The following is a 105,927-nucleotide window of genomic DNA, read 5'->3' on the forward strand; positions in this document are numbered from 1 at the left end:
CCGTGCTGCCAGTTGTCGGATTGAAACGTGGCCACGCCATCGGCGGCTTCCAACTGCGCGCACAGGCGTTGTTGGAAGTCGCGCAGCCAGTCGGCCACGGTTTCGCGGAAGGTGGCAGCAGGTGGTAGGGAAGATGAGGCAGTCAGCATAGAATAAAGCGGCCAAATCGGAACCAGGCAGCTACGCCGCTGACTCGTTCGGAAACAGCAAACCGCCCGGCGGCGGAGTAGGGTGTAAGCCGCAAAGGTAGGCGTTTCGGCGTTTTGGTGCCGGCAAAGGTTGGCCCATTGGCAGGCGGACCGCACCAGGCTGCTTACCGGCAGTTGGTTGAGTGAAAACCCAACAAAGCCCGCCTCCAGCCGGAAGCGGGCTTTGGAGCCTTGCAGGGCGGAAAAACGTTAGTGGTTTTGCTGCACCAGCGAGGTGTTGGCGTTGCCGTACTGCAGCACGTCGCTCTGGTTGCTGGCCGCGCCCTGGTTGGTTTGGGCCACGTTTTCGTTGCCGGTCTGCCGCTGCCGGGCGTAGTGGTCGTTGCCCTGCTGGTCGATGAAGGCCTGATTGCCTTTATACAGCGGTCCGGTGGCTAGTACGTCGCCCAGGCGCTGGGCCTGAATAGCGGTACTGCCGTTGCCAAACTGCGAAATCTGGCCAATCTGGTAGTTGTCGGCCTGGGTTTGGGTGACCTGGTTGCCGTTGCCGGTCTGGGTGGCCATCACTGTATGGAAGCTGCCCTGCTGGGTCTGGGTGGCCTGGTTGTCGTTGCCGGTTTGCGTGATATAGGCATACTGGTAGCCGCCCTGGGTCTGGGTTTGGCTGGCCGTGTTGGTAGCGCCCACTTGAACCGTGCTGACGCTGCTGCGGCCGTTCTGTACCTGGCTCTGGGTGCTCCGGTTGCCGTTGCCGGTCTGGATCAGCGTGGCGTCCAACTCCCCAATACCCGGAATCTGCTCCTGGGTGCCCCGGTTGCTATTGCCTGTCTGGGTGATGGTAGCGGTGCTGCCGTCGTTGCCGCCGGTCTGGTCCTGGCGGGCGGTATTCAGGTTGCCTTGCTGGGTGATGCTGGCCGACCAGAACTCCGCGCCCGTGTTCTGGGTCTGGGTGGCATTGTTCACGTTTCCCTGTTGCAAAACCGTCACGTTGTGGTTCCGGCCCGAAGCAGTGCCGCCCGACTGCTGCTGGGTCGACATGTTGGCCGTGCCCAGCTGCGTGGCCGTGGCATTGGCATTCACCGAGTTCTGGGCCTGGGTAGCCCGGTTGCTGGGGCCCACGCTCTGTAGAATAGCCGCGGTATTGTTGCGCCCCGACTGGTTCTGGGTGGCGTAGTTGTAGCCGCTGAGCTGCTCGATGCTGACTTCTTGACTAAAGCCGCCCTGGTTCTGGCTGGCGTAGTTGCCGTGGCTGCCCGCCTGGGCCGAGCCCTGCTTGATACTGGCCCCGTTGCCGCCCCGGCTTATGTCGGAGTTTTGGTTCTGGATGGCCGTCTGGTCGTTGCCCATCTGGTTCACCGTGGCCCGGTGGTTGCTGCCCTGCTGGGTTTGGGTGCTCTGGTTGTTGTTGCCGCTGGCCGAGCCGCCATTCACGGCCGCATCGTTCTGGCGTGTGGTAGCCGTGTTGCTCCGGCCGCCCTGCGTCACCGTCACCTGGTTGCTGTTGCCATAGCTGGTGGAGGTTTGGGTGTTGTTCTGGGCGGCAGCTGCGCCGCTCACCAGCATTATCACAAAAAGTAATCCGGTTGATTTCATAATCTGGAATAGAAAAAAAGTGGATGAATACGGGCCCTGCAAGTGACCTTGTAAGTAGGTAGAATTAAGGTCGTGTATAAAAAATCATAATAAAAATATATTTAATGATATTAAAATGAAATTAATTCTCTACTGCTGAGTGCGGTAATTGGTTGACTATCAATATTTATAAAATTGAATATTGATTTAGTCGGTTGGCTGTCCTGTTCAGCGTTGCCGAGCGGTACGGCAGGAATTATTCCGGGGGAAAAGCAGGAGTGAGGCTGGCCCGAAACCTCATGCTAAACCGTTAACAGCGGCGCCTGATAACGCCCGGACCCGGAATCAGGAGCGGCCGGCGGCACTCCCGGCCCACCGACGCTGCTGCTGTCGTTGCGAAACCGTAATTTCGCCGCTCCAACTGCTGCTCTTTCATGTCCTCGCAAACCACCCCCGTCATCGAAACTGAATTTAGCACCGAGCTTTCCGCCACCCAGCCCAGCCACGCCACGCTGCTGCGGGTATATTCGCTGATGCGCACGGGCGACGAGCTGGCCCGCCTCTACGAAGAAAACAAGGCCGTAACGGCCAAATACGTGCACGCCACGGCCCGCGGCCACGAGGCCATTCAGCTGGCCGCCGCCTGCTTTCTGGGCCCCCAGGACTACGTGACGCCCTACTACCGCGACGATGCCATGCTACTGGGCCTGGGCCTGGAGCCCTACGAGCTGATGTTGCAGCTTATGGCCAAGCGCGACGACCCGTTTTCGGGCGGGCGCACCTACTACTCGCACCCCTCGCTGTGCCGGCCCGGTTTCCCCACCATTCCGCACAACAGCTCGGCCACCGGCATGCAGGCCATTCCGGCCACGGGCATGGCCCACGGCATCAAATACCTGGAAAGCCAGGGCCTGAACCCGGTAACCGCCGACCCGCGCGACTGGTACGAAAGCGGGGCTGCCATACCGGGCCTCTACAGCCTGCTGCCGCCCGCCCACCAGGGCAACGCGCCGGTAGTGGTGTGCTCCATCGGCGACGGGGCCATGACGGAAGGCGAAGTATCGGAGGCGCTGCAAATGGCCGTGCTGCACCAGCTGCCCGTTATTTTTCTGGTGCAGGACAACGACTGGGGCATTTCGGCCACCGGCCGGGAGATGCGCGCCATGGATGCCTACGAGTTTGCGGCCGGCTTTAAAGGCCTGCAGCGCCTGCGCGTAAACGGCGCCGACTTCCCCGATTCCTACGCCGGTATGGCCACCGCCTTCGACTACGTGCGGCGCAGTCGCGGCCCGATACTAGTGCACGCTAAATGTCCGCTGCTGGGCCACCACACCAGCGGTGTGCGGCGCGAGTGGTACCGCGGCGACAACCTGGCTGAGCACACCACCAACGACCCGCTGCCCCGCCTGCACGAGCAACTGCTGGCCCTGGGTGTAACGGAAGCCGAGCTGGAAACCCTGGGCGAGCAGGCTCTGGCCCGCGTGCAGCAGGATTACCAGCGCGCCCTGGCCGCCCCCAACCCCGACCCCGCCACCTTTGCCGACCACGAGTTTGCCCCGCCGGCCGTGACCCACGAAACCGGGGAGCGGAACCCCGCCGGCGCCGACAAAGCCCTGATGGTGGATGCCGCCCTGCACGCCGTGGACGATATTCTGCGCGAGTTTCCCGAAGCCCTGTTCTACGGGCAGGACGTGGGCGGCGAATTGGGAGGCGTATTCCGGGAAGCGGCGCTGCTGGCCAAAAAGTACGGCGACACCCGCGTCTTCAACACGCCCATTCAGGAAGCCTACATCGTGGGCTCCACGGCCGGTATGAGTGCCGTGGGCGCCAAGGCCATTGTCGAAATTCAGTTTGCCGACTATATCTGGCCCAGCCTCAACCAGCTAGTGGAGGAGCTCAGCAAATCGTGCTACCTGAGCATGGGTAAGTTTCCGGTGCAAAGCCTGATTCGGGTGCCGGTGGGCGCTTACGGCGGGGGCGGACCCTACCACTCAGGCTCCATCGAAAGCACGCTGCTCACCATTCGCGGCATCAAGGTGGTGTATCCCAGCAACGCGGCCGATATGAAAGGCCTGCTGCGCGCCGCCTTCCTGGACCCCAACCCGGTAGTGCTGTTGGAGCATAAAGGCCTGTACTGGAGCAAAGTACCCGGCACTGAAGATGCCAAAACCGTGGAGCCGGCCACTGGCTACGTCATTCCGCTGGGCAAAGCGGCCATTGCCCAAGAAGCCGACCCCGAAAAGCTGCGCCAGGGCGCTACCTGCGTGGTCGTTACCTACGGCATGGGCGTGCATTGGGCCCGCACGGCCAGTCGGCAGTTTGCCGGCCAGGTTGAAATTCTGGATTTGCGCACCCTGAACCCGCTCGACTTTGAAGCCGTGGAAGCCGCAATACGCCGCCATGGCAAGGCCCTGGTGCTCACCGAAGAGCCGCTGATGAACTCCTTTGCCGAGTCGTTGGCCGGCCGTATCCAGCGCAGCTGCTTCCAGCAGCTCGACGCGCCCGTGTTTACCCTGGGTGCCGCCAACCTGCCCGCCATTGCCCTGAACGTGGAGCTGGAAAAGCAGATGCTGCCCAGCGCCGACAAGGTAGCCGCCGCGTTAGGAGAGTTGCTGGAGTATTAAGGGTAATGTGCTCAGGTGCTAATGTGTTTTGAATGTGCTAACGCTTAATGTGGGGAATGTGAGTAAATCTGTCATTGCGAGGCGTAGCCGAAGCAATCCGTCCTCTGTAATGTACTGAGTAGCCTTAAGTGAAAAGCCCTTTCCAGAACATTCTGGAAAGGGCTTTCTGATAAAAGGTCGGGTCGTACTGCGCAGAGGACGGATTGCTTCGCGCTGCTCGCAAGGACATAATAGTGATGATTAGCACATCAGCACATTAATCATTAGCACATTAAAAAGGATAGCCGATACCCAGGTTGAAGGCGGTTTGGTTGGGGGATTTGGCCAGGCGGAAGTTGGGCAGCACAAACTTGTTGCCGGGAGCCGTGGGGTCGTAGACTTTGGTGGCCACGTCGAGGCGCAGGATGAGGAAGGTAAAGTCGAAGCGGATGCCGATGCCGGAGCCCACGGCAAACTGGCGGTAGAAGCGGTTCAGGCGGAAGATGGCCTCATTGCGCTTGTCTTCGGGCTCCTGCAGCGTCCAGACGTTGCCAAAATCGGTGAACAAGGCCCCGTTGATGAAGTCGTAGAGCGGAAAGCGGTATTCCACGTTGCCTTCAATCAGCACCTCGCCGGGCTGCTCCAGGTCGTAGTCGCGGATGGGCTGGCCGGTGGCTTCGTCGATGCGGTTGGTGCCGTCGGAGTTGAGCTTGTAGGTGGTGTAGCCGCCCGTACCCAGCCGGCGCGGCCGCCAGGCCCGCACGCTGGAACTGCCGCCGGCAAAGAAATATTTGTCATAGGGAATCGTGTACACCCCGTCGGTTTTGGTCAGGGCGTGGGCCAGGCCGGTATTAAGGCGGTACACCAGGTACGACTTGGGCCCCAGCTTGTGGTAGCGCCGGTAGTCGGCACTGACTTTGGCGAAATCGTACACGTCCAAGCTGATATTGTCCTGGTAGAGCGAGCGGGTGAGGCCGCCCACTTCCACGAACAGGCGCAGGTAACGTGCGTCGCGGGTCTGGGTGAAGTCGTTGGAATTATAGAGCGAGGTGAAGTTCATGCTGGGCACGAACAGCTTGCCGAAGCTGCGAAACAGTGGGGAGCCCAACGAGTCGCGCAGCACTTCCAGGGTTCTGTTAAATATCGAGTCGCGTTTGGGCGTATAAATCACGCTCAGATCGAGCGGCGTGAGGACGTACTGGTGAAAAACCGAGCGTTGCCAGATATAGTCGTAGGTGGCTTCCAGATTGGTACGCGTGTACTCGGGCCGGTCTACGTAGGTGAAGCTGGTGCTGAAGCGGGTTTTGGGGTTGTAGCGCGTCAGGAAGCGGTTGGCGCGCCAGGGCACCAGAAACTGCGGTATCACCAGGTTGGCATTGGCCCCGAGCTGGGTGGTCAGCACGCTTTTGTTTTGCAGGCCCAGGCTGCTGAACTGGCCTTCAAAGCCCGAGCGCAGGCCCAGTTCCAGCACTTCGGCTCCACCAAAGATGTTGCGCACCTTCAGCCGGAAGTTGATAAACGGCCCCGGCAGTCCGGCCACGTACGTGCCCCCGAATTCGGTGGTTTCCTGGTACTTCTTAGTGGGCGAGGCATTTACGGTGGCAATCAATTGGCCCCGATTGCTGATACTGTCGCCGCCCACGGGCCGGATCTTGTTGTACGTCACGGTATTGAACCGGAACATATCCAGGTCGCTGAGCTGGCGCTGGGTGAGCAGCGTGCTTTGCAGGCTGTACCGTTCGCCGGGCCGCACCGTGAGCTTGCGGTCCAGAATCTTGGTGCTGAAGCGCTGCTTAAACGAGAGGTAATACACCGAGTCGCGCACCAGCGTATCGCGCTTCACGCCGAAGCGCACGGTGCCGGCATCGGTAATGAAGCGCACCCGCCGCACGGTATACACCTGGTGCTGCTCGCCGGGCGCGGGGTCGGCAATGATGGTGCGCAGCCGCACGGTGGCCGGCGCAAAGCTCGTATCGGCTTCCAGCGTAATGTATTGCTGGCGAAAGTCGAAGTAGCCCGCGTTTTTGAGCAGCGTTTCCAGCCGGCTGCGCTCCTGCCCGATAACGGACTCATTATACCGGTCATTCACGTGCAGCAGCGAGGCCGACTGCCCGGCCAGTACCACCCGCGCCACGGCCGAGTCGGCAATGTCGTAATCGAGCTGGGAGTAGTGAAACGGCTGGTTCTCGCTGATGCGGTAGGTTACCGTTACCCGCCGGTTGTGCACCGTATCGGGGCCGGCAAACATGTGCCCGATGGAAAAGCGCCGGTCTACCACGGTATCGGTAGCCGCCACCTTGCTGCGGAAAAAGCCTTCCGATTTGAGGAAAGTCCCGATCTGCTCCACGGTTCTGGCCGTGAGTGTGGAGTCGTACACCACCGGCGGCTCGCCCAGGCGCATAATGGCGTTGCCTTTGTCGAGGGCCAGCTGCAGGCGGCGGGTACGCTTCTCGCGGCGCACCAACAGCTTGCCCACCTTCACCGAGTCGGGGCGGGCGGCCTGGGTGCGCTCATCAAACTCGGTACGGATGCGCTGGAGCTTAGCCACGAGGCGCTCCTTGTTGTAAAAGCGGTTTCCGAGCTGGTAGATTGTTAGCTTTGGCAGCGGAAAGCGGCTGTTGGGCTTTTGCTGGTAGAGGGCCGCGATGCGGTCGGCATCGGCTTCCTGCACGCCTTCGAGCCGGATGCGGCTGAGCAGCTTCTGCTTAGGCTCCAGCAGCCGCAGCGGCGAGCAGCCGGCCACCAGCAACAGGGCCGCGGCCAGCGCCGTGCGGGTTATCAATCTTTCAGTAGGCCGCCCTGGGCGGATAGTAAACAGCGAATATGGTTTCAAAAGCAGTAGCGAAATACGTGCACGCGCTGCACCTGAAGAAATACCGGCTCCGGCACCAGGCCTTTCTGGTGGAAGGCGGCAAGAGTGTGCAGGAGCTGCTAAGTTCCGGGCTTCTAACGGAACGGGTGTTCCTGACGGCTGAGTTTGCCGCAAAAATCCCGCCGCTGCCCGCGAAGGTACCGGTTGAAATCGTGACGGAGGAAGAATTAACCAAACTTGGTACGCTGGCCAACAACACCACGGCCCTGGCCATTGCCCGCCTGCCCGCCGAAACCGAGCTGCAACCCGCCTCCAACCGCCTGCTGCTGGCCCTCGACGAAGTGCGCGACCCGGGCAACCTGGGCACCCTCATCCGCCTGGCCGACTGGTACGGGCTGCACGGCGTGGTGTGCTCCGAAACCTGCGCCGACCCGTGGGCGCCCAAAACCATTGCCGCCACCATGGGCTCCTTCACCCGCGTGGCCGTGTGGCAGCGCGAGTTGCCCGAGTGGCTCGACTCGCTGCCCGCCGCGCTGCCCCGCTACGGCGCCCACCTCGAAGGCGACAATGTGCACCGCCTAGCGTTGCGCCCCGGCGGCGTGCTCATTATGGGCAGTGAGTCGCATGGGCCGCGCCCCGAGGTACTGGCCCGCCTCACCCAGCGCCTCTACATTCCCGGTGCCGGCGGTGCCGAAAGTCTGAACGTAGCCGTATCGGCCGCTATTCTGCTCGATAATTTCCATCGGGAGCTGTAAGGGCAATGTGCTTAAGTGCTAATGTGTTTTGAATGTGGAGAATGTGAGAAATGTGTCATTGCGAGGCGCTAGCTGAAGCAATCCGTCCTCTGAAATGTGCGGAGTTTTCAGAAGTAAAAAGCCCTTTCCTGCTCGTGCGGGAAAGGGCTTTCTGGTAAAAGGCTGTGACTACCTGCGCCGAGGACGGATTGACGCCGCTTGAGGCGCGGAATGTTATTCTTCCTCGCAAGGACACGTGGGGCATTAGCACATCAGCACATTCCCCACATTAGCACATTAAAATCTAGTCCAGAATGGAGATGCCGAAGCTGATAACCTGGGCCTGAGGGCCGCGGTTGTTTTTGAACAGCTCGTTCATGTTGTACTTCACGAACAAGTCGATGCCACGCACGCCCACGATACCCTGCACGCCGTATTGAAAGTCTTCCAGGTTGAAGCTGCCGCGGTCCTTGTCTTTGCGGGTGTGGCCCTCGTCTTCGTACTTGATTTTGGTATGGCTGGCCAGGCGGTAGCCCGCGAAGCCGCCTGCCCCAATCCGGAACGCGTCGTGCCCGGAGCGGTCCTGAAACTTGAGCTTGGCCATTATCGGCAGATTGATGGTGGTAGTGGCTAGCTTGCTTTTCTCCAGGCCCAGCAGCGGCTCCCGCACGATATCGGTGCGGGTATCGGTAGCCAGCAGGCGGCGGTTGTTGTCAAACATGTAGTTGTTGAAAGCCAGCTCCGGGCCCAGCGTGAGGTGGAAAGGGCTGCGGCGGCCACCCACCCGGATGTCGTAGTGCCAGTTCAGGCTGATGTAGCGGGAGCCAGTGGGCTTCAGGTCAAATTGCTCCTCAGCCAGGCCCGAGCGGTTGGTCAGCGCGTTCAGGCCCAGGTCGATGGAAAAGTCGCTGTGCACGGCGCGGCTGGCGCGCTCCTCCTGCTTGCGGCGCCGGCTGGCCTCCCGCAGTGAGTCGCCGTGGTTGGTCTTATCCCGGCCAATGTTGATGGACACCTCATCGTCGTCCTTTTGGTCGCCGTGCTTGGCACCTTCCTTCACCGAGATGCTGAACACCTGCCCGAACTTGTAGCCTTTCACAGCCACGTTCCGGGTCGGCTCCTCGTTGCGCACCGTAACCCGGATCTGCTCGGGGGCCTGGGTGCCGGGGCGCTCCTTGGCCGGGTAGAATTCCATGGTTACGGCGCTGTTGCCCGCATTTTTACTGGCGGCCTCGGCCTGCTGAATGTAGCGGTCGAGCAGGGCCATGAGCGTATCGAGACGGTAGGTACGCAGCTCCCGCAGCTGTTCCTTGTTCTTGGTATAAAGCGTCATGGTGGCCTGGTTGGGCAGTTTCACCACAATGGTATCGTCGTTGGCGGGTTTAGCGGCTGCCTGGGTGCGGGTGGGTCCCGCCAGAACCGTCAGCAGCAGCAGGGCCAACAGGGAGGAGAAGCGTTTCATGACAGAGGAAGTTGAAGAATCTTAGAGTTGAATGACTTTGGTGGCCGAGTGGTTGAACACATTGACCTGCACGGTTACCGTTTCCGGTATCCCTACTTTGGGCAGCTTTACCCGGCCATCTTTCACGGCCGTTTTGGCTTTGTGAAATAAGTTTTTGAGGTGAGAGTCCGACTCGTATGGCTGCGGCGCGTCCGCGGCAGCTACTACTACCGGAGCGTCGGTGCCGCGGTGCACTTCCACTTCGATAGCGCCCGTGGGGGCTGATGAGACGGGGGTAGGAGCAGCTGTAGCCACTGCGGCTACCGTTGTGGGGGCTGCGGAACGCTCCGGTTGCGCGGCAGCGGGTACTGTAGGAGTAGCAGAAGAAGCGGCCAGAAGGGGCTGCCGGCTTGGCGCCGGAGCCGTCCGTGGGCGGGTCACCGATTCGGCCTTGCTGGCCTTTGGCGCTACGGCTGGCCGGGCGGTGGCCACCGCCTCGGAAGCCGCCGCTTTGGTGGGTGCCGTCGTAGCGGCCGGGTTGGTGGCACCTACAGTGGCCGCAGCTGGCTGGTCTTCTAAGCGGCTAGATGCAAGGCCGTTGGTGGCAGTTGCCTGGGTAGCGGCAGAAATTTCGGTAGCAGTGGCAGCATCCGTAGTTGCCGCTCCACCCAACTTATCAGCCGTAGTAGCTGCCTGAGGAGCCGACGGGTGGGGCGTGGTAGTAGCCAGCTGGCCGGTAGCCGCATTGTTGCCCGCCGGCGACGAGCTACGCAGCAGCCAGCCCCCACCGGCCACGATGAGCAGCGCAAGCATGGCCGCAGCGGCGTAGAGCCACATGGCCGGGCGCTTTTTGGCGGGCTTAATTTCGGCTTCCAGCTGTTCCCACAGGTAGGCGGGCGGTGTGGGGGCGTGGTGCTGCAGCTGGTCGCGGAACAGCTTATCAATATCTTCCGGTTGCATAATATTCTTTCGGTGAGGAGGTGGAGGCGCTCATACTGGCGGCAGCCAGTCGGCGCTGCAGCATGGCGCGGGCCTTGCTGAGCTGCGATTTGGAAGTGCCTTCCGAAATACCCAGCAGCTCGGCAATTTCGGGGTGGGAGTAGCCTTCCAAGGCATACAGGTTGAACACGGTGCGGTAGCCGGCCGGCAAATCGGCCAGCAGGGCCAGCAAGTCGGCCGCGTTCAGCTGACTCTCGGCCTCGGCCGGCGTCACGGCCAGCTCGGTGTGCGAGTCGTCGATGGCCAGGTGCAGGGGCTCCTTGCGGCGCAGCTGGCCCAGGGCTTCGTTCACCATGATGCGGCGAATCCAGCCCTCGAAGCTACCCTCGTGCCGGTACTGATCCAGGGCCCGGAACACTTTGGCAAATCCGCCCAGCATGGCTTCCTCCGCGTCTTCGCGGCGCCGCAGATACCGGATGCACACGCCCAGCATCATGCCCGCAAACCGCTCGTAGAGCAGCTTCTGGGCGCGGCCACTGCCTTGGCGGCAGGCGGCTATGAGGTCGGCGTCAGTCACGGGAAGGAAAGGTAGAATCGAACGATAGTAGCGTGTTTGGCGGGTTAGATGCAACCTAATAGGGCGGGGTTGCCTCCGGATAAGTTTTTTTGCCTGAGAATTTATGTGTTTCTCTTATTTGTATATGTAATGTTCTTTATGTCAATAAGTTAATAGAGTAATGGATACTCGATTGAGAAGTGAATTCTCTCCGCAAACAACGGCAAATTACTTAGCCAAAAATGAAATGCCACTTCCCGCACTCCGGGGCTTGCGCGCTGGAGTGCGGGAAGTGGCAGCTACCGGTGGGCCGGCAACCTAGCGCCAGTACAGTAAATAATCGGTGGCCTGGCCGTAGTGCTGATAGGCGCCCCAGGTAGAGCCGCCGCTGCTGTAGATGCAGTTGCGGGCCGAGGCAATGGCTTTGCCCAGCGTGGCCGGCGGGTCGTTGTTCGGGACCTGGTTGGGGTAGTCGGGTTTCAGTAGCGTTGAGGCTTTGCGGCCCACGAGCACCTGCGCGTAGAATTCACGGGCAAAGGTGAGGGCCAGCTCGTCGTTTACGGGCCAGCCAGTGCCGAGGTAGTTGCGGACGCCCCGCTCGAAGAAGGCTTCGGCAATACCGGCCAGGCTGCCGTTCAGATTGTCGGCGGTAAAGGATTCTCCGTCGCGGATAACAGCCGAAAAGCAGGCGTTGGCAAATACCAGCCGGGGCACGTGGCGGGCCCGGAATATCTCCCGAGCCGTCAGAATCCGGTCTTTGCCGAACACCCAGCCTTGGCGGGTAGGCTCGTTGGGTGTAAAAATGCCGTGCCCCGCGAAGTGAATGACGTCGAAATTGCCGTTCAGAATCAGGGCCATGATTTCCAAAAAGTCGCACTCGGCCTCGCCGATGCGCTCCACCACATCAAGCTTAACCGGGGGGCGCGCCGAGGTTTCGTGCATATGGGCCTTAATGCTGCTCAGGATTTCGACCACGGCCCGGCCTTCGCGCCGGGCGCCGGGCAGTTGCAACTCTGGCTCGGGGGCGGGGTCGGCAATGACGAGGATGCGCAGGCTGTGGTTGCGGGGCGGCGGAATGCCGGGCTTGGGCGAGAGCATCGTGCGAAACTGCCGGGCCAGTTGCAGCTGCCGGCTCAGTGAGTGCCGGGCGCTGGCCGAGCGGCCCTCACTGGCCATGCGGTTCTGGAGCTGCGCGAAGCAGGCCATTTCCCAGGGCAGGCTGGCCGTGCTACGGTCGAGCACGAAGGTAAGCGGCTCGGAAAAGTAGTCCTGAAAATCCAGCGGAAACAATAGCGTCGACATCAACTCGCCGTAGGTTTCCTGTTCGCGCAGCATCACCGCATCCATCAGGCGGCCGGGCAGGGTGCTGGGAAAATACGGTTGCACGTCCAACTCCCGCACCGGAATTACGGCTCCGTCAATCAGGGCCGTGAACCGGTAGCGCGTGCCGTCCCGCTCGATGGTGATGCGCGGACCCCATTCGGGCTTGGGCAAGTCGCCGGGCGCCTGCGCCTCGGCCTCGCCGGACGGGTTGGCAGCCGGGGCCGGGCGGGCTTCGGCGCGGCACTCGGCTTTGCGAAAATCCAGCTCCAGGCCTTGCATCAGGGTTTGCCGGTTGGTTTGGAGCTGATCCAAAAACTCAACCTGGCACTTGAACTGGGTTTCGTCGCGGGCCAGCAGCGTGATATCCAGCGCCGGCTGCTCGGCCTGGCCGTTGGGGCCGCAGCGGTCCAGGCCCTCGGCCACGCCCTGCAGAAAGCTCATTAATGCGCCTTTCTCGCTGAGGCTGCCGCGCCCTTCCCGGCCCCGGGTACCGAGCACCACCGCCGCAAAGCGGTAAATGCCCAGCGAGGCCGCCGTGAAGCTGGCATTGCTCATCAGAAAGCGCAGGTCGTGGTGGGAGTAGTGGCCTTCCTCGCCCATGCCCAGCAGCAGCAGCGCCCGGGCCTTCAGCCGGTCCTGAATACCGGGCAGGCTGGGCCGGGGTAGGTAAAATACCTTGCCCAACTCGCCGCTGAGCAGGCCCTGGTCGATGGCGCGCCCAATCCAGGAGTTGAGGGCCACGTCGAGGTCCCGAAACCGGTTGGTGAGCGGCGCGCCGACGTAGCGACCCACCATCAGCAGGTCCGTATCGACCTGGCGGATATCCTGTTGCAGCACCCGTAGCGTTATTTTCTTGCGCTGTTCCCCCGGGTGGCTGGTATCGGACGGTAAGTTGTCGAGGCGCTGGGTGGGGTTGGCTTCGCCAGCGGCGGCTCGCACCAGGGCTTCTTCGGCGGCCATGTACTCGGCCGTGGGCTGGTGGCCGTCGTCGGTATCGGGTGCGTGCCGGGCGGGGCGCAGGCGCTCGGCAATAAACTCCAGCGAGGTACCGGCAATATCCTCGCCGATGGGCCGGTGCCAGAATTTTTCCTGCTGACTGAGCGTACGGGTAATGATGGGCTGCGCGGGCAGCGTAGACGTGCGCTGATTACGCAAAATCTCATCAATCGACTTTAGCACCAACGAATTGCGTAGCAGGCTGCCATGCGTTTCATCAATGTAATAGGTCGTCAGCTCGGCCACGGGATTGGGCGGAGGCGGTGGGTCGGTAGTGGGCGGAGTGAGCGGGGTTACTGGCCGGAAAGCTACCCGGCCGTCACCGTTCAGGGTTTCGTGAAACCGGAACTCGCCCGTCGAAACGATGTCGAGTCGGCAGATGGTGGGTTGGTTGCAGCCCATAATAGCCGTCATACTGCCCCGGTCGAGGGAAAGGGGCTCGGCGGCCAGCTTTTCGTGGAAGCAGCAGGCACTGGTCAGCAAATGCTTGCGCACCGGCAGCGGCATCCAGGTGCCGCGCTGGTAGAGCTCTTTGGCCGCGCCGGCCAGTAGTGCCTGGGGCGGCAGCATCTCGTAGGTAGCCGGAAATGAGTTGAAGATGCGCAGCACCGCGGGCAGGCTGTTGGGCAAATCCAGCTTGTCGAGCCAGCGTATTAGCTTGTCGGTGCCGGTCAGGAGCTGCACGGCCCAGTAGGTGCCCTCGTTGGGCGTGCCCACCAGCACGAGGCGGTTGGCCTGGGTGTTGCCGTGGGCCGGGTACCACAGCGTCGGGTTCAACTGCACGAAGCGCCGGGCCAGCAGGCCGCCCGAGCCGTGGGCCACCAGGTGCAGGGGCTGCTCGGCCAGCTGCTGCTGGCGCAGAAAGGCCGCCAGCTCCTGGGCGCTGACGTCCAGGCTCAGCCGCCAGTCGTAGGCGAAAATGTGCACGTCCCAGTAGCGGGCCAGCGTCAGCACGGCCCGCGCGTAGAGCCGCAGGCTGGGGCCGGTTACCGTCACCTCGGGTAGCACGGCGGGCCGGTCGGGGTCGTCTTTGGCCTTATCCACGTCGTGGTAAACCTTCAGCGGATTCAGCCCTCTGGTAATAGCCTGCAGATTCAGCCAGAACGGTTCCCCGTCGACGCTCAGCTCGGAGCCCATAAAATCGGGGATGAGCACCACCGATTCCCGTGAAGTTTGGCCGGGGGTGTGGGTTTGGGGAAGGTCGGGCTTGTGCAGCTCGTTTTTGAGGATAAGCTCGGTTAGGTATTGAAATTCCTCGTCGCCGAAATAGTGCCGCAGCTCCTTTTCCCAGACTTGCTCCTCGGCCGAAGGGCTGCCTTGCTGCCGGGCCGTTACTACCTGGCACAGGTTGCGCAAGGGCCGGGGCCACTGCGGATTAATAGACGAATGGCTCATCGGCGGAGGCAGAATACGTGCGCATAACGGATAGCACAGCGGGCCTTTCGGGGGCGGAAAGGCTGCCGGAAGGCCCGCTGCCAGGTTTTTCTACGACGGCTGCTCCGGGCTCAGGGCCTGCAGCAGCAGCAGTTGGCGGGCTTCGTCGGTGCAGTCGATGGTGGGGTGCTGCTCGTAGCCGATGTTGCTGAATCGGGCCGTAATCTGCTCCATGAACTGCTGGTGGGTGCGGCCCACCACGCGCTCCTGCAGCAAGGGTAATACCGTGCGGGTGTAGAGGCCCCGGTTGTTGACCTCGTAGGCGTACTCCTTGGCCCCGCAGGCCGTGAAGTTGATTACCCGCAACGATTCCCGGCCCCCGTCCTGGCTCAGACTGCTGCTACGAGTGGCGGCGCGGGTGGCTTTGGGGTGTTGGCGCAGGAAGTTCTGCCGGGCCTGGTCGGGCAGGCGCATGTAGCGTTTGCGGGCATTGGGCACCGGCTTCGTAAAATCCACCTTGCGGGTGTTGGATTCCGAGTGGCAGCAGTCCATAAAGCAGGTCAGGTTCACGCCATCCGGAATCTGGCGGAACACGGCCCGCAAATCGTCGTCGAGAATCAGCCCGCCGTCGGCGTAGTCGTAGGCGCAGAGGGCCTCGTCCTGGTCGTCCAGCTCGTCTTCGGTGCGCTCATCTCCGTCCTGGTCGGGCACCTGCGTGCCGTGGCCGGCATACTGCAATACCACAATGTCGCCGGGCCGGCTGGTGGCTACCAGCTCGGTGAGGCGCTCCAGAATAGCACTGCGGGTGGCTTGGCTATTCACCAGCAGTTGGGTGGTGAAGCCCAGGCCAAACAGGCTGCTTTCCCACTCCCGGGCATCGGCCACGCAGCCCATCAGGGGGGCATCGGGGTAGTTGTCGATGCCGATGCACAAGGCCCGCTGCCGGGACTTGACCGGGGCATCGGCAGCCGGAGCCGGCTGTTTTTTCGACGCTTTGTGCTGCCCGTTCGAGCCATTGCTGCTGGCGGCAGCCACTGCCGGAGCCGGCTCCGGGGCCGGAACCTCGGGCAGGGAAATGACTGCCGGGCCGGCCTGCTGGGTTAGCTGTTCCTGGGCCAGCAGCAGCAGGGCCTCGGGCAGTTGGATGGGTTCCTGCCACGGGTCGGAAGCCACGGCGGCACGGCCTCTGGGAAACGGAACGATGCTGTCCTGGTCGAGCACGCGCCGGGCCACGCTTTCCATCGTGGCCGCATCATCGTCGAAGCCACCGTGGGTGGTGCTGGTACTGGAGCTACGGCCGGTCGTTTCGGTCGTTTTCGACCAAACCACCCGCGCCGCTGGGTTGGGCTGCCCGGCCAGACCCAGCAGGCGGCGCATATCCTCCTCATTGCGCAGGGAAGCATCCAGGCCCAGAATAGGAGTTTGCCGCTCGGTTTCGAGGGCGTGGTGTACCAGGTAGAGCAACGATTTGCGGTAGATGCCGCCGCACTGGTCGTCGCGCTCCAGCCGGTCTTCCATCGTGTACAACGTCAGTTGGCCAATATTGCTGCCCACCTGTCCCGCCAGCCGCCGCCGAAACTCATCGACGCGAATAGCCGGGGCCAGCAGGTGTAGGCTGCGGAAGGCCGGCACGCCCAGCTGCCAGGCTAGGGGCAGAAAATGGGCGTGAAAGATGGAGCCCGCGCTGTGACCCACGGCGTGCAGCTGGATGCTGCCATCGGCCAGCTCGGCGGCGTGGCGTTGGCAAAAAGCCAGCAGCTGCCGGGCCGCGTAGTGCCCACCGCCCTCGGGCGCGGCGGCCCATTCGGCGCTGTCCTTCATGTTTTTCCAGATGGGCCGCCCTGGGGCCCGCACGGCCTCTTCCACCACCTGGTCGGTCCAGTCGGCCAGGCCGCGGGTGCCCCGGTGGCGCTGGCCGCGCAGCAGGGCCCCGAGCGTGCCCATCAGGCCGGTTTCCCACACAAAATAGATGGGGTAGATATGGTTGCTCAGCCACCACGGAATATAGCGCGCCGCACTGTCGAGGCCGGTGCGCTCGGCTACCAGGCCGCCGTGGGCATAAAAAAGCAGCTGCAGCGGCCGGCCGTTTTGCTGGGCCGTGCGCAGGGCCTGCTCCAGGTGCCAGCCAAAAATGGTGTCCACATCGGCCGGCTGGGTGCTGAATTCACCCTCTTCGGAAAATGCGCCCTGCTCCAGATTGACGACGTGGGCCCGCAACAGCTCCAGGGTAGCGGCCGGGAGCGGAGCCGGCCCCAGCAGCCCCCGACTCCCGGCGGGCTGAGTCAGCTGGGCTATTTCGCGGGCATCCATGGTTTCCTCCGCCGGCTCGGCCTCTTCCTGGGTGTGCGACAGGCTGCGGGAGGCCGGGGCGGGAACCGGGTCTTGCAGCAGGGCCAGTAGGGCTTCGCTGGTGCCATCCGTGGGGGCAGCCGCTACGGCGCGCGTGCCCAGCCGGGCCATGATGGCCTTTACATCGGCCAGGGTTTTATCGTAGTCGATGCCAGTGCCGGGGCAGGTTTTGGTCGACATTTCGCGGTGGAAGTGCAGGGCCTTGGCCGGCAGGCCGAAGCGGTGCAGGATATGGGCTACCACGTGCAGGGCGGCTTCCCGCTGCGGCCCGTCGAACTTGTCGCGCCCCTTATCAAAGTCGCCGATCATCTCGAACATGAATGGACCGAGTTGGCTGTTGCCGTTGTGCCCGGTGGCGCTGGCGGGAGCCTGGTTCCAGTTGCGCCCGGTCCAGATGGAGCCGTCGGGCGCAATGGTGACGTGCTGGGCAATGTCACTCCAGCCGTTGGTTTGGGTGTGAAAGCGCCACATACCCTCAATGCTGGCCTCGCCCTGGTACTGGGCCCAGTTGGGCCGCCAGGTGTGGTGCATGTGCACGGCGTTGATGCGACGGGTAAAGGGGAAGCGGTCTACTAAAGCGGTAAACTCGCTTAGCGTCAGCTTTTTGAAACGACCAGCCATAGCTATAGGGCAATGAGGTGATACAAAAAGCCCCATAGGGCTTACAACTATATGAATTTAAACTTTTTAGCTAAACAATTTAACTAAATCAATAAAAGCTACTCTAAAGCGAATAGTCCAGTACCGAATATGCCGCCGCTTAAAAGCAAAAAAAGCGGCCCTGATTTCAGGGCCGCTTGGGGCAATAGCAACATACCAGGTATGGGGCGGCCTAGTACTGGCCCACCGACAGCATTACCAGCGTGCAGGCTTCTTCGGTACGGATGCCGCGCTCCTGCGCCAGGCGCTCCAGCTCCTGGTTTTCGGTGCCGGGGTTGAAGATGATGCGTTTGGGCTGCAAATCCAGAATGTAGTCGTACCAGGCGGGCTGGTTCTGCGGGCCCACGTACAGGGTCACGGTGTCCACGTCGGTGGGCTGGGGCCGGTCGGTATGGATGGGTAGGCCGCCCACTTCGCCTTTGCGGATGCCGACGGGCACTACCTCGTGGCCGTGGCGCTGCAGGCGGTGTACAGCCTGGTAGGAATAGCGGGCCGGATTGTCGCTGGCGCCGAGAACAAGGGTCTTTTTCATCTTGGTTTATCGTTGGGAGTTATTCGTTTTGGGCGGCGTGGGCCTCTCGTTGCAGTTGGGCAGAGTAGTTTCAACCCAATTACAGGGCAAAGCAGCTTGGGTATTAGCTTAAACGCATTTCGGCGGCAGAAAATCAAAAATGAGTGCCAAAAACGATAAACCAAAAGCTAAAAACCCGCAAAAACGGCTTCGGCGCACCGCTCACCATCCATGGCTGCCGATACAATGCCGCCGGCAAAGCCCGCCCCCTCGCCGCAGGGAAACAACCCTTTGGTTTCGGGGTGCTGCAGCGTGGCCGGGTCGCGGGGAATGCGCACCGGGGCCGAGGTACGGCTTTCCACGCCCACAATTTGGGCCGCGTTAGTGGCGTAACCCGGTATTTTGCGGCCGAAATTTTCGAAGCCCTGCCGCAGCCGCGCAGCCAGTCCCGGGCCCAGCACCTGTTCCATATTCACCGACACGAGGCCGGGCTGGTAGGAGGTTTCGAGCAATTCGGAGGATACTTTGCCCTTGAGGAAGTCGCCGAGGCGTTGGGCCGGGGCCAGCTGGGTGTTGCCGGCCAGCTGGCAGGCCCGCTGCTCGATCTGCTGCTGTAGGTGCAGGCCCGCCAGCGCGCCGTAGCGCGGCAGGTCCATGTCTTCCAGCTCAATGGCCGTTACGATGCCCGAGTTGGCGTAGCGCGAGTCGCGGCGGCTGGGGCTCATGCCGTTCACCACTACTTCGCCCGGCGCCGTAGCGGCCGGCACGATAAAGCCGCCGGGACACATGCAGAACGAAAACACGCCCCGCTGCTTGCCCTGCCACTGGGTTTGGTGTACCAACGAATACGAGGCGGCCGGCAGCGGACCCCGGTCGGTGCGGCGGTACTGGGCCTGGTCGATGAGGGCCTGCTGATGTTCCACACGCACGCCCAGGGCAAAGGGCTTGGCCTCGATGCGCACCCCGCGCCGGTGCAGCAGCTCGTAAATATCCCGGGCCGAGTGGCCGGTGGCCAGAATCACACCGTCGGCTTCGAGGGCTACGCCGGCGGCCGTTACCACGCCGCGCAGGTGGTTGCCATCCAAAATCAGGTCGTCGACGCGGGTATCGAACTGCACTTCGCCGCCGGCCTGCAGCACTGAGTCGCGCAGAGCGGCTACCACCATCGGTAGCTTGTTGGTGCCGATGTGGGGGTGGGCATCCACCAGAATATCGGTGGTAGCGCCGTGCTGGACCAGTATTTTGAGGATGCGCTGAATGTCGCCGCGCTTGGTGGAGCGGGTGTAGAGCTTGCCGTCGGAGTAGGTGCCTGCGCCGCCTTCGCCAAAGCAGTAGTTGGAATCGGGATTTACAACGTGCTCTTTGTTGAGGGCGGCCAGGTCGCGGCGGCGGGTGCGCACGTCCTTGCCGCGCTCCAGCACGATGGGTTTGATGCCCAGTTCAATGGCACGCAGGGCCGCAAACAAGCCGGCCGGACCCGCGCCCACGATGATGACTGAGCGCCGCGCCCGGCTCACGTCGGGGTACTGAAACCAGGGGCCAAACAACTCGGCGGGCGGGGCGGTGCGCCAGATGTCGGCCCGCAGGCGCACCAGCGGCTGGCGGCCCCGGGCATCGATGCTGCGCTTACGCAGGTGCACAAAGTCGGCGTCGCCGGGCTGCAGGCCGGCGGCGGCCAGTAGGGCGCGGTAGCGCGCGTAGTCGTCGTAGGCCACTTCCGGGGGAAGCAGGGCCTCAATTTCCAGTTTTTCGGACATAACGGGTGAAAGGTGTTTAGCCTTTAGACCTTCTAATAAAGGAGCTTTTTCGGGGCAAAGATACGGAAGAAGGGCGGGAGGTTGAGGATAAACCAAACAGTAGAACGTCATGTCCAGCAGCGCGAGACATGACGTTCTATTAGTAACCCATATTATCCTTTATTCGGCCAGAATCCGCACCGGGCGCTTTTCGTTGTCGATGGCTACGAAGGTGAACAGGCCCGTAACGGCCTTGGTGCGCTCTTCGGAATACATCTGCTCCACGAACAGGTCGACGCGCACCTGCAGGCTGGTGTTGCCCACGCGCACCACGTTGCCGATCAACTCAACGAGCGTGCCGCCGGGAATGGGGTGGGTGAAATCGACTTTGTCGGAGGAGACGGTGACCATCTTGAGGCGCGAAAAGCGGGTGGCCGTAATGAAGGCTACCTCGTCCATCATGTGCAGGGTGGCCCCGCCGAAGAGCGTGTCGTAGTGGTTGGTGGTGTTGGGGAATACCGCTTTGAAAATACGCGTTTCGGCACGGGCAATTTTGTCGTCGAGAACTGACATACGCTGAAAAAAGAAGGAAATGAAACGTCCTTCGGCCGATTTCCGGCGTCTTGCGCAAGTCATACACTCATCGGAGGAAGGGGACTTCCGCCGGCCTGCCCAAGGCGCAAAAATGCACCCGGTTTAGCCGCCCGAAACCCACCAGTACCCGACAAGGACCCCATAGCGCGAGGGCAGCCTTATCCATGCGGCGCAGGGCAGGTCTCCTGACTTATACCAGTTTTCACCGCCCTTCTCGCGCCGGTTTCGGGCCGGGGCAATGAGCTTGACGAAGGTGAAAACTAACTCGGTACTTACAGTAGCGCGTCTGTCCGGGATTCGCACCCGGTTCCCTATTAATTCCGGTATTACCCGAAAACCCTGAGCCGTCTGATCGAAATCAAACCAAGAACAACGGCGGCAAAGGTAGAACTTTCGGCGGCCCGGGCTACCTTGGATGGCTGGTAGTAGCGCGAACTTTGTAGCTCGCGTGCCAGAACAACTATTGTTCGAATGGCCCGGGGACGCAAACTACAAAGTTCGCGCTACAGCTACTTTTCTCTGAATTCTCCCATTTCTATGCCTGCACCACTTCCCACCGCGCCGTCCGAGCGCACCATGGCTTCCCGCATCCGGTCCATCGTCAGCGGCTCCATCGGCAACCTGGTGGAGTGGTACGACTGGTACGTGTACTCGGCCTTTTCCCTGTATTTCGCTCCCGCATTTTTCCCCAAAGGCAACCTCACGGCCCAGCTGCTCAACTCGGCGGCCGTGTTTGCCGTGGGCTTTCTGATGCGGCCCCTCGGCGGCTGGCTTATGGGCACCTACGCCGACCGGCACGGCCGCAAAGCCGCCCTAGTGCTGTCGGTGCTGCTGATGTGCGGCGGCTCATTGCTCATTGCCCTCACGCCCGGCTACGACCAGATTGGGGTGGCCGCGCCGGTGCTGTTGGTGCTGGCCCGCCTGTTGCAGGGCCTAAGCGTGGGCGGCGAATACGGCACCTCGGCCACCTACCTCAGTGAAATGGCCGACCAGAAAAACCGAGGCTTCTTTTCCAGCTTTCAGTACGTGACGCTGCTGGGCGGACAGCTGCTGGCGCTGCTGGTGCAGCTGGGACTGCAGCAGGCGCTCAGCGAGTTGCAGATGTACGACTGGGGCTGGCGCGTGCCGTTTGTAATAGGGGCGGGGGCGGCGCTGGTGGCCCTGTATCTGCGGCGGCACATGGAAGAAACCGACTCATTTGTGGTGCAGGAGCAGCAGGCCGAAAATGCCTCGCCGGAGCCCGGCAAGTTGCAGGTGCTGCTGCGCTACCCGCTCGAAATTCTGACGGTGGTAGGTCTCACGCTGGGCGGCACCATCGTGTTCTACACCTTTACGACCTACGCCCAGAAGTTCCTGGTAAACACCGCCGGCTTCAGCAAGGCCGACGCGTCCTGGATTTCGTTTGTCACGCTGGCCGTGGCCTTGGTGCTGCAGCCGCTGTTTGGGGCCGTGTCCGATAGGGTAGGGCGGCGGCCGGTGCTGCTTTTTTTCGGTATCGGGGCCACGCTGGGCACCGTGCCCCTGATGACGCTGCTGGGCCGCACCCACAGCCAGTGGGCCGCCCTGGGCCTGCTGGTGGTAGCCATGATTATCATGAGTGGCTACACCTCCATCAACGCCGTGGTGAAGGCCGAGCTGTTTCCAACGGCCATCCGGGCACTGGGCGTAGGCCTGCCCTACGCCCTGACGGTGGCCCTCTTCGGTGGCTCGGCCGAGTACGTGGCCCTGCAAGCCAAGCAGCTGGGCGTGGAGTCGTGGTTTTATTGGTACGTCACCTTCTGCGCGGCGCTTTCCCTGCTCGTCTACTGGCGCATGCCCGACACCCAGAAAACCAGCCGACTGGATAACTGACCAGCGCTACGCGCTAGTGTAGGGTTGAAACCCGCAAAAAGCCGCTCAGCGGCAGTGCTCCTTGATGATGCGCTTGAGCTCCTTCTCGCCCACGGCCGCGTCGCCCCAGCGCAGCGCCTGCTTCAGCGACTCGCAGGCAGCGGGGTCTTCCAGCTTGATCTGGGCAATGCCAATCATGCGGTGAAACTGGCCCTTGTCAAGAAAATCGGCCATTTCCAGGCATTTGCTGTAGTCGGCCACGGCTTCTTGCAGGCTGCCCTGCTGCTCGTAGGCCAGGCCGCGCGCGGCGTAGGCGTCGAGGTAGCGCGAATTGACGCGCAGGGCCTGGCTGTAGGCGGCCACGGCGCGGGCGTAGTCGTGGCGGGCGTAGGCTAGCTGTCCCAGGCCCAGGTACGCCACCGAATCGGTGGCATTCAGCGTCAGGGCCTTGGTCAGGTGCTGCCGGGCCCGGGTGCTGTCCTGCAAAGCCAAGTAAGTAGAGCCCAGCACCCGGTAGGCCATTGCGTTGTTAGGGTCGAGTTTGAGCACCTGCTTGTAGGAGGCGAGCACGCCGGCATGCTCGCCCAGCTTTTCCTGTAAATCGGCCAGGCGGGTGTAATAGGTGAGGGCGCCCCGGTTTTTAGGGTCGCGCTGCCGGGCCAGCTCGAAGTACCGCTCGGCCTCGGCGGGCGTGCCGCGCCGGCTTAGGTAGGCGCTAAAGCCATAGTACACGTTGGCACTGGCCGAGTCGAGTAGCCAAGCCTGGTTGTAGGCCATCAGCGCCGGCCCGTACTTTTCCTGGTAAAAGGCGCTCCAGCCCGCATCCACGTAGGTTTCGGAGGCGGCGGCGCGGGTCTTGTACTTCTGCAGGGCCTGGGCTACGAACTCCTGGTCGGCCTGGCGGCTGGCGGCGGTGCGGGGCCGGCCGGCGTAGCGCGGCTTTTCGGGCGCGTCGGTACCCTGAGCGCGAATGAGCCGGGGCAGGGCAAGGCAAAAAAGCACCAGCACGAGTAGGGCTTTTCTCATAAGAAGCGCGACGGAAAAAAAGTAGAGTACCCGCCTACTACGTTCGGGCCGGTGGGAGGTTTGTGCGCCGGGCCCGCCGCCGGGGCCAAGTCCGACAACCAGGGCCAACTAAACCGGGCTGCTGCTTGTTGACCCGCCAGAGCCTTGCCGCCCCCAACGGCGCCTTCCGGGGCTTTCCCTTGCGATGACCGAACGTATTCCGACCTATCAGCTGCACGCGTTTGCCCACCCGGCCGATGCCGCCCCGGAGGTGTACTTTCCCGATTACGCCGCGGCTAAGCCCCAAATACCCCTGAACCTCCCGTACCGGGGCGACTACTACAAAATCAGCCTCTGCCTGGGCGGCCGGGCCGAGCTGAAAGCAAATCTGGCGACGTATGCCGTGACTTCTGCCTGCCTCGTGCTGGCCACGCCCGACGTCATCAAGGAGTGGGTGGCGGTATCGGCCGACTACGAAACGCTGTCCGTCTTTTTTACCAAGGATTTCATTACCGCCAACAATGCCGCTACCGGCCGGCTCCACTTTTTGGTGAGCCCGGCCACCTACGTGTTTCAGCTTTCGGCGGCGGAAGCGGAAAATATGGCTCTCTCGTTCCGGTTTCTGCAGCAGAAATACCAGACGCCGCACGCCCAGCGCAGCAACATTCTCAAAAACATCCTCAACAGCCTGCTCTATGAGGTCGGCACCATTCACGACCAGCAGGCAGCCCTGTGCCCCACGCTGCACAACCGCCGCCAGGCGCTGGCCGTGGCCTTCCAAGAGCTGGTACGAGCCCACTGCACCACAGCCCGAAGCGTGCGGTTCTACGCCGACCAGCTCTGCATCAGCCCCAAGTACCTGGGCGAGCTGGTGAAGGAGGCCACCGGGCGCACAGCCGGCGAATGGATAGCCGCCGCCGTGGTGCTGGAAGCCAAAGCCCTGCTGCAGAACCCGGCCCTGACGGTGAGCCAGGTGGCGGAAAGCCTGCAGTTTTCCGACCAGTTCAGCTTCAGCCGGTTTTTCAAAAACACCGCCGGCCTTTCGCCCACGGCCTACCGGCAGGTGGGCTAGCGGTGTCGTTTGCCGCCTTTTGGCCACAGCCTGCCGCCTTATGGCCATTGTCTGGGCTTGGGTCAATAAGGAATTTTGTAGCAGCCGTTGCCGACAACCTGCGCTGAGCCGCCAACCGGCCAGCGTAGCCCCGGCAGCAGCGGCTTTTCACCCACTATTCCTCCTGATATGATCCTGATAACCGGAGCCACTGGCCACCTCGGCACGGCCGTGCTGGAAACCCTGTTGCAAAAAACTGACCCCAGCCAGCTGGCCGCCCTGGTGCGCGACGAGCAAAAAGCCGCCGGCCTCAAAGCGCAGGGCGTAAGCATCCGCGTAGGCAGCTACCACGACTCGGCCTCGCTGGACCAGGCCATGCGGGGCATAGAAAAAGTGCTGCTCATTTCGGGCGGCGGCGAAGATGATGCCCTCCAGCAGCACTACAACGTGATAGATGCGGCCCAAAGGGCCGGGGTGCGGTGCCTGGCCTACACCAGCCGCGCCCTCAAAGACCCCGCTACGCTGGCCAACCAGCTCATGGAGCGGCATTTCCAGACGGAAGCCTACATCCAGGCCAGCGGGCTGCCCTATATTCTCTTCCGCAACATTCTCTACATGGACGTGCTGCCGCTCTTTACCGGCCCCCAGGTGCTGGAAACTGGAATTAATCTACCAGCGGGTCAGGGCCGCGTGGCCTACGCCCTGCGCAGCGAAATGGGCGAAGCCATTGCCAACGTGCTGCTGGAAAGCAGCTGCGACAACCGCGTCTACCGCTTCACCGGCAGCGAGGCGTATTCCTTTGCCGACGTGGCTGCCGCCCTCGCCGGCGCCGCCGGCCAGCCCGTGCGCTACACGCCCATCGAAGCTGCCACGTTTGCGGCCGGCATGCAGGCGCGGGGCGTGCCGGAGCTGGCCACCCGGCGCACCATCGGCTTCCTGACCGACATCAAAAACGGCCAGGAAGCGGAGGTAAGCCCGGAGCTGGAAACCGTGCTCGGCCGCCCCCCGATGTCCCTTGCCGAAGGCGTAAAGCTGCTGTATAAGTTCTAGCCGCTCCCGGCTGACGGGGAAGTTAGCCCGTAAAAAAAGCCCGGTAGCGGAGTCCTGTTGGATTCGGCTGCCGGGCTTTGTGGCGTTTAAATTTCTAGCTGCGGGCTTCTTCCAGGATGCTTTCCACCCAGTTTTTGCCCCAGTCTTCCAGCTCCTGGCTCGTCCAGAGCTGGGGGTAGAAGATGCGCTTCTGGAACTTGGGAGGCAGGTACTTCTTCCAGTTGGTGCCGCCAGTGGCCGCCAGGGCCGTGGGGTCGCGCTCCAGGTAGCGCACCGCCGACTTAAAGTGCATCAAAGGCCAGTTGATGTTCACGTTGGTATCGAGCAGCTTGAGCTGGCGCAGCAGGCGCGGGTGCTGCTGGTCTTCCGGGCTCAGGCGCTGCACCACGGTCCACACGTTGCGGTCCTGGTACTCGGCCGCGTGCTGGCTGAGGTGCTTGCTGTATTTTTCCTCGAATTGAATCAGGGTCAAGGCTTTGGCACCGGTTTCCTCAATGGTGGCCCCGGCTTTCCAGTAGATGCAGCCCATCAGCTCGTCGTGGGCGGCGGCTTCGCCCAGCAGGCGGCGCTTTTCCTTGTTAAGCAGATTGTCGAGGGCCGTGGAGGCAATTTCAATCATGCGGTATTGCACGCTCTGGAAGCCCGAGGCGGGCATCAGGGCCATGCGAAACTGCAGAAACTGGCTTTTGTCCATGCCGTCGACCATCACGTCGAACGAGTCAATCAGATTCTCGAAGTAGCGGTTGATGCGGCCCAGGCGCAGCACCAGTTCGCCCACGGTGGGCTCCTGGAGCTGCCCGATCTGCTCGTACTCGCAGAGGCAGAGCTTGAAATAGAGCTCCGTAATCTGGTGGTACATGATAAAAATCCGCTCGTCGGGAATCTTCGTGAGGGGGCGCTGCAAGCTCAGCAGCGTGTCCAGCTCGATATAGTCCCAGTAATTGACGTAGTCGGCGTAGTAGAGGCCTTCGAGGTAGCCGGCCAAATCCTGGCCGTCGGCAGTATATTTCTGCTGCAGTAGGCGCAGCTGCGCCAGCACGGCAGGCGAAAATTCGTCCTGTTGGAAAGACATGGGTGTGGGTGGTTGGGGCGGGAGAGAGAAACGCCGCTGGGTGGCAACGGCGCCACAAGGAACAAAAAAGCCGCCGAATCTGCCAGCCGCAGGCAACCCTTGAGCCAGCGCCGACATCTACTGGGCCAAAGTGGGTCGAGGCCGCCCTCCTACGAGACGAAGCGTCTATAGGTTGGTATACCGCCGGAATCTCCTACTTTTAGCCCACTTATGGCCGAAAAAAGCAGTATTTTCGATATGATCGGACCGGTGATGATCGGGCCCAGCAGCTCGCACACGGCGGGCGTGGTGCGCATTGCCGGCGCCGCTATCCGCATTCTGGGCTCCTTGCCCACCCATGCCACCATCACGTTCTACAATTCCTTTGCCCGCACCTACGAGGGCCACGGCTCCGACCGCGCCATCGTGGCCGGCCTGCTAGGCATGGCTACCGATGATAAGCGCATCCGCGACGCCTTCGAGCACGCCAAAGAGGCCGGGCTGCAGTACACATTTCAGAGCGTGGGCAACGCCAGCACCATGCACCCCAACACCATTCGGGTGCAGCTGCGCGACGAGCGCACCGGCCACAGCGTGGAGGTTATCGGGCAGAGCCGGGGCGGGGGCGTGATTCGCATTGTGGAAGTCGACGGGTTTCCGTCCGACTTCTCGGCCTCCCTGCACACGCTCATCGTGGATGCCGACGACCGCACGGGCTCCATTGCCTTTATTGCCAGTGTCATTGCCCACGACGACTGCAACATTGCCACCATGTTTGTGAGCCGCAAAGGAAAGAACGACGCGGCCCGGCAATTCATCGAAATGGACTCCGGCATCAAGGAAATAACCCTGCAGTACCTGCGCCAGCTCAGCTGGGTGCACCGCGTAATCTATATTCCAAATATTGAATAGTTGGCCTAATACGTACCTTTATGTCAACGCTTCACACTGCTTCCCGCGCTATGAAAACACCTCGTACTCCGTTTGCACACCAGCTGGCCGCGGTAGGCGTCGGGGCCCTGCTGCTGAGCGCCGCCGCCCAGCCGGCCGCCGCCCAGAATACGCCGCCCGCCCAGCCCCCGGCCGGCACCCTGGCCGCCGCCGCGCCCAGTGGCCCCTATTCGCTGCAGCGCGCCATCGACGTGGCCTGGCAAAACAACCTGACCATCCGGCAGCAGCAGCTCACTACCGAAAACACCGACGCCATTCTGCGCCAGAGCCGCAATGCCCTACTGCCCACGGCCAACGCCAGCGCCACCCAAAACTGGAACTACGGCACCAGCGTCGACCCGCTGACCTACCAGTTTCAGGACCAGACCATCCGGACCAACAACTTTTCGCTCAACTCCCAGGTGACGCTCTTTGCCGGCTTTCAGCTGCGCAACACCATCAAGCGCAACCAGCTCGACTACCAAGCAGGCCTGAGCGACATTGAGAAGTCGCGCAACGACATTGCCCTGAACGTGGCCTCGTCGTTTCTGCAGCTGGTGCTGGCCCAGGAACTGGTGCGGGCCAATGAGGCGCGCGTAAATACCAGCCAGCAGCAGGTGAGCCGCACCCAGAAGCTGCTCAAGGCTGGCAGCGTGGCCGAAAGCAACCTGCTCGACAGCCAGGCCCAACTGGCTTCCGACGAACTCAACGTTATTACGGCCCAGAATCAGGTGGCTTTTTATAAGCTCCAACTGGCCCAGCTGCTGAACCTGTCGTCGCCCACCGGCTTCGAAATTGAGGTGCCCACGCTGCCCGACCCCGACGACGTGGTGCAGCTAACGGCCAACCCCGACGGCACCTACCAGACGGCCGTGGGGCTGATGCCGGAAATCAAGGCCGCCGACCTGCGGGTGCAAAGCTCGTTGCGGTCGGTGGAAGTGGCCCGCGGCGCCTACTACCCACGCCTGACCTTCGGCGGCGGTATTTTCTCGGGCTACTCCTCGTCGCGCACCACGCCGGTGCTCACGGGCGAGCTGGAGGAAGTCGGGCAGTTTCCGCTGTTCATGGAAGACCCGATTACGAAGGTGCGGACCCTGGTGCCCAATACCTACGCCATTGCCCTGCAGCCCGGCTTTCGGAGCCTGCCCGACGGGTTTTTCAACCAGATCAAGACCAACTACGGCAAGCAACTGCAGTTCAACCTGAGCATTCCGATTCTCAATGGTTTTCAGGTGCGCACCAACGTGCAGCGCTCCGAAATAGGGGTGAAGCAGAGCGAATTGCGGGCCGAGCAAACCCGCCTGCAGCTGCGCCAGGATATTCAGCAGGCCTATTCCGACGCCATTGCGGCCCAGCGCAAGTACGGGGCCGCCAAGCGCCAGACCGAAGCCCTGAGCACGGCCTACCGCAACGCCGAAATCCGCTTCAACAACGGCCTGCTCAACGGCACGGACTTCAACATTGCCAAAAACAACCTCTACGGGGCCGAATCGAGCATGATTCAGGCCAAATACGAGTTCATCTTCCGGCGCAAAGTGCTGGATTTCTACGAGGGTCGTGGTCTTGGTTTGTAAGCAAGAATCAGCGTAGCGGAAGCCAGTAGCTCGAATTTACTATTCGAACTACTGGCTTCTTGCTTTTTTTACCCAACTTTCCGCCGTTTTGCCCCCCATTCCCTAGCCGATTCGCCTTTCTATCGAACATGAAAAACAACCGCTTACTGTACATTTTACTGGGCCTCGTGGTGCTGCTGCTGGCTGGCTTTATGGTGGCCAAAAAGCAGGGCTGGATCGGGAAGCCCGCCGGCACCGAGGTAATGACGGCCAAGGCCGCGCCCACGACTATCGTGGAAAAGGTGAGTGCCTCGGGCAAGATTCAGCCCGAAACCGAAGTGAAAATCTCGCCCGACGTATCCGGCGAAATCATTGAGCTGTATGTGGCCGAGGGCGACTCGGTGAAGAAAGGCCAGCTCCTGCTGCGCATCCGGCCCGATAACTACCAGGCCAACGTGAACATGCAGTCGGCCTCGGTGAACACCCAGCGCGCCAACGTGGGCCAGACCCAGGCCCGCCTCCAGCAGCTGATTGCCACGGCCAAGCAAACTGAGCTGACCTACCGCCGTAATGCCTCGCTCTACAAGCAAAAGGTGATTTCGCAGGCCGACTACGAAGCCTCGCAGGCCGCCTACAACGCCTCGCAGGAGGAAATCAACTCGGCCCGCCAGAGCATCCGGGCGGCCCAGAGCAACGTGGCCAGCGCCCAGGCCTCGCTCGACGATGCCCGCCGCAACCTGAACAAAACCACGATTTACGCCCCCGTGAGCGGCACGGTAAGCAAGCTGAACGTGGAGAAAGGCGAGCGGGTAGTAGGTACCTCGCAGATGTCGGGTACCGAAATCATGCGCATTGCCAACCTGAACTCGATGGAAGTGCGGGTGAACGTGAATGAAAACGACATCATCAACGTGCACCTCGGCGACTCGGTAGAAGTAGAAGTGGACAGCTACGCCAGCAAGGATGAGAAATTCCGGGGCCTGGTAACTAGCATTGCCAACACGGCCAAGGACGCGCTGACGGCCGAAGCCGTTACCGAATTTGAAGTCCGCATCCGCCTCTTGCCCGAGTCGTACCGCCACCTGGTGCGCACCGTGCAGGGCCGCTCCATCGTGCCGTTCCGCCCCGGCATGACGGCCTCCGTGGACATCATTACTGACCGTAAAAGCAACGTGATGAGCGTGCCGCTGGCTGCCGTAACCACCCGCTCGGATAGCGCCACCACGGCCGCCGGCGGCAAAGACGGCGGTGGCCCCAAAGTGACGCGGGGCAGCGCCGGTCCGGCCGAGCCCGAGGGCAAAGCCGCGCCCAAAACCGATATCCAGGAAGTCGTATTCGTGGTGCGCAACGGCAAAGCCACGCTCACACCCGTCAAAACCGGTATCAGCGACTTTGCTAACATCGAAATCAAGAGCGGGCTGCAGGCCGGCGACGAAGTGGTGAGCGGGCCGTTCCGGGCCGTGGCCAAAACCCTGAAGGACGGCGGCGCGGTAGTCGTGAAAGATGCCAACACCATCAACAAAGCCGCCCTGAAGGAAGAACCCGAGGACGATAAGTAAGAATAGCGTAAGCCCAAAGCCGCGCCGGGAGCTACCCAGCGCGCGCCAAATGCTAACAGACGCAGACAAAACGCTAACAGACGCGTTTTCGGGTAGTTGAGAGGCCGGGAGCAGATGCTGCTTCCGGCCTCTCATTTTTTTTGCCTAAACTCGGCTCCCTGACCTCAAAAATTCCCTTCCCCGGTGGATAAAATAGCCATGATTGGCGGCGGCTCCTGGGCCACTGCGCTTACCAAGATACTGTCGGAAAATGGCGCCCGCGTGGGCTGGTGGATGCGCAACAAGGACGACGTGCAGCACCTGCTGCGCACCCGTCACAACCCGCGCTATCTGTCCTCCGTGGCCTTCGACCTGACCCGCGTGCATCCTTCCACCGACCTGAAGGAAGTGGTGGAAGACGCCGACTGGCTGGTGCTGGCCGTGCCCGCCGCCTTCGTGCAGAGTACCCTGGAAAAGCTGGACCGCGACTCGCTGAAAAGCAAGCGGGTCATTTCGGCCATCAAGGGCATGGTGCCCGGCAAAAACGTGCTGGTAACCGATTACGTGGCTGAGCGGTTCCGGCTGCCCCACGAGCGGATAGGAGTGGTGGCCGGGCCCTGCCACGCCGAGGAAGTGGCCCTCGAAAAGCAGAGCTACCTCACCATCGGCTCGGCCAGCCTGGAACTGGCCGACACTTTCTGCCTGCTGCTGCGCAACCGCTTCGTGAAGGCCCACCCGATGGAAGACCTCGACGGCATCGAGTATTTCGCCGTCATGAAAAACATCATTGCCCTGACCTGCGGTATTGCCCACGGCCTGGGCTACGGCGACAATTTCCAGGCGGTGCTGGTCAGCAACGCGGTGCAGGAAATGCGCCGCTTCGTACACGCCATGAACCCCCAGCCGCGCGACCTGTCGGCCTCGGCCTACCTCGGCGACTTACTGGTGACGGCCTACTCGCAGTTTTCGCGCAACCGCACCTTCGGCAGCATGATTGGGCGGGGCTACTCAGTGAAGTCGGCGCAGATGGAAATGAACATGGTGGCCGAGGGCTACTACGCCGTCAAGAGCATTTATGAGCTCAACAAGAAGCTGAACGTACACATGCCCATCACCTCGGCCGCGTATCATATTCTCTACGAGAAGATTTCGCCGGCCGTGGAGCTGGAGATTTTGAAGGAGAAGTTCCGGTAGGGCTTTTATGTGGACTCTACTCCAGAGCCAAGCCGATGTTGACTACCTGATGGAGGTGTACAGAGGCTTTCACGACAGCTGCATCAAAGAAATTGCGGTGCAAAACCGGGAGTTCGTAGACGAGCGTCTGGCTATGGGCTTTGGCAATCAAACCTTTGTCAGAATGCTGTTCCAAAGCCAGTTCCGTAAGGCGTCAGTCATTGAAATTCTTTTTGAAGACGTTGTAAGATTTAACTGGATACAAGACGAGCGAAATGCTGATACGGGGTTGAGTATGCTGATGGCAGCCGTCTGCTACTGGCAGGATGATACCTTGTACTGGGCTGAGGATATGGACTGGAGCGTAGACGCAGAGGATAAGAACGACTACCGCTGGATTGCGGCCAAGCAAGGGCGCTGGCGCATTGTGGAATCCGCTTTGGGCCCCGATACCAGACTGTCGGAGCCAACCAATTCGTAGCTGATTTACGTTAGCTACTCCTAAAAACTGAAACTATGGGCACCTGGGGCTACTACAATTTCGACAACGACGCGGCGGCCGACTTCGCCGAGGATTTCCGCGACAACCACAGCGAGGCTGTGCTCTACGAGGCCCTGGCCACCGCCGCCGAGGAAGAAGGCTCCCTGGAGGCCGACGAAGCCAGTGAAGCCCTGGCCGCCGCCGAAATCGTGGCCGCCATCCTAGGCAAGCCCGCCCGGGAGTTTCCCGCCGACCTGATTCCGGTGATTGTGAAGCTCGATGCCGCCGAAAGTGAAGACCTGCGCGAGCTGGCCACTGAGGCCGTGGAGGCCATCCTGAAAAAGTCGGCGCTGCAGGAGCTGTGGGCCGGCAAGGACGACTACCAGAACTGGCAGCAGCTGCAGCACGAGCTGCTGGAAAGGTTGAAATAACGTGCCCTGGCTGCTATTAGCGCTGCTTACGGCTTTGTGCCTGGCGCTCTACAACTTCTTCATCAAGCTGGCCGCCGACCATATTCCGGCCGCCGTGGGCGCGGTGGTGCTGCAATTGGTAGCCGCCGCGCTGGGCGCCGTGTGGCTCGTGCGCCTCAAGCTCCAGGGCCAGCCGCTGCCCATTACCAACAAGGGCCTGGTGCTGGCGGCGCTGGCCGGGCTGGGTGTGGGCCTAGCTGAAATCCTGACCTTTGTGGTGTTTAGCCGAGGCGTGTCGTCGTCGGTAGGCACGCCGGTCATTGTGGGCGGCTCGGTGCTGCTTACGGCCGTGCTGGGACTGGTGGTGCTACGCGAGGCGCTGTCGTGGCCCCAGGCATTGGGGCTGGTGAGCATCGTGGCAGGCATCGTGCTGCTGGCGCGCGGGCACTAGCGCGGCTCGGGTTTGACTACGCCAAAGCCAGCGTAGCGGGCTCCAGCACGTGCAGGCTTTGGTGCAGGGCCGCGTTCAGCTGGGTGTGGTGGCAGGCCAAGTACGTACTGAGCTGGCGGCCTTTGTAGACGAACAGTTTGGTGTCGGCGTACCACGGGGCCGCATCGGTAGGCGGGCAGAACACGAGCAGCACTAGCTGGTGGCCGCTGTGAAACGTCAGGCTTAGGGCTGCGCCCTGGTGTTCCTCATCCTGCCAGCCCCGCACCTTACGTGGGCCGTAGGTCATGAGCAGGGGCAAATATTCCTGGAGCTGGGCTTGGGTGATTTGCTGGCAGCCGCTGGAGAGCGTGCCGACCAGCTGCAGCTGCGTGGCCAGCTCGTCGCGAATCTTCTGGTTGAGCCGGGCCTGGCTTCGGGTGCGTTTCAGCTGTAACAATTTCCTCATACACACTGTAGAATCCAGCTTTGCAGTTGGCGAAGCTTCCCGAACGGGCGGTGGCCGTACAAAGCCTGCCAGCCGCTGATTCGTTCCGTTGGCCCGATAAATTTTAGCCCGGTTGTTGTGGAGCCCGCCCCGGCGCCGCACCCACCGGCCGCCCTGCTTCCCGCTGTTTTGCAGCACTCCGGCTACTACTTCGGCGGTAGCCCACCAATCATTTCTGATGTTTAGCAACAATGCAGGTAGTGTAGTCTATCTGTATTTGAATCAACGTAGTATGCTTTCAGTTGTTTCTGCCGCGCCCGTGTCCCGCAAGACGCACCGGCTGGCCGTGAGTGCCCTTTTTTTCCTGCAGGGCCTGTGCTTTGCCAGCTGGGCCTCGCGCATTCCCAGCATCCAGCAGAAGATGGGCCTCTCGGATGCCGAACTGGGCGTGGTACTGTTTGCCCTGCCCGTGGGGCTGATGCTTTCCTTGCCTTTATCGGGGTGGCTGGTGGCCACGCAGGGCAGCCGCCGCATGGCCCTCATCGGCACGGTGCTCTACAGCAGCACGCTGGTCAGCATCGGGTGGGCCCCTGGGCTGCCGGTGCTGGTGGGTTGCCTGTTTCTGTTCGGGCTGGGCGGCAACCTGGTCAATATTGCGGTGAACACCCAGGCCGTGGGCGTGGAGGCTCTCTACAGTCGCTCCATCATGGCGGCCTTTCACGGCATCTGGAGCCTGGCGGGCTTCACCGGGGCCGCCGTGGGCACCCTAATGCTGGCCCGGGGCTTCGACCCGCTGACGCACTTCTTGGTCATCTGGGGCGCGGTGCAGCTGGGCTTGCTGGTGTGCTGGCCCTATTCCCTGCGCGAAGACCGGCCCGGCGAGGCCGACCAGCCCATCTTCGCCAAGCCCGACAAGGAGCTACTGGGCCTGGGCCTGATTGCCTTTTGCTCGATGATCTGCGAAGGCGCTATGTTCGACTGGAGCGGCATTTACTTCCGGAAAGTGGTGCTGGCCGAGCCGGCCTGGGTGGGTGTGGGCTACACGGCTTTTATGAGCACCATGGCCGGTGGCCGCTTCGTGGCCGACTGGTTTGCCCACCGCTTCGGCGTGCGCCGGGTGCTGCAGCTCAGCGGACTGCTCACGGCCTCGGGGCTGCTGCTGGCCGTGCTGTTGCCGGCGCTGCCCACGGCCGTGCTAGGGTTTCTGCTGGTAGGTTTCGGGGTGTCGTCGGTGGTGCCGCTGGTGTATAGCGCGGCGGGACGGGCGTCGTCTATGTCGCCGGGCGTGGCGCTGGCCGCAGTTTCTACGGTGGGCTTTCTGGGGTTCCTCATTGGCCCGCCGCTCATTGGCCTGGTTGCCGGGGCCTTCAGTCTGCGAATTTCCTTCTCCATTATTGCCGTCATGGGCTTGTGCATCAGTATTGTGGCCAGCCGGGCCAAGGTGTAATATTTTGGCCCCGATAGGTAGCGCCGAGCCACGGAATAATTCGGGTCACATAACAGGTAATGCCGCAATAGAGCCAACTATTGGGTCAGGAATCCAAAGACTTAGCTGTTGTTAACCAGGGTAAACGAAGGGTTGCGGCGGCAGCCTTCTAGTCCGGTGTTGGGCGGCCTGCTACTGTTCTGCTAGTAGGATGTTGGTTAAAACATTGTGGGCAATTTTTGGTACTTTACTACCAGCCAATCTACCCTCAACACCAACACCAATGTCACAAAACGAAAATTCAACCAACAACGCCAACGGCTCCAACGGAACCGGCGGCAATGGCACGGGCACGGCCGTAACCGGCGCGGGCACCTCCCACGACCAGCGTACTGCCGAGGGGGAAAATGCCCAAACCCTGACCACTCGCCAGGGCCACCCGCTGACCAACAACCAGAACCTGCGCACCGTGGGCAACCGCGGTCCGGCCACGCTGGAAAACTACCAGTTCCTGGAAAAAATCAGCCATTTCGACCGGGAGCGGGTTCCAGAGCGCGTGGTGCACGCCCGCGGGGCCGGGGCCCACGGCGTGTTCGAAGCCTACGGCAAAGTGGGCGACGAGCCAATAGAAAAGTATACCCGCGCCAAGCTTTTCAACACGGCCGGCAAGCAGACGCCGGTGTTCGTGCGCTTCAGCACGGTGGGCCACGGCGGCCATTCGCCCGAAACCCTGCGCGACCCGCGCGGCTTCGCCGTGAAGTTCTACACCGAAGATGGCAACTGGGACCTGGTAGGCAACAACCTGAAGGTATTCTTCATCCGCGACGCCATGAAGTTTCCGGATTTGATTCACTCCCAGAAGCCCGACCCGGTACATAACCGGCAGACCGGGGAGCGGATTTTCGACTTCATTTCGAATACGCCCGAGGCCATGCACATGGTGTCGTTCCTGTTTTCGCCCTGGGGCATTCCGGCCAACTACCGCCAGATGCAGGGCTCGGGCGTGAACACCTACAAGTGGGTAAACCAAGCTGGCGAGGCTGTGCTGGTCAAATACCACTGGGAGCCGCTGCAGGGCATCAAAAACCTGACGGCCCAGGAAGCCGAGGCCATTCAGGCCAAAAACTTCAACCACGCCACCCAGGACCTGTTTGAGCACATTGCCAAGGGCGACTTCCCGCAGTGGGAGCTACGGGTGCAGATCATGAGCGACGACGAACACCCGGAACTGGACTTCGACCCGCTCGACGATACCAAAATCTGGCCCGAGGACCAGTTTCCGCACCTGCCCGTGGGCAAGATGACGCTCAACAAAAACCCCGAAAACTACTTCGCCGAGGTAGAGCAGTCGGCTTTCGGTACCGGCGTGCTGGTCGATGGCCTCGACTTTTCGGACGATAAAATGCTGCAGGGCCGTACGTTCTCGTACTCCGATACTCAGCGCTACCGCGTGGGCACCAACTACCTGCAGCTGCCCATCAACGCGCCCAAAAAGCACGTGGCCACCAACCAGCGCGACGGCCAGATGGCCTACCACGTCGATTCGGCGCCGGGCCAGAACCTGCACACCAACTACGAGCCCAGCTCCCTCAACGGCTTGAAGGAAGCGCCCCGCTCGGCCCCCGACCACACACCGGAGTACAAAGGCCGGCTGCTGCGCGAAACCATCGACCGGACCAACAACTTCAAGCAGGCCGGGGAGCGGTACCGCCTGCACGAGGACTGGGAGCGGGACGACCTGATCAGCAACATGGTAGGGGCCCTGGCCGATGCCGACCGCAAAGTGAGCGACAAAATGGTGGAGCTCTGCACCAACTGCGACCCGGACTGGGGCAAGCGCCTGGCCGACGGCCTGCAGCAGGCCCGCAGCGGCAAAGCAGCGGAAGGCGGCAACCAATACAACGAGCGCAAAGGTGAGGAAGCGGTGCAGCAAGCCGAAGCCATAGCCCACGACGCGAAGCCCTACTAGGCTTCGGCATTCAACAACGCAAAAGCGCCCGGTGAGTCATTCACCGGGCGCTTTTGTGCTTCTACCAACCGGCAAGACTACTGGAACTTTAGTGGTTGGTGCTTTGTGACAACTGCCGAAAATACCTGCAACGGGCCAGCTGAGCCGTGCAGCCGACCCGTTGCAGGTACTGGAAGGTAAGTTTAGCGGCGCTTGAGCTTGTAGAGTACTCGGCCCCGAACCAGGGTTTCTACGCTGTCTTTATCAAATACCAGCTTCGTGGCAAACAGGCGCACGGAGTCGGCGCGGTGCTGGAAACCTAGCGTGCGGACCGGGGTGTCTTTGTTCTTGAAAGTGATGTTGTCGATATCGTTGCCAGGGCCTACGCCAAAATCGGTGCTGGTGTAATACGCGTCGACTCCTGCCAATCCCCGAAGCTGGCCGCTGGCGGTGAACTGCAGCTGCACTGGCTTGCCCACCGAATCGATGCCGGCGTAGCGGCCCGCGAAAAGCAGGCTGTTCACGGCCGCGTTTAGGCCGTCGAGCTTCCCTGGTTGCACGCCGGGCACCCGCCGGAACGACGACCGGTCCACAATCTGGCGGGCCTTGCTGTAGGTGGTAAGCACCAGCATCGTGTCGCCGGGGCCCAGCACGTAGCTGATTTCCGTGAAATTGCTCGGTTCCTTGTAGTCAAGGTAATTGGTGGGCAGGGAAGTGGCCTGCAGGCCAGGGCGGAAATAGATGGTCATGTCATCACCCTCATGGTTACCAAGGCCCAAGATAACTTCCAGACTGTCGCCGGCTTGCCCGGCCAGGCTGATGTCCATTTCCGATACTCTCCCAGCCCTATCGGCGGCCAAGATAGGCGACTTGGTTTTGTTTACTGCGGTCAGATATTCAGTATTCACCCAGGCCCCGCGTAGAAATGGCCCAAATTGCCGGGCCAACACCTGTGCTTGTGCGGGCGGGGCGGGGCTGGTGCCAACGGCCGAGTCAGCGGCGGCGGGCGGGGTAGCTGTAGCCGACTTCTGCTCCGAATCGGTACTCTGGCAGGCTAGCCACAGCGGCACCGATAAGATAGGTAAGAGCCGGCTGAGCGGGCGGAGAAAAGGCAACTGGGGCATAGGGAAGGAGAGAATATGCACAGAAATATACCGCATGAGGTTGGTGCTACTATCCAGACGTATCGTCTAGCTCGGGTTCAGGAGTGGGCTGCAGAACCTCGGAGGAGTCGGCTGGCTCGGCGGGTACTTCGGCGTCGGCCGCCGAGTCGCGGGCTGCCTCAGCCCGTTGCTGGGCTTCTTCGGCTGCTGCGAGCGAGTCGGCCCGCAGCTGGTCGGGGTCGGCTGCGGGCTCGTCAGTGGCAGGCTGCGCAGCGGTACTCCGGCGCGGCTTAGCGGTTTGGGTGGGAGCGGGGGCTTTATCCGTTAGCTCCTTGGCGATATGCGCTATGCCCCACGCAGCCCAGCCCAGGCCGCCGGCTACGGCTGCTACCACGGCCGCGCGGTGCCACTGCAACTGCCACCGGCCAGCAGCCGGGGCCGCCTTGGCCACGGGCCGCGTGCGGGCCACCGTTGCGGGCCGGGGCGTTCCGGCCGCTACTGCCGCCGGCGCTGACACCACCGGCGCGGCACTGGCTGGGGTGGCTGTCGTAGGCCGGTTTTGCAGCTCCTGGATGAGGCTGCCCAACTGCTCGATACGCGCATCAAGGGCTTGGTTACGCGCCGCCGATTCTGCTTGGGCCACCCGAATTGCTTCCTGCAGGGCGGCTTTTTGCTGGGTTTCGGCCGCCAGTCGGGTTTGTAGCGCGGCCGTTTCGGGGGCCTGGGCCGATGATTGCCGCAGCTGGCTCTGGAGCTGGCCGATAAGCTGCTCCCGCTCGGCTTCCCGGGCCGCCGTGGCCTGGGTCTGGGCCTGCAATTCGGCTCGCACCTGCTGCCGGATCTGTTCGAGGCGCTGTTTCTCGTCACGGCTGGCAGCGGCTGCGTCGGCGGGCGGGTAGCCGTAGGGCATATCCAACGGAATGTCTTCGGCCCCGAGCCAGCGCCAGAGTTGCCCAGCCTTATGCTCCCAGTAGCCAATGGGCGCCACCAGGTCGGCTACTTCTTCGGCCACGGTAGGGTCGGCTTCCGGCTCCTCGGCCAGCTCCCGGGCCCAGTTGAGCAGGGCTGCCGGCGCCAAGTTGATGCCCGGACGGACCAGCGGCCAGAGCCGGCGCGGCAACTGGGCGGCGTGGCGCAGCAGCTGGAAGCTCTCGGCCTCCGGCTGCTGGCGCACCTGCTGCTCGACCGAAGGGCCGAACGTGGCTTGCTCGGTGAAGACCACAATGCCCGTAATATCTTGGCTCTGAATAGGAGTAGGGCTCAAGTCGGTGCCGAGCCAGGCGGCCAGCACCGGCTGCTGGCGCTGCAAAGTCCGGAACGGGTTGGCCAGCGGTTGCCCGCCCAGCTGCCAGGTGTCTTGGCCGAGCTGCCCAATGGTGAGCTGCCCCGGTTCGGCCACGAAAACCAGGGTTGTGAGGCTGTGGGGCCGGATAATTACCGCATCGAAAGCCTGGTCGGCTACCGCGAAATTACCCAGCAGCAGGGTTGGTTCAGCGGCGGCCTCCTGTTGCAGGGCTTCCTGCACGGCTTGGTACTGCGCCTGGTGCGTGGGGTTGGAGAAAGGGGCAAACAGAAAGCTGTGGAGCATACGCGAAGAAAGCACATTACCGCTGAACCTCCTCAGCAGGACGGGCCAGGGTTCTGAGCAACTTTCTAACTTGCCGGCTCTTCTTCTCACCGGTTTATCCTACTGCCTTGAAACGCTCTACCGTATTGGCGCCCTTACTGGCGGCGCTGCTTCTGCTTACTGCCAGTGTGGCCGCTCCGGCGCAAAAGCGCAAAATCGACGTTCGGCAGGAGTTTGCGCGGGCCGGAGAGCAGCTTACCAGCTTGCTCAAAACCCACCCCGACCTCACCAAATTTCCTTATTCCACTCGCCCCGATGGCACGCTGAAGGACACGAAGTCAGAGTGGTGGACCAGTGGCTTTTTCGGCGGCACGCTCTGGTATATGTATGAGTATAGCAAGCAGCCGCAGTGGCAGCAGGCTGCCGACCGGTGGACGGTGGCTATGCAGCCCGAGCAGCACAACACCGGCACCCACGATTTGGGCTTTATGCTGTATTGCCCCTTCGGCAATGGCTACCGGCTCACCCAAAACCCTGCCTACAAGCCCGTGTTGCTCACCGGGGCGCAGTCGTTGGCTACCCGCTTCAACCCCGCGGTGGGCCTTATCAAGTCTTGGAACGACTTTGCCGGCTATAAGTATCCGGTTATCATCGACAACATGATGAACCTGGAGCTGCTCTGCTGGGCCGCCCGCACCAGCGGCGACTCCACGCTGCGCCGTCTGAGCATTATTCACGCCGACAACACGCTCAAAAACCACTTCCGGCCCGATGGTAGTACGTTTCACGTAGTCTGCTACGACGATAAAGGCCAGGTGCTGGCCCGCAAAACCGCCCAGGGCGCCGCTGACAATTCGGCCTGGGCCCGGGGGCAGGCCTGGGCCATTTACGGCTACACCATGCTCTACCGCGAAACCCGGCTGGACCGCTACCGGCAGCAGGCCCGCAAAACAGCCGACTTTTTCCTGAACCACCCCAACCTGTCCGCCGACAAGATTCCCTACTGGGATCTTAACGCGCCCAGCATCCCCAGCGAGGAGCGCGACGCCTCAGCGGCGGCCATCGTGGCTTCAGCGCTGCTGGAGCTGCAGCTCTACAGCCCCGCCGCCGATGCCAAGCGCTACCGCCAGGCCGCCGAGCAGATGCTGGTGAGCTTGAGCAGCCCCGCCTACCGTGCCGCGCCGGGCACCAACCACGACTTTCTTATCAAGCATTGCGTAGCCCACAAACCCGCCAAATCGGAAGTGGATGCCCCGCTGGTGTACGCCGACTACTACTACCTGGAAGCCCTGCTCCGCTACGACCGGCTGAAATAGGCCATTTCAAACGGTTTCAATTGCGCCAGCAGCGTTGTACCAAAAAGAGCTGTACCAAATTTATTTTGGTACAGCTCTTTTTGGTACAACGCTGCTGGCGGGGTTCAGTGGATTTGCAACCCGCATAAACGCGTAGAGACGCGGCCCTGCACGTCTTTACATTCAAATGGACGTCGGCCTGTTTTAGCCAATGCCGATACCCAGCTTTTCCAGCTCTTCCCATACGCGGTGCACCGGTAGGCCCATCACGTTGAAGTAGGATCCTTCCAGCCGGGTCACGGCTACCATGCCAATCCAGTCCTGGGCTCCGTAGGCACCGGCCTTGTCGAGGGGCTGGTAGGTGTGCACGTAAAACTCGATTTCGGCCGGGGTGAGGCTGCGGAAATGCACCCGGGTCTGGTCGGAGAAAACAGTGCGCTGGCCGTTGCCGCCGAGCAGGCACACGCCGGTATACACGTCGTGGGCGCGGCCCTGCAGGCGGGTGAGCATGGCGCGCGCCTCGGCCTCGTCGGCGGGCTTGTTCAGCACGTCGTCTTCCAGGCACACGATGGTATCGGCCGTAAGCACCACCTCGTCGGGGGCCAGGCCGGCGCGGTAGGCCTCAGCTTTGTGGGCGGCCAGATACTCGGCTACTTCGGCCCGCTTAAGGTGGTCGGGGAAGCTTTCGTCCACTTCCTGCAGGCGCACCTCGTAGCGCAGGCCTAGGTCGGTGAGCAGCTGCCGGCGGCGGGGCGAGTTAGAGGCCAGTACCAGGCGCAAGGTGGGGGGCGTAGAAAGCATTGTCGTGTTCGTCGTCGCGGATGGAGGTAAAGAGGAAGCCCCCGATAGTTTTGGGGTAGAAAAAGGTGGATTTGGGCGGCATGACGGCCCCCGAGTGGCACACGCGCTCCACTTCGTCCATTGTCACCTCATTCACGATAAGCGCGGCGCGGGCTTCCTGCCGGTCTACGCGGGTGAGGCACTCGGAGAAGTTGCGCACGTAGGCCACGCCCGGCCACGCGCGCTGCGCATCCGGCCCGATGATGCCCAGGGCTTTTTCCAGCACGAAGAAGTGCAGCACCGTCAAATCCAGGGCCTTTACCTCGGCCGTTGTGTCCCAGTTGAGCTGCTCGTGTACCTCGGGCCGCAGGCGCAGCTTGTAGGCCTGCCCGCCGATATACAGCCCAAAAGCCCACTGCTTGCCGGCAATCAGCTCGGGCAAATCGTAGGCGTCGTCCTTGGGCACCACCGTGAAATAGGGCTCCAGCCGCGCCAGAAAATCCGCGTCGCTCAGGCCCGCGGGCAGCTCCAGCAGCAGCCGGTGGGTGGGCAGAATCCGCAGGTCGTCGGCGGCGGCGTTGGTCAGGTACATCAAATGAAAATGCCACGGCTCCCGACCCGAGTTCTCCGGCTCGGCAGCCATGCGGGCCTGCCGGTAGGCCAGGGAGCCTTCGTAGCGGTGGTGCCCATCGGCCAGAATAACCTCGCGCCGGACCAGCACCTCCTGAAACCGCCGGATAATGGCGGCATCCTGAATCACGGCCAGCACGTCGCGGGCGCCCTGGTAGTCTTCCTCAGTCTGGTAAAGCGGGTCGCGCATGGCCTCGTCGAGGTAGCGCTCCAGCTCGAAGTCTTCGTCGCGGTAGAGGCCGTGGGTGGCGCTGGTCTGGAACTGGGTGCGGGCCAGCAGTTCGGCGCGGTCATTCACGGCGGCGGGCAGCGTATTTTCGTGGCGCAGCACCACGTTTTCGGCCCAGTCGTAGGCCCGGATGTGGCACATGAAGCCCTTGCGGCAATACTCGTGCTGACTGCCCGGCAGCCGGAAATACTGGTAGTAGGCGTAAATGCCCGGCATTTCATCCTGGCGCAGCACGCCCGAGCTTTGCCACTCCGCAAGGCGCACCAACGCCGCGCCGGCCGCATCCTCACCGCGCGGCACCGACAAATGAATGCTGTTAAGCGGGTTGCGGTAGAGCGCCTCGCGCTGCTTCTGCGACACGACGTCGAACAAGGGCGAAACGTAGTCGTCGATGTGGGCGCTCAGCTCAGCATTATAGCGCCAGCCGCGCACGGGTTGAATTTCAGCCAAGGTCAGAGAGTAAATTATTTAACATCTATCAAGTAACAGTTAACATTTATCGGGGCACATTCAACACCTCTACGCAGGCCATGCATTAGCGCCTGCGTCAGAAATGATAGAGGATAAATGTTAATTGATAAATGAGAATCAAGGGGCCAGACGGCTCAGCGTCCAGCCCTGGCCGGCGCGCTCGTACACAATCCGGTCGTGGAGGCGGGAGGGGCGGCCCTGCCAGAACTCGACCCGCTCGGGCCGCACAATGTAGCCACCCCAGTGCGCAGGGCGGGGCAGTGGGTCCTGGCCTTCGTAGCGCTGCTCAATGGCCTTTTCCTGCGCTTCCAGCTCCTCGCGGTTGCCGATAATCTGGCTTTGGGGCGAGGCCCAGGCCCCGATCTGGCTGCCGCGCGGCCGGCTCTGAAAGTAGGCGTCCGATAGTTCCGCCGGTGCTTTTTCCACCCGGCCTTCCACGCGCACCTGCCGCTCCAGCCCGGGCCAGAAGAAGGTGAGGGCGGCCAGGGGCCGCTCGCTCAGGTCGTGGCCTTTGCGGCTGTCGTAGTTGGTATAAAACAGAAACCCCGCGTCGTCGGGCAACCCTTTCAGCAGCACCACCCGGGCCGAGGGCTGGCCGGCCGCATTCACCGTCGAGACGGTCATGGCCGTGGGCTCGTCGAGGTGGGCGCTCAAGGCCTCATCGAGCCACTGCCGGAATTGCAGCACGGCATCGGCCTGCACGTCGGCTTCCGAGAGGGTACGCTGGGCGTAGGTCTGGCGCAGGTCGGCTAATTGTTGATCCTTCATAAGAGTAGAAAACCGCAAAACAGTAGATTGCCGTGGCTTTAGAGGCGCAAGGTAGTATATTGACCGCACCCTTGGGAACCCGACACCGCCCCGGTAGCGTAAGGGAAAAGCAGAAACCCCGCAGCTGCCCCGCCAACCGGCCCGGTAGCTTGTTCAGCCTTGGCTTCAGCCGTGTTCAGCAGTCGGCGCTTTTACGGAGGCGTCCTTTCAGTGGTCTTCAGCGTATCGTTCACTCGTCAATTTCTTCTCATGCCTCGGCTACGCGACAGTAGTTTATTGATTTCGCAGCCCTTCCTGGGCGACCCGAACTTCGAGCGGACGGTGGTCCTGATGTGCCGCCACTCGGAGGAAGAAGGCTCGTTCGGGCTGGTGCTCAACCGCCCCTCCAACCTGCTGCTCGGCGACGTGCTGGAGCTGCCCGGCGGTGATGCCTCGCCCGCGGCCCGCCTGCCGCTGGGCCTGGGCGGCCCCGTGTATCCCGATACGCTGCACTACCTACACCGCCGTGCCGATGTGCCCAATGCCACCAGTCTGGGCCAGGAGGTGTACTGGGGCGGCGATTTTCAGGTAGTGCTGGGTTTGCTGCTCAGCGGCGAGCTGGGCCCCGACGATATCCGCCTCTACGCCGGCTATTCGGGCTGGACGGCGGGCCAGCTGGAGGAGGAAGTGAAGGAAAATGTTTGGATTGTCCACCCCAATGCTGCCGGGAAAGTATTTACTTTGGATAATGATGCCTTCTGGCAGGCCATTTTGCGGGAAAAAGGTGGCCGCTTCCGGGTTCTGTCCAACTACCCCTCCGACCCCCGCCTAAATTAGCTTTTGCTTTCTTCGCTGCCGGGCCACCCATCCTTTCCTTTGGGCCCGGCCTTTTCCTCTGACTTATGTTACCTGAAAACGAGAATTCCGCCCCCAACAGCTCCGATGCTTCTTCGGAGTCGCCGATGAGCATTCTGGAGCGTCGCCTGGCCGAAATCCAGGCCAAGCAGAATCCGGCCGATGCTGCCGCCACGCCACCTGCTGCGCCGGCTGCAGCTCCCAACGAGCCCGCGCCTGCACCAACTGCCCCGGTGGCTTCTACCACCACCAACGAAATCACCGAGCGCCCCGCCCAGGGTACCCCACCCGTAGCCGATGCCCCCGCGGGCGCCGGCACTACCGAGCCCACGGCCGCCGCTACCGAAGCCGCTGCCGAAACCACGGCCACGCTGAAGGCCGGTGAGGCAGCCGATATTTCGGAGCCTCTGGCCCGCGCCGAAAGCCACTACGGTCACGATAACCCCGGCGTGCAGTCGGCCGAAGCCGCAGTGGCTGAAACGGCCGCCAGCGCGCCTGCTGCTCCAGCGCCCAGTGCCACCACTGCGGAAGCTGAAGCGCTGACCGTACCAGCCGAAACCACGACGGAAGAAACTCCCGCAGCGGTTGCGCCGATAGCCGAATCGACACCAACTGCACCGGAGCCGGTAACGGCCGTAAACGAGCCGGTAGTAGCCCTGGAAACCGCCGCCGATATTGAAAACGCCCCGGCTGAGTTAGCCGCCCTGCCCACGTCGGCCAACGACTCGGCAGCCGAAGCGGCGCAGGCCGCTGAGGCTGCCCACAGCCCGGCCGCCGAGGAAGAGGAGGAGTACGTGCCCGAAATTCCGGTGCCCGACTTCACCACGCTCGATTTGCCCGCGCAGGCTTCACACCTGCTGGCGCTGTTGCAGCGCCCCGATGCCCGCCAGAACCGCAAGCAGATCTTTGACCTGTACCGCCAGTATGAAACCGGTATCAACGCCGACCGCAACGCGGCCCGGCAGCGCTTTACCGAAGGAGGCAGCGAGGCTGATGATTTTGCCTACACCGGTCCCGAAGGCCACGCTGAGTTGACCAAAGCCCTGCAGGAGTTCCGCGACAGTCGGGCTAAGGATGCCCGCGCCGAGGACGAGCAGCGCGCCAAAAATCTGGCCCACAAGCAGTATTTGCTTTCGCAGCTGCGCCAACTGGTGGAGTCGGCCGAAACCAAGGATAGCTCCATCCGCATCAAAGCGCTGCAGAGCGACTGGAAAGCTACCGGTGCCGTGCCCCAGAAAGACGCTCAGGAAATCTGGAACAGCTACCACGCCCTGCTCGATATCTATTATAATAACCGCGGCCTGTTCTTCGAAATGAAGGAATTGGACCGTCGGCGCAACCTTGAAGCCAAGGAAGCCCTGATTGGGCGGGCCGAAGCGTTGGCCAACCAGCCCAGCATCAACAAGGCGCTGCAGGAGCTGCGCCAGCTGCATGAGGAGTGGAAGCACATCGGTCCGGTGGCTAACGAGCAGCGCGACGCCATCTGGAACCGCTTCCTGCAGGCATCGGAGAAAGTACACGACCGGAAGAAGGAATTCCTGAACGTGCGCTCGACGCAGGAAAATGCCAATCTGACCCGCAAAACCGCGTTGTTGGAGCAAATTCGACCGTTTGCCGAATTCCAGACAGAGCGCGTGAACGAGTGGCGCGCCAAAACCGACGAGCTGCAGAAGTTGAAAGAGGAGTGGGATGCCGCCGGCCTCGTGCCCCGCGACAAAGCCGAGCAGCTCAACAAGCAGTTCTGGTCGGCCTACAAAGGCTTTTTCCAGCGCAAAAACCAGTTCTTCAAGTCGCTCGACGAAGAGAAAAACGCCAATCTGCAGCGCAAGCTGGAGCTGTGCGAACAGGCCGAAGCCGCGCTGCAAAACCCAAATTGGGAAGAAGGCCGCGAAATTGTGATTCGCCTGCAAAAGGACTGGAAGCTGATTGGCCGCGTGCCCGAGAAGCAGTCGGACAAGGTATGGAACCGTTTCCGCACGGCCTGCGACTCATTCTTCGAGCGCAAAAACGAGGAAGCTAAGCAGCGGGTACAACAGGCTCAGCAAGTGTCGCAGGAGCAGGCTACCCACCTCGACCGGGTAGCCGAAGCCGTAGCGGCCCTTTCTGCCGATGCCCCCGGCACCCTGGAAGGCTTCCGTCAGCACGTGGAAGAATGGCGTGCCTTCGATAGCGCCTCAGCCGGTCCACGTGGTTCCAATGAGCGCGCCGAGGAGAAATTCCAGACCCTGATGGGCAACTATCTGGATGCCGTGCCGGGCCTTTCGTACGCCGACCGGACCGATCTGCTGTTTCAGCTGCAGGTTGAGCGGCTCAAGTCCAGCCCCGATTCGCAGCAGGCTTTGTACCGCAAGGAGCAGGCACTGCGCCGCGAGATTAACGAGCTGGAAAACGACATTGCCACCTTACAGACTAACCTTGAGTTCTTTGCGCGGTCGAAGAATGCCAGCCAGCTGCGCGAAGAGTACCAGGGCCGTATTGAGGAAGCGAAAGGCCGCATTGACGGACTGAAAAAACAATTGAAAATTATTCGCGCATAGTTTGGGAATTGTGGTGGAAGCACTAGTTTTGCACCACAATTCGCCTCCTTAGCTCAGCTGGTAGAGCAACTGACTTGTAATCAGTAGGTCGCTGGTTCGATCCCGGCAGGAGGCTCAAATTGCTTCGAAGCCCCTTGTAAATCACGTATTTACAAGGGGTTTTTTGTTGGTGTGTCCGCCAGTGCGCTTGTTTCGGCACAGCCCTGAAGTATCGGTCAGTTATTATGCGAAGGATAAGGTGTGGAAGGCGGGAGGGAAGAGAGGTACTAGCATGCGGGTTTGACGTCTGTAGCAGCGTCTGCGTTGTTGCTGACAAGCCTACCACCGCAAAGGTGGTACGGTGTTTGGCTAACGGCTCTTATCTACTTACCCACTCTCTCTTCACAATGAAAAACTTCCTTCAAAATGCCTCGGCCACTTTCACCATTGTTTTGCTTCTGGCAGGCTCCACTAGCCTGCAGGCACAGAACCGGATAGATGGCACTAACTTGGTTCAACAGGGCAACGGCGCATATGTCCAAAAGACGGATCGTGCGCTCTGCATAGGTAATAGTTTGCTAGGTATTCCAAGTATTCCAGCCAATGGCTGCGTGAATATGACCCAGGAGAAGTTTATGTTTACACCCTCGGGGCATGCAATGGCCGTCTGGACAGCGACGCTTCCGGAGGCGCAACGCCCAGCTCAGCGCGTTGTGTTTAATTCAACATGGACGGAAACCAATAGTGACGGCGTTACGCGCACCTATACCAACGTAACTGTTACGGAGCCGAACGGTTCGGTAAAGCTGACGATGAATGACAAGGAAAACGGCAAAGGCAAAATGAAAGCTAAAGGCAAGAAATAACAAGCACTATTATCAAGAAAAGCCCCGACCATCTGGCCGGGGCTTTTTTTATGAGTTACAGCTACTACTTAAAGCGTCTCAATTTCCTCAGGCTTTATTTTTAGCGCTTGTAATCGGCTTGCTTTATTACTGATAGCCTGCTGGGATGCGTACCAAATAAGCTGAATTCTGGTACGTAGCTCGTTACTTCCTCGGGAACTATGCTAATTTATTCTGTGGAGTAAATCCATGTGCCACAGAGTATTAAAGTCGGTAGTTGTTTCGATGACAGGGTGTTATTTATGGCTATTGGTAGAATGATAACATACGAAAAAGTCTTGGCTTGCGCTGCCGGTTCAATAACTACTATAATTACGGATGAGCTGGGCTTCCCGTTCAATAACAGCCAGCTAAAGATTCGTTTGTGAGCATGCTTTTGAGCGAATGTCTTACACAGATAATTAATACAGATGCACTATACTTGCTTGTTACTGTTGTTATGATGCCCATGTTTTTTTGGACAAAAGGCACGGAAATAATTTTCTCATCAGCGCCGGTCCAAAGCAGCCCGGCACTATGCAGCCAGCAGCCGTTTCTACCGATTATCTGGCGCTTATAGGCCTACTTAGTCTATTGGCTACCTTATAATAAGCCGGGGCCTATCTGCCTGATTCCCTTTCAAAGAGCTGTTCAGCTTTTCAATGACGGGCAGTGTTTTTATATTCGTATAGCTTAATACTCGCACCCTTATCCTGAAGATCAAATGATTATTCCTGCCTGGGTTGCCACTATAGTTAAGGCCTTTACTGCCTTTCTCGAAGCCGAAAGCCAGCAGCCTCCCTATCCCTTCGATGATAGTGAAGGAGAAACGATATGGAGAGAGTGGGACGATAATCATCAAGGCTCCCTACGCCAACTTGCTGAAGCCAAGCAAATTCTTAAGGAATCGGAGCAACGGCAGCCCAAGACATCATTAGAAAGCCCCGACTTATACAGGAGCTTTTAGCTTTTTCACTAACGTCAGTCAAGCCTGCTTTCGGCTTCAGAGCTAGTAGTCGACAGGGTGCACTACGGAAAAGCTGCTGATTAGCCGCTGAATGAATTACGAAGGGCCATAATACCGGAACAACTTTGTGACCTTACCAGGTAGTTTGCACCTCCAAATAAAAAAAGTCCCGACAGCAAGGCCGGGACTTTTTTTACTCAAAGCTCCTCAGAAGAAAACCCGTTGATTAGGTGGAGGTATTCCGGAAATACGCTTATTTAATATCCTTGGTATTTACGGTGAGCGTCATCGTGGCACCCACTCCGCTTTTATAGTTGCCGGGGTTGGCAAGGAAGGTTTTATCCATTATAACTTCGCCCTGCACCTTTCCATCTACCACGAGCTGAGCACCTAGAAACGTGTCTTTGTTGACCGTAGCTGGCTTCGTGGGAACAGTCAGGGTGACAACCAGCGTCTGAGCATCCTTGTAAGTAAGCGTCTTGCTGGTAGTGCCCTTAGCGTAAGGATCAGGGGTTTGCATAGCCTGCTGCCAATCGAGGCCACTGGTGGCCGATAAGTCCAGAGAAGCAACAGGAGCCACCGACTCCAGGCCAAGCATAGCGTATTCTACCCAGGCAGTATGCGCATCCGTGGGAGGATTGGGTGCCGGATCGGGAGTCGAATCTTTACTGCAGGCAGATATGAGCGCCAGCAGAGGCAGGGCATAAATTCGTTTCATAAGGGAAGTTAAGGATTGTTTTTGGGCTCCCTCTAAAATAGTAACAGAAAGCACCCGGTGGCAAGAGGAAAAACAGCAGCTACCAGAATTAAATTCCAACCCAATAGCTCTATGATAGGTAGTATGCAGCTAGTAGATGAGAAGATTAGTTGGGAAAGTAGAGCAGGGGTAACGAACTTCTGTAGGGGCTGTTGCGGTGGGTCACTTGCTGTTCTTACCGGGTCGGCTAATAAAATAAGAACACAATAATTCATCTTGGGTCAGCCTAGGAATTCGGGCTTTAGCAGCAAATGGGACGCGGCAAAAGGTATAGTTGATTAATTCTCTAGCTACATAATATAAAAAAGCTTTTTAAAATTAATTGAAAACGAAAATGAATCTGTTACGTTTGCGGCAGAGTCGATTAACAATTGACTCTGCTTTCATTCACCCTTAAAAAACATCAGCATGGCATTAGATTTCAGCCAATTCGAAGAGGTTCTCAAGGCTGCTAAAAACAGCGAGGTCGTAAAGAAAGATTTGCGCAAGGCACTGCGGGGTGTTTCCTCTGCTATTAATGCTCTGAGCCAAGCTGTTGCCGAGATGGAAACTGTACTGGCTGATGATTATCAACCAGCTGCCAAAGTGCGCAAGCCCCGCGTAACCAATCCCAATGGTGCTAAGCGCGGCCGTAAGCCCAAAGCGGCTGCCACTGAGTAAAACGCAGCAGGAGAATTATTTTTCTGGCATTGCAAAGAAAAAGCCCCCGGTAACGAGGGCTTTTTCTTTGCAATGCCGCCTAATAGTTATCTGGACTTCCGCGTAAATCAGCGCTGGGGCGGGAAATAGAACGTCGCACTATAGAATAGGTCACGGGAGGAATACGCTGCTTTTGCCGTTGCTTTTTACCATAACCATTATTTTGGCTGCGTATAGGTTGAGTGCGGTTCGATGAATATATCAGTCGCAACTAATCCGGTTCGCACTTTTGCCGTATCAGCAGCAGGGTTTCTTCTCATTACTTCTCTACTACTCTCAATGAATTTTTCTTCTTCTCAGCCCGAAGACCTCTTGTTTGATGCCGCCCGCCGCGGCGACGTAGCGTATCTGCAAGAGTTGCTGGCTGGCCCGTTGGATGTGAACGTGCAGAATGGCAAAGGCTTCACAGCGCTGATTATTGCCGCCTACGACGGGCAGCAGGCAGCCACCGAAGTGCTGCTGGCTGCCGGTGCCGACCCCAACGTGCAGGATGTAAGCGGCAACACGGCCCTGATGGGCGTTTGCTTCAAAGGTTACCCCGAAATTGCCAGTCTGCTGATTGAGCATGGCGCTGACTTAAACCTGCAGAACGGTAACGGCGGTACTGCCCTGATGTTTGCTACGCTGTTTGGCCGCAATAAGCTGGTGAAGATTGTGCTCGACGCAGGTGCCGATACCAGCATCCGTGACGTGCGAGGCCTGACGGCGCTGGATCTGGCTGTGCAGCAAGGCAATGAGGAAGCGCTTCAGCTGCTGCAGTAGTAAGCTCTGGTTTTGCTGCGGGAAGGATAGCCTCGCCGGTTACTGGTAGACGCGGCGTAAGGGCATAAAAAATCCCGGTCACTGACCGGGATTTTTTATGCCCTTACGCCGCGTTGCTTAGTCGCTCGCGGGTGAGAATTGCCTGGATGGCGGGCGAGGCTTTCACATCCGGTGGGTAGGGAAGCTGGGCCAGCTGTTGAATGGTCAGTTCGCCGTCGATGTAGCGCTGCAGCTCGTGCAGTAGCTCGGGCCGGGGGCCGGTGCCACCCATTGAGGCCACGGCAATACCCCATTCGGCGTGGCGCTGGCGCTTGAGGCGAGCAGCCACTTCCTCTTCGGGTAAGGCCGAGGAAATAGGCTTGAAATACGTAGAGTCCATCAGCTTACGCGGTTGGTGTTGAGCGTGTATACGGCGCTGGCGAAGTTGAGGTATCAAAAAGGGGTATTTCTAGACTCAGGTTTGGCATAACTAGCTACCCAGCTCGGCGGTAAACAAGGCCGGGTCGCCGGCTGTAAGGGCAGGGAGCAGCTGACAAAGGACCCGCGAAAAGAAAACGGCCGCTCCGGTAGCTCGTTTCATTATTCTCATATATTTGTGTTATACCTGTTTCGAACAGGGTTGCCCCCAGCAATTACTACCCACTGCCGGTCCGAAGCCGCTATCTTTTCGGTAGCCGCTGCCTGTTATCCACTTCTCTATGCTGCATTCCGCTGTTGAGCCCGCGCTTCTGACTTGTGCTATTCTGGACGATGACGAAATTAACCGGCTGACGCTGGAGCACTACGTCGCCCTGAGCGGCTCGCTGCAACTGGAAGCCTCCCTGTCGGGCAGCGTGGAGGGGTTGAGCTTTTTCAGCACCGGCCGCCGCGTCGACGTGCTGTTTCTGGACGTGGAAATGCCCGATCTGAATGGCCTGGATATGCTGCGCCTGCTGCCCGAGCCACCCCAGGTAGTGCTCACCACGGCCCACGAGAACTTTGCCTGGGAAGCTTTCGAGCTGCGGGTAGCCGACTACTTGGTCAAGCCCTTCGACTTCGAGCGGTTCATGCTGGCCGTAAAGCGCGTTTCAGAGCTGCTCAGCGCCGATTCTACTACTGCCAAACGGTTTCTCACACCGGGCTCGTAGCTGATTTCAACGCTGGGCTAGTGCTGCTGGCCGGTTTTTTTCTTACTGAACAAGCCCCCGAAGCCTGCTCTCACGCAGTCGATTCGGGGGCTTGTTGGCAGAGAGTAGCCGCGCTATTAACTGGCTGGGGCAGCTGCCGGAGCATTGGAAACGTGGTGCTGCAGCTGCCAGAGCAATTGGGGCAGCTGTAGCAGCAGTTGCTCAATGGCCTCGGTACGAGCAGCAGTATTAGCCGCCGGGTCTTCCAGCGTAGCCACGAAGGGTAGCAGTTCTTGGGCCATAAGCAGCTTCAGCGAGGGTTTGATGCGGTGGGCCAGCGCGGCGGCCCGGGGCCAGTCGGCGGTGGTGGCAGCATCCTGCAGCTGCAGCACCATCGGGGGCGTATGGGTTAGAAACGAGTCGAGGATGCGCCGCACGAATACGTCGTTGCCCCGGGCGGTGCGCTGCAGGTCGCCGAGGGCAAACAGGGGCTGGCCGGGACGCGGGTCGGCGCGGTGCAGGGCCAGAATTTTGCGCACCAGCTCACTGGCCTCGAAGGGTTTGGCCAGGCAGTCGTTCATACCGGCGGCCAGGTACTTTTCGTTATCAGCCAGGAAGGCGTTGGCCGTCAGGGCAATAATGGGCGTTTGGGCCCGGGCCACGTCGGGGTACTGCCGGATGCGGGCCGTGGCTTCCAGGCCGTTCATCCCCGGCATCTGAATGTCCATCAGAATCACGTCGAAAACCTGCTGCTCAAACAGGGCCAGGGCCGCCGCCCCATCGGTAGCCGTTTCTACCACCACCTCGTAGCTGGCCAGCACCAGCTCAGCCAGCTGCCGGTTCACGTCGTGGTCTTCCACCAGCAGCACGCGCAGCCCCCGAATGGCTTGGGTAGCTTCGGCCAGGTCCTGCTCGTTTTCGCCCGGATTGGCGGCCAGCACTTCCTCCGCCGAGGCTTTAGCGAATGTGAGCGTAAAGCCAAAGCTGGTGCCGGCACCTGGTTCGCTGCACATCAGCAAGTGGCCGCCCAGCTGCTCAACCAGACTGCTGCTAATGGACAGACCCAGGCCCGAGCCCCCAAACCGGCGGCTGGTATCGGCGTAGGCCTGGGTAAAGGTGGAGAAAATAGCTTCCTGCTTGTCGTGGGCCACGCCCAGGCCCGTGTCGGTGACCAGAAAGCCGATGCTGAGCGTCGTATCGGTTTCGGCCAGCAGCCGGGCGCTGAGCGTGATGGTGCCGCGCTCCGTAAACTTGAGGCTGTTGCTGAGCAGGTTGAGTAGCACCTGGCTCAGGCGCTGCGGGTCGCTGAGCACGGCCGGGTGGGGCAGGGCCACGGGCTCGGTCCGAAAGCTCAACCCTTTGGCCGCGGCCTGAAAGCTGATGGTCTGGCCCACGGCCTGCAGCGTCTGGTTCAGATCGAACGGAATCTGTTCCAGCTCCAGCTTGCCCGAGGTGATTTTGGCCACGTCCAGAATATCATTCAGCAAACCCAGCAGGTGGTTGCCCGAGTTGCGGATAATGGCCACGTACTCCTGTTGCTGGGCGCTGAGCGGGGTGCGGGTGAGCAAGCCGGCCATGCCCAGCACACCGTTCATGGGCGTGCGAATCTCGTGGCTCATATTGGCCAGAAAGTTTTCCCGGGCCGTGGCCGCCGCTTCCGCTTCGCGTTTGGCCCGCTTCAGCTCCGTCACGTCGGTGCCCACCGTCAGCACTTCCCGCAGGCCGTGGGGGCGCAGCAAGGGGCGCTTCACTACCTGCAGCTGCACTACCTGGCCGCTGGCCAGCGTGAAGGGCATTTCGCCGGAAACCTCCTCGCCCGTGGCCATTACCACCGCATTCCATTCCGTGAGCTGGCGCAGCTCGGCCCCTTCGGGCGTGTCGGCGTCCGGGCTGCTCTGCAGATGGTTGCTACGGGACATCAGTTCCTTGAAGGCGGCATTGGTGAAGATGGGCGTGCCGGTTTCGTCGGTGACGTAGAGCAGGTTGGGCGAGGTATTGACGATTTGGTGGATGAATTCCTGCTGCTCGTTTACCTGCTGCTCGGCTTGGTGCCGCTCGGTAATGTCGAGGCCGTAGGCCACCATCAGGCGCACCGTGCCATCCGGGTTGAGAATCGGCTTCACAATACGCAGCATGCGGCGCGCTCCGTCCGGCGTCTCAATGGTTTCTTCGATGGTAACGCTGCGGCGCTGCTGCAACACTTCGTCAAACATCCGCTTGCGCTGCACGGCCATGTCGATGGGCCGCTGGCGGTAGGCGCAGTACTCGAAGTGGTCTTTACCAATAATCCAGGCCCGCACCTCGGGGTTGCGGATGCCCATTGGGTTGACGAACAGATACCGGTGCTGGAGGTCGAAAACGCCGATATCGGTGGGCAGCTCGTTGAGAATCGTCTCGTAGAACTCGCGCTGCTCGGCCAGCTGCTGCTCGGCCCGGTAGCGCTCCGTCACGTCGAGGCCGTAGGCCACCACGAGGCGCAACTGGCCATCGGCGGCAAATACGGGGTGGAAGCGGCGCAATACGTGCTGCGTGCCCGTATGGTCCTCCACCGTTTCCTGCCACTGCACGTCGCGCTGCCCGGCCACGGCCTGCTCAAACATCTGCTGGCGCTGCTCGGCCAGGGCCCGGGGCCGCCGGCGGAAGGCCGTTACCTCGAAATTGTCTTTGCCCAGCATCCACTGGCGCGTGGCCTCGTCGGGGCAAACGTTGGGGTTGGTAAACAGGTAGCGGTGCTGGTCGTCGAATACCGACACACCTACGGGCAGCTCTTTGAGAATGACTTCGTAGAATTCGCGCTGCTCGGCCAACTGCTGCTCGGCGTGGCGACGGGCTGTAATATCGACCAGGTACAGCGTGGCATACTGCTCCTGGGGCACGGGCGTCACCTGCAACAGGAAATACTGCTGGCCCACGGCTATTTCCTGCTGCTGGGCGTCGGTTGTGGCCAGGGCAGCCGTTACCAGCGTCAGAAGCTGAGTGCGCAGGGCGGCATCGGTGCCCAACACCTGCACCAGCCCGGCGGCGCCCGGGTTGGCATACACCAGCTCGCCGGCGGCGGTGAGGCGCAGCACGGGGTTGGGATTTTGCTCGGCAATCAGCGACACGGTGCGCAGCTGGGCTTCGCGCTGGTAGCGCTCGGTCACGTCGCGGTAGCACACCAGACGGCCGGCCATTACGTTGTCGAGCACCAGGTAGTCGCGCTCCAGCACCCGGCCGTCGGCTAGCAGCAGCTCCTCATTCAGCACCGAGTGGCCCGCCTGTCGAATGGCGCTAGCCCGCGCCAGGTAGGCGTTCGGATCCTGAAAATTGTGGCGGATGCGCGCGGCTACGGCCATTCCCGTGGTCGGAGCCGCGTCGGCCGAAATATCTTCGATGCCAAACAGCTCACAGTAGCGCTGGTTGACGAGTTCCACCATGCCGTTGTCATCGACGAGCATAAAGCCGATGCGCAGGTTCTGGACCAGCGAGGCCAGGCGGGTGTGGTAGCGCCGCGTGGTAGCCTGGCTGTCGGCGAGCTGCTGCTCCAGCTCGGCAATGCGCGCTTCGGCCTGCTGGCGGCGGGTTCGTTCTTGCTGAAGCTCAGCAGCAAGAGGGTCGGGAAGGGCGGGGGCGGGCATGGGCGGCGAATTCAATAAGCAACGAATATACACGCCGGCGGCTACTACCACCAAGGCCGAGCTGACGAAAAGGGTGTCAGCCGTTGGAAAGGCAGAATCAGACCGGGTTGGGGCAGTGGCTGGCTACAGGACAATAATTTCGCCCCTGAATCAGTTCTTGTTCTACACCAACGGTTTAGAAGATGACTAAAGTGCTGTTTCTGTTTGGCGTCCTGTTTTTGTTCCTGGCTGGCGAATGCGCCGCCGGCCGGCCCACTGCCTACGCGCGGGCCAAAGCCAAAGGTCGGGTGTACGTGCACCGGCCCAACTACAAGCTCTACCGCGGGGCCAAGCGCCACCGCCAATCGGGCTGGTTTAAACTCCCCGCCCTGCCGCGCAAAGCTGGCCACTCACGAAGCCGATTTTAGGAGCGTGGCGGCAGGGCATAAAACTGCCGCCGAACCGTGCGTAGCAGCTCTTCGGCCACATCACGGTCGGGGGCGTCGGGTAGGGCCGAGGTGGCAAAGGCAGCGTCGACCTGCGCTACCAGCTCCTCAGCCTGGGCCACGAGGGCGTCGTACTCAAACTCGCCCCGCCGGATCTGAAGCAGAAAGTCCCGGTCGGGGCGGCGCACGTGCAGCTGGCTGGTGCTGGCAATTTCGAGGGCCGTACGCAGCAGCCGAAACACGTGCAGCATGTTTTTGGCGTCGTAGTTTTTGCCGTGCTGCACCGTGTTTTCGTAGCGCTCCGTGTTGCGGCGTGCCACCCAGTCCCAGTACTCCTTGTACACGCGGCAGTAGGTGGAGTAGCCGTTGCGGTTGAACGAGAGGTACGCCACCGGCACCTCGCCCTTGGGCACAGCCGAGAGCAGCACGTCGTTGGAGGTTTCCGCGTCGCGCAGCAGGCCCCGGTAGCCCAGGGGAGCGGCCGGGTCAGGGTCCACAAACAGGGCGTAGAGGTCGGTGAGGTGGGGCACGTTGGCCAGGCCGCACTGCCGGGCCGGTAGGTTCTGGCGGCTGAGCCACTTTTCGGCAGGCATGGCGCCGGCACCGACCGTCACGTAACAGAAATCGAGCACCGATTTGCGGGCCGGCGGCTCGGGGTTGTTGATTTTCTTGTTCAGCCCCTTGGCCTTGCGAATCTGGGCTACGGCGTACTCGGCAAAAGTTTGGCGGCAGAGCTTAGAGAGAAAATTCTCGGTGCGGAAGGCGGCAAACAGCGGGTGCTGGTAGATGATGCAGTCGGGCGGCGTACCGAGGATTTCGAGGGCCGTGGGGTTGTTTTTGAGCAGCAGCTCCACGAAGCGCCGCAGCTCGTAGAATACCTCGTCGTTGGTGGCGTTGGCCACCTGGGGCACGTAGTCGAGGCCGTAGAAGTCGTGCTCGGGCAGGATGAACACGCCCTTCAGGTCGGTATCGGAGTGGGGCAAATCGGTGCCGTAGGCGCGGCTGCCGCTGATGGCTTCGAACAGCAGCAGGCCGTGGCGGCGCAGGTAGTCAATGGTCAGCACGCGGTAGGCAGGGTTGGCAAGTGAGTGGGTTCAGGCCGGAAACGAGACGTGCAGCCAATGCTGCAGCAGCTGGTTCAGCTCCGTGGTTGGCTCCGGGCCCTGAGGCACGGGCAGCGTGTCGCGGCTGGCCGTAGCCGCGTCGTATTCCTGCTCCAGAAACGTAAGTAGCACGGCGGGGCGGTCCACGGTGGTTTTCTCATCGGCCCGGGCTTTGAGGGCCAGCAGCTCAGTGACTTCGGCCTCCAGTTCCAGCGGCAATACGGCCCGCAGCTGGGCAAACTGCATGGGCGGCAGCGCGTGGCGCGTCCGGATCCAGCGGGCGGCTAGGGCTGAGCGCAGGGCGTAGAAGAGCCGCTTCAGCCGCACCTGTTCAGCGGTGAAATCGGTGGTGAGGCCACGGCGCACCAAGCCCAGGTAGTGGTGCAGGCCGGCGCGCAGGTTGAAGGTGCGGGGCAGAAAAGGCGCGAGGCCCGCCTGAAAACCAGGGGCTTCGTGGTACACTATCGGCGACTGCAGCCACTCAAACAGGGCCGCGTTGGAGCCGCGTAGCAGCTTCAGGGTTTTGCGCAGCTCCCAGCCGCCCATGTCCAGCAGGCCTTCCACGGGGAAGTTGAGCGTGTCGGGGCCCTCGTCGAGCGTGAGGTACCAGGCGGCCGGGTGGCAGTAGATAAAGCGCACGTCGTAGTCGGAAGTGGGCGAGGGGAAGCCCCAGGCGCGGCTGCCCGCCTCGGCCGCGTACAGGATGCGGATGCCGTGGGTGGCTTCGAGCTGGGTGAGCGTGGTGTGAATACGGGCGTGCATGAGGGTAAGCAGCGGGTAGAGCAGGGAAAACGAACCGAAAGTAGAGCAAACCAGCGGAAAGCCGACCGGCCGGTTGATTTTGCCCACCAAACGGCGTGTATATTTAGCCGCCTATATTCGGCGACTTTCTTCGCCGCTTCTTTTTCTCTTCCCGTGAAATACGCCGTTTCCAGTTGGCTGCTGCTGGGCCTGCTCAGCGCCTGCACCCGTGATACTCCCAGCGAACAAACAACTACTGCCACTCAGAATGTGACACCCAAAACTCCGGCGGCCGTTTCGGCCCCGGCCGACACGCTGGCGACCTTCCGCTGGGAAAGTGAAATGTGCAGCTTCACCGGCCGCTACGACACGCGCAAATACACCGCCCAGCAGCTGGCCGATACCCACGAGCTGCTGATGGGCGGCGTGCTGACCACCAACGAAACCGTCTTCAAGCCCGAGGATATTGCCAAGCTCAGCCTCGATACCCTGGAAGCGGAATACACCAAAGTGCGGGCCCGGCTGCTGGCCCTGGAGCTGGTGCCCGAGGCCCGGTGGCAGAAGCTCAAACGCCGCAAGCTACAGTCGCTCGACAACCAGTACCGGGCTAAAAAGCTCACAATGCAGGCCTATGCCAACCCCGCGGTGCTGCTGAGCGCCCCGTATCCGGCCTCGTGCAAATTCTACATCCGGGGCCTGGCTACCGGCAACGACAGCCTGATCCGGCAAACCTGGCAGCAGCTCGTGCGCGAGCAGCAGCGCAACAATAGTGTGCCCGAGTCGCTGCAGCGGCGCTTTGAGCAGGAAGCGGCCGAACCCAACTGGCGGCAGTACGCGCAGGTCGAGCTGCTGGGCTTCGGCTGGTGGAACTGCGTAAACGAAACCATCGACTACGTGGAGCCCACTGAGCGGCTGCGCGGCCGCTACGCACAGCTGTTCACGACCGTCAAATCGGAGTGCGAGGAAGTGGATTAGCCGCGGATTTACGTTCCGCTTTATCCTCTCTACCTTGTTCCGCATAGCGCCAGCAATATGAAAAGACGGGCCTTTATCCGAAAAAGCGTGGCCGGACTGGCCGGAGCGGGCCTGCTCGGCGGGCTGTATGCCTGGCAGCTGGAGCCGTTCTGGCTGGAGTTTGTGAAAGTGAAAATGCCCATCCGGAACCTGCCGCCGGCGCTGGTGGGCAAAACCCTGCTGCAGATCAGCGACATTCACATTGGCACGCGGTTCGACCATCGTTTCATCATCGACTCATTTCAGAAAGCCCAGGAATTCAACCCCGACTTCGTGGTCTACACCGGCGACTACGTCAGCACCGACAAGGACGAGGTGCAGTACGGGTTCCTGCAGGAGGTGCTCGGTAGCTGCGTGAGGGGTAAACTGGGTACGGTCGGGATTCTGGGCAACCACGACTACGGCCGCAACTGGGCCCGGCCCGAGGTGGCCAACACCGTGGCGGCCATGCTGGCGGCCCAGGGCGTAACCATGCTGCGCAATGAGCAGGTGGAGCTGCACGGCCTGCGCTTTATCGGCTTCGACGACTACTGGGGCCTCAACTTCGCCCCCGGCCGGGTGATGAGTGAGTACGACGCCACTAAGCCGGCAATTGTGCTTTGTCATAACCCGGACGTGTGTGACCTGGACGTCTGGAACGGCTACCAGGGCTGGATTCTGGCCGGGCACACCCACGGTGGGCAGTGCAAGCCGCCCTTTCTGCCGCCCCCGCTGCTGCCAGTGAAAAACCGCCGGTACTCGGCCGGGCAGATTGAGTTGGCCGACAACCGGACGCTCTACATCAACCGGGCCCTGGGCCATCTGTGGCAGGTGCGGTTTAACGTGCGGCCGGAAATAACAATCTTTGAGCTGGCCGCGGGCTAGCAACTACGGCCGACTAGGCGCTACTATTGGGGCGTAAACAACGGCGGCCTGACTTCTGTCTTCGTAGCCAGTGGCCTTTCCTTCTAACCTCACTCAACCTATGCCTTTCCCAACCCGACTTTCTCTCGCCGGCCGCTGTGTAGCGCCGCTCTGTGTGCTGGGCACGGTGCTGACCGGCTGCCAGACGCGCCCCGCCACTACCGCTCCGGCCGCCACAGTGGCCGCACCCACCACCGAAGCCGCGCCGGTGGCCGCTACGGCCGAAAAGCATGAGGGCATCACGGCTTCCGGCCTGGGGCGCTACCTCGAGGCCGTTTCCGCCGACTACATGCTGGGCCGCAAGCCGTTTACGGTCGGGGAGGAGCGCATCACCAACTACCTGGCCGACCAGTTCCGCCACATCGGCCTGAAGCCCGGCCCCGACGGCAGCTACTTCCAGGCCGTGCCGCTGGTGGAAATAACCGGCACGCCCTCGGCTACCATGCAAATCAGGGGCAAAAGCCAGAATCTGAGCTTCGACTACAAAACCGACTTCGTGGCCTTCACCCAGCGCGAGCAGGAGAAAGTGGCCGTAACCAATTCCCCGCTGGTGTTTGCCGGCTACGGCGTGGTGGCTCCCGAGTACGGCTGGGACGACTACGCGGGCCTCGACGTGAAGGGCAAAACCGTGGTAGTGCTAGTGAATGACCCCGGCAACGCGGGCAACGACACGACTTTCTTTAAGGGCAAGGCCATGACCTACTACGGCCGCTGGACCTACAAATACGAGGAAGCCGCCCGCCACGGCGCCACCGGCCTGCTCATCGTGCACGATACCAAACCCGCCGCTTACCCCTGGAGCGTGGTCCTGAGCGGGGCCATCAGCCCCAAGCTGCGCGCCCAGACCGCCAACAAAGGAGCCGACAAGTGCGCCCTGGAAGGCTGGCTGACCATGGACGCGGCCAAAAAGCTCTTCACCGCCGCCGGCCAGAACTACGACCAACTCTACGCCGCGGCCAACAAAAAGGGCTTCAAGCCCCGGCAGCTCGGTGGCCTCACCCTCACAACTAGCATTCAGAACAAGCTGCGCCGCCAGACCAGCAAAAACGTGCTGGCCGTACTGCCCGGCACTACCCGCCCCGACGAATATATCATCTACTCGGCCCACTGGGACCATTTCGGGGTGGGCAAGGCCATTGCCGGCGACTCCATCTACAACGGGGCCGTGGACGACGGCACGGGCCTGGCCGCGCTGCTCAGCATTGCCGAAGCCTTCCAGCAAAGCCCCCAGAAGCCGGCGCGCAGCATCGTGTTTCTGGCCGTAACCGGGGAGGAGCAGGGGTTGCTGGGCTCGGCCTACTACGCCCAGCACCCGCCGTATCCGCTGAACAAAACCGTGGCCGACCTGAACATGGACATGCTCTGGCCCTACGGCCCGATGAAGGACCTGACCGTTATCGGCTACGGGCAGTCGGAGCTGGAGGACTACGCCCAGGCCGCGGCCAAGGAGCAGGACCGCTACCTGCTGCCCGACCAGACGCCCGAAACCGGCATGTTCTACCGCTCCGACCACTTCAACTTCGCCCACGTGGGTGTGCCCTCGCTCTACGCCAGCGGCGGCTTCGAAAGCCGCACTGGCGGTAAGGAGGCTATTGCCCGGCAGCGCCAGAACTACACCACCAACATGTACCACAAGCCCGCCGACCAGCTCGACCCCAGCTGGGACCTGTCGGGCATTGCCCAGGACGCCCAGCTCTACTTCCGCGTGGGCCAGCAGCTGGCCGGCGAAACCACGTTCCCGAAGTGGCGCGAAGGCTCGGAGTTCAAGGGCGCGCGGGACAAGAGTATGGGCGGGAAGTAATGGGCTAGCAGCAGGTTTCGCGAGTTGAAACAGGCCTCAGACAAGCGAATAGGGTATTAACCAAGCAATCCTAATCACACATGGCAACCGAGAACGAAGAGCCCGAGGAAGATTGCCTCGACGAAGAAGAGCTGGACGCGCTGGAGCTCAAGCTGGTGCTGGAGTGGCTGCAAACTGTGCCCACCTCCGAATGGCACGTGCTGGCCCACGAGTGGAATTACGACAATTCCAAAGACGTGCTGCACTGGCTCGTGGACAACCCGCGCACCGAAAAAGCCACCGCCCTGATGATCTACTGGATGTCCGGGGCCCGCTTTCATAAGCAGTACGGCTCGGCTGAAGAGGCCCGCGCCGTGGCCAGCTACCTGGGCGGCAAGTGGGAGTTTATCCACGAACTAGAAGCCCGGTACCTGGCCGGCTTCTACACGGCCGGTACCGTCGGCTTCGACCCCCGGCACGACGGTTTCTCCGGCCCCAACGGCTACGACTGGACCCAGGATTACCGGGAGTATCCGCCGAAGTCGCCGCTGCCGGCCGAGATGGAGCAGGCCGTGCCGGGCATTCAGCCCCAGAGCGACGTGGTGTACATCGAAGGCATTCCCGAGCACATTTGGGAGCAGCTGGAGAAGTACTTCTAGCTCTGGCGCCTGCATCGTTCCGGCCCGCACCGCCGCGCTCTTTCTGGTAAAGGGCGCGGTGTGCTTACGGAGCAGTCCGGTATCGTTGGACTGTTTTTCAGGAGCAGCTACTTCCTACACTATCTGCGACTTAGCCTTGGCAACGTTCCCGGCAACGTTTGCAGTGATTTATATAGGGATTCAAGGATTTGGTGTGGCGGTAATGGCGTACGTTGATGGCATATTTCACATGTAGTTGGATGTAAGGTGGATACTACGGTGCTGCATGTCCGGCCGGACGGCCTCGTGGTAGCTGCCCTTGCTGCCAACTCTTGGGAAATACCTATTGCGCCGCTCTGAGTACCCGTCGCGGCTGTGGCGGGCTTTCTACCATCCACCAAAATTCCCCATGAAAACCAACTCTTTCCTGGCGTCCGCGCTATTGTCGTTTGCTGGCCTGCTGGCCGGCTGCGAAACCAACAACCCCGTAGCCCCGGCCACGCCCGCCGCTACTGCTTCCTCCGCCGACGTGGAAGCCACCTGCACAGCCAAAGGCTGGGCCGCCCAGAACGGTGGCACCAACGGCGGCGGCACCGCCACGCCCACCATCGTTACTACCTACGACCAACTCAAGGCCGCCATTACCAACGCCACGGTGAAGGTGGTGCAGGTCAACGGCACGATTACTATTCCCTCCGGCGGCCGGATTTCCTTCCAGGACCAGACCGGCAAAACCATCTTCGGCTCGGCCGGGGCCAAGCTTGTGTCGGCCGACCAGACCCAGGCTGGCTCGGGCATCATCTACGTGAAGCGCTGCACCAACATCGTGATTCGCAACCTGGTGTTTGAAGGGCCGGGCGCGTACGACGTCGACGGCTGGGACAATGCCACTGTGGATGCCTGTACCCGCGTCTGGATTGACCACTGCGAGTTCCGCGACGGGGTGGATGGCAACCTCGACTTCAAGAATACGGCCGACTTCATCACCGTGTCCTGGACCAAGTTTGCCTACCTCAAGTCGCCCCGGCCCGACGGCCCCGGTGGCTCCGATGACCACCGCTTCTCCAACCTGATTGGCTCGTCCGACACCTCTACCGGCGACCGGGGCAAGCTCAGCATCACCTTTGCCCGCTGCTGGTGGGCCCAGGGCTGCGTGGCCCGCATGCCGCGGGTGCGCTTTGGCAAGGTCCACGTCGTCAACAACCTATTTGGCAGCTCGGTGAGCACCTCGGGGGTAATGGCCGGCTTCGAGGCCAACCTGCTCATTCAGAACAACGTGTTTGAGAACATGAACCGGCCCATCGACCTGATGGCTAACAACTCGACGGCGGTGCAGGCCACCGGCAACATCTTCACCAACACGACCGGTAACACCGCCGGCAACGGCAAAACCGCCTTCACGCCGCCCTACACGCTCTCGACGCTGGCCGCTTCGAGCGTAAAGGCCGCCGTAACGGCTTCGAATGGTGCCGGCGCTACCGTGGGCGGCAACACCTGCGTCAACAGCAACATCTAGCCGTTGGCATAACCTCCCACCGCTTCGGCCGCCGCCTGGTGGCTGCCGTTGCAAAAGCTCGGGCCGTCTGCGAAGATCTTCGCGGGCGGCCCGAGTCGTTGTAGTGGGTTGGTGGTAACCATCTTGGCCGACTTGGCTGTTGGGCGCTTTTCTGCACCTTGCGGCGCGAGGGCCGTGCCAGCCGCTTATATAGTCACCGATACCTTTGTGTAATGAGATTATCAGTAGAACTACGCGTAAGCCTGCTGCTGCTTTTGCCGCTGCCCGCGCTGGCAGCCAAGCCCGTCGACTACCTGGAAAAGTGCTGGCAGCAGCAGGGCCAGCCGCTGCAGGGCCGCTACGCCGCCTTTTCCTACCAAGAACAAACCCAGGAGCTGGAGCACAGCCAGTATCCGTGGCAAGCTACGCCCTACAGTAAGAAGGGCACAGCCTGGCTGAGCGGTCAACGCTTTCTGCGTCAGGATACGCTCACCCAAGGTGCCAAAACCTACTATTCCCAAACGCAGGTCGGGGCGGAGGAGGTGCTGTTCGTGGATTACGGGGAGAAAACCCTGGCCCCGGCTACGCCCGAGCAGCTGGCCGCTCAGCTCGTGAATTCGGCCCGCTACTCGCCGGTGCTGCTACTAGGCTACCTGCGCGAGCACCCGGCCCCGGCCGCCGCTCCGGCTCCCGCGGGCCTGGCGGCCTACCGCGCCCAACTGCCCAATGCCCAGGTTACGGTCTTCATCCGCAAGACCGATAAGCTGGTGGAGCGCATCACGGTGCTAAGCCACGATGAGCTGTTTGGCGACGTGCAAACCACCTTTGCCTACCAGAATTACACCCGCCAGGGCGCATTGCACTACGCCGGCACGGTGGCCGTAGCCAGAATCAACGGCAAGGTGCGCGACACGGTACAGGTGCGGGCGGTGCGCCTGGTGCCCGATGCCCCGGCGCTGCTGACTAAGCCGGTAGGGTACCGGGTGGCCGCCGTGCCGCCGGTGGTGCCGGTAAGCAGCGTGGAGCATTTCCGGCCCAACCTGCACCTGCTCAACCTGCCGCACACCGACGACCGGGTGCTTATCGTGGAGTTTCGGGATTTTCTGGTAGTAGCCGAAGCACCGCTGACTAGTGAGAACGGGGAACTCATCATCCGGGAAGCCCGCCGCATTGCCCCGGCCAAGCCCATCAAATACTTCGTGGCCGGCCACTACCACCCGCACTACCTGGGCGGGGTGCGGGCCTTCGTGCGGCAGGGCGCCACCATTCTCTGCGGCCCCGGCACAGCCGACTATGTGCGCTACCTGGCCACGGCCCCGCGCACCCTGCAGCCCGACAGCCTGCACCAGCAACCCCGGGCCCTGCAGGTAGAGGAGGTAGCGACCAGCAAGACCATCACCGACGGGCAGTTCAGCATGCAGATTCACTGCATCGGCCCGCAGTCGGCCCACACCAACGACTACCTGGTGTACTACTTCCCCACGGAAAAGCTGCTCTTCGAGGATGATTTGGTGTGGATCAAGCGGGAAGGCCCAGCCAAGAAGCCCAGCGCCCGGCAAGCGGGCCTCTATCAGGCCGTAAAAGCCCGCCAGCTGGACGTGCAAACCGTAGTGCAGTCGTGGCCCGTGGCCGACTACGGCGTCAAAACCATCATTCCCTTCGCCGACATCGAGCAGACTATGCAGGTAAAGTAGCCGGCCGTATTCGCCGGGGCATAGCGTTACTTCTGCCCGAACCCCCGAACCTTCTTGCCAAACCCTACCACCTTCTTGCCGAACCCTGGTGAAGAAGGTAGTAGGGTTCCGACCTTCTTCGTCAACCCTGTCACCTTCTTCGCTAACCCTCGCCAGGAAGGTTGGAAGGTTTACGAAGAAGGTCAGAACTTAGGTGAAGAAGGTCGGAACCCGGGGAAAGAAGATGGCAACCCTCGCCGGGAAGGTGGGCGCCATTGGCGGGGGCTGGCAGCAATAATATTTATGCCTCTATATAGTGCTTACGCAGTTGATATTCTACATCTTATTGCGCTGTTCGACCCCGACGGCGAATAGTATTCTTATCCACTTTTTATCTTCTTTTATAATGGCGTACAAACTGCGCGAATCTGAATCCATTACCAAGGCCCAACAGCGCCTCAACGGCCTGAACGCTATTGACCCCTCCGGCAAGCTGGATCTGGGCAATGGCTTCGGCATCGAAACCTACAAGGCCGAAGTTGCGGCCGCGGAAGCTCACCTGAAAGCCTACAATGATGCCCTGAAGGCGGTAGGCGGTCTGAAAATCGCCGTGGACACGGCCGAAAGAAAGCTCGACAAGTTCTCCTCCGGCATGCTGACGGCCGTGGGGCTGAAGTTTACCAAGAACAGCACCGAGTATGAGCAGGCCGGGGGCGTGCGCGAAAGTGAGCGGGCTAAGCGCACCGCCAAGGGCCGTGCCACGCCCAAGCCCAAGGCGTAACCCAGTCGCCTTATACGGCAACAGCCGCGCTCTTCACGGGGAAGGGCGCGGCTGTTTGCGTTGGTAGGGCGCTCAGGTACTGTCTACAGGCGCGGGTCGACGGCTTCACTTTCCAGGGCCAGCACCCCGAACACGCACTGATGCACCTCGCGCAGCGGGGCCCCGGCCACGAAGCGTTCCAGACCTTCCACCCCGAGGGCGAATTCGCGCAGAGCTAAGTTGCGCTTGCTCTTTACGTTCCGCTCGCGCAGCCGCTCCAGGTTGCCGGGCAGCAGGTAGTCGGGCCCGTAGATGATGCGCAGGTACTCGCGGCCCCGGCACTTGAGGGCGGGCTGTACCAGGTTCTGCCGGCCCCCGGGAATGAAGTCGTAGGGCTTCACCACCATGCCTTCCCCGCCGGCCGCCGTCAAATCAAGCCACCACTGGGTGGCCGCTTCCACGTCGGCAATATCCTGCAGGTGCACTACGCGGTAGGGCGTGGCCCGCAGCAGGCCTTCATCGGCCCGGCTCAGGGCGCGCAGGGTTTCCATGTGCCAGGCGTGGTCTTTGTCGAAGTAGGTACGGCCCTCGGTGGCCAGCAGGTGAAACGGCGCCAGCCGCAGGTCGTCGATACTTTCCACCGGCCAGCAGTAGCGGCGGTAGGCTTCGGCATAGTGCGCCGCGGCACTCTGCCGGGCCGTGGTGCGGGCCAGCAGCGCCTCCACGCCATCGAGGCCCCGGCCCGCGGCCTGGCTCAGCACGGCCGCCGCTTCGGGCAGCGCGGCGGTAGCCGCAGCCGCCACGGCGGCATACTGGTTCTTGATCAGCTCCTGGGCCTTGGCCGACCACGGCAGCAGCTCGGCGTCGAGGCAGAGCCAGTCGGTGTGGTGCTGGTCCCAGAAGCCGGCGGTGGTCAGGGCCTGCTGCAGCCGGGCGAGGAAGGCTGTTTCCAGCTGTGGGTCGTTGAAGAAGTTGCGGCCGGTGCGGGTGTACACCTTGCCCGGGCCTTCGCCCACCACGCCAAAGCGGCGGCGGGCGGCATCCTCATTCTGGGCCAGCACCACTACCACGCGGCTGCCCATGTGCTTTTCCTCGCACACCACCCGCTCCAGGCCCTGGCGGCGGAAGTAGTCGAAAGCCTCGGCCGGATGCTCCAGCAGGTCGGGCAGGGCCGAGGTTTCCGACGGGCTCATGGTGGGCGGCAAGTACAGCAGCCACTTCGGGTTCAGGGCAAAGCGCGACATAACCTCCAGGGCCGCCGTGGCGTTTTCCTCCCGAATGGTAACCGAGGGCAGCAGGCGCGTTTTGATGATCTGCTTGCCCATCACGTCCCGGATATCGAGCAGCTCGTCGTGCTGCTGCTGGGCGGTGAGGCCGTTCGTTGTTAGTTGCTCGTTGTTGGTTGTTAGGTCGTTCTTGTCACTAACAACGGACAACTGAGAACTAACAACTAATGGGCGCACCGGCTCGCAGTACACCTCGGCGGCGGGCACGCTCACCAGTTCCCGCTCGGGGTAGCGCAGGGCTGTGAGCTGGCCCCCAAATACGCAGCCCGTGTCGATGTCGATAGTGTTGTTGAGCCACTCGGCGTGGGGCACGGGCGTGTGGCCGTACACTACCATGGCCCGGCCCCGGTACTCCAGGGCCCAGTTGTAGCGCACCGGCAGGCCAAACTCGTCGATTTCACCGGTCGTTTCACCAAACAAGGCAAAAGCCCGCACCGCGCCCGAGCCCCGGCCCTGCATATCTTCGCGCAGCCCCGCGTGGGCCACCACCAGCTTGCCTCCGTCGAGCACGTAGTGGCTGATGAGCGAGTCGAGAAACTGCCGCACCTGATTCTTAAACGTGTCCGACTCCAGGGCGAGCTGAGCCACGGTGGCGGCAAAGCCGTGCTGCTCGTTTACCTGCTTGCCGCCCAGGTAGCGCAGCAGCTTGATGTCGTGGTTGCCGGGCACGCACAACGCCTGCCCGTTCTGCACCATGCTCATCACCAGGCGCAGCACCTGGGGCGAGGCCGGGCCCCGGTCGACCAGGTCGCCCAGAAACAGGGCGCGGCGGCCGGCCGGGGCCGTTACCCGCACGCCCAGGTCGCGGGCATCCTGCGCGGGTTCCGTTGCGACGGTGTAGCCCAGCGTAGCGAGCAGCTGCAGCAGCTCGTGGTAGCAGCCGTGTACGTCGCCGATGATGTCGAAGGGGCCGGTTTCGGCTTTGCGGTTGTTGTGGAGCGGGTCGCGCACGATGGCCTGCACCGCCTCGATTTCCTCGGGGCCGTGCAGGTGGTAGATGTGGCGGAAACCTTCGGCCTTGAGCGTTTTGAGGCTGCGGCGCAGCTGCTGGCGCTGCTGGGGCACCACGTGGCGGCCCATGTGCTGCCGCTCAGCCCGGTTGCGGTTGCGGTCCTCGGCCAGGCGGTCGGGCACGTCGAGGATGATGGCGGCGGGCAGCGCGTGGTAGTCGCGGGCCAGCTGCACGAGGGTCTTGCGGGCCTCGGGCTGCACGTTGGTGGCATCAATTACGGTGAGCAAACCCCGCTTGAGCCGCACGCCCACCAGGTAATGCAGCAGGGCAAAGGCGTCGGGCGTGGCCGACTGGTCGTTTTCATCATCGGCCACCAACGCCCGGCACTGATCTGACGACACGATTTCGGTGGAGTTGAACAGACGGCGCGCAAAGGTGCTTTTGCCCGCCCCGGAAGTGCCGATGAGCAGCACCAGGGAGAGTTCGGGAAGCTTGAGGGTAATGTGGGGCATGGGAAGCGAGAAAAGGTAATTTCGCCAAATGATAAAGCTGTATCTGGATATCGACGGGGTTTTGCTAACGGCTAAGCATACATGCGCTGCTCCGGGAGTCGACGAATTTGTGGATTTCGTAACGGCGAATTTTGCCTGCTACTGGCTCACGACTCATTGCAAAGGCAACAGCGCGTCGGCTCTGCAGTACATTTCCCGGTTTTTAGAGCCAGCCACCATCGACAAACTTAGCGAAAGTGTGCGGCCTACGAATTGGGATGCTTTAAAAACCGAAGCTATAGATGCCGCCGCCGATTTTTATTGGCTGGAAGATCAGCCTTTCCAGGCCGAAATAGCCCAGTTGCAGCGCTGGAAACGGGCAGAACGGCTATTGGTCGTGGATCTTAACCGCCCCGCTGAATTATGGCGGGTGCAGGATGTTCTACAGCAGTTGCTTCGATAGTTCAGCCTGCTGCCAAAAGGAACTTCTGGTATATTCAGATAGAGCTTGTTCCAACGCCATGAAAATTAATCAACAGTTTAATACGCTTAGCCTAGGCGAGTTCCAGTACTTACTGGAGCACCACAGGAAATACACGGATTTCAATACGCTCGGGCTTTTCCGGGGTATTGTGGAAAGTGCGAAGTTAACCCTCTACGAAAAACGCTTGCTCCGGACTCAGGTCATTGCCGCTTTCAGCAAGCCGTATAATTTTCTGCAGCTCAAGGACCCCGTTACCTATTTAGCCTTAAGTACGCTGGGCGAGGAGCTGACAGTGGCCGATGAGAAACAGGCCTGGCAGAACATCCGCACGAATCAGCAGCGTATTCTGGCCGATAAAAGATTGCGGCACCGCAATTTCGGTACGTATTCAAAGCACCTGTGCGGCTACGAAAACTGCCATCTACAGGGTCTGATGATTCGGCAGGGCTCAATACTGGCCGACGGCAGCGAAATGAGATTCTGCGCGGATAAAGGCCGTTGGGGCGGGCAGCAGAGCAAAGCCGACAAGCGGTGGCAGGAGCGTAAGTCGATGAAAAAGCTAGTTGCGGCCCGCGCCGAAGCCGAATAGCCCCTTACTTCTTCACGAAGCAGACCTGCCCGTCCTGGTACTTTTCGCTCAGGCGCGGTTGGAGCTTGCCCCAGTACGTCAGCACCTTGCCTTTGGGGTCTTTTCGAAGCCGAAACAGCACGTCGCCGGGCTTGAGCTGCTGGTAGCCAGTGCCGTCGAGGCCCTGCACGAAAATCACCTGGGCCTCCCGGGCCGTGCCGGTGGCCCGCACTTTGAGCTTCATAAATGTCTGCTGGCCTTCCACGGCCAGCTCGCCGCCCGTGGCCCCAGCCTGGGGCAGGAGTGCCAGCTGCCATTCCATTGCCATGCTGTAGCCAGCCAGGGCTTTGACGGGTGTTTCGGAGTAGGTGTAGGTGCCGATCCAGCCGGGCAGCGGGGCAGCGGCGGGGGCGGCAAACAGCAGAGAAGACCAGGCAACCAGGCGCAACGACAGAAAGAGCATAGCGAGGGGCGAAATGGTGGAATACACCCTGAAACGGTAAAACATAAGTTTAGGCTGCCTCAGGCGGCGCTGCGGCCGGCAACAGCGGCCAGTTTTCGGGTTGTTGCGGGCCCGAACCGGCCCGCTGCTCAGCTACGCCCAAAAGCTGCTCTGGGCAAAATCAGTGCACGCTCGTTACCCGAAACTCCACCCGGCGGTTGAGCCGGCGCGTTGTTTCGCGGGCGTTGCTGGCCCGAGGCTCGGCCGCACCCAGCCCGATGCCGGTAATGCGCGGGGCGCCCACGCCGTGCTCCACCAGGTACTGCTTCACGGCAGCCACCCGTTCCTGGCTCAGCACTACGTTTTTCTGCGGGTCGCCTTGGTTGTCGGTGTGGCCCCGGAGCTCAATGGTCATCGTCGGGTTCTTGCTCAGCAGGGCCACCAGCTGGTCGAGGGCCGGAAAGGACGAGGGCAGCAGATCGGCTTTGCCTTGGGTGAACTGCACGTTGTCGAGCGGCAGGGTGGTGCCCACGGCCAGCGGGTAGAGCAGAATATCCTGCACGTAAGGACCGGGCCGGGTGGTGAAGGTGCTGTCGGCGGAGAGGTAGCCGGCCAGCTGCACGTGGGCCGCGTAGGAGCGGCCCGGCGCCGTAGCAAAGGAAAAAGCCCCTTCGGCCGTGAGCGGCACCGTGGTTTCGGCCCCGGCCAGCGTGAGCCGTAGCTGGGCCTGGGGCAGGGGCTGAAAGGTAGCGGCATCGAGTATGCGACCCTGCCAGGTGGCGGTAGCAGGCGCGGGCGGTACTTTGGCGGGCTGGGGCGGCACCCGAAACAGGTTGCAGCCGGCCAGGTCGGTATACACGCCTTTGCGCACGTAATGCGCCTGGCGGCGGGCCATATCCACCTCATACAGCGACTTGGGCCCCGCCAGATATAGCCGCCGCCGGCCCGAGGCATCGTTCTGAAACAGCAGGTCGCTGTAGCCGCCGCGCTTGGGCAGGCCCGCCAGGCGCGTCAGCTCGGGGCCGGGCTGGCGCGTGTTCAGGTTTACGCTCAGAATGGAGCCGTCGGTGCTATACACCTGGTAGAGCGTGTGGGCGTCGTCGAGGCAGAAGTTGCCGTGGGAGCCCGCCCCGGCCAGCCCAATGGCCGGATAATAGGGCGCCTGCCGCACCGGGTCGGCACTCCACACTACCGTCACGGTCCCATCGTAGGGGCTGACTTTCACCAGCAAACCAGCGTCGGAAGTGCTGAAGAACAGGTCGCCGTGGTCATCGGTGGCGGCCGAAATCCAGACGTTTTCGGGGCCCTGGGCCGGGAGCTGCCAAGTGGTATAGCTGCCTTGGCGGGTGGTCGGGTTGTAGCGGTACACGTACTCGGGCGCGTCGGTGGGGGCTTTGGTTACCGAGTACAGACAGTTGTCGAAGCCCTTGGCCAGGGCGTAGGACTGAAACGGCAGCACCTGGCGGTGAATGCGGGGCGGCTCGGTGGGGTCATCGGCGTTGAACTCGTGAATCGTGCGGCAGTCGTCTTCCCACCGCTCGTCGCGCAGGCGCAGGGCCGCAATACCGTACATCTTGTCGTCGCAGAGCTGCTCGGCGTAGCGGCGGCTGGGGGGCGTGCCGGTGAAGCTGAATGAGTCGACGACGCGCAGCCCGGCGGCCAGGTAGCGGCCATCCTGGGCGGTGGCGGCCCGGTATTCGAGGCGGTACTCGTAGCCGCCGCGCCATACCCGGCGGCCCGCCACGCGGGTGCGCTGGCCGTTGGGGGCGGCGTAGGTATACTCGTAGCGCACCTGCTGGTAGCTGCCCGCGTCGTGCTGGTCGAGGCGCAGCACGTGGGCCTGGGGCAGCTGCCGGATGTCGCGCGCCACCGAGTCGGCCTGGCCGGCGCTGAGTAGGTTGGGCAGGTCCTTGCGGCCATCGGGCAGGGGAATAATGCGCAGCGAAACCGTGGCCGCAGCGGGCCGCCGGGAGCCGGCCAGAAAGGTTACTTCCGTGCGGTCGTCGTTGCGGTGCCGCACCCAGGTTTCGGGGTAACTGAGCCGAATGTGGGCTTTGCTGTCGGCGTACACATCCAGGGGCGAAGCTTCCTGCGCCGCCAGCCGCAGCCAGCCTACGGTCAGTACCAGCGTCAGCAAAAACTTCATAAGCCTGGAATGGGAGCAGCGGTTAATACCCCAAAAGTACAAAAAGTACGACTATGCACTGTCATGCCGGGGCCGGGCCGCCACATTTGACCCAAATCGTTGCAATACCCGGTTGGTTACCGCGACCCGCGGGATGCTGCGGCTCAGCCCCAGCCCGCCGGCCTGACCCGGGCCGGAAAAGGCTGCTGACTAGTGCCAACGGGCTGCTATGCCACCACAGCCAGCTGTGGTGCTTCTGCTGTTTCCGGTGCCGCAGCGGCTGCTCCGGGGTGCATGATGCGGGTGCGGTGCTGCTGGCCCCAGTCGCGCAGGGCCTCAATGACGGGAAACAGCGAGTCGCCGTAGGAAGCCAGGGTGTAGGTGACGGCCACGGGGGCGGCGTCGGCCTGCACCTGGCGGGTGAGCAGGCCGTTCATTTCCAGTTCTTTGAGCTCCTTGCTGAGCATTTTGGCCGTGATGCCCGCCACCTCGCGCTGCAGCTGCTTGAAGCGCCTGGGGCCGCTGGTGAGGCCCACGATGATGGGCAGTTTCCACTTGCCGCCGAGCAAATCGAGGGCGTCGCGCACGGAGCGCATGGCGGAATTACATTCAGTGTGCGTGGGCGGCTTGGCAGGAAGTTGCATGATACAAAGGTCGTTAGAAATCAGGTCGGTACCCTGGGGCATACCGGTATCCTTGGGTAAACCACTATCCAAAGTAAACCACAAAGCCGGCATATTTGCCAGCACCAACCGGCCACCGACGGCCGGCTAGATATTCTGCCAGCTTACGCACTTTCGATTATGGCTCTCGACAAGAAAATCCTCTTTACCGGCCTCGTAACGGCCGTGCCCGCCCTGATGATTACGGCCAGCGGCATCATGAAGCTCATGGACGGGGCCGAAATCCGGGCGGCGCTTACCACTATGGGGGTGGCCGACTACCGCGTTGGCCTGGGTTTAATGGAGCTGCTGTTTACGGCCCTGTTTGTCTATCCCAAAACCATGAAGCTGGGCTTGCTGCTGCTCACCAGCTACTTTGCCGGGGCCATTGCCACCGATATTTCCCACGGCCACAGCCCCGCCGCCGCGGCTATGATTCTGACCCTGGTCTGGATTGCCGCCTTTGTGCGCGACCGGTCGGCATTTCTGCCCGTGGCAACCCCTGGCGTAGTCTGAAGGCTGCGCGCGCACCACGGATGGCCGCTCGGCCGCATCCACCGCCGGAAATTATCGTAGAAACACGGTACCCATTTCCTGCGTGCCATGCCGCTGCATCCCGAGCTAGACAAGAAGCTGAGCAAAACCTTCGAGCCCAAAACCAGCATCGACGACGTGTTCAAGGGCTATGACATCACCTTCGTGACCAATGAGCACGGCGAACCGGTGACGTTGTTTTTCGGCAAGCGCCGGCCCGATGGCCTCATTGCCGGCGAGCGGTACACCCGCACCATTAAGCGGCAGCCGGGCAGCCTGGAGGTAAAGTCGAGCCACTGGGACCTGCGCGGTAAAATTACGCGCTGACCGGGCGGGGCAGTTGCTTGGCGGCTACGTCGGCCACACCCTTCTCCCATAGCAGTCAGTGCAGGCTCAGCACTGCCACTGGCCGCCCTGCAGGCGACAGTCGCTGGCCGTGCTGCTTTCCCGCAGCACCCAGTTGCCGGGCTGGCCCAGCCAGCGCAGGCGTCCGTCGGCATCCGCGCCGCGGGCAATATCGAGTGAATGCACGTCCAGCGTATCCGTATCGGGCGTTACGCGGTTCACGCGCAGGTGCTCCACATAATCCAGTGCCAGCTTGCCGGTGTCGAGGCAGCGGGGGTGCAGGGCCAGGTTGTGGGCCGGCGAGGCCATGGCCGCTGAGGGGTAGAGCAGCCCGTCGAAGGCGTGGCCCAGCTGGCAGGCTTCAGCAATGGCAATGGAGAGGCGGTAGTGGTGCTGGTTGTCGTCGGTTACGGTGCGGGTAAAGGCCCGGGTCAGGAAGGCGGCAATGTGGCAGGCGGGGACCGGCAACTGCCCCAGGGCCCGGCGCAGGGCCTGGTCGCGGTTGGTGTGCGGGTCGTCGGGACAGGTATCGGCGTAGCCAAAGCTGAGGATGCGCAGCGGCCGGCAGGTACGCCAGCGGCTAATTACGATTTGGTCGCCGGGCTGCACCCGGGCCTCGAAAAAGGGCGGGTGCCAGGTAGCGCTGCAGTAAAACATGGGCACGCCGGCGCGGTTGGCCCGCTGGTCGTAGCGCACCCGCTCGGCCGGCGGATATGATACGTCGGCTACTCGCTCGGGCAGCTTCTCGCTGGGCAGGCCCCGGTAGAGCAGCAAGCCGGGCGCAAACTCCAGGCAGCGCAGTGGCTGGCCCTCCAGCAGCTCCCGTACCCGTTCGGTCAGGTCTTCGATGGAGTGCTGCCGCAAATCCAGGTGCTGCAAAGAAGCCAGCCGGCGCTTTACCAGCGTAGCGGCAGAGGATAAATCAGAAGCACAAACTTTCATTGGAAGCAAGGCAAAAGTCCTGTGTCGAGGCGCAGAGGCCTTATTTTTACGGAAAATGCCCGCTGGGAGCGGGCATTTTTGAGGTGGTTAGCTGAGCGGGGAAGAGCTACTCGGCTTTCTGGTTGATGTAATTTTTGGCCAGCTCGTTGAGCTTGGTATCGGTCAGCTGCTCTTCTTCCAGCGTCTGGCGGAGCAGCTCGGCGGCCTGGCTGTTGCCCAACCGCTCGGCATAGTGCGCGGCCGTGCCGTAGCCCGAAATTTCGTAGTGCTCGATGCGCTGGGCGGCGGCAATGAGTGCGGCATCCATCACCTCGTCGGTAGCCCGCTCCGACATTGTTTCCTGGCCTTCGGCAATCAGGCCGGCCATGGCCTTGCAGGTGTGGCCGTCGAGGTCGAGGTCCAGGGCCTGCCCGATCTTCTCCAGCCGCTTCAGCTGCGCTTCGGTTTCGTGCAGGTGCTTGGTGAAGCCGGCGCGCAGCCGGCCGTCCTTGGCTTTTTCGGCCATCATCGGCAGCGCCTTTATCAACTGATTTTCGGCACTGTAGAGGTCTTTGAGCTGCATTTCAAACAGATCATCGAGGGTTTCCATTTTGTCGAACATAGCGAAGGGGAATTGAGTGGATAGACAGAAACCGGCCAAGCCAACGGGCTGCGCGGCCAGCACTGCATACGCTCGAAAAGCCGCCGGGGTAGCGGGCCCGACCTCGCTGAACAGGAAACGGGTCGATGCGAAATTAAAATAATAAATAATTGAATTTCAGTAAATTAAATAATTGGCTGGTTGGTCTAAATGGCCTGATTGCAGCAAATACGGACGTCGTAATTACGCAGTTATCCGGACTGAAATCAGGGTTTTCCACCGGCCGGTTCCGAACACGCTTCGCCCGCCGGCGGGTCGGGTTCAGGGCGGCTAGTAGGGTTAATCCTACCGGGTTTCAAACACGGCCAGCTGCGAGGGGGCCCCGAAGCCGGCTACTTCCGGGCCCAGCGGCTCTACCCGCACCTGGTAGCCGTGGCGCTCGGCCACGCCCGCGGCCCAGGCTGCAAACTGCGCCTGCGTCCACTCGAAGCGGTGGTCGGTGTGGCGAAACTGGCCGGCTGCCAAAGCTTCGTAGCGCTGGTTGTAGTCGGCGTTGGGCGTCGTGACGACCACCGCGCCGGGGCGGGCCCGGGCAAAGACGACCTGCTCGAAGCTGGCCAGGCGGCTTTCGTCGAGGTGCTCGATGACTTCGACCACGGCCGCCGCGTCGTAGCCCGCCAGGCGCGGGTCGTGGTAGAGCACCGAGCCCTGGGTGAGGGTGAGCCGCTCGCGCTGCCGCGGTGGCATCTCGGCCACGTGCAGCCGCTGCTGGGCCCGCTGCAGCTCCCGAATCGAGACGTCGAGGCCCAGAATATGCTCCACCTGCGGAAACTTAAGCAGGCGGCGCAGCAGCTTGCCCTCACCGCAGCCCAGGTCCAGCACGCGCTTGGCCCCGGTCCGGCGGATTTCCTCGGCCACCCGGTCGAGGCGCAGGTCGTGCAAGCTTTGGGCTGCCGTGGCCGGAGTCTCCGGCTCCGCTGCTGTCGCAGCCGGGCCGGGCAGCAGCTCCGTGAGGTTTTCTTCGGCCTCCGGGGCTACCACGTCGCCGTCGAGCAGGCGTTCCAGGGTCGGGTTTACAAACTCGGCCAGGTTGCGCAGGTAGCGGCGGGTGATGAACTCCCGGTCGGGGTGCTGGGGCAGCCAGGCCGCGCCCCGGTGGAGCAGCTTGTCGGCCTCGGCCTCGTTTACCCAGTAGTGCTTGTCGTTGTCGAGCACCGGAATGAGCACGTAGAGGTGGGAGAGCAGATCCTGGAGGCGCAGCGCGGCGTGGCGCAGGCGCAGAGTAAAGTAGCGGCTCTCGCCCCAAGCTGGCACGGTGGGGTCGAGCGGGTGGACTTCGGTTTCAATTTCGTAGCCCAGGGGCCCAAACAGGCGGCGCAGCTGCTCGGCGCTGGCGGCCGGCACCACGGCTACGGTAGCTTCGAGGGGCAGCAGCATTTCGGGCAGCTCGGGGCGGTCCTTGCAGGTGCCGTTCAAGGCCGTATTGAAGGCTTTCGACAGGGCTGTGCTCATAAACGAGGACGCCGCGTAGGGCCGGTCGTTCACGTATTGCTCCAGGGCAAAGCCTTCCCCGGCCGGCCCCCGGTGGTTGCGCACCAGCGCAATGGGGTCAATATCGAGCAGCAGGGCGGCGGTGCAGCGCTCGGGCGTGGCTTCGGGATAAAAGATATGCGCCTGCCCGTAGGCCACGTCGATGGACTGCAGCCGCGCCGGGTTCTTGTGCAGCAGGTAGCCCAGGTCGGTGGCGGGCTGGTGGGTGGTAGTAATGGTGAGCAGCATCGGACGAAGGGGTAGAATAGCGGGTAGCGGCGGGGTAAGGTATTCAGGAAAAGCGGGACTTGCCGGGGCCGCTTACCCGCAGGGCTTCAGGTGCACCGAGCGCAGGGCCTGCTTGGCGGCGCGCCAATCGGGCATAAACTCATCCATCAGGGCCCAGAAGCGGGCATTGTGCAGCCGCTCGTGCAGGTGCACCAGCTCGTGCACCACCACGTAGTCGAGGCAGTGCGGGGGCTGGCGGATGAGCTCCAGATTCAGCCAGATGCGCCGGGCGCGGATGTTGCAGGTGCCCCAGCGGGTGCGCATCTGCTTGATGGCCCAGGCCTCGGCCCGCGCGCCCACCACCGGCTCCCAGCGGGCCGCCAGGGCCGGCAGCTGCTCGCGCAGGCGGGCCCGGTACCAATTGCTCAGTGCCTTTTCGCGCTGCTCCGCCGTATTATTTGCCGGCAGGTGCAAATCCAGAAAACCTTCTTTGGCCTGCAGCTCCACCCGGGCCGGACCGGCTGCCGAATGGATGCGCAGCTGGTAGGGCCGGCCCTGGTAAAAGTGGGTTTCACCGGCCTCGTAGGTTAATACTGCCGCCGCCGGCCGGGCTGCAAATTGGGCCTGGTGCTTGCGAATCCAGGCTTGGCGCAGGCTGATGAACTCGTGAATGGTGGCATCGGGGGTGCGCAGCGGGGCCGCCACCCGGATGCGCCCGTCGGGGGCGTACACGGTCAGGCGCAGGCTGCGGATATTCTTGCGGACCACCTCGATGTGCAGGTCGTCGATAAGCAGATGGGGCATTAGAAAGAAGCGCGGACGAAAAATTTGGACCACTGCCGGGCAATGGCGGTGAATACCCAATGGTAAAAGTACGGCGGCAAACCCGCGCCACGAAACCGGCAGTAGCGCGAACTTTGTAGTTCGTGTACTTGAACGATTGTCATTCCAGCACACGTGAACTACAAAGTTCGCGCTACTACAATATGTCAACCGGCCCCCGCGGCTACTCCACGCGCACCTGCTTGCTGGCGCTGCGGCCGAAGCGGGTCGGGAAATACATGAGCTCAGCTTTGGCGGGGTTCAGGGTGTAGCGGCCCCGGTAGCGCGGCTGTAGCGCCACCCGAAACGTGTGGAGGCCGACGGGCAGCCGGTCGATGAAGATGCCGGCCTGGTGGCGCAGGTACTCGCGGTGCACTTCAAAGTAGTTGCCCGGCTGCGGCTCGCCGTAGGAGCAGCCGGCCGGAATCGGTACTTCCAGCAGCACGTAGCGCGCCTCGGCCCGCACGTCCACCGTCACGACCAGCTCGGCGGGCTGCCCGGCGCGCAGGCTCACCTGCTGCCCGGTTTGGCCGGCCAGCGTGGTTTTCACCGTAAAGGGCACGGCCGTAGCCGTGGGCAGCGGGTTCCAGCGCGTCTGGTAGGCCGTGGCGTACACCGGCAGCAGGCCCTGCTTGCGCAAGCTCAGCGGGGCGGTGCCGGCGGGCAGGGTAAGCTGCTGCGGGAACGTGCTGATTTCCTGAGTGGCCCCGCCGCTGAGCTGCACTTTTGCCAGCGTGGCGGCCTGGCCCGTGGCCAGCAGGTCGGGGCCGATGGTTTCCAGAATCTGGGCCGCCTCGTAGGTGCTGTTCCAGTAGTCGGTGCGGCGCAGGTTCAGCAGGTAGCTCCGGATGCGGGCCAGCTCGGGCGCGTGGCCGCCCTGGGCGCGCAGCAACCGGTAGGCCAGCAGGGTAGTGCCCACGCCGGAGCGCAGCAGGTAGCGGTAATACGAGCCGGTGTGCAGCGTATCGGCGTAGAAAACGCCGCCCAGTTGGGTGCTGAGGCGGTAGCGGCGCAGCGTATCGAGCTGGTAGGGCAGGCCCAGCTGCTGGCGCAGTTCGGCCAGGGCCAGGTAGCGGTCCAGGGGCTGGCGGCCGGGGCGGGCCCGCGCCAGCCGGTCGGCGTAGGTGCGGTAGTCGGTGGCCACGCCCAGCTGGTGGAGCAGATGCAGCAGCCGGATCCGGTCATCATCCGACTGATAATACCAGCGCTGCAACGGCAGGGCGGCGGCCGGCACTTTGGCAAAGCCGTGGTCGAGCTCCTGCAGCAGGTACTTCTGCACCTTGTCCCGGTCGAAGCGCACTTTGTAACCGGCCTTTTCAGCGGCCAGCAATGCCTCCAGCACGTGGGTCGTGGCCCAGGGACTTACCTCCGACTTAGCCCAGGTGCCCCACAGGCCCTCGGGCTGGTGGCGGCCGTCCTGCAGCTTGCGAATCAGAAAGTTGATGCTGCGCGCCCCGCGAAACTGCTGGTTCTGCACCCGGCGGATCTGCTCTTCCAGCAGCAGCGCCTTGAGCTTGGAGGCGGCCTGCTCGTTGCAGAGGTAGGCATAGGCCTGTAAGTGCTGAATTTCGGAGAGCAGCACCGGCAGCGCGTCACTTTCCAGGCGCACCGTTACGGGCCCCAAACTAGGGTCGAAGGGCAGCGTGAGCGTCGTGTCGTTGGCCGTCAGGATGGCAAACGTGCCCACCCGTTCCCGGGTGCCGGCGGGCAGCACCGGAATGGGGCGCTGCTCTCCGTCGGCGTAGCCGCTGCCGGTCTGCTGCAGCCCGAAGCCGACGAGCACCGAATCCGGACCCGTCGGGGCGGTGATGGTGAGCGTATCGAGGGCCGAGGAAATTACCCTGTGGCTCTGGCGGCGCACGGGCTGGCCCGCCACGCTGAAGCTGGTGTTTACCTGCACCGTATCGGGGCGGTAGTTGAGGGTTTTGCCCAGCACCTGCGCCTGGTCGCCCTCGATGAGGAAGCGCGGCACGGCCAGCTCGGCCAGCAGCGCTTTAAAGGAGCGCAGCAGGCTGGTGGCCGCACCGGTGCGGCCGTGGTGGTCGGAGCCCAGCACGAAGGTGTCCCAGCCGGTCACGTCGTCGGGCAGCGTGACGGTGGTGCTGGCCTGGCCGCGGGCGTCGGTTACGAGCGTGGGCCGCCACCAGGCGTAGTCGGAGAAGTTGCGGCGCAAGGCCAGGCGCGGGTCACGGCCGATGGGGTCGTCGGTCGGGCCTTTGGCTTTGGTGGTAATGAACAACACACCGTTGATGGCCCGGGCGCCGTAAACGCCCGTGGCCGCCTCACCCTTCAGCACTTTGGCCGCGGCAATATCGGCCGGGGCCAAGTCTTCCAGCCGGCCATTGAAAGGCAGTCCATCCAGAATAATAAGCGGCTGGCTGGAGACTGGCAGCGCGGCCATGCCCCGAATGGTAATAGCGCCGCCGGGTTGGCCCTTGGTGATGCTGACGCCCGCTACCCGGCCCTGCAGGGCCGTAACAGTGGCCACGGAATTGCCGAGGCTGCGCCGGGTTTGCTGGGCGCCAAACCCGGTGACTACCACTTCCGAGAGCTGCTTGGTATCGGCGGCCAGCGCCACGTTGATTTCGTCCCGGTTCAGCTCCCGTTCTTCCCTAATGTAGCCGATAGAGCTAATCTGGAGCGTGGTGGCGGCGGGTGGTACTTGCAGGGTGTAGCTGCCGTCCGCGTTGGTTGCTACGCCCACGTTGGTGCCCTTCACCAGCACCGTCACGCCGGGCAGACCCTCGCCCGTGCTGCGGTCCGTAATCTGCCCGCTGATGGAGCGCCAGCCCGGCTGCGGACTACCGTACTCTACCACGGTAATTTTGCGCTGCGCCTGCTTGAGCTCAGCTTCCGGCGTCAGTGGGTCTTTGGGAATAAAAGTGCGCACCAACCGTAGGAGGCGGCGGCTAAGCGTGCCGGCGGGCTGCCGGTCGGGGTCGTTCAATTGAAAATACGTGGTGCCATCGGCCCGCACTATTGCCTCGGCGGCCGGAGCCAGGGCGGTGCTGTCGGTGAGCAGCACGGCTACGCGGTAGCGCCCCACGGGTAGCGCGTGCACCACGGCCAACCCGCGTTGCAAGCGCTGAAATTTCGGCTGATCGGGCCGGGTGAGCAGCAGGTAAGCGGCGGCAGGGAAATAGGTGTTGGGTTTGGCCGCGGGTAGGCGCACTTCCAGGCGGCCCTGGCCCGCGAGCGTCTGCTGCGGGGTATTGAATACCGGCTGCCGGGGCGTGGGGGCCCAGTAGGTGCTGGCGGGCTGGTTGCGGGCCAGCAGGGCGGCTTCGGTCAGGGCAAAGTTGTCGAAGGGCAAAACCCGGAAGTAATCAGCACTGCTCAGGTTGCCAAAGCGCCCCGCCTCCATACTGGTCATCTTCAGCAGGCCCGGGGCAAAGTCGTAGCGGTAGAGTGGCTCAAACAGAAACCGCCGCCGCAGCCCGTCGGCCCGGCGCAGCAGCACCGAATCGGGCCGGAATGGGCCGTTGAGGCTGTAGCGGCCATTCAGGTTGCTGTTCAGGGGCCGCAGCAGGTTGCCCTGGCGCAGACTGCCGGGTGCCCCGAAGTAGGTGTCGATGGCCAGCAACGAGCGGCTTAGCGTCAGCTCCTCGGCCGGACTTAGCCATGTGGGGCGCTTTTCTACCGTCAGCTCGGTGCAGGGCTGGTTTACGTCGATACTGAGCGTGAGCTTGTGCAGGTGGCGCAGCTGCACGCCCCGCAGCGTCACGAGGCGGTTGGTGGTCCGGATGCTGATGGTGTGCGGCCCGGGCTCGGTTACGAAAGCGTAGGGCTCGTTCTGGTTGACGGCGTGCACGTACACCGGCAGCCCGTCCACGTACACGGCCACCGCCGGCTGCACCCGCCCCGAATCCACCACGAAGGGCGCCAGCTGCGTCAGGCCGCCGGGCGCCGGCTGGTACTCGTAGAACGCGCCGTACTCGGGATAGAGAAACTTATAGAACTGCAGCGAGTCGAGGCCCAGCCGGTGGCGCCACTGCTGCCACTGCAGCAGCTGATACGCCGGCTCCGCCCGCCCGTTTTCGAAGCCGGCCCGCAGCGCAAACCGCCGCCGCGACACGCGGCCCCGTACCGCCGGCTCGAAGCTGGGCACTTGCTGCGCGGGCTGGGCCTGCCCAAACTTGCTGGTGTAGGCGTAGGCAGTCAGGTCAGCATTGGGCACGGGCCGGCCGCCGCCGTCGGTAACGGTAAACTTCAGCTGAATCTTCTGCCCCGGATACGCCACCTCCGGCTGCTCGGTGCGCACCACGAGTTGGCGGCGGGGTAGGGCTACAGTGTATTCGGCCGTGCGCAGCTGCCCACCCCAGAGGTAGTGCAGCGACACTGCCCAGGGCTCCGGGCCCGGAGCGGCAGTTTCCAGCTTCCACTGCGGCCCGTAGCCCCGCTCCACCAGCGTATTGCCCCGGTATACGAAATACCAGAAGCTCAACCGGCGTGGGTTCTCCACCGAGAGGAAAATCGAGTCCCGGGTCCGGTCGGAGCGCAGAGCCAGGCCGCCGTTGGCGGCATCCAGCGGCAGGCGGGCCGCGTGGCCGGCGGCATCGGTCAGGGTGTAGCTGCTGGCCCGCACATCGATAGGTAGGGTGAGAGGTAGTGTTACCATTTGGGTAACTAAGGCTGTGTCGCGCCTGACGCTGAGTATGTTAATGCACAGTATAGCCTTGTGGGTTATTTTTTTGCCCAAATGTGTATAGGATAGGCGCACCGAGTCGGCTACCAGTTCCAGGCTCAGCTGACCGGCGTCGAGGCGGTGCGGCAGGGTCAGGCTTTCGGTGCGCCGCTCGTTGTCGGAGTTCAGGAATGTAGCCCGCACGGCGTAGCGGAAGTCAGCGGCCGGAAACAGGGCCGGCGGTACGTCCAGGCGAGTTTCACCCACGGCATCCAAGGCTTGGCGGCGGGTCCAGAGGGTGTCGGGCAGAAACACCTGCCGCCCGGCGAAGCTCTCCGGCCCGGCCGCGGGCGTGATGCTGAGCTGCACTCGGGCATCGAGCAGGTTGAGGTCGTTGCTGTCGGTACCGCGCAGAAACAGCGCCTGGGGCTGGCCGTAGCGCGGTTCCTTTTCGGCGGCCCGCAGCGTGTAACGGGTGCTTTTGAGTTCGTAGTCTTCCAGTTGAAAATAGCTGCTGGCACGCGTCCGGCCCCGGCGGTCAGCCAGCCGGAAGCCCACCCGGGTATCGGGCCGCAAGCCCAGCGTATCGGTCAGGGGCAACTCGTACTGGTAGGAGCCGGGGCGTAGGGGCCGCAGCCGGGCAATCTTCTTTTCCGGCTGCCCCTGGCCGCCCCCGAGCCACAGCGTCAACTGCTGCCGGCTGGGCCGGCCTTTGGGGCGGCCCAGCACGCGGGCCTTGAAGCGCAGCGTGTCGGCGCTAGGCCGGTATTTGGGCTTGCTCAGCGCCACGTAGCTGGCCCCGCGCCGCTCGGCGGTATTTTCGCGGTGGCTTTGCCGCTCATCCCGCACGTCTTCGCGGAAGATAGAGCGGACCAGGCCCACCGGCCCGGTAGAAACGTATGAGGCATTTTTCAAGTCCCGCCCCAGGTTCCAGATGGGGTTGGTGAAGTAGCCCAGCGGAAAGCCGAACGCCACTCGCCGGCTCATATTGATTGCCCTTCGCCAGCCCGACTGCTGGTTCTGATACGGGAAGTTTTTATCCAAATGGTGAAACGTGGTGCGGCCCGCGTGGGTCACGGCCACTAGCCCGGCGCGGCCGGCTTTGGCCAGCCGGTACGTGTGGGTAGCTGCGTCGTAGGGCACGGGGCGGCGGGCCAGGTTCACTTGGGCATCGTCGAGCAGGCGGCCCAGCGAGTCGCGCACCACCAGGGTCAGGTCCACTTGGTTGTCGATAACGGTAAGCTGCCGGTCGGTTTCGGAGCGCAGCCAGTACACCAGCTGCGGGCCTTCGGTGTGGGCCACGAGGTAGTAGCCGGGCGGCAGAGGGCGGCTCAGGCCCTGGGACGTTTCCTCAGCGGCGGGAAAGGAGTCGGCGGGCTGGGTGAAAAACTCGGGCCGGGCCGCCTGTAGCCCCTTTTCGTAGAGGTGGCGGGCCTGGGTATCAGTCAGGCGAAAGACCTTGGTGAGGTAGCTGCGCTGCCGGGCTTTGGTGAGTCGCTGCTGGGCGGCGGCCGAAAACGCCAGCCCCAGGGCCAGGATAAGGAGTAATAAAGGGCGCATAGGCGAATGGAATAAGAAGCACGATTCAGTAGCAGGATGCTACCGGGCGGCGTATTCCACACGACTGATGAGAAAATTTCGGGCTGCTGGGATTATACGGTGGAGCATTGCTGCGCCGGCCGGCAACGCCGGCCTTACAGCCGAAAATTAACCGACAGAATGGCCCGGTCCTCGGTGCGGCGCAGGTCGGGCTGCCAGGCGGCGGGCAGGGGCTGGTCGGCGTAGCCCGAGGGCGAGGTAGTGCCGCCCCGGCCCGCAAAATAGGGCACGTTGGCCAAGCGGTGCAGGTATTCCAGGCGGAAGGTCACGAAGTCGGAGGGCATCACGTCGAAGGTCGTGGTCAGCTCCTTAGCCGTGAGCTGGGTGCCACCGTCGGCAAAGCCCACGACGGAGGGCGAGAAGCTCAAATAGCGCGAGGGGTTTTTCACGAAGCCGGCCCGCACGGTGAAGGCCAGCTTGTCCTGGGCAAACCAGAGGCGGTGGGCCACCGACGAGCCCAGCATGAAATTCTGCCGCCGCGCGGCCCCGGCGCCCTCCTCGAAGCCGTAGTGGTTGTTGAGGCTAAAAGCGGCCTGGGTGATGCCGCGGCGCTGGTTGCGGGGCTTGTGGTAGTAGCGGGCCACGATGGAGTTGTCGTGGTGGAAGCGCAGACGGCGCGGGTAGGCGGCGGCTCCGGCGGCCAGGGAGTCGGCGGCGGGGCGGGTGTCTTTGCCCAGGTAGAAATTGGCCACCAGCTGCAGGTTTTCGTTGGGCCGGAAGTAGTTGGAGCTGCCCAGGCCGGGCTGGCGGTTGAAGCTGTTGTAGGTCTGCCAGCCGTTCATCACCCAGAGCTCAGTTTTGAAGGTGCGCGCGGGATAAAACTGCACCCGCGCGCCCTGGAAGTAGAAGGGCGTGAAGTCGCAGACGAGGCTGCGCTGGTAGCTCCAGTTTTCCTGCATCACGTAGCTTTCCAGCCCGATGTAGCTCATAAAAATGCCCAGCTCCACATTCAGCCCGTAGGCCTTATTGAAGTGGTAGCCGGCGGCGGCTTCCCGAATGAATTTCAAGTCGCCGGTGCCCGTATTGCGGCCCCGGGCCACCGAGCCGTCGGTTTCCTGCACCAGGTGCAGCAGCGAGCCGGTTTGCAGCCACAAGCGCCCGATGATGTTCTTGTAGTTGGTTTCCAGGCCCACCGAGGCCAGGGCCAGCGAGAATTCCTGGCTGCGCCCGGTCACGGCCGAAATGGTCTGGGTATGGTCGATGGGCCGGGCGAAGTTGTAGTTAAAATTGCCGTCGAGCAGGGCCACGCCGGTCAGCACGGTTTCGCCGCTTTGGTCTTTAAGGGTGAGGGGAAAGTCGCGCTGCCGGTTCTGGCCGTTCATCCACGTCAGGTCGTAGCCGGCGAAAGGGATTTTGGCCGTAGCAGTGTCAGAAGCGGTTTTTTGAGCGGTGCTGGAATCGGTACTTTGGGCAAAAACCGGCATAGCAGCGGCCAGCAACGCTCCGCAAAGGGCGAGTGAGGGAAAAGACATGAAGAAGGCTGGAGAGAGTTTTTGGAATATTTAGTCCGCCATGCTGAGCTTGCCGAAGCATCTCTACTGCTTCGGCCGGGACTTTATAGTGACAATCGTTATTCACCCCCGCTCTTTTGCCCCGCCACTCTTCGTAAAGCGCCGGGCACGTTGAATCAGGCCTGGAGGGACAGGTGAGGAAGGTCCTTCGCTTTGCTCAGGATGACAGCCGGTTTGTTTTGACTATGCAGCCGGCACCAGCGCGCCAGCAGGCACCGGGTCCGGCTGGGCTTCGGGCGGCACGCGCAGCAGCTCGAGCTGGCGGTAGGGCTGAATGGTGAGCGGCACGTGCTCCACCACCACGTCGCTGGTGTCGAGGCCGTAGGCTTTCTGGTCGCTGATGGCCAGGAAGCGGTTGACGAAGAAGTAGCCGTTGAGAATAAACCGCTCCCGGAACGACAATTGGTTGTCGTAGCTGAGCACTTTATCGAGCACCACAAAGCGGAAGTCGCCGGGCAAGTGGTGCTTCTGCAGCGTGTCGTAGCGCGAGGTAATGTCGATTTCGCCCTTGGCCGCCAGCTCCTCCAGCACCCGCCGAAACAGCAGGTTGATGCGGGGCTGAATGCGGAAACCCAGCCGGAAATCCACTTTATACGCCACGCCGGGCACCAGCTCGTGCACCGTGTAGTGCATGCCAAACGGCTCATTGAGCAGCCCGATGTTGAGAAACCAGTACTTATCGGCCTTCTTGGGGCGCTTGCGCAGGATGGAGTACATGATGCGCGACTCAATCTCGCGGGTGTTCTTGCTGCGCGTCAGATACACCAGATTCGAGGCGTACTTGCCCACCGAGGCGTCCTGGCTCAGCTCGCGCAAAATCGGCAGGTTGTCGGTCAGGGAGGTCATGTCCAGGTAGCGGTTCTTGATCTGCCGGCCCCGGTAGCCGATCCACATCAGGCAGATCAAACCCCACTCAAACACCAGAATGCCCAGCCGGCTGAGCAGCTTGGTGACGTTAGCCACCAGAAATGCCAGCTCCACACTCAGGAACAAGGCCATGATGAGCAGCACGGCCGGCAGCGCCCAGTGCCGCACCCCGCGCAGGTACTGGGCCAGCAGAATGCTGGTCATGAGCATGGCCACGGTGATGCTGAAGCCGTAGGCGGCCTCCATGTTGGAGGAAGTCTGGAACCAGAGCTGCACGCACACGCAGCCCAGCCACAGCAGCCAGTTAATGCTGGGCACGTAAATCTGCCCGCGCTGGTCGGTGGGAAACAGCACCCGTACCTTGGGCCAGAAGTTGAGGCTCACGGCCTCAGAAATCAGGGTATACGAGCCCGAAATCAAGGCTTGGGAGGCAATAATAGTGGCGGCCGTAGCCAGTAGAATCAGCGGAATGAGGCCCCAGTCGGGCGCAAGGCGGAAAAATGGGTTCTGGTCGTCGCCCAGCACCTGGCCCACGTGCTGCATGGCCCAGGCCGCCTGCCCGAAGTAGTTGAGCACCAGGGCCGCCTTCACAAAAAACCAGGCTGCCCGAATGTTATTGCGGCCGCAGTGGCCCAGGTCCGAATAGAGGGCCTCGGCGCCCGTGGTGCACAAAAAGACCGCGCCCAGCAGCCAGAAGCCTTTCGGGTATTGGGTCAGCAATTCCACCGCGTACAGCGGATTTACGGCCCGCAGCACGCCGGGGTCGTGCATGATCTGGAGCAAACCCAGCGTGCCGATGGTGCTGAACCAGACCAGCATAATGGGCCCGAAAGCCGCCCCGACGACCTTGGTGCCAAACTGCTGGAAAACGAACAGCAGCGTGAGAATGACCAGCACGATAGGCACCGGATTCAGCTCCGGATCAAAGATTTTGAGTCCTTCGATGGCTGAGGAAACCGAAATCGGGGGCGTGATGATGCCGTCGGCCAGCAGCGTGCCGGCCCCAATGATGGCCGGAAACAGGAGCCACTTGCCCCGGTGCCGCACCAGCGAATAGAGCGAGAAAATGCCGCCTTCGCCGTGGTTATCGGCCTGCAGCGTGAGCCAGATGTACTTGAGGCTGGTTTGCAGCGTCAGCGTCCAGAATACGGCCGAGACGCCGCCGTACACCAGCAGCTCGCTCACCGGGCGCGGCCCCAGAATGGATTTGAATACGTAGAGCGGGGAGGTGCCAATGTCGCCGAAGATGATACCCAGCGTGACCAGCACGCCCGCCGCCGTGATGCGCTGGCGGTGAATGCTGTTGTCGGAAAGCCCAGAAGTTGACATAGGAAAAAGGAGAATAGTTGCGCGGCAATCAGGCCGCCGCGCCGGCCACGGGAAGCGTAAAAAAGAAGGTGCTGCCGGCGCCGGGCGTGCTTTCCACGCCCAGTTGCCCGCCCTGGGAGGTGATGAACTCGCGGCTGATGCTCAGGCCCAGCCCCGCGCTGCCCGTCGGAGCCGCCTGGTCGGGCCCGGGCAGCTGCACGAAACGCTCAAAAATCTGCTGCTGGTTTTCCGGTGCGATGCCCGGCCCTGCGTCCTGCACCCGCAGCTGCACGGCTCTTCCGTCGGGTGTCGTGGCGGCCGACACCGTGATGCACCCTTGCTCGGGCGAGTAGCGCACGGCGTTAGCCAGCAGGTTGAGCAGCACCCAGGCGGTTTTTTCGAGGTCGGCGCGCACGGCGGGCAGGTTTTCGGGCAGCTCAATGGCGAGGCGCAGCTGCCGGGGCGCCAGCTGCAGCCGGATAGGCGCGGCGGCGTATTCCACCAGCGCGGCCACGGCCGTTGGCTGTGGGTTCAGCGGAATGCCGCCCGCCTCCAGCCGCGACACATCCAGCAGCCCGGTGGCCAGCTTGCGCAGCCGCTCGTTCTCGTTTTTGAGCGTAGCCACAATTCGGCTTTGCTCCTCGTTGATGGGCCCCACCCGCGCATCCTGCAGCAGCTTGAGGTGGAAGCTGATGCTGGAAAGTGGCGTTTTGAGCTCATGCGACACGGTAGCCAGAAAGTCAGACTTGGCCTGGTCCAGCTTCCGGAACTCCGACACGTTGTGCAGGGCCAGAATGGTACCCACAAACTCCATCCGGTCGGTGGCCGCGTTGAAGGACACGGCCTCGTGCACGGCCAGCCGGTAGTGGGCCGGCTCCGCCCCCTGCGTAATGGTCAGCGTCAGGGGCTCAACGGCCCGTTGAGCCGCCGGCAGCTGCAAGTAGGCCAGCAGCTCGCCGAAACGCGGATTGTGGGCGGCTACGTCGGCGGCCCGGCGGCCCACCAGCTGCTTTTCGGGCAGGGCCAGCAGCGTGCAGGCCACGGGGTTGGCCACGATAATACGGCGGTTTTCATCCAGCAGCAGCAGGCCCTCGTCCAGGGTTTGCACAATGCTCGTCACGCGGTTGCGCTCCGTGAGCAGTTCGGCCAGGTTGGCGCTGCGAAAGTCGTTGAGGTGTACCAGCAGCTGGTTGAAGGAGCGGGCCACGCGGCCAAACTCGTCGGTGCTTTCCACCGGAATGCTGGCCGCGAAATTGCCCCGCGCGGCGTGGTCGATGCTGGTCGTGAGCTTGTGCAGGCCGCCCACGGCCGCCTCAGGCACGCTGAATACCAGCCCCAGGGCCGCCAGGGAGCCCAGCGTGAGCAGGGCCAGCAGGTAGCGCCCCGAGGCTGAGGCCGCGCGGTTGGCCTGCTCGTTTTTGCGGGTCAGGGCCTGCATATTCAGGGCTACCATGCGGTGGGTCTGGCGGCGCAGCCGGGCTATGGCCGCGGTGCGCCGGGTGGGTATGGTTTCGGCCTGGTAGCGGCCCGTGGCCAGCAGCATACTGTCGACGAGCTGCTGCTCGCCCCGCTCGGTTACGTTGGCGGCTTCCTGGCGGAGGTAGCGGCGGAAACGGGCCAGCTCGTCGTGGCCAGCCGGCGTGGCTTCCGCCGCGTCGAGGGCTTGCAGCATAGCCTGGCCCAGCTGCACCGAGTAAAAGTTGTCCTGGAGAATAGCGCGGGAGCCGTAGTCGAGGCTGCGGACCGTGCTAAAGGCATACGCCCCGATGCCGGCCAGCAGCACCAGCATCAACAGAAAGCCCGCCGTGATTTTAGATTTTAAATTCATGACCCAACTTGAGAAGAAATGATAACGTGGGGTGCCAGCCGGAGAGCGAATGGCCGGCCAGGCCGGCCGGAAGACGGCCGGTTCCAGGGTAATGTATTGACTGAGAGAGGGAAATATTTCTGAACGCGGCCGCCGGCCGGGCTTAAAAACCAACGCACCGGGTCAGAATGGCCCGGTGCGTTGGTCAGAATGAGCTGGTCAGGGAGAGTTACAGCCCGTATTCGGCGATTTTGCGGTACAAGGTCTTCACGCCAATGCCGAGCTGGCGGGCCGCTTCCGTTTTGTTGCCCTCAGTTTGTTGCAGCACCTGCCGGATTTGGTGTTTCTCCATCGTGCGTAGCGAATTGCCGGTATTGGCTCCGGCCGGCTCCGCGGCCAGGTTGTGAAACTCGTCGGGTAAGTCGTCGGCAGTCAACTTTTCCTCGTCGGCGAGGATGGCGGCGCGTTCGAGCACGTTTTTGAGCTCCCGCACATTGCCCGGCCAGTCGTAGGCCTGCAACAGGCGCAGGCACTCGGCATCCAGCCCGCGGATGCGCTTTTTGAGCTTGGCGGCGAAATGCTGCAGAAAGTGTGCGGCCAGCGGGGCAATATCGTCACGCCGGTTTTTGAGCGGGGGCACGTCGATGGTAAAAACGGAGAGGCGGTAGTACAGATCGGGGCGGAAGTGGCCTTCCTGGGCCTCGCGCTTGAGGTTGCGGTTGGTGGCGGCCACCAGGCGCACGTTGATCTGCGTGGGCTGGGTAGCGCCGAGCTTGGTAAAGGTCTGGGTTTCGAGCACGCGCAGGAACTTGGCCTGCACGCCGCCCTCCAGCTCGCCGATTTCATCGAGAAACAGCGTGCCGCCGTGGGCTTCTTCCAGCAGGCCGCGCTTGTCGGTCAGGGCCCCGGTGAAGGCGCCTTTCTTGTAGCCGAACAGCTCACTTTCGAGCAAATCCTTGGGAAAGGCGGCGCAGTTGAGGGCCACGAAGGGCTTGCTGCGGCGCGGGCTGGCTTGGTGCAGGGCCTGGGCAAACAACTCCTTGCCCGAACCCGTCGGCCCTTCTAGTAATACGGTGCTGTCGGTGGCCGCTACCCGCTCGGCCAGGGCTTTGGCGGCCCGCAGCGCCGCCGACTCCCCAATCATCGTCTCGAAGCTGTGGCGTGCGCCCACCTGCCGTTCCAGCTCGGCCACGCGGCGCTGCAGGCGGGCTTTGTCGGCCGCCCGCTCCAGCACCACCAGCAGCTGGTCGTCGGAGTCGCCCTTGGTCAGGTAGTCGAAGGCGCCCTGCTTCATGGCCTGTACGCTGTCGGGAATCCGGCCGTAGGCGGTCAGCAGCACGATTTCGGCCAGTGGGGCGCGTTGGCGGAAGCGGGGGAGCAGGTCCACGCCCGAGCCGTCGGGCAGCTTCACGTCGCAGAGAATCACCAGCACCTCGTCGGCCAGCTGCTCGAGCAGCTCCAGGCCGCGGCGGGCATCGGAGGCCTGCCACACGGTGTAGCCCTCTAGCTCCAGCACCCGGCCCACGGCCTGGCGCAGGCTGTTCTCGTCGTCAATCAGCAACAGCGTTCCGGTGGGCATAAGGCAGCAGCAGGTGAAGAGTTAAGGCGCAAGATACCGACGCTACTGGGTCGGGCCGTTATCCACGCGGGCTTCCAAGGTGGCCTGCACCGCCGGGGCCACCTGCGACAGTATATCGTAGCCGGTAGCCTGCTCAATGGCATCCACGGAGGTGCGGTAGCTGCCCCAGCTGGGCAGTTGGGCGTTGTCGTTGGGCGTATCCACGGCAATAACGCGGGTGCTGCTGCTGATACGAAGCACGTCGTCGCTGCCCTGGGGTAGCACTACAATGACTTTCCAGATGCGCTGGGGCACCGTCACGCGCCCATTGTCAATAGTCGTTTGGTAACCATTCGAGCCGGAGCCGCCTTTGCCGTAGTTACCCATAAGGATATACAGCTCATTACCCTCATCAACCAGGGTGCGGCAGTAGCTTTCCAGCGTAGCCCAGGTGCGCTGGTTGTTGTTGGGCGCCTGCGGAATCATGTTGGTCATCAGAAACGTGGCCGAATTATCGGCCACGGTGCGGGTGCGGTCGGCGGAAGGGCAGTTGTGGCCCCGGTCGAAGCCCGAGCCGGTGTAGCTGCTGGTACTTACTTGGTACCAGCCGGCGGGCAGCGTGGCATCGGCCCGAAAGTCGTCCTGGCGGGCAGCCGTGCCCAGCCACTCCGGGCTAAGGTGCCAGCTTACCCAATTGGGGATGCCTTTGTCGCGGTGGTAGGAAAGCGCGTACTGGGACTTCAGCAACAAGTAGTTGGTAGGTTGGGCCGGGTCGGCAGCTGCGCCGCTGGGATTGCCCAGCGTGAGGTGCTCGGGCAGCGCCGGGGTGGGCGTCGCTTCATTTTCATCACCGCAGGAGACGGCCAAAAAGCCCAGCAGCAATAGTGCGGGCACGGAAAATCTAGTCATTGCAGTAGGAGTGGAGAGCAGAGGTGGAAAGTGCAAAGAACGGTAGTTACGGCCAAATCGCCCCGGCCGGCGGGTAAGTTGAGCCGCCAAGCTACGGTGTACTGGCAGCTATTCTAATTGCTGGAATTGCCCGGGACGGAGTAGCGGATGGTTGTCGCTCCCAACCATCCAGGCGCACTATTATGGAAAACTACCCTACCAAAATGGAAGACTAACGGGCCGTATTCAAAGCCTGTTTTTGAATACTATTAAAAATTAAGTATTGATAATCAGTAAGATGAAAGATAAGTGCGGGCAGGTGGCCAGCGGCGGCACTGGTCTTGGCAGGAGGCCCCATATCACCAATCACCAGTTACCGCCGCCCTATGGACCTGTTCGACAACCTCACCAAAGCCGCTAAAGACTTCTTCGTGGAAGGCGACGCCCCGGCTGCCCCGGCGCAGACCGGTAAAGGTCCAACGCCGCTGCCCGGCGCTGCTCCCGTACCCCAGCAGCTGCCAGTGTCGCCCGGCCCCGGCACTTTCGCCCTGGCCCAGCCCGCCACGCAGGCCGAGCAGCGCCACCTCGACCACATTGCCGCCCTGTTGGCCGGCGACGGCAAAGATTTCGTGGCTTACACCAAAATGGTCAAGAGCATGGCGGCCAGCGGGCTGGCCGGACCAGTGCTCTACCAGACGGCCTTCCACGCTTTTGCCGCCGTTACGGGTCTCGACGCGGCCACGCTGCTGACCACGGCCGACCAGCTGGAACTCAAGCTGCAGGCCGACCGCAACAAGGTGTTGGAGCGCCACCAGGAAAAGATGGGGGAGCTCAAGATTGCCAATGCCCAGCCCAGCGCCATCGTGCAGCTCAACGGGCAGGAGCAGCGCCTGCAGGCCGAACTGGCCGAACTGACCAAACAGCTCGAAGTCAAAAGTCAGCAGCTCCAGGCCACTCAGCAGCAGCTGGTCGCCGAGCGGCAGAAAGCCCAGGCCGCGCTGGCTTCCTACGAGCTGGCCAACGCCACGGCCGCCGCTGACCTGAAAGCCCACCGCCAGGCCGCCCAGTCCTTCCTGCTGGGAGTGAAATAGCCCGCAGGAGAAGCGGGGGCGTTTTGCCTTGCCCGCTATTTCCTCCGGCCGGCTATTTCCCTGCTGCTGAACTGCAAACTCTCCACGTCACCTAAACACCCTTTCACCAATGAACACACTGCTGCCTACTGACAATCACACCGGTTTGCCCAAATGGCAACAGCCCGAAAAGGTAGCGGGCTGGGTTTTTCTGGCCGCCGCCGCCGGGGCCGGCATCTACTTCTGGGGCGCCATCGTGCCCTACCTGGTCGATATCGTCTTTGATACCGTGAAGCTCGGCTTCGGGCTCGGGGCGCTGTTCGTGCTCTTCCTCATCGTGACCAGCAAGCGCATCAAGGCCGGGCTCTGGTACGCCGGACAGCGCATCTTTCGCACGGCGGCCGGCATCTTCGTCGAGACGGACCCCATCGGCATTATGCAGGACTACATCCGCAACACCGAAAAGGAAGCCCAGAATATGGAGTCGGAAGTGGGGCACATCGAAGGGGCCCACGAGCTGGTGAAGCGCAAGATGGACGCCAACAAGCAGCAGCTCCAGGAGTATTTGCGCCTGGCCGACTCGGCCGTCCGCAAGGGCGAAAAGGACTTCGCCGAATCCTACGCTTCCCGGGCCGCCCAGCTCGAAGACTACAACGCCCGCCTGCAGCCCATGCTGACCACCACGGCCAACGTGACGCTGGTGATGCGCCAGATTCTGAAGGCCGCCCTGCGCCAGATCGACAACTCCAAGTTCAAGGTCAACCTGCTCAAGGACGAGTACGAGCTGGTAAAGCGCACTTCTTCCGGCATGCGGGCCGCCATGAATATTCTGCGCGGCGACCCGGATAAGAAGTACTTCTTCGATATGGCCACCGACCGGGTCGCCCAAGACATGGCCCAGCAGCTGGGTCAGATCAAGCAGGCCATGCGCTACAGCCAGGAGTTCGTGAAGGAAATGGACATCCAGAACGGGGTGATGAGCGAGAAGGGCCAGCGCCTGCTGGAGAAATACCAGAAGGGCGACTTCAACACCCTGCTCAACGAGCAGCCCAGTTCCCTGGGCACCACCGCTGCTTCCACCGCTAAAGCTACTAACGATGCCTATTCTAATCTGCTTGATTAGCCTGCTGGTCATTACAGTGCTCTGATACCTGCTCGACTAAGGCAGTTCAGAACGGCAATTTCCCTCCTTTTTTCAAGGAGGGGTGCCCGAAGGGCGGGGTGGTTCAATCGTCGAACGACGTTGGCCGCCAACTCCTAACAGCATAGAATTAGCCTGCCTCATGGAATTGCCCGCTAACGGCGCGGCCGACCACCCCGGCCTGCGGCCACCCACGCCGCTTGATGCGCGGAATTTAAAAAAGGAGGGAAACTCAACCACCTAACAACTGACAACTAACAACCAACAACTACCATGACAACGCGCGGTAAATTCGTAATCGGGGCCCTGATAGTGGCGCTCCTGTACTTCGGCATCAACAAGCTTATCGGCAGCGGCCTGCTGTTTAAAAAGGCCGCGACGGAGTCGGTACTGCTTAATTCCATTGAACTGCCGACCCAGACGGCCGGCACCCGCACCAACCAGGCCGTGCCCCTGGCTCCGCTGCCGGGCAGCACGCCCACCGAAAAAGGCGCGGCCGTGACCTGGGAAGTAATGGCCTGGAACTCGCAGATGGCCGGCATGCTGGCCAACGGTGGCCCCCGTACCACGGAGGGCTCCAGCATGGCCGCCAACGGTATCAACCTGCAGATTGTGCGCCAGGACGACGTGGCCAAAATGCAGGCCGACCTGGTGAAAAACGCCCTGGATATGCAGCAGAACCCCGAAACGCCGGGTCTGATTGTGAGCATCATGGGCGACGGGCTGCCCGCCTTCTCGGCGGTGCAGAGCCAGCTGGAAAAAGCCGGCACGGGCCTGCAGATTCTGCCCTTCAGCTGCGGTAAGAGCTTCGGCGAAGACAAGCTGATGGGCCCCAAGGAGTGGCTCGACAACCCCAAACTGGCCCTGGGTAAAACCATTGCCTGCTACCTGCGCGACGGGGACCAGAATATTGCCCTGAAGTGGTGTGCCGACAACGGCCTGAAAGTAAACCCCGACGAAACCACCTACGACCCCGAAGCCGTGAATTTCATGGCTGCTCCCGACTTCCTGGCCGCCGCCGAAAAGTACATTACCGGCAAGCCCGAGCAGCGCACCAAGGTGGTGAAAGGCAAGGATACCGGCGTCAAAGTAGACGTGCCCGCCGATGCCGTAGCCACTTGGACGCCCGGCGACGTGAATATTGCCAAGCAGAAAGGCGGTCTGGTCAACATCGTCTCGACCAAGGACTACTCCAACCAGATGCCCAACATCATGGTCACGACCAAGCTCTGGTACGACGCCCACCCCAAGGAAGTGGAAGGCATCATGACGGCCCTGGCCGTGGCCGGCGACCAGGTGAAGTCGCACCCCGAGGCCTTGAGCCGCGCCGCCGATATTTCGGCCGAGGTCTACGGCGACAAGGACAAGCCCGGGGCCTATTGGCTGCGCTACTATAAAGGAGTGAGCGAAGCCGACCGCACCGGGGAAGTCGTGGAGCTGGGCGGGAGCAAGGCTTTCAACTTCGCCGATAACTTGGCTTTGTTTGGCCTGGAGGAAGGCGGCACCAACGTCTACGCCTCGGTGTACAAAACCTTCGGCGACGTGCAAAGCAAGCTGTATCCCAAGGAGCTGCCCGGCTACGTGCCCCTCGACCAGATGCTGGATCTGACCCTGCTCAAGAAGCTGCAGAGCCAGTACAAGGGGAAGGCCATTGCCCCGGCCGACAAGCAGCAGTTTGCCGCCGACGATGAAATCCGCCAGAGCGTGAGCAAGCGGGCCTGGAACATCGAGTTCGAAACCGGCAAGAGCACCTTCACCCCGGCCGCCGAGCGGGATTTAAACCATCTCTTCGACGACCTGGTAGTGGCCGGCCGCCTGAAAGTGGCCGTCCACGGCCACACCGACAACCAGGGCGACCCCCAGAAAAACCAGCAGCTTTCGGAAGACCGGGCCCTGGCCGTGCAGCAGTGGCTGAGCCGCAAAAGCTCCAGCGCCTTCCCCGAGGGCCGGGTTCAGATCTACGCCCACGGCGCCACCGAGCCCCTGGCCAGCAACACCGCCCCCGACGGCCGCGCCAAAAACCGCCGGGTGGAAATCGTGCTCGGCAACTAAACTCTGCTCTATTCCTAGTGGCTTATCCTACCCGACTTATCCAATGTATCCTATTCCAATCCATAGCAAAGAAGAAGCCCCGTCCGGAGCGGGGCTTCTTCGGGCTGTGAAAATTAGCCTCAAGTACCTCTTCTGAGCTACCAGAACAATCAATTCATTCATTCACTTATTCACCGCATGAAAGAGCTATTTGCCCCTAACGCCCAGCCCAGCCGGCCGGTGTTTGCCACCATGGTGGGCGCCCAGCTGCTAGTGCTGGTGTTGCTCTGGGTATTTTACCCCCTGCAGATTTTCCCCAGCCTGGGCCAGGTGCTGCGCGCGTTGGGCGACTTAATCACGACCCAGGGCTTGTTGCAGGAGCTCTGGGCCAGCATGACCACGGCCCTGCAGGCGCTGGCCATCGGCACGGTGCTAGCCCTGGGCATATCGTATCTGACGGCCCTGCCGTTTTTTCGGCCCATTGCCTACGCGGCCACCAAGATGCGCTACCTTACCCTCACCGGCCTCACCTTCTTTATGGCCCTCATGCTTAGCTCGGGCCACGAGGTCAAGCTCTCGGTGCTCGTGTTTGCCACCACCGTCTACCTGGTCACGGGCATGACCAGCGTGATTCTGACCGCCACCCGCGAGGAAATGGACCACGCCCGCACCCTGGGCCTGGGCGAGTGGCGCAGCTTTTGGGAAGTAGTGGTGCTGGGCAAGCTGGACCTGATGCTGGAAGTCGTGCGCCAGAACTTCGCCATCATCTGGACCATGATTACGCTGGTCGAAACCCTCTACCAGTCGGAAGGCGGCATCGGGCTGCTGCTCTACAAACAAAACCGCTACCTGCATCTGGATGGCGTGCTGGCCATTCAGTTGGTCATTCTGGCCACCGGGGCCCTGCAGGACTACGTCTTCGTGCTCCTGCGCCGGGTGTTTTTTCCCCACTCGGTCCTTACGGCCGCGGCCAGCTAGCTAAGTGTGGAATATTTTTCAAAACGTGGAAAATATTCCACAAAAGTTTCAGAGCCGGCGTGGAATGTTTTTCGGCGTGGCAAAAATATTCCACAAAAACAGCGCTGCGGTATTCCCGAACAACAAGGACAATTCACTCATTCACCGCCATGACTCCTTACTTTCATAAAGAACCGGTGCTGACCCTGGAGGGCGTATCGATGAGCTACCAGGGTGAAGTAGTGCTGCGCGACATCAGCGCCCAAGTCTTGAACGTGGTGCGGCCGGGCATGACCCAGGGCCAGGTCGTGGGTTTCTACGGCCGCTCGGGCATCGGCAAGTCGGTGCTCTGCCGCATCATTGCCGGCCTCACCGCGCCGGCTACCGGCACGGTGCGGGTGGGCGAGGAGCAGCACTCCGTGCAGGCCGGCGACGTGGGCCTGGTGCAGCAGCGCTACCCGCTCTTCAACCACCGCACCCTGGCCGATAACCTGCTGCTGGCCGCCGCCCGCAAGCACGAGCCCGAAGCCGCGAAACGAGAAGTAGCCGCGTATCTGGAGCGGTTCCGGCTCGACCAGCACGGCCGCAAGTTCCCCGCCCAGCTCTCGGGCGGGCAGCGCCAGCGGGCCGCCATTGCCCAGCAGCTGCTCTGCTCCGACCACCTGATCCTGCTCGACGAGCCCTTTTCCGGCCTCGACGTGGCCATGATTGACGAGGTGAAGAAAATCATTCTGGAAGTCACCACCATGGATGAGCTGAACACGGTCGTCATCGTTTCCCACGACATTGCCACCACCACGGCCCTGTCCGACACGCTCTGGCTTATGGGCTACGAGCGCGACGCCGCCGGCCAGCTGCTGCCCGGCGCCACCATCAGCAAAAACCACCAGTACGACCTGGCCGGCATGGGCCTGGCCTGGCACCCCAACGTGGAAGCCGAGCCGGAATTCAACCGGTTTGTAGAGGAGTTGAAGGGCGAGATTCGGGCGGCCTGAAATTGCTGCTAGTTTTAGGCTGACGTCCCGGGTAGTAGCGCGAACTTTGTAGTTCGCGTAGCCCGCGCCATTAAAGCCGATTACCATCCATTCATTCACGCGAACTACAAAGTTCGCGCTACGACAGCCACCCCATGCCCACCGGTACCCTGCTCATCATCGACGACGAAACCCGCCTGCGCCAGCTGCTGAGCCGGGTGCTGGAGCTGGAAGGCTACACCGTGCTCCAGGCCCCCGACGCCCGGCGCGGCCTGGAAACCCTGCAGCAGCACGCCAACGAAGTGCTGGTCGTCCTCTGCGACGTGAAGCTGCCCGATGCCCACGGTGTGGAGCTGATTTCCAAGCTGCGGGCCCGCTGCCCGGAAGCCGAAATCGTGCTCATGACGGCCTTTGGCACCATTCCCGACGGCGTGCAGGCCATGAAGCAGGGCGCGTTCGACTATCTGACCAAGGGCGACTCCGACGAGCAGCTCGTCGTCATCGTGGAGCGGGCGGCCGATAAGGCCCGGCTGCAGCGCCGGGTGGCGGAGCTGGAGCGCCGCGTAAGCCAGCAGCACAGCTTCGAGACGATGATAGGGGAGTCGGCGGCGCTGCGGGCAGCCCAAAATCTGGCCCGGCAGGTCGCCGTTACTGATAGCACCGTATTACTGGAAGGGCCGACGGGTTCGGGCAAGGAGTTGTTTGCCCAGGCCCTGCACCAGGCCAGCCCGCGCCGCAGCAAGCCCTTCGTGGCCCTCAACTGCGCCGCCTTCCCCAAGGATTTGCTCGAAAGTGAGCTGTTCGGCTACAAGAAAGGTGCCTTCACTGGGGCTCTCACCGACAAGCGCGGCCTACTGGATGAGGCACACGGCGGGACTTTGTTTTTGGATGAGATGGGCGAGCTGGAGCTCAACGTGCAGGCCAAGTTTCTGCGCGTGCTCGAAACGCAGACTTTTACCAAGCTCGGCGACACGAAACCTACGGCCGTGAATGTGCGCATCGTGGCTGCCACCAACCGTAATCTTAAGCTCGAAGCCCAGGAAGGCCGCTTCCGGTCCGACCTCTATTACCGCCTCTCCGTCTTTACCATCGACGTACCCCCGCTCAAGGCTCGACCGACCGACGTGCCGGTACTGGCCGAGTTCTTTCTACAGTACTTCGCCGCCCGCCTCAAAAAGCGCCTGCCGGGTCTGGACGCCGAGTGTTTGCGCCTGCTGCAGGCCTACGATTGGCCGGGCAATGTGCGGGAGCTCAAAAACGTGCTTGAACGCGCCGCTATCCTCACGCCCGACAATGAGCTGGTAGCCGCCAGTCTGCTGCCCACCGAATTCTACACTCTGCCCGGTGAGGCCCGCTCCGTCGCCGACGACCCCCACGACCGGAGCCTGCGGGCCGTGGAAGCCCGTCACATTCGCCAAGTGCTGAGCGAGGTAGAAGGCAATAAAACCGAAGCCGCCCGCCAGCTCGGTATCGGCCTGACTACGCTCTACCGCAAGCTCCAGGAATACGGCTTGTCAGCCTGAACTTCCTTTTTTTGTACCTTCTCAACGCCCTGCCCGCCGGCCTTCGCGCGGCGCAGTCGGCTTTCTACACCCATGAAATTTGCCCCGCTTTTGCTTGTTGGTTTGCTTTCTACCGGTTCCGCCTTGGCCCAAATACCAACGTATGCCGACTCAGTAGGCTACATCGAGGAACGGCTACCCTTGCCCGCCGGGCTGAGCGTGTACGGATTTGCCGATGCCTACTACGGTTACGATTTTGCCGGCAAATCGGCGCAACGGCCCGCGTTTCTCTACTCGCATAGCCGCGCCAATGAGTTTGCTCTGAACAATGCCGTGCTGGGCGTGCGCTACGAGGAAGCCCGTGTGCGTGGCGCGCTGGCCCTGCACACGGGCACCTACGTGGAGGCCAACTACGCCAACGAGCCCACCGTACTGCGCAACATTTACGAAGCCTCCGCCGGCTTCCGGCCCACGGCCAAGTCGTGGCTGGATCTGGGCGTTTTCACGTCGCACATCGGCTTCGAGTCGGCCCTGAGCAAGGACAACTGGACGCTGACCCGCTCGCTGATGGCCGAAAACTCGCCTTATTACGAAACCGGGGCCCGCTTCACCTACGAAATTTCGCCCCGGCTCACGGCCACCGCGCTGGTGCTCAACGGCTGGCAGCAGATACGGGACGTGAACCGCGCCAAAAGCCTGGGCACCCAGCTGCAGTGGAAGCCTACGGCCAAGTGGCTGCTCAACTCCAGCATCTATTATGGCAACGACCAGGCCCAGCAGGACACCCGGCGGCGGCGCTTTTTCCACGACTTCTACGCCACCTACTCGGCTACGGAAAAGCTGTCGGTAGCAGCCGTATTCGATATCGGAACCCAGCAAACCGAGGAAAAGCCCCAAAACGATACCTGGGCCGCCGGCGCGCTGCTAGCCCGCTACCGGTTCACCCCGGCGTGGGCCCTGGCCGGCCGCCTGGAGGTGTACTCTGCCCGCGACGGAGTCATTATCAACACCAGCCGGCCTACGCCGGCCAACTCCAACACCCAACTTAAGGGCGCCTCGCTGAACGTCGATTACGCGCCGTCTTCCCACCTCACGGCCCGCATTGAAGGCCGCGTCCTGAACAGCAGTCTGCCCGTGTTCGACGGTGGCAGCCACCGGCCGGCCACCACCTACGGCAACCTGACCACCAGTATTGCGCTGAGTTTCTGATGCGCCCTTCTATGACCCTGAAAAACCGAATCCGGCTGAGTGTGCTCAGTATGCTGCTGCTGCTGCTCATCGTGGGTGGCTACAGCTACGGCGTGCTCACGCGCCTCGACCACCGGGGCCAGCACATGCAGCAGGCCAATCTGCACTCGGTGGCCCTGGGCCAGCAGATGCTCTGGGCCCTGAGCGGCCTGGCTCAGGAGCCTTCCCGCCCCGCCGCGCTGCCCGAGTTCCGCCGCGTCCTGACCCGGGAAGGCGCCAACATTACCGAGCCCGGCGAGGCCGAATTGGTGGATAGCCTGACCCAGAACCTGGCCGACTACCAGCAGCTGCTCGACAACCAGGCCCCGGCCGCCGCCCGGCAAGCGGAATTGCTACAGCTGCAGGCCCAGACCCACCGTCTGCTGACGATGAACCTGCAGGCCTCGGCCGGGCAGGGTCAGGAAGCGGCCCGGGCCGTGCGGGCCGCCAAAACCACGCTGCTGCTCATTCTGACGCTAAGCACGGTACTGGGGGCGAGCCTGGTGCTACGGCTGCCGCGCATCGTGGTGCGGCCCCTGCGCCGCCTCAGCGCCGATATCGAGTTGGCCACCGACCCCGGCACGGCGGGCCGGCTGCCCATTGAGCGCCAGGACGAGGTCGGGCACGTGGCCCAGGCCTTCAACCGGATGCTGGGCCAGATGCAGGATTTGCGCACGGCCAGCCGCGCCGAGCTTATCATGCAGCGCAACCGCATGGAAAGCATCGTGCAGGGCCTCGACGAAGGGCTGCTGCTCATCGACCAGAACCGCCGCATCATCCTGGTAAACCCGGTGGCCAGTGAGCTGCTGGGCCAGCCCGCCGAGGCCCTCATCGGCGAGCTGGCTGCCGACGTAGCCCGGCACAACGAGTTCTTGCAGACGCTGCTGGCCGCCGAAGCCGCCGCGCCCCAGCGCGAAACGCCCAACGCGCCCGAGTACACCATCACCCGCCACGGCGAGGAGGCCTACTACCGGCTGTCGGTAAACCCGATTCTGTCCTACAACGACGTGACGGCTCAGACCGAGTTTGTGGGCCATATCCTGTCGTTGCGCAACGTGTCCGACTTCAAAAAGCTGGATCAGGTTAAGTCCAACTTTCTGGCCACCGTGTCGCACGAACTCAAAACGCCCCTGGCCAGCATCAATCTGAGCTTAAAGCTGCTCCAGGATGAGCGGACCGACACGGCCGAGCGGCAGCGCATTGCCGGCGGCATCCGCCTCGAAACCCAGCGTCTGCTGCGCATGGTGGGCGAGCTGATCGATGTGTCGCGCCTCGACGCGGGCGTGGGCATCAAGCTCAACCCCGAGCCCGTGGCCCTGGCCCAGGTGATGGACTACGCCGATGACACCATTATGGCCCAACTCGAAGACAAGGAGCTGCAGCTGCACTACCAGCTGCCCGCCGACCTGCCCGCCGTGCGCGCCGACCTGGAAAAAACCACCTGGGTCGTGATTAACCTCATGGCCAACGCCATTCGCTACTCACCGGCCGGGGAGTGCATCACCATTAGCGCCGCGCAACTGGGCAGCCTGGTGCAGGTCAGCGTGCGGGACTGCGGCCCGGGCATTGCGCCCGAGTATCACGAGCGGATATTCAAGCGCTTTGCTCATATTCCCAACCGGGACGGTGTAAAAGGCGGCTCGGGACTGGGCCTGAGCATCAGCCGCGAGTTTATTACTTCCCAGGGCGGGGAGCTCTGGGTGGAAAGCATGCCTGGCCGCGGCAGTGTGTTTCATTTCACGCTGCCAGTGATGAGCTGAAGCCAGGTGTTGCCCATAACCAGGTTGCCTATAACAGAAGAGGCCCCGACATTTGTCGGGGCCTCTTCTGTTATGGTACTATGCAATTCAGCCAGACTGTCTCTTAGATGTCGCCGCCGCTGCCGTCGCAGGCGCCCTTTGTGTACGTCGTGACGCCGGCTTTGCCCGCGTAGCAGGCATTGGGGTACGTTACGCCGTTGCTGCACACTGGGGCGTACACGTCCAGGCACTGGATATCGTCGCCTTTGGCATTGGCGGTCGAGGTGGCCTTACCGGGAGCGGGAGCCGCACTTTCTTTAGCACAGGCTCCGGTTAGGAGCAGCAGGGTAAACAGAGCAAGTTGTTTCATAAACTCAGAAAGGGGACAATGTGTAGAGATGTGCAATATTAACCCAGTCTAATGCTTGTCGCCAGGACGTAGTAGCGTTAATTGTGACATGCCTTTTGACTCCATTTATAAGATAATTCCGGGCTTGCCGCTGCCGTTGCTGAGTACGGGTATTAGAAAGACACCTGATATTGAGCTACAACCGCGCTGCGTCGCCGGTCTACCGTGTTTTCGCCGTTGCTCTGCGTCACGTAAAACGGCCGGTTCTGGTAGCTGAGCGTGAGCTTGGACGTGTGCCCGGCCAGCAGCCAGTTCACGCCCGCGTCGAAGAAGTGCAGATCGTCGGTGAGGCGCTTGTAGTGCGAGTACTGGTAGCTCACATAAGGCATAAAGGTGGTTTCGCCCACCAGGTTGTCGCGCAGCTTGTAGCCCAGCTGGGAGTAGAGCACGTTGCCGGTACCGTACTGCGGAAAGGCGTTGCCGAAGGCGCCGAGCAGCGCATTGGTACTGCTGGTGCCGGTAGCTGGGTTCATCGGGCCGTTGTTGCGCAGGTAGCCCGGGCCGTAGTCGAGGTGCATGCCTACAGCGTAGAAGTTCACGCTCGGGGCGCCTTTGGTCGTGTCGATGGGGGCGTCGTAGTACACATCCACGGCTACCTGCTTCATAGCCTGGGTGAGGGTGTCGCGGCCGTTGTCGGCCTTGTACCACATGGCGTCGGGCTGCAGAATGGCGCCGGCGCCCACGTTGAACACGCGCTTCTTGCCCAGGTAAGTACCCGCGTTATAGGCCGTCAGATTACTTTCCTGGTCCTTAAACTGCCACATCAGGTAAGCCTGGTACTGGGGCTTGCCGGGGCGGCGCGAGAAGTTGGCGTTGCGCGTCAGCGCGGCAGTACCGGCCGAGCCCTTGGTGATGTCCAGTGGGTTGCTGATGGCCACGCGGTAGTCGAGCTTGCTGAGCTTGCCCTTGGCGTAGATGCTGAGCTTGCGGCCAAACTGGTCGTTGACGTCGTTGGTGGTTTCGGCTTCCAGCGGCAAATCGAGGCCCATGATGCTGCCCGTGGCCGAGGCCGTGAAGCGCGACAACCCGTTCCAGGCGCCCAGGCCGGTGCCCAGGGAGAGGCTGTTTTTTACCACCGCGTATTCGCCCACGGCATCGTGCAGGAAGAAGCCGACTTTGCGGTCGGAGAGGTAGCTGTAGTTGTTGATGCCAATCTGGGAATAGATAAATACCCGGTCGGTAATCTGCCCGAAAAACTGCATCCGGAAGCGCCGGATACCGATGTCGTAGGTCTCGGGCTTGCTGAAGCCGTTGACCTGGGTGCCGGGGTTGCTTTGGTTGTAGCGGGCCCACACCTGGTTGAGCAGGGTCATTTTAATGTAATGGCTGCCGTCGGGGTTGAGGGTGAGCTTTCCGTCTTTAAACGTTTGAGCCTGCGTGTGCAGGGCTCCTGCCAGCAACGCGGGTGCCAGAAGCAACCCGCTACGCCACCGAAACTGTGTCATGCGTACTATAATGAGTGAAAAAAGCTTGGGAGGGGGCTAGCCCCCGGATGGAAAGCCGAACCCCGGCGCGAAGCACGCAGTTTTTAGCCGGATTGTCTGCTATATAGTTCGGCTGGCCGCTGCGCTAAACACAAAACAGGGCGCCTCCCTGGGGAAGCGCCCTGCTGTCAGTAGTGCCGGGGCAGACGGTTTTGCTTAGTTGAGCCAGATGGTGTGCAGCATCTCGAAGCGGTGCGGCGCGTAGGCATTGTAGTAGGGGGCTTCGGCCTGAAAGCCGAGGATGTGCACCAGCGGAATGCCCTCCAGGTGCGACTCCACCACGCGCACGGGGTAGAGCTGGCCTTCTTCGGGCCAGTCACCTACGTGGTTGAAGGGGCGGCTGCCGGCGTCAAGGCAGCGGGCATAATCCACGAAAGGAGCGTGGGTAGTAGCTTCGGCGAGGGTCAGGTTAGCAACTTCGTGCGACATAGGACAAAAATGAAAGAACCCGGAACGGGCCCGATGGGGAAATGACGGCCGGGGCGGTGTTGGGCAAAACCACCGCCGCCCGAAAAAAGAGGAGCCGGCCGCTCCTGACAACGCTTTTGACGTTGTTCAGATTCCGAAGATAGAAAATAACTCCAGTTTCCAATACCGGAGCGGAAAAAGGAACCGGGCTTTTTCCGACGGTTTTTTTCCGCTCGGCCCGACTTAAGCCCGGCAATACCTTGTACTTTCGAAACCCCGCAACCCGGCCAGTGTCCGGGAGCCAGCAGCTGCACTTTTTTCTCTATTGCCTTTTACCTGCTTTCCCTTATGCAGCTGCAGCAAGTTCTGACGCCGCCACAGGCCCGCGAATTTCGCGCGTTTGCCGTGCGCCTCTACCGCGCCGACCCTCACTACATCCGCCCCCTCGACCAAGACATCGACCAGGTTTTTGACCCCAAGCGCAACAAGTACTTCCGCCACGGTGAGCTGATTCGGTGGCTGCTGCTCGACGAACGGGGCCGCACCATTGGGCGGGTGGCGGCCTTTATTAATGAGCGTACCGCCCGCACGTTCGAGCAGCCCACCGGCGGCATGGGCTTTTTCGAGTGCATCGACGACCAGGCCGCC

General features: G+C 62.0%; 82 protein-coding genes, 1 tRNA gene, 1 pseudogene and 1 riboswitch. Of the genes and pseudogenes, 44 read left to right on the top strand and 40 right to left on the bottom strand.

The features are described from left to right. Positions 1-398: 398 nt before the first annotated feature. Positions 399-1,742 (bottom strand): hypothetical protein, encoded by a 1,344-nt coding sequence (locus tag LGH74_RS22395; RefSeq protein ID WP_226179972.1) that lies wholly within the window; start codon positions 1,740-1,742, stop codon positions 399-401. Positions 1,743-2,155: 413 nt separating this feature from the next. Between LGH74_RS22395 and LGH74_RS22400 the strand changes: the two genes are divergently transcribed. Beyond that, positions 2,156-4,345, top strand: coding sequence for an alpha-ketoacid dehydrogenase subunit alpha/beta (locus tag LGH74_RS22400; protein ID WP_226179974.1), 2,190 nt, complete (start codon positions 2,156-2,158; stop codon positions 4,343-4,345). Positions 4,346-4,616: 271 nt separating this feature from the next. On the opposite strand, the gene tamL is transcribed toward LGH74_RS22400, so the two are convergent. Then, entirely contained in the window at positions 4,617-7,106 is a 2,490-nt protein-coding gene (gene tamL, locus LGH74_RS22405) for a translocation and assembly module lipoprotein TamL (RefSeq protein WP_226179976.1), read from the bottom strand. Positions 7,107-7,147: 41 nt separating this feature from the next. On the opposite strand from tamL, the gene LGH74_RS22410 reads away from it, so the two are divergent. Further along, positions 7,148-7,891 (top strand): TrmH family RNA methyltransferase, encoded by a 744-nt coding sequence (locus LGH74_RS22410; RefSeq protein WP_226179978.1) that lies wholly within the window; start codon positions 7,148-7,150, stop codon positions 7,889-7,891. Positions 7,892-8,174: 283 nt separating this feature from the next. On the opposite strand, the gene LGH74_RS22415 is transcribed toward LGH74_RS22410, so the two are convergent. The 8 genes from LGH74_RS22415 to LGH74_RS22450 all read right to left on the bottom strand — a co-directional run bounded on the left by LGH74_RS22415 (position 8,175) and on the right by LGH74_RS22450 (position 20,325). Next, positions 8,175-9,329, bottom strand: a complete 1,155-nt coding sequence (locus tag LGH74_RS22415; protein ID WP_226179980.1) for an outer membrane beta-barrel protein — start codon at positions 9,327-9,329, stop codon at positions 8,175-8,177. A gap of 21 nt (positions 9,330-9,350) precedes the next feature. Then, the gene (locus LGH74_RS22420) at positions 9,351-10,268 is read right to left on the bottom strand and encodes a hypothetical protein (RefSeq protein WP_226179982.1); all 918 of its coding nucleotides are present in this window, start codon (positions 10,266-10,268) and stop codon (positions 9,351-9,353) included. Then, positions 10,249-10,824, bottom strand: coding sequence for an RNA polymerase sigma factor (locus LGH74_RS22425; RefSeq protein ID WP_226179984.1), 576 nt, complete (start codon positions 10,822-10,824; stop codon positions 10,249-10,251). The genes LGH74_RS22420 and LGH74_RS22425 overlap by 20 nt, the downstream gene beginning before the upstream one ends. Before the next feature lie 297 nt (positions 10,825-11,121). Then, the gene (locus LGH74_RS22430) at positions 11,122-14,517 is read right to left on the bottom strand and encodes a CHAT domain-containing protein (RefSeq protein ID WP_226179986.1); all 3,396 of its coding nucleotides are present in this window, start codon (positions 14,515-14,517) and stop codon (positions 11,122-11,124) included. Positions 14,518-14,607: 90 nt separating this feature from the next. Continuing rightward, the gene (locus LGH74_RS22435) at positions 14,608-17,466 is read right to left on the bottom strand and encodes a caspase family protein (RefSeq protein WP_226179987.1); all 2,859 of its coding nucleotides are present in this window, start codon (positions 17,464-17,466) and stop codon (positions 14,608-14,610) included. A gap of 211 nt (positions 17,467-17,677) precedes the next feature. After that, a complete protein-coding gene (locus tag LGH74_RS22440; protein ID WP_226179989.1) occupies positions 17,678-18,037 on the bottom strand; it encodes a CoA-binding protein in 360 nt (119 codons plus the stop codon). A gap of 167 nt (positions 18,038-18,204) precedes the next feature. After that, entirely contained in the window at positions 18,205-19,773 is a 1,569-nt protein-coding gene (locus LGH74_RS22445) for an NAD(P)/FAD-dependent oxidoreductase (RefSeq protein ID WP_226179991.1), read from the bottom strand. 159 nt (positions 19,774-19,932) lie between these two features. Continuing rightward, positions 19,933-20,325: an acyl-CoA thioesterase gene (locus LGH74_RS22450; protein ID WP_226179993.1), complete on the bottom strand. Its 393-nt coding sequence runs from the start codon at positions 20,323-20,325 to the stop codon at positions 19,933-19,935. 179 nt (positions 20,326-20,504) lie between these two features. Continuing rightward, positions 20,505-20,703: riboswitch (cobalamin riboswitch) on the bottom strand. Between the two features lie 219 nt (positions 20,704-20,922). Here LGH74_RS22450 and LGH74_RS22455 point away from each other — a divergent pair. Next, complete coding sequence (locus LGH74_RS22455) at positions 20,923-22,197, top strand: MFS transporter (protein WP_431357457.1); 1,275 nt, start codon at positions 20,923-20,925, stop codon at positions 22,195-22,197. 45 nt (positions 22,198-22,242) lie between these two features. On the opposite strand, the gene LGH74_RS22460 is transcribed toward LGH74_RS22455, so the two are convergent. Continuing rightward, entirely contained in the window at positions 22,243-23,202 is a 960-nt protein-coding gene (locus tag LGH74_RS22460; protein WP_226179997.1) for a tetratricopeptide repeat protein, read from the bottom strand. A gap of 184 nt (positions 23,203-23,386) precedes the next feature. Here LGH74_RS22460 and LGH74_RS22465 point away from each other — a divergent pair, with 184 nt between their 5' ends. Further along, positions 23,387-24,253 carry a helix-turn-helix domain-containing protein gene (locus tag LGH74_RS22465; protein WP_226179999.1) on the top strand — a complete coding sequence of 289 codons (867 nt, stop codon included), beginning with the start codon at positions 23,387-23,389 and terminating at the stop codon, positions 24,251-24,253. A gap of 168 nt (positions 24,254-24,421) precedes the next feature. Next, the gene (locus tag LGH74_RS22470) at positions 24,422-25,282 is read left to right on the top strand and encodes an SDR family oxidoreductase (RefSeq protein ID WP_226180001.1); all 861 of its coding nucleotides are present in this window, start codon (positions 24,422-24,424) and stop codon (positions 25,280-25,282) included. 94 nt (positions 25,283-25,376) lie between these two features. Here the strand turns inward: LGH74_RS22470 and LGH74_RS22475 are convergent, their stop codons facing one another. Continuing rightward, complete coding sequence (locus LGH74_RS22475) at positions 25,377-26,354, bottom strand: tryptophan 2,3-dioxygenase family protein (protein WP_226180003.1); 978 nt, start codon at positions 26,352-26,354, stop codon at positions 25,377-25,379. Between the two features lie 210 nt (positions 26,355-26,564). Here LGH74_RS22475 and sdaAB point away from each other — a divergent pair, with 210 nt between their 5' ends. The 7 genes from sdaAB (at position 26,565) to LGH74_RS22510 (ending at position 32,869) form a co-directional block, all read left to right on the top strand. Then, a complete protein-coding gene (sdaAB, locus tag LGH74_RS22480; RefSeq protein WP_226180005.1) occupies positions 26,565-27,245 on the top strand; it encodes an L-serine ammonia-lyase, iron-sulfur-dependent subunit beta in 681 nt (226 codons plus the stop codon). A gap of 50 nt (positions 27,246-27,295) precedes the next feature. Then, on the top strand, positions 27,296-28,837 hold the full coding sequence (locus LGH74_RS22485; protein WP_226180007.1) for a TolC family protein: 1,542 nt from the start codon (positions 27,296-27,298) through the stop codon (positions 28,835-28,837). Positions 28,838-28,965: 128 nt separating this feature from the next. Further along, positions 28,966-30,375, top strand: a complete 1,410-nt coding sequence (locus LGH74_RS22490; protein ID WP_226180009.1) for an efflux RND transporter periplasmic adaptor subunit — start codon at positions 28,966-28,968, stop codon at positions 30,373-30,375. A 183-nt stretch (positions 30,376-30,558) separates the two neighbouring features. Then, positions 30,559-31,548 (top strand): NAD(P)H-dependent glycerol-3-phosphate dehydrogenase, encoded by a 990-nt coding sequence (locus LGH74_RS22495; protein WP_226180011.1) that lies wholly within the window; start codon positions 30,559-30,561, stop codon positions 31,546-31,548. A gap of 7 nt (positions 31,549-31,555) precedes the next feature. Further along, positions 31,556-32,008 (top strand): hypothetical protein, encoded by a 453-nt coding sequence (locus tag LGH74_RS22500; RefSeq protein WP_226180012.1) that lies wholly within the window; start codon positions 31,556-31,558, stop codon positions 32,006-32,008. A 35-nt stretch (positions 32,009-32,043) separates the two neighbouring features. Beyond that, positions 32,044-32,439 (top strand): DUF4259 domain-containing protein, encoded by a 396-nt coding sequence (locus LGH74_RS22505; RefSeq protein ID WP_226180014.1) that lies wholly within the window; start codon positions 32,044-32,046, stop codon positions 32,437-32,439. Position 32,440: 1 nt separating this feature from the next. Then, positions 32,441-32,869 (top strand): EamA family transporter, encoded by a 429-nt coding sequence (locus tag LGH74_RS22510; RefSeq protein ID WP_226180016.1) that lies wholly within the window; start codon positions 32,441-32,443, stop codon positions 32,867-32,869. 16 nt (positions 32,870-32,885) lie between these two features. On the opposite strand, the gene LGH74_RS22515 is transcribed toward LGH74_RS22510, so the two are convergent. Continuing rightward, on the bottom strand, positions 32,886-33,314 hold the full coding sequence (locus LGH74_RS22515) for a hypothetical protein (RefSeq protein ID WP_226180018.1): 429 nt from the start codon (positions 33,312-33,314) through the stop codon (positions 32,886-32,888). A gap of 271 nt (positions 33,315-33,585) precedes the next feature. Between LGH74_RS22515 and LGH74_RS22520 the strand changes: the two genes are divergently transcribed. Both LGH74_RS22520 and LGH74_RS22525 read left to right on the top strand, forming a co-directional pair. Next, complete coding sequence (locus tag LGH74_RS22520) at positions 33,586-34,740, top strand: MFS transporter (RefSeq protein ID WP_226180020.1); 1,155 nt, start codon at positions 33,586-33,588, stop codon at positions 34,738-34,740. A 262-nt stretch (positions 34,741-35,002) separates the two neighbouring features. Further along, positions 35,003-36,688: a catalase gene (locus tag LGH74_RS22525; RefSeq protein WP_226180022.1), complete on the top strand. Its 1,686-nt coding sequence runs from the start codon at positions 35,003-35,005 to the stop codon at positions 36,686-36,688. Between the two features lie 182 nt (positions 36,689-36,870). Here LGH74_RS22525 and LGH74_RS22530 read toward each other — a convergent pair whose 3' ends face one another. Beyond that, positions 36,871-37,791: a hypothetical protein gene (locus LGH74_RS22530; RefSeq protein WP_226180024.1), complete on the bottom strand. Its 921-nt coding sequence runs from the start codon at positions 37,789-37,791 to the stop codon at positions 36,871-36,873. Between the two features lie 49 nt (positions 37,792-37,840). After that, positions 37,841-39,358 (bottom strand): hypothetical protein, encoded by a 1,518-nt coding sequence (locus LGH74_RS22535; RefSeq protein WP_226180025.1) that lies wholly within the window; start codon positions 39,356-39,358, stop codon positions 37,841-37,843. A gap of 107 nt (positions 39,359-39,465) precedes the next feature. Between LGH74_RS22535 and LGH74_RS22540 the strand changes: the two genes are divergently transcribed. Next, positions 39,466-40,653 carry a glycoside hydrolase family 88 protein gene (locus LGH74_RS22540; RefSeq protein WP_226180027.1) on the top strand — a complete coding sequence of 396 codons (1,188 nt, stop codon included), beginning with the start codon at positions 39,466-39,468 and terminating at the stop codon, positions 40,651-40,653. A 183-nt stretch (positions 40,654-40,836) separates the two neighbouring features. On the opposite strand, the gene LGH74_RS22545 is transcribed toward LGH74_RS22540, so the two are convergent. From LGH74_RS22545 to pdxH, 3 genes are all read right to left on the bottom strand, one after another. Then, positions 40,837-41,433 (bottom strand): Maf family nucleotide pyrophosphatase, encoded by a 597-nt coding sequence (locus tag LGH74_RS22545; RefSeq protein ID WP_226180029.1) that lies wholly within the window; start codon positions 41,431-41,433, stop codon positions 40,837-40,839. Further along, entirely contained in the window at positions 41,390-42,721 is a 1,332-nt protein-coding gene (locus tag LGH74_RS22550; RefSeq protein WP_226180031.1) for a DUF1015 domain-containing protein, read from the bottom strand. Before LGH74_RS22550 ends, LGH74_RS22545 begins: the two co-directional genes overlap by 44 nt. A gap of 138 nt (positions 42,722-42,859) precedes the next feature. Then, positions 42,860-43,510: a pyridoxamine 5'-phosphate oxidase gene (pdxH, locus tag LGH74_RS22555; protein ID WP_226180033.1), complete on the bottom strand. Its 651-nt coding sequence runs from the start codon at positions 43,508-43,510 to the stop codon at positions 42,860-42,862. Between the two features lie 249 nt (positions 43,511-43,759). Between pdxH and LGH74_RS22560 the strand changes: the two genes are divergently transcribed. From LGH74_RS22560 to LGH74_RS22580, 5 genes are all read left to right on the top strand, one after another. Continuing rightward, complete coding sequence (locus tag LGH74_RS22560) at positions 43,760-44,326, top strand: YqgE/AlgH family protein (RefSeq protein WP_226180035.1); 567 nt, start codon at positions 43,760-43,762, stop codon at positions 44,324-44,326. 65 nt (positions 44,327-44,391) lie between these two features. After that, a complete protein-coding gene (locus LGH74_RS22565; protein WP_226180038.1) occupies positions 44,392-46,881 on the top strand; it encodes a DUF349 domain-containing protein in 2,490 nt (829 codons plus the stop codon). A gap of 42 nt (positions 46,882-46,923) precedes the next feature. After that, positions 46,924-46,996: transfer RNA gene (locus LGH74_RS22570), tRNA-Thr, on the top strand. 271 nt (positions 46,997-47,267) lie between these two features. After that, on the top strand, positions 47,268-47,726 hold the full coding sequence (locus LGH74_RS22575) for a hypothetical protein (protein ID WP_226180040.1): 459 nt from the start codon (positions 47,268-47,270) through the stop codon (positions 47,724-47,726). Positions 47,727-48,468: 742 nt separating this feature from the next. Beyond that, positions 48,469-48,711 carry a hypothetical protein gene (locus LGH74_RS22580; RefSeq protein ID WP_226180042.1) on the top strand — a complete coding sequence of 81 codons (243 nt, stop codon included), beginning with the start codon at positions 48,469-48,471 and terminating at the stop codon, positions 48,709-48,711. Between the two features lie 253 nt (positions 48,712-48,964). On the opposite strand, the gene LGH74_RS22585 is transcribed toward LGH74_RS22580, so the two are convergent. Continuing rightward, positions 48,965-49,429, bottom strand: coding sequence for a YdgH/BhsA/McbA family protein (locus LGH74_RS22585; protein WP_226180044.1), 465 nt, complete (start codon positions 49,427-49,429; stop codon positions 48,965-48,967). A 447-nt stretch (positions 49,430-49,876) separates the two neighbouring features. Here LGH74_RS22585 and LGH74_RS22590 point away from each other — a divergent pair, with 447 nt between their 5' ends. Together LGH74_RS22590 and LGH74_RS22595 are read left to right on the top strand one after the other, a co-directional pair. Then, positions 49,877-50,128 carry a hypothetical protein gene (locus LGH74_RS22590; RefSeq protein WP_226180046.1) on the top strand — a complete coding sequence of 84 codons (252 nt, stop codon included), beginning with the start codon at positions 49,877-49,879 and terminating at the stop codon, positions 50,126-50,128. 231 nt (positions 50,129-50,359) lie between these two features. Beyond that, complete coding sequence (locus LGH74_RS22595; protein ID WP_226180048.1) at positions 50,360-50,929, top strand: ankyrin repeat domain-containing protein; 570 nt, start codon at positions 50,360-50,362, stop codon at positions 50,927-50,929. A 103-nt stretch (positions 50,930-51,032) separates the two neighbouring features. Here the strand turns inward: LGH74_RS22595 and LGH74_RS22600 are convergent, their stop codons facing one another. Beyond that, positions 51,033-51,308 carry a hypothetical protein gene (locus tag LGH74_RS22600; RefSeq protein WP_226180050.1) on the bottom strand — a complete coding sequence of 92 codons (276 nt, stop codon included), beginning with the start codon at positions 51,306-51,308 and terminating at the stop codon, positions 51,033-51,035. 319 nt (positions 51,309-51,627) lie between these two features. Here LGH74_RS22600 and LGH74_RS22605 point away from each other — a divergent pair, with 319 nt between their 5' ends. Beyond that, positions 51,628-52,056 carry a LytR/AlgR family response regulator transcription factor gene (locus tag LGH74_RS22605; RefSeq protein ID WP_226180052.1) on the top strand — a complete coding sequence of 143 codons (429 nt, stop codon included), beginning with the start codon at positions 51,628-51,630 and terminating at the stop codon, positions 52,054-52,056. A gap of 116 nt (positions 52,057-52,172) precedes the next feature. On the opposite strand, the gene LGH74_RS22610 is transcribed toward LGH74_RS22605, so the two are convergent. Beyond that, positions 52,173-55,652 (bottom strand): response regulator, encoded by a 3,480-nt coding sequence (locus LGH74_RS22610; protein WP_226180054.1) that lies wholly within the window; start codon positions 55,650-55,652, stop codon positions 52,173-52,175. A gap of 182 nt (positions 55,653-55,834) precedes the next feature. Here LGH74_RS22610 and LGH74_RS22615 point away from each other — a divergent pair, with 182 nt between their 5' ends. Continuing rightward, complete coding sequence (locus LGH74_RS22615; protein WP_226180056.1) at positions 55,835-56,059, top strand: hypothetical protein; 225 nt, start codon at positions 55,835-55,837, stop codon at positions 56,057-56,059. On the opposite strand, the gene LGH74_RS22620 is transcribed toward LGH74_RS22615, so the two are convergent. Both LGH74_RS22620 and LGH74_RS22625 read right to left on the bottom strand, forming a co-directional pair. After that, positions 56,056-57,141 carry a DNA polymerase beta superfamily protein gene (locus tag LGH74_RS22620; protein ID WP_226180058.1) on the bottom strand — a complete coding sequence of 362 codons (1,086 nt, stop codon included), beginning with the start codon at positions 57,139-57,141 and terminating at the stop codon, positions 56,056-56,058. The genes LGH74_RS22615 and LGH74_RS22620 overlap by 4 nt on opposite strands. 30 nt (positions 57,142-57,171) lie before the next feature. After that, positions 57,172-58,029 (bottom strand): nucleotidyltransferase domain-containing protein, encoded by an 858-nt coding sequence (locus LGH74_RS22625; RefSeq protein ID WP_226180060.1) that lies wholly within the window; start codon positions 58,027-58,029, stop codon positions 57,172-57,174. Between the two features lie 66 nt (positions 58,030-58,095). Here LGH74_RS22625 and LGH74_RS22630 point away from each other — a divergent pair, with 66 nt between their 5' ends. The 7 genes from LGH74_RS22630 to LGH74_RS22660 all read left to right on the top strand — a co-directional run bounded on the left by LGH74_RS22630 (position 58,096) and on the right by LGH74_RS22660 (position 66,205). Continuing rightward, on the top strand, positions 58,096-58,896 hold the full coding sequence (locus LGH74_RS22630) for a hypothetical protein (RefSeq protein WP_226180062.1): 801 nt from the start codon (positions 58,096-58,098) through the stop codon (positions 58,894-58,896). A gap of 57 nt (positions 58,897-58,953) precedes the next feature. Continuing rightward, positions 58,954-59,799 (top strand): metallophosphoesterase, encoded by an 846-nt coding sequence (locus tag LGH74_RS22635; RefSeq protein ID WP_226180064.1) that lies wholly within the window; start codon positions 58,954-58,956, stop codon positions 59,797-59,799. A 100-nt stretch (positions 59,800-59,899) separates the two neighbouring features. After that, complete coding sequence (locus LGH74_RS22640) at positions 59,900-61,639, top strand: M28 family metallopeptidase (protein ID WP_226180066.1); 1,740 nt, start codon at positions 59,900-59,902, stop codon at positions 61,637-61,639. Positions 61,640-61,719: 80 nt separating this feature from the next. Next, positions 61,720-62,277: a DUF4274 domain-containing protein gene (locus tag LGH74_RS22645; protein ID WP_226180068.1), complete on the top strand. Its 558-nt coding sequence runs from the start codon at positions 61,720-61,722 to the stop codon at positions 62,275-62,277. A 388-nt stretch (positions 62,278-62,665) separates the two neighbouring features. Continuing rightward, positions 62,666-63,772: a pectate lyase family protein gene (locus LGH74_RS22650; protein WP_226180070.1), complete on the top strand. Its 1,107-nt coding sequence runs from the start codon at positions 62,666-62,668 to the stop codon at positions 63,770-63,772. 212 nt (positions 63,773-63,984) lie between these two features. After that, positions 63,985-65,445 (top strand): MBL fold metallo-hydrolase, encoded by a 1,461-nt coding sequence (locus LGH74_RS22655; protein WP_226180072.1) that lies wholly within the window; start codon positions 63,985-63,987, stop codon positions 65,443-65,445. A 385-nt stretch (positions 65,446-65,830) separates the two neighbouring features. Next, positions 65,831-66,205, top strand: coding sequence for a hypothetical protein (locus tag LGH74_RS22660; RefSeq protein ID WP_226180074.1), 375 nt, complete (start codon positions 65,831-65,833; stop codon positions 66,203-66,205). A gap of 83 nt (positions 66,206-66,288) precedes the next feature. Here the strand turns inward: LGH74_RS22660 and LGH74_RS22665 are convergent, their stop codons facing one another. Continuing rightward, entirely contained in the window at positions 66,289-68,934 is a 2,646-nt protein-coding gene (locus LGH74_RS22665; protein WP_226180076.1) for a polynucleotide kinase-phosphatase, read from the bottom strand. Positions 68,935-68,962: 28 nt separating this feature from the next. On the opposite strand from LGH74_RS22665, the gene LGH74_RS22670 reads away from it, so the two are divergent. Together LGH74_RS22670 and LGH74_RS22675 are read left to right on the top strand one after the other, a co-directional pair. Beyond that, positions 68,963-69,376 (top strand): hypothetical protein, encoded by a 414-nt coding sequence (locus tag LGH74_RS22670; protein ID WP_226180078.1) that lies wholly within the window; start codon positions 68,963-68,965, stop codon positions 69,374-69,376. 58 nt (positions 69,377-69,434) lie between these two features. Continuing rightward, the gene (locus LGH74_RS22675) at positions 69,435-69,986 is read left to right on the top strand and encodes a hypothetical protein (protein ID WP_226180080.1); all 552 of its coding nucleotides are present in this window, start codon (positions 69,435-69,437) and stop codon (positions 69,984-69,986) included. A gap of 4 nt (positions 69,987-69,990) precedes the next feature. Here the strand turns inward: LGH74_RS22675 and LGH74_RS22680 are convergent, their stop codons facing one another. The 3 genes from LGH74_RS22680 to LGH74_RS22690 form a co-directional block, all read right to left on the bottom strand. Then, entirely contained in the window at positions 69,991-70,473 is a 483-nt protein-coding gene (locus LGH74_RS22680; protein WP_226180082.1) for a DUF5991 domain-containing protein, read from the bottom strand. A gap of 115 nt (positions 70,474-70,588) precedes the next feature. Beyond that, entirely contained in the window at positions 70,589-72,553 is a 1,965-nt protein-coding gene (locus LGH74_RS22685; protein ID WP_226180084.1) for an OmpA family protein, read from the bottom strand. Between the two features lie 206 nt (positions 72,554-72,759). Further along, a complete protein-coding gene (locus LGH74_RS22690) occupies positions 72,760-73,176 on the bottom strand; it encodes a winged helix-turn-helix transcriptional regulator (RefSeq protein WP_226180086.1) in 417 nt (138 codons plus the stop codon). 159 nt (positions 73,177-73,335) lie between these two features. On the opposite strand from LGH74_RS22690, the gene LGH74_RS22695 reads away from it, so the two are divergent. Beyond that, on the top strand, positions 73,336-73,710 hold the full coding sequence (locus tag LGH74_RS22695) for a DoxX family protein (RefSeq protein WP_226180088.1): 375 nt from the start codon (positions 73,336-73,338) through the stop codon (positions 73,708-73,710). Positions 73,711-73,797: 87 nt separating this feature from the next. Then, positions 73,798-74,055, top strand: coding sequence for a hypothetical protein (locus tag LGH74_RS22700; protein WP_226180090.1), 258 nt, complete (start codon positions 73,798-73,800; stop codon positions 74,053-74,055). A 66-nt stretch (positions 74,056-74,121) separates the two neighbouring features. Here LGH74_RS22700 and LGH74_RS22705 read toward each other — a convergent pair whose 3' ends face one another. The 10 genes from LGH74_RS22705 to LGH74_RS22750 form a co-directional block, all read right to left on the bottom strand. Further along, positions 74,122-75,015: an RES domain-containing protein gene (locus LGH74_RS22705; protein ID WP_226180091.1), complete on the bottom strand. Its 894-nt coding sequence runs from the start codon at positions 75,013-75,015 to the stop codon at positions 74,122-74,124. Positions 75,016-75,121: 106 nt separating this feature from the next. Further along, positions 75,122-75,616, bottom strand: coding sequence for a YciE/YciF ferroxidase family protein (locus LGH74_RS22710; protein WP_226180093.1), 495 nt, complete (start codon positions 75,614-75,616; stop codon positions 75,122-75,124). A 324-nt stretch (positions 75,617-75,940) separates the two neighbouring features. Next, positions 75,941-77,374, bottom strand: a complete 1,434-nt coding sequence (locus LGH74_RS22715; RefSeq protein WP_226180095.1) for a 3' terminal RNA ribose 2'-O-methyltransferase Hen1 — start codon at positions 77,372-77,374, stop codon at positions 75,941-75,943. A gap of 72 nt (positions 77,375-77,446) precedes the next feature. Beyond that, entirely contained in the window at positions 77,447-78,157 is a 711-nt protein-coding gene (locus tag LGH74_RS22720; RefSeq protein WP_226180097.1) for a M48 family metallopeptidase, read from the bottom strand. A gap of 202 nt (positions 78,158-78,359) precedes the next feature. Beyond that, positions 78,360-84,359: a carboxypeptidase-like regulatory domain-containing protein gene (locus LGH74_RS22725; protein ID WP_226180099.1), complete on the bottom strand. Its 6,000-nt coding sequence runs from the start codon at positions 84,357-84,359 to the stop codon at positions 78,360-78,362. A gap of 134 nt (positions 84,360-84,493) precedes the next feature. After that, the gene (locus LGH74_RS22730; RefSeq protein WP_226180101.1) at positions 84,494-85,870 is read right to left on the bottom strand and encodes an outer membrane beta-barrel protein; all 1,377 of its coding nucleotides are present in this window, start codon (positions 85,868-85,870) and stop codon (positions 84,494-84,496) included. A gap of 222 nt (positions 85,871-86,092) precedes the next feature. Continuing rightward, positions 86,093-88,105, bottom strand: a complete 2,013-nt coding sequence (locus LGH74_RS22735) for a KUP/HAK/KT family potassium transporter (protein WP_226180103.1) — start codon at positions 88,103-88,105, stop codon at positions 86,093-86,095. Positions 88,106-88,133: 28 nt separating this feature from the next. Beyond that, a complete protein-coding gene (locus LGH74_RS22740) occupies positions 88,134-89,912 on the bottom strand; it encodes a sensor histidine kinase (protein WP_226180105.1) in 1,779 nt (592 codons plus the stop codon). A gap of 208 nt (positions 89,913-90,120) precedes the next feature. Further along, positions 90,121-91,470 carry a sigma-54-dependent transcriptional regulator gene (locus tag LGH74_RS22745; RefSeq protein WP_226180107.1) on the bottom strand — a complete coding sequence of 450 codons (1,350 nt, stop codon included), beginning with the start codon at positions 91,468-91,470 and terminating at the stop codon, positions 90,121-90,123. Positions 91,471-91,512: 42 nt separating this feature from the next. Next, positions 91,513-92,358 (bottom strand): DNA/RNA non-specific endonuclease, encoded by an 846-nt coding sequence (locus LGH74_RS22750; protein WP_226180109.1) that lies wholly within the window; start codon positions 92,356-92,358, stop codon positions 91,513-91,515. A gap of 365 nt (positions 92,359-92,723) precedes the next feature. Between LGH74_RS22750 and LGH74_RS22755 the strand changes: the two genes are divergently transcribed. The 8 genes from LGH74_RS22755 (at position 92,724) to LGH74_RS22790 (ending at position 102,999) form a co-directional block, all read left to right on the top strand. Beyond that, positions 92,724-93,428 (top strand): hypothetical protein, encoded by a 705-nt coding sequence (locus LGH74_RS22755; protein WP_226180111.1) that lies wholly within the window; start codon positions 92,724-92,726, stop codon positions 93,426-93,428. A gap of 109 nt (positions 93,429-93,537) precedes the next feature. Beyond that, entirely contained in the window at positions 93,538-94,530 is a 993-nt protein-coding gene (locus LGH74_RS22760; RefSeq protein WP_226180113.1) for a PspA/IM30 family protein, read from the top strand. A gap of 291 nt (positions 94,531-94,821) precedes the next feature. Then, complete coding sequence (locus tag LGH74_RS22765) at positions 94,822-96,600, top strand: OmpA family protein (RefSeq protein ID WP_226180115.1); 1,779 nt, start codon at positions 94,822-94,824, stop codon at positions 96,598-96,600. Positions 96,601-96,777: 177 nt separating this feature from the next. After that, positions 96,778-97,557, top strand: a complete 780-nt coding sequence (locus LGH74_RS22770; protein WP_226180117.1) for an ABC transporter permease — start codon at positions 96,778-96,780, stop codon at positions 97,555-97,557. Between the two features lie 149 nt (positions 97,558-97,706). After that, positions 97,707-98,531 (top strand): ATP-binding cassette domain-containing protein, encoded by an 825-nt coding sequence (locus LGH74_RS22775; protein WP_226180119.1) that lies wholly within the window; start codon positions 97,707-97,709, stop codon positions 98,529-98,531. A 134-nt stretch (positions 98,532-98,665) separates the two neighbouring features. Continuing rightward, positions 98,666-100,033 (top strand): sigma-54-dependent transcriptional regulator, encoded by a 1,368-nt coding sequence (locus LGH74_RS22780; protein ID WP_226180121.1) that lies wholly within the window; start codon positions 98,666-98,668, stop codon positions 100,031-100,033. 123 nt (positions 100,034-100,156) lie between these two features. Beyond that, the gene (locus LGH74_RS22785; RefSeq protein WP_226180123.1) at positions 100,157-101,221 is read left to right on the top strand and encodes a porin; all 1,065 of its coding nucleotides are present in this window, start codon (positions 100,157-100,159) and stop codon (positions 101,219-101,221) included. A gap of 11 nt (positions 101,222-101,232) precedes the next feature. After that, the gene (locus tag LGH74_RS22790; protein ID WP_226180125.1) at positions 101,233-102,999 is read left to right on the top strand and encodes an ATP-binding protein; all 1,767 of its coding nucleotides are present in this window, start codon (positions 101,233-101,235) and stop codon (positions 102,997-102,999) included. Positions 103,000-103,102: 103 nt separating this feature from the next. Here the strand turns inward: LGH74_RS22790 and LGH74_RS22795 are convergent, their stop codons facing one another. From LGH74_RS22795 to LGH74_RS22805, 3 genes are all read right to left on the bottom strand, one after another. After that, entirely contained in the window at positions 103,103-103,348 is a 246-nt protein-coding gene (locus LGH74_RS22795) for a Kazal-type serine protease inhibitor family protein (protein ID WP_226180127.1), read from the bottom strand. Between the two features lie 152 nt (positions 103,349-103,500). Further along, the gene (locus tag LGH74_RS22800; RefSeq protein ID WP_226180129.1) at positions 103,501-104,832 is read right to left on the bottom strand and encodes a hypothetical protein; all 1,332 of its coding nucleotides are present in this window, start codon (positions 104,830-104,832) and stop codon (positions 103,501-103,503) included. 195 nt (positions 104,833-105,027) lie between these two features. Beyond that, positions 105,028-105,300, bottom strand: a complete 273-nt coding sequence (locus LGH74_RS22805; RefSeq protein ID WP_226180131.1) for a hypothetical protein — start codon at positions 105,298-105,300, stop codon at positions 105,028-105,030. A 327-nt stretch (positions 105,301-105,627) separates the two neighbouring features. On the opposite strand from LGH74_RS22805, the pseudogene LGH74_RS22810 reads away from it, so the two are divergent. Beyond that, positions 105,628-105,927, top strand: a pseudogene (locus LGH74_RS22810) (hypothetical protein); the annotation flags it as partial.

Origin of the sequence: Hymenobacter lucidus, assembly GCF_020447265.1 — a bacterium.
Lineage (GTDB): Bacteria > Bacteroidota > Bacteroidia > Cytophagales > Hymenobacteraceae > Hymenobacter > Hymenobacter lucidus.

Coding starts and splice junctions, on each gene's coding strand:
- LGH74_RS22420 (WP_226179982.1), bottom strand. CDS start 10,268: ATGCAACCGGAAGATATTGATAAGCTGTTCCGCGACCAGCTGCAGCAC.
- LGH74_RS22450 (WP_226179993.1), bottom strand. CDS start 20,325: ATGTCAGTTCTCGACGACAAAATTGCCCGTGCCGAAACGCGTATTTTC.
- pdxH (WP_226180033.1), bottom strand. CDS start 43,510: ATGAAGGATCAACAATTAGCCGACCTGCGCCAGACCTACGCCCAGCGT.
- LGH74_RS22500 (WP_226180012.1), top strand. CDS start 31,556: ATGTGGACTCTACTCCAGAGCCAAGCCGATGTTGACTACCTGATGGAG.
- sdaAB (WP_226180005.1), top strand. CDS start 26,565: ATGGCCGAAAAAAGCAGTATTTTCGATATGATCGGACCGGTGATGATC.
- LGH74_RS22635 (WP_226180064.1), top strand. CDS start 58,954: ATGAAAAGACGGGCCTTTATCCGAAAAAGCGTGGCCGGACTGGCCGGA.
- LGH74_RS22770 (WP_226180117.1), top strand. CDS start 96,778: ATGAAAGAGCTATTTGCCCCTAACGCCCAGCCCAGCCGGCCGGTGTTT.
- LGH74_RS22580 (WP_226180042.1), top strand. CDS start 48,469: ATGATTATTCCTGCCTGGGTTGCCACTATAGTTAAGGCCTTTACTGCC.
- LGH74_RS22780 (WP_226180121.1), top strand. CDS start 98,666: ATGCCCACCGGTACCCTGCTCATCATCGACGACGAAACCCGCCTGCGC.
- LGH74_RS22640 (WP_226180066.1), top strand. CDS start 59,900: ATGCCTTTCCCAACCCGACTTTCTCTCGCCGGCCGCTGTGTAGCGCCG.
- LGH74_RS22400 (WP_226179974.1), top strand. CDS start 2,156: ATGTCCTCGCAAACCACCCCCGTCATCGAAACTGAATTTAGCACCGAG.
- LGH74_RS22775 (WP_226180119.1), top strand. CDS start 97,707: ATGACTCCTTACTTTCATAAAGAACCGGTGCTGACCCTGGAGGGCGTA.
- LGH74_RS22740 (WP_226180105.1), bottom strand. CDS start 89,912: ATGAATTTAAAATCTAAAATCACGGCGGGCTTTCTGTTGATGCTGGTG.
- LGH74_RS22685 (WP_226180084.1), bottom strand. CDS start 72,553: ATGAAGTTTTTGCTGACGCTGGTACTGACCGTAGGCTGGCTGCGGCTG.
- LGH74_RS22460 (WP_226179997.1), bottom strand. CDS start 23,202: ATGAGAAAAGCCCTACTCGTGCTGGTGCTTTTTTGCCTTGCCCTGCCC.
- LGH74_RS22735 (WP_226180103.1), bottom strand. CDS start 88,105: ATGTCAACTTCTGGGCTTTCCGACAACAGCATTCACCGCCAGCGCATC.
- LGH74_RS22675 (WP_226180080.1), top strand. CDS start 69,435: ATGAAAATTAATCAACAGTTTAATACGCTTAGCCTAGGCGAGTTCCAG.
- LGH74_RS22530 (WP_226180024.1), bottom strand. CDS start 37,791: ATGCCCCAGTTGCCTTTTCTCCGCCCGCTCAGCCGGCTCTTACCTATC.
- LGH74_RS22395 (WP_226179972.1), bottom strand. CDS start 1,742: ATGAAATCAACCGGATTACTTTTTGTGATAATGCTGGTGAGCGGCGCA.
- LGH74_RS22455 (WP_431357457.1), top strand. CDS start 20,923: ATGGCTTCCCGCATCCGGTCCATCGTCAGCGGCTCCATCGGCAACCTG.
- LGH74_RS22430 (WP_226179986.1), bottom strand. CDS start 14,517: ATGAGCCATTCGTCTATTAATCCGCAGTGGCCCCGGCCCTTGCGCAAC.
- LGH74_RS22605 (WP_226180052.1), top strand. CDS start 51,628: ATGCTGCATTCCGCTGTTGAGCCCGCGCTTCTGACTTGTGCTATTCTG.
- LGH74_RS22590 (WP_226180046.1), top strand. CDS start 49,877: ATGGCATTAGATTTCAGCCAATTCGAAGAGGTTCTCAAGGCTGCTAAA.
- LGH74_RS22515 (WP_226180018.1), bottom strand. CDS start 33,314: ATGAGGAAATTGTTACAGCTGAAACGCACCCGAAGCCAGGCCCGGCTC.
- LGH74_RS22655 (WP_226180072.1), top strand. CDS start 63,985: ATGAGATTATCAGTAGAACTACGCGTAAGCCTGCTGCTGCTTTTGCCG.
- LGH74_RS22790 (WP_226180125.1), top strand. CDS start 101,233: ATGACCCTGAAAAACCGAATCCGGCTGAGTGTGCTCAGTATGCTGCTG.
- LGH74_RS22435 (WP_226179987.1), bottom strand. CDS start 17,466: ATGGCTGGTCGTTTCAAAAAGCTGACGCTAAGCGAGTTTACCGCTTTA.
- LGH74_RS22470 (WP_226180001.1), top strand. CDS start 24,422: ATGATCCTGATAACCGGAGCCACTGGCCACCTCGGCACGGCCGTGCTG.
- LGH74_RS22750 (WP_226180109.1), bottom strand. CDS start 92,358: ATGACTAGATTTTCCGTGCCCGCACTATTGCTGCTGGGCTTTTTGGCC.
- LGH74_RS22445 (WP_226179991.1), bottom strand. CDS start 19,773: ATGTCCGAAAAACTGGAAATTGAGGCCCTGCTTCCCCCGGAAGTGGCC.
- LGH74_RS22610 (WP_226180054.1), bottom strand. CDS start 55,652: ATGCCCGCCCCCGCCCTTCCCGACCCTCTTGCTGCTGAGCTTCAGCAA.
- LGH74_RS22800 (WP_226180129.1), bottom strand. CDS start 104,832: ATGACACAGTTTCGGTGGCGTAGCGGGTTGCTTCTGGCACCCGCGTTG.
- LGH74_RS22600 (WP_226180050.1), bottom strand. CDS start 51,308: ATGGACTCTACGTATTTCAAGCCTATTTCCTCGGCCTTACCCGAAGAG.
- LGH74_RS22665 (WP_226180076.1), bottom strand. CDS start 68,934: ATGCCCCACATTACCCTCAAGCTTCCCGAACTCTCCCTGGTGCTGCTC.
- LGH74_RS22765 (WP_226180115.1), top strand. CDS start 94,822: ATGACAACGCGCGGTAAATTCGTAATCGGGGCCCTGATAGTGGCGCTC.
- LGH74_RS22690 (WP_226180086.1), bottom strand. CDS start 73,176: ATGCAACTTCCTGCCAAGCCGCCCACGCACACTGAATGTAATTCCGCC.
- LGH74_RS22415 (WP_226179980.1), bottom strand. CDS start 9,329: ATGAAACGCTTCTCCTCCCTGTTGGCCCTGCTGCTGCTGACGGTTCTG.
- LGH74_RS22650 (WP_226180070.1), top strand. CDS start 62,666: ATGAAAACCAACTCTTTCCTGGCGTCCGCGCTATTGTCGTTTGCTGGC.
- LGH74_RS22505 (WP_226180014.1), top strand. CDS start 32,044: ATGGGCACCTGGGGCTACTACAATTTCGACAACGACGCGGCGGCCGAC.
- LGH74_RS22745 (WP_226180107.1), bottom strand. CDS start 91,470: ATGCCCACCGGAACGCTGTTGCTGATTGACGACGAGAACAGCCTGCGC.
- LGH74_RS22545 (WP_226180029.1), bottom strand. CDS start 41,433: ATGCTTTCTACGCCCCCCACCTTGCGCCTGGTACTGGCCTCTAACTCG.
- LGH74_RS22520 (WP_226180020.1), top strand. CDS start 33,586: ATGCTTTCAGTTGTTTCTGCCGCGCCCGTGTCCCGCAAGACGCACCGG.
- LGH74_RS22465 (WP_226179999.1), top strand. CDS start 23,387: ATGACCGAACGTATTCCGACCTATCAGCTGCACGCGTTTGCCCACCCG.
- LGH74_RS22670 (WP_226180078.1), top strand. CDS start 68,963: ATGATAAAGCTGTATCTGGATATCGACGGGGTTTTGCTAACGGCTAAG.
- LGH74_RS22695 (WP_226180088.1), top strand. CDS start 73,336: ATGGCTCTCGACAAGAAAATCCTCTTTACCGGCCTCGTAACGGCCGTG.
- LGH74_RS22700 (WP_226180090.1), top strand. CDS start 73,798: ATGCCGCTGCATCCCGAGCTAGACAAGAAGCTGAGCAAAACCTTCGAG.
- LGH74_RS22715 (WP_226180095.1), bottom strand. CDS start 77,374: ATGCTGCTCACCATTACTACCACCCACCAGCCCGCCACCGACCTGGGC.
- LGH74_RS22660 (WP_226180074.1), top strand. CDS start 65,831: ATGGCGTACAAACTGCGCGAATCTGAATCCATTACCAAGGCCCAACAG.
- LGH74_RS22535 (WP_226180025.1), bottom strand. CDS start 39,358: ATGCTCCACAGCTTTCTGTTTGCCCCTTTCTCCAACCCCACGCACCAG.
- LGH74_RS22585 (WP_226180044.1), bottom strand. CDS start 49,429: ATGAAACGAATTTATGCCCTGCCTCTGCTGGCGCTCATATCTGCCTGC.
- LGH74_RS22680 (WP_226180082.1), bottom strand. CDS start 70,473: ATGTTTTACCGTTTCAGGGTGTATTCCACCATTTCGCCCCTCGCTATG.
- LGH74_RS22615 (WP_226180056.1), top strand. CDS start 55,835: ATGACTAAAGTGCTGTTTCTGTTTGGCGTCCTGTTTTTGTTCCTGGCT.
- LGH74_RS22795 (WP_226180127.1), bottom strand. CDS start 103,348: ATGAAACAACTTGCTCTGTTTACCCTGCTGCTCCTAACCGGAGCCTGT.
- LGH74_RS22490 (WP_226180009.1), top strand. CDS start 28,966: ATGAAAAACAACCGCTTACTGTACATTTTACTGGGCCTCGTGGTGCTG.
- LGH74_RS22525 (WP_226180022.1), top strand. CDS start 35,003: ATGTCACAAAACGAAAATTCAACCAACAACGCCAACGGCTCCAACGGA.
- LGH74_RS22720 (WP_226180097.1), bottom strand. CDS start 78,157: ATGCCCCATCTGCTTATCGACGACCTGCACATCGAGGTGGTCCGCAAG.
- LGH74_RS22575 (WP_226180040.1), top strand. CDS start 47,268: ATGAAAAACTTCCTTCAAAATGCCTCGGCCACTTTCACCATTGTTTTG.
- LGH74_RS22485 (WP_226180007.1), top strand. CDS start 27,296: ATGAAAACACCTCGTACTCCGTTTGCACACCAGCTGGCCGCGGTAGGC.
- LGH74_RS22595 (WP_226180048.1), top strand. CDS start 50,360: ATGAATATATCAGTCGCAACTAATCCGGTTCGCACTTTTGCCGTATCA.
- LGH74_RS22760 (WP_226180113.1), top strand. CDS start 93,538: ATGAACACACTGCTGCCTACTGACAATCACACCGGTTTGCCCAAATGG.
- LGH74_RS22705 (WP_226180091.1), bottom strand. CDS start 75,015: ATGAAAGTTTGTGCTTCTGATTTATCCTCTGCCGCTACGCTGGTAAAG.
- LGH74_RS22440 (WP_226179989.1), bottom strand. CDS start 18,037: ATGAAAAAGACCCTTGTTCTCGGCGCCAGCGACAATCCGGCCCGCTAT.
- LGH74_RS22755 (WP_226180111.1), top strand. CDS start 92,724: ATGGACCTGTTCGACAACCTCACCAAAGCCGCTAAAGACTTCTTCGTG.
- LGH74_RS22410 (WP_226179978.1), top strand. CDS start 7,148: ATGGTTTCAAAAGCAGTAGCGAAATACGTGCACGCGCTGCACCTGAAG.
- LGH74_RS22645 (WP_226180068.1), top strand. CDS start 61,720: ATGGCAACCGAGAACGAAGAGCCCGAGGAAGATTGCCTCGACGAAGAA.
- LGH74_RS22725 (WP_226180099.1), bottom strand. CDS start 84,359: ATGCGCCCTTTATTACTCCTTATCCTGGCCCTGGGGCTGGCGTTTTCG.
- LGH74_RS22475 (WP_226180003.1), bottom strand. CDS start 26,354: ATGTCTTTCCAACAGGACGAATTTTCGCCTGCCGTGCTGGCGCAGCTG.
- LGH74_RS22730 (WP_226180101.1), bottom strand. CDS start 85,870: ATGTCTTTTCCCTCACTCGCCCTTTGCGGAGCGTTGCTGGCCGCTGCT.
- LGH74_RS22565 (WP_226180038.1), top strand. CDS start 44,392: ATGTTACCTGAAAACGAGAATTCCGCCCCCAACAGCTCCGATGCTTCT.
- LGH74_RS22805 (WP_226180131.1), bottom strand. CDS start 105,300: ATGTCGCACGAAGTTGCTAACCTGACCCTCGCCGAAGCTACTACCCAC.
- LGH74_RS22710 (WP_226180093.1), bottom strand. CDS start 75,616: ATGTTCGACAAAATGGAAACCCTCGATGATCTGTTTGAAATGCAGCTC.
- LGH74_RS22560 (WP_226180035.1), top strand. CDS start 43,760: ATGCCTCGGCTACGCGACAGTAGTTTATTGATTTCGCAGCCCTTCCTG.